This window comes from Candidatus Njordibacter sp. Uisw_039 (assembly GCF_047730075.1).
In the GTDB taxonomy this organism is placed as follows: domain Bacteria; phylum Pseudomonadota; class Gammaproteobacteria; order Pseudomonadales; family Balneatricaceae; genus Njordibacter.
The window spans coordinates 2,802,077-2,917,419 of sequence record NZ_CP159831.1 but is presented as its reverse complement, the minus strand read 5'-3'; the positions used below and the strand labels follow the sequence as shown (position 1 = coordinate 2,917,419).

Below are 115,343 nucleotides of genomic sequence, written 5' to 3'. Positions count from 1 at the left end.
TTAATCCACAGCCAATCAATAAATTAGTACTGAGTGTTTCACCCAACCAAATAAAACCCATACCGGCAGCCATTGGCGCACTGGTGGCGAATAGCACAGAATTGCGTCTGGGCCCAATGCGTTTCAACGCTTGCATTAATGCCGTATCGCCAATCACAATGCCTACTAAGCTAGAGCCCATGAGGGCCACCATGGCGTTATCTGGTAAGCTGGACCACAAATCCATGAAGCTGGTAATGGCAATAAGTACCGCCCCAGCAAAGACCACTCTATAGCGATTGAACGCAACAGCCCCAAAGTGATGAACTCCTGGGGAAGCCAAAATGGCTGTGAAAGTCCAGCAGACTGCAGCGGCTAACGCGGCCAGCTCGGCAACAGGTAAATTGCTCATGTTATTCCTTTAAACTAGAGAAGTGCGCCAGAATAGCAGTTTTTGGCTAGAAATCCATCAAATTAGCGGCCCTTTCGTCTGTGCTAGTCCGCTGGCCCAGAAGCAAATATTAAGGCTATAATGCCGTATATAACTACCATCTCAGACTATTCACCGAGAGACCTATGTATTGCCCTTTTTGCAGTAATCCAGAAACCAAAGTTATCGATTCGCGATTAGTTGGTGAAGGGGAACAGATTCGCCGCAGACGCGAGTGTTTAACCTGTAACGAGCGTTTTACCACCTTTGAAGTGGCCGAGCTATTGATGCCTCGAGTAGTAAAGCAAGACGGTACGCGGCAACCTTTTGATGAAGAAAAATTACGCGCTGGCATCTTGAGATCACTAGAAAAACGCCCTGTAAGTATTGAAGCTATTGAAGCAAGTCTAAACCGGATCAAACACTCTCTGCGTGCCAGTGGTGAGCGAGAAGTAGGCACACAGCTGGTGGGAGAGGCGGTAATGGAACAATTGCGCAAGTTAGACGAAGTGGCTTATGTACGGTTTGCCTCAGTGTATCGCAGTTTTAAAGACCTTAACGAATTCCGCGCCGAGATTGAGCGCCTAGAACAAGATCATCAAGGTAGCTAATGACTAATCAGTCCACCCATAGTCAATTTATGACTTTGGCCTTAGAGCAAGCCAGCTATGGCCAGCTAATCGCTAGGCCTAATCCGGCAGTTGGGTGTGTGTTAGTTAAAAATAACCAAGTGGTTGGTGCTGGGTTTACCCAAGAAGCTGGTGGCCCCCATGCCGAAGTGATGGCTATACGAGCGGCTGGTGGGCGTGCTGCCGGTGCGACAGCCTATGTTACCTTAGAGCCCTGTAGCCATTATGGGCGCACACCTCCTTGTAGCTTAGGTCTTATCGAGGCAGGTGTGAGCTGTTTGGCATACGGTTGCCAAGACTCTAATCCCCAAGTTGCGGGGCAAGGCTTAGCCCAACTGCGGGCTGCAAATATAGAGGTTATCGGCCCTGTTATGCAGGTAGAGTGCGAAACGTCTAATCGTGGCTTTTTGCAGCGTATGGCCACTAATAAGCCTTACGTCATTAACAAAATGGCCATGAGTTTAGATGGCCGCACGGCCATGGAGTCTGGTGAAAGTCAATGGATTACAGGCTCCGAAGCTCGAGCCCAAGTGCATCTATTACGGGCTCAAAGCTGCGCCGTGATTACTGGCATTGGGTCTGTGTTGCGAGATGATTCCAGTATGACCGTGCGTGCCGACGAGTTGGCTTTAGCGGGTGTGCATCACACTACTGTGGAGCGAATCAAACAACCCCTGCGAGTGGTGTTAGACAGTCAGTTACGTATGCCCATCACAGCTAAACTGTTGCAGCAACATGGCCCAGTGTTGGTGGCGACCTGTGTGGTTGACCCACAGCAGCATCAAGGCTTGCTCAATGCAGGAGCAGAGGTGGTGGTTTGTGCCGCAGATGGTGATGGTAAAGTGGATTTAGCAGCGGTACTGGAGGTGCTGGGCCAGCGTCAGTGTAATCAGGTGCTGGTGGAAGCAGGCTCTGGTTTAAGTGGTGCTTTTTTGCAGGCAGGCCTAACGGACCATTTAATAGTGTTTATGGCGCCGAAGCTACTTGGTAGTAAGGCCAAAGCGTTATTTAATCTGCCATTAGATAAAATGGCGCAAGCCTATGACCTGGATATTAAAGAGATCTCCCAAGTGGGTCATGATTGGCGTATTGATGCTACCCCAAAACGCCCTGATAACTAGCCACTGCCGGTGAAATCTGGCACAATACTCCGCTAAATTACCTACCCACCACTCTGTTGTGTAGGCCTTGTATTTAAGTATGGGTTATCACATGAACATGAACACCTCAGTCGAAATTATTGAAGACCTGCGACAAGGTAAAATGATCATCCTTATGGATGATGAAGATCGTGAAAACGAAGGTGATCTGGTTATGGTGGCTGAGCAGGTTCGGCCACAAGACATTAACTTTATGGCTAAGCACGCCCGTGGCCTTATCTGCCTTACCTTATCTCGAGAGCATTGTGAAAAGCTTGATTTGCCGCTGATGGTAAAAAGTAATGGTACTGCTTACGAAACCAACTTTACGGTGTCCATTGAAGCTGCCGAAGGGGTAACTACGGGTATTTCTGCTGCTGACCGTGCTTACACCATTCGCACAGCAGTATCAGGGGACGTTAAACCAGAAGATATTGTTCAGCCGGGCCATGTATTCCCATTAATGGCAAAAGAGGGCGGTGTGTTAACCCGTGCAGGCCATACAGAAGCAGGTTGTGATTTAGCTCGCCTTGCTGGCTATACTCCAGCAGCCACTATTGTTGAAATTATGAATGATGATGGCACCATGGCGCGGCGTGATGATCTGATGAAATTTGCAGCTGAACACGATTTAAAAATTGGCACCATTGCCGATTTGATTCACTTCCGTAATCTGAATGAAAAGACTATTACCAAAGTGAGTCACCATACATTACCGACTCGCCATGGAGAGTTTAGCTTACATACCTATCAAGATAGCATTTACAATGGCACTCACGTAGCACTGACAATGGGTGACATTAAGTCACATGATTCCACCATTGTTCGTGTGCACCAGGCGGATGTATTACGAGATTTAGTTGGTGCGGTGCCGTCTACACCCAAATGGACTATTGATTCTTGTCTTGAGCGTATTGCTGAAGAGGGTCAAGGCGTACTGGTGTTATTGGGACAAGCGGAGGACCGTAATTTACAAGGCAGTATAGACGCTTTCTTTGAAACAGCTGTACCTCGCCAGTTCAACACTGATGGTTCTGGTGCCTACTTAAATGTTGGCACTGGGTCACAAATTTTGCGTGACCTAGGCGTAGGTAAAATGCGTTTATTGAGCCAAGAAATGAAATTCAACGCTATTTCTGGTTTTGATTTAGAAATTGAAGAATACATCGACTGCAACGATTAAGCGGTTGCTGCACTATAAATTGTAAGGAAAATATATGTCTGTAACTCATATTGAAGGTCGTTTTGACGACGCCAATGGCCACTACACTCTTGTTGTAGGTCGCTTTAACTCATTTGTAGTAGAAAGCCTTGTCGAAGGTGCCTTAGATACGCTAAAGCGCCATGGTGTTGACGCCAATAAGATTCGCGTTGTGCGAGTACCCGGTGCGTTTGAAATACCGCTTGTAGCACAAAAAATTGCCCAGCAAGGTAAAGACGACGCTATTATCACTCTTGGTGCAGTAATTCGTGGTGGCACACCTCATTTTGAATACGTGTCTGGTGAAGCCTCTTCTGGTATCAGTAAAGTGGGCTTGGATCATGGTATCCCTGTTGCAAATGGCGTATTAACTGTTAACTCTATAGAGCAAGCCATTGAGCGTTGTGGCACAAAAGCGGGCAACAAAGGTGCAGAAGCCGCCATGTCCGCTCTTGAAATGGTTAGCTTGTTACGTCAGTTAGAGGCATAAATGAGCGTAAACAGAGGTCGTCCAGACCGCCGCCATGCAGCTAGAGAATTAGCGCTGCAGGCCTTGTATCAAATGCACATGAGTGGGGCTACTGCCGTGGATGTGCAGGCTGAATTTTTAGCCGACCAAGATTTTAAACATGCAGACAAGCGTATGTTTGGCCAACTGTTATGCGGTGTAGCTGCGCAACGAGAAAGCCTTGATACTATGATTGAACAATACTTAGATCGTAAGCTTAGTGATTTAGATCCTATAGAACTTAATGTATTGCGTATGGGCGCCTATGAGTTGAGTGATTCAGTGGCTGTGCCTTATCGTGTTGTCATCAATGAATGTATTGAACTGGGTAAAGTATTTGGCGCTACCGATGGCCATAAGTACGTTAACAGCATCTTAGACAAGGTTGCACTAAACCACCGTTCGGTAGAAATTGCAGCAAAACAAAATTCTAGCGCTCGCTAGTTTAAATATGTGAATGCTATGGGCGAATTTGATCTAATCAAACGCTATTTTGATCGCCCAGAGCTTCGTCCTGGGTCGGCTATGGCCCTTGGCCCAGGTGACGACTGCGCTTTACTCCAAGTGCCTTTTAAACATCAATTAGCGGTAAGCAGCGATACCTTTGTGTCGGGTGTGCACTTCTTTGCTGATATGCCAGCCAATCAAATAGCCCAACGTTGTTTGGCCGCTAGTGTCAGCGACTTAGCCGCAATGGGGGCCGCCCCAGCGTGGTTCAATCTATGCCTCACCATGCCTAGCGCAGATGCAGCTTGGGTTGACAGCTTTAGCCAAGGGTTAAGCGCTCAAGCCCAGGCATGCGCCATCAGTTTGGCCGGTGGTGACACTACTCAGGGCCCGTTAAGCATTAGTATTCATGCCATGGGCTGGGTGCCTGTTGGACAGGCCATTACTCGCAGTGGTGCTCAAATAGGTGATGTTATTATGGTGTCTGGTAGTTTGGGTGACTCTGCAGCTGGGCTGCAGATTATGCAACGGCAGCATGGTGCCTCAGATACGCTCAGTAAACGCTTCTGGAACCCAACACCACGCATAGCCCTTGGGCAGTGGTTAAGGAACAAAGCAACGGCCTGTTTGGATATCTCCGATGGGCTAGTACAGGATTTAGGCCATATTCTTACGGCAAGTAATTGTGGTGCAGACCTGCAATTACAAGACTTACCCTTGTCTGCTGAATTGCAGTCCCATGTCTCACAAAGCCAAGCGCGAGACTATGCGCTCAATGGGGGCGAAGATTTTGAACTTTGTTTTACCTTGCCTGTTCATCTTATCGCACCAGCACAAGCCTTTGCACAGTCGCAGGATCTTCCCCTTACAGCAATAGGCCGCACTAGCGCTAAGTTAGGTTGTCGAATCTGGCATGGGGATGGGGGCTTGTTTACAGCCCCTCAAGGTTATCAACACTTTTAAGGAATTGTTCCATGACAACGGTTAATGTAAAACCCAATTGGTTAAACCCAGTGCATTTGTTGGCCTTTGGCTTCGGCAGTGGCGCTGCACCAAAAGCTCCAGGTACCTTTGGCACTATAGCTGCTGTTTTGCTCTATTGGCCCCTATCGCAACTTAGCCTTGATTACTATTTGCTGATGATTTTAGTGACTGGCGTGTTGGGTATTTATCTATGCGGTAAAACAGCAGAAGATTTAGGTGTGCATGATCATGGTGGCATCGTTTGGGACGAGTTTGTGGGGTTTTGGATCACCATGATAGCGGCGCCAGCAGGCTGGGTATGGGTTTTGGTTGGGTTTGTAGCGTTTCGTTTTTTTGACATCATCAAACCATGGCCCATTAACTGGATCGACAAAAAAGTCACGGGCGGTTTTGGCATCATGCTAGACGATGTGATTGCAGGGGTAATGGCAGCCTTGGTTCTACAAGGCCTAGCTTGGTGGTTTTAAACCAGTATGATTTTAGTACGAACCATGCTTAGGCGTAAGCAATAAAGCGTAAATAGACCAAACAATACAAAGCTCCAACCAGCAATGGACAAGCTTAAGAAAGTCCACTGTACTTCTGCACAGGAACCGGAACCTTTAATCATGCTGATCAATACATCAGTAAATGGAAATGCATCAACCATATAGCTAAAGCTAGGGCCACAAGCAGGCACTAGGTCTACTGGCAAGCTTTGTAAATACAGTTGGCGGGCAGCTAAGCCTAAGCCGGTTAAGCTTAGTAAAAAAAGCAAAAAACCGTAGCGTTTATGGCCACCAAAGTAGGGGTTATGCAAGGCAGCCAGCATAAACACAAAGGCCATACCTAGGTAAATGAAGCGTTGGCCCATACACAGCATGCATGGGTCTAGGCCCATGGCGAACTCCATATACAAAGCCACTGCTAAGACCGCCGCACAAGCGACTAAGCCAAAGATAAATCTACCTCTGAAACCAGCGTATTTCATGATGTGTCGTCAACTCTTATTATATTGCGGCTGATACCACGTTATTATGTCTTACTTTACAAAGCTAAATATAGAAAATGAACCCTAACTTGCTACAAATAAGTTGACATAATATACAATATAAATTGAACTCATTAAACCCCACATAATTTTTAGCACTAAAAAAGCGCCAAATATGAGGGATTTAACGCGATACAGCTGCTTTTATAGCGCCTCTGGGCCTGTTTCACCTGTACGGATACGAATAGCTTGTTCAAGATTAACTACAAAAATTTTGCCGTCACCAATTTTTCCAGTATTAGCAGAGTTGCTGATGGCTTCTATAACCTGATCAACTAGGGCATCTTCTACCGCTGCTTCAATTTTAACTTTAGGTAAAAAATCAACCACGTATTCGGCACCACGGTAAAGTTCAGTATGGCCCTTTTGACGGCCAAAACCTTTCACTTCAGTAACTGTGACGCCTTGTACGCCCATATCCGAAAGCGCTTCTCGTACATCGTCTAATTTGAACGGCTTAATGATTGCAGTGACCAATTTCATTGGGAGTTCCTTTGCACTAATGATTTATAAATGGCATATCGCCTAGCATAGGGTGTTGCAGGGATTGTGCCAACTTTATTGGCTTAAAAACGGCCAAATACCCACTATTTCTTGTCTTTACTCGTTTAAAAAGCCCTAAAGTGGCGCAATGGCTGGGCTTTGCGCACTGGAATAGGGCGCGCCGAAACAGGTATCAGTGCAGCATGACAATCTCCTGCTAGACTTAACTGTTATTACCAGCCTACCAAGGAAAGGCAATGTCCTACGCGATTACATACAGCCGCGCTTATGTGGGTGTTGAAGCACCTTTAGTGAGTGTTGAAACACACCTAAGTGGTGGTTTACCGGCGTTAACTATTGTGGGGTTGCCTGAAACTGCAGTTAGGGAAAGCAAAGACCGCGTGCGTAGTGCCATTATTAACGCAGGTTTTGAGTTTCCTGCCAAACGTATCACCATTAACCTAGCACCTGCAGACTTACCCAAAGAAGGGGGCCGCTTTGATCTGGCTATCGCCATTGGACTTTTGGCGGCCAGTGGTCAGCTACCTGTAGAGGAAGTAAAAGGCTATGAGTTTGTGGCAGAACTTGCCCTCAGTTCTGAGCTCAGACCCTGTCCCGCCATATTGAGCGCCTCAATCGCCTGCCAAATTTGCCACAGAATCATGGTGGTGGCAGCAGCTAATGCTGCAGAAGCCATCATGCCGAAGGCCAGCCGCGTACTTTGCCCAAGCCACCTAAATCAGCTAAGTCAGTGGCTGCACCACCCAGAAAAACAACAACAGCCAATACTTCCACCGGGCGTAGCTGAGTCACCCCCAAGTGCTGAGTTACTAGACGTTCGTGGCCAAGAGCAAGCCAAGCGCGCTTTAATCATAGCTGCTGCGGGTAATCATAACCTGTTGATGTGCGGTCCTCCGGGCACCGGTAAAACTATGCTTGCCCAGCGCTTGCATGGATTGTTGGCCCCGCTCACAGAAAAACAAGCGTTAGAGTTGGGGGCTATTAATTCCAGCCTTGGTTTGTTTAACCCAGAGACTTGGCGCCGAGCTCCTTGGCGAGCACCACATCACAGCGCTTCTGCAGTGTCTTTAGTGGGTGGTGGTCGTGTGCCAAGAGCAGGAGAAATCAGCCAAGCGCACCATGGCGTTTTATTTTTAGATGAACTGGCTGAATTTCCACGGCATGTGCTGGATAGCCTGAGACAGCCTCTAGAAAGTGGTGAAATTCACGTATCAAGGGCAGCCTACCAAAGCATATTACCGGCCCAATTCCGCCTAGTTGCAGCCACCAACCCATGCCCTTGTGGTTACTATGGAGACGAGCACAGCGCCTGCCGCTGCACCCAAACTAAGGTGGCAAATTACCTACAACGATTGTCAGGGCCACTTCTTGATCGTATTGACCTTCAAGTTGCCGTGCAACGCCCGTCAGCGGCTGCGCTGATGGCGCCTCAAGCGGGAGTGTCTACCCAACAGGCTTCACAATGGGTCTTGGCTGCGCAAGAACGTCAGCTTAAACGATGTGGCCAGCTCAATGGCTTGCTGCCGGTATCAATGTTAATGACCTACGCTACTGTTAAACCGGTGGAAGAGCGGCTGCTAGCCAGCGCTGTTGTTAATTTAAAGCTGTCCCCCCGTGGTGTTCACAAAGTGCTTAGGGTGGCCCGCACTATTGCGGATTTGGAAACAGCTCCACACATCCAAAAAAACCACCTGCTTGAGGCTTTAAGTTATCGACGGCTAGATGTGTTGAGTATGGAGAGCCAACAAAAATAGGGCGCATAAAAACCAAAAAACACCTATAATTCGCAGCTGATTTCCGACACCTTTGTACAGAGTGATTATTCCTTGAGCCGCCTTAACCCACGCCAACAAGAAGCCCTAGAAGCGATTACTGGCCCAGTCCTTGTATTGGCTGGCGCTGGCTCGGGTAAAACCAGTGTAATCACCGAAAAAATTGCTTATCTAATAGCTGAGTGTGGCCTCAAGGGTCATCAAATTATAGCCCTTACCTTTACCAATAAATCTGCTCGAGAGATGAAAGAGCGGGTGGCAAATTTAATAACGGGTAAAGAAGGACGCGGGCTTACAGTGTCCACCTTCCACAATCTAGGCCTTAATATCATCCGTAAAGAAGTGACTGCTTTGGGTTATAAGCCAGGCTTCTCCATCTTCGATTCCCAAGACGTACTAACGTTACTAAAAGACCTTACACACAAAGAATTTGAAGCGGTAGAAGACGCTTGCGAACCGATTCAGCACCTTATCTCCAATTGGAAAAACGATTTAATTAGCCCCACTAGAGCTATGGCTAGTGCCAATGGCCCAGAGCAAGCACTAGCTGCGCGGGTTTATGAGTCCTACCAAAAGACATTAAAGCTATACAACGGTGTAGATTTTGATGATTTGATTCTTCAGCCAGTTGAGTTATTTAAAGCCCACCCAGATATTTTAGAAAAGTGGCAAAACAAAGTTCGCTACTTGCTGGTGGACGAATACCAAGACACCAACAGTTCGCAGTATTTGTTAGTTAAGCAGCTGGTGGGCCATCGTAGTAACTTTACGGTAGTAGGTGATGATGATCAATCTATCTATGCTTGGCGTGGTGCAAGGCCAGAAAACTTGGCTGAGTTACAGGCAGACTTTCCAACTCTAAAGGTGGTTAAGCTAGAACAAAACTACCGTTCCACTGGCAGAATTCTAAAAGTAGCCAACCAACTTATCGCTAATAACCCCCACGAATTCAGCAAGGCTTTGTGGAGTGATAAGGCCTTTGGCGATCCTATTCGTGTGATTAGTTGTCGTAACGAAGACGCTGAAGCAGAACGGATAGCTACCGAAATACTACAATTCCAATTACAAAATGAGGCTGAATTTAGAGATTTCGCCATACTTTATCGTGGCAATCACCAGGCACGGTTGATGGAATTGAAATTACAGGCCTACAAAGTGCCCTACAAGATGAGTGGCGGCCAATCCTTTTTCTCTCGCACTGAGGTGAAGGACATTATGGCGTATCTTAAAATTCTACTAAACCCAGCAGATGACAACGCCTTTTTGCGTATTGTGAATACCCCAAGGCGGGAAATTGGCGCAGCGACGTTAGAAAAGCTTGTTAACTATGCTAATCAACGTGGCGAAAGTCTTATACATGCCTGCCAGGGAATTGGCTTAGAACAATTCATCAGTGGCGCAGCGTTAGCCAGAGTAAGAGAATTTGGTGGCTGGATTGAGCACCTAGCGCAAAAGTCCCAACAAGAAGATCCTATAGCCAGTGTGCGACAAATGGTGCGCGAGATGGAATACCAAGATTGGTTATTACAAACCAGTAGTGGCCCACCAATGGCAGAAAAACGTATGGCCAATGTTGAAATGCTCATTTCTTCTCTACAAACTTCGTTAGAAAAAGCAGTGGAGAAAAACGACAACGCTGATATGGGCGATGCCGTAGCGCGCCTAGTGTTAATGGACTTGTTAGAGCGTCAAGAGGAAGAGGATGAAACGGACAGGGTGCAGATGATGACCTTACACTCAGCCAAAGGGCTGGAGTTCCCCCACGTTTTCTTAATGGGCATGGAAGAAGAGTTACTGCCTCACAGAAACGCAGTAGAAGAAGGCAGCATAGAAGAAGAGAGGCGTCTGGCCTACGTGGGCATTACCCGCGCTAAGCGCACCCTAGCCATCACTCTAGCGAGAAAGCGCAAGCAATATGGCGAGCTCATAGAGTGCACCCCAAGCCGTTTCTTAGATGAATTGCCTGCAGATGATTTGGAATGGCAAGGACGAGGCGATGACGACCCTAAGAAAAATGTCGCGCAGGGCCAAGCTACATTGGCTGGACTTAAAGGAATGTTTGCAGACTTTTAAACGCTTTCAAGTTGATTTTGGCGCCACTGATATAGGCTATGGAGGAGCAAGGTACCTATAACCAAGGAGCCACCTTGTAGGGCTGCAGAGCTGGGTTCTTCGCTCAGAAATAACCATACCCAAAGTGGCCCCACGGCGGTTTCCAGTAACATTAACATACCTACTTCTGCGGCAGGTAAACGCATTGGACCAATGGTGATCAAGGTCAAGGCCAGTGGACTCACAAACAGGCACAATGCCACCATATACCACCAAGAATTGCCAGAAAACCCCATAGGACTGCCAGCAAAAAAACTCACTAGGGCCAACATAAGCCCTGCCACAATTAATGAGGGAGTCATATCTCTATGGCTTACTGAACGATCGTTAACAAACCTTGCAGCCAACCCAATGCAGCAGATCAAGGCCAGCAAGTCGCCTTTAAAATTGGGTTCAGACCATGAGCCTGCTAATACCCAACCGATGCCTATCATTGCCAGGAGGATGGCTGCCCAAGTAATAGGTTGAGGCATTTCACGTAAAAATATCCAGCCTAGCACTGCGGCGAATAGTGGTGCAGCGCTAAGAATCACCAGCACATTCGCCACATTACTCAAATTGATAGCCATCACAAAAGCTACAATGTGGATAGCCATAAGAAAAGAAGACCTAAGGCTAACTGCATCCATAGGCAGCCATGAACTGGTGGATCTTTGTATTTTGAGCACAAAAGAAATTGCAATGCTCATTAATAGCCCACGCCAAAACAGGAGATCAAAGGAATCTGCCGCAATTAATCGAATTAACAAGCTATCAATACTCAGTATCAACACACCTGCTGAAGTTAGCAAAATGCCCTTAATATATTCTGACATGACACACCGTCCTTTCTAACTGCTCACATCATCCTTGCACAAAAATCCAGCAAATGCTGGGTTTTCGCAATTGTGGTTAATTACTTAGAGTTATCAACCAAATGTATTACAGCATCTTTGATTTCGTCTTCAGAGCATTTCTTACACATACCCTTAGCAGGCATGGCTTTGTAACCATACCAAGCATTAGAGAACAATTTTTCTATACCCTTATCAACACGAGGACTCCAAGCAGCAACATCGCCAAACTTAGGTGCTCCAGCAGCGCCACTATCATGACAAGCAGCACAACCACTGGCATAAACATCCTCACCAGAGCGTGGACCAGCAGGTGCAGCTGCAACCACAGCCACTTCCGGTGTGCAGTCTTCACCTTCTATGCACTGACTACCTGCTGCACTAATGCGAGTAACAATGCTTTCGTCACTGTCGTGGCTGGCCACTACAGCTAAGGAGCCAAGGCTCAAAATAACACCAGCCAAAAGGCTGGACAGGACTGCAGGCTTAAATGTGATCACGTAAAATGCCTCATACTAAAGAATGAAAAAGAGTGTGACAACCACAGTAGTTGGACACCTTACTAAAATTTGAACCGCATTATACCGACATTACATCCAAACGTGAAAGGGCAACAGGGCATTCCCTAACATCTGTTTGACAAATAGCCAAAATATGTGATTTGTAACCAACGAAACGCTCTGCTTAGGGCCTTGAACCTCAACCTCAACACACGTATGATACCGCTTCCTCGCAGTAGCCCTATATCTTTTAAGGGTTGTGCAATATGCGCCAGTAGCTCAGCTGGATAGAGTAGCAGGTTCCGATCCTGTTGGTCGGGGGTTCGACTCCCTCCTGGCGCGCCCCAAATCCCTTGGGAACTCCCGTGGTACAAGCATTTCATCAATGTTAGCTTGTGGGTGTGAACCAAATGAACGACCAAACCTGTTCTTATATATTTCTTCGTAACAGCACGTATTACTTCTCCCGACGTATTCCGTTAGACATGAAAGGACATTACTCGTCTAAAAGAATCGTTAAAAGCCTAAAGACCCGATTGAGAAGAGTCGCATTGCGAAGCTCCAATCATATTAATTTCCAGCTTGAAACCTATTGGAGTTCAATACGCGTTGAGCAGATTACTCAAAGTTTAACCAGTACTCCCTTTAGCAGCTCTGACCCATCTCTGGTTGGATGTGGTTATGATCTTGTGGATGTAAAGGAACACTACCTAAGGTTAAAAGGGAGTGATAAGAATCATAAGTTTCACAGTATGGTGGATCGTAATATTCGCTATCTAATAGATGCGGTTGGTAACAAAGACCTCACTACTTATACTTCTTCTGATGGTGCTAGATTTAGAGATTATTTATTGCAAAAAGGATTGGTGCGAACCTCCATTAAGCGAGCATTTGCATCTCTTCGTCCAATGATCAACTTAATGATCCAAGAGTATGGGTTAGATATTAAGAATCCGCTCACCAACACATACATACCTGATGGTCCGAGCACACCCAAACGGCAGCCTATTCCCTTGCCAACTATCAGGAATATTCAATCGTTGTGTGACAATTTAGATGATGATATTAGGTGGCTCATTGCACTAGTCAGCGACACGGGTATGAGACTTGCTGAAGCTTGTGGTCTTGAACGAAGCGATGTAGTTTTGGATAGCTCAACTCCATATGTAATCATACAGCCCAACACCTCACGACGCCTTAAAACAGAATCAAGCGAACGCACAGTTCCATTGGTGGGAGCTGCACTGTGGGCAGCTACTCAGGCTTTTGAGGCACTTGGATGTGAAGATGAAAAGTATCTATTTCCTAGGTATACCAAGGGTGGTAAGTGCAATGCTAATTCAGCTAGTGCAGCTTTGAATAAATGGATGAAACAATATGTTGAGGATGGGTGCGTAATACATTCATTCAGACATAGTATGCGAGACAGGCTGAGAGCTGTTGAATGTCCAACAGACATTGTTGATCAACTTGGGGGCTGGTCAAGAAGCAGCGTAGGTGAGAGCTACGGTTCTGGATACCCACTTGATGTAATGCACAAATGGCTTAAGCTAATTGAGTAACATAACACCAATACGAGCTTTATATTTATAGAATCTACAACACACGAGGTTAAACACCGTTAGTCCATGTCTGAAAACAATACCCTTAATTATTTTCAATTACTATATCAGCCTCTTTTTTCATATTGGGGCGTTGTAGTTCATAATCGCTGTTAGACAGACAACGATAAGTTAAATCAAATGATGGGATACGATCACCTAAAAAATCTAATTGTGTAGAGGTTTGGTAGTTGATAGGCATCATGTTTTTACCCAAAGAAATACAGTGTTCATTGGCATCAACTAAACCTTTCTTTTTTGCCGCACCAGCTCCTCCTAGCTCACTCTCAGAAGAAATCATATAGGTATCTGGGCCAAACGGTATTGGGCCGCTCGACGAAGCCATACAGCCACTCAAGGTTACTGCCACTGTTAGAGTAGTTAATGTGCGTATTAACATTTTCACCTCTTTTTATTATTATTAAAACCAATGATTTATAAACTTATACCATTTAATTTAACACGATACCAAGTTTAAATTTCGACTGAGCCAACTGCAGCCCAAGATAATGCCTCTAGGGGTGCATTTATTACTATATAAGAAGAGTATAATGGCAAGGCCACGGTAACTGATGAGTGCTGTATCTCTTAGTCCAACTCTGAGAACAACACCTTTTTACTTCTGACTTTCTCAATCTGCGCCAGCGTCATCCAACAGCTAATATAATAGGTGCCATCCGTTATCATCTTACCCAACTGAGATTTGCTGATAGCACTTGTGTTTGCTTTAGGAATATCAACACTGCTGCTATCTAACACACTTCTAACAACACTAGATTTGATACCAAAGTTTGTATTCTCTGGAATGCTTCCAAAGTTTTCAAACATATACTTGGCATCTAACTTAGACACTGCAACTCCAACAAGATTTCCCATGTCATCTAGTATCGGGCCACCACTATTTCCACTTTGCAGTGCCGCATCTATCTGAATATTTGAGAAGTTATTTCCAATACCAGTAAGTGAACTGATGATACCCTTGGTTACTTTTACAGATGTGCTGATATTTTTACCAAATGGGTATCCTGCGACATAGATGTCCTGCAGCAACTCTGGACGCTTGGTACTAAGTGGAAAGACAGATGTGGGTGTGAAGTCACCTTTTAAAAGTGCCAAGTCATTTTGAATATCATAAGTAATAACCCTCATCTTAATATCTTCTTGCTTTGTGTGAACAACAACATCCTGACAACCTTCTATGACATGGTTGTTGGTTATTACATAGCCATCAGAGGACACAGCAAATCCAGATCCAGATGACGCCGAGAGAACCTCATCATCTTTGGGAGCTACCTTCACAACAGGTACTGGTTTTGTAGGTGTCTTCACAACAGGTATTGGTTTTGTAGGTGCCTTCGCATATTGAAACTCATCATCCTTCCAAATGCCTTCTTCTACTGTGCCATCTGCATAGGTTACAGTGGCTTGCCCATTGAGTTTGTCATCCTTCCAAATACCTTCTTCTACTGTGCCATCTGCATGAGTGTATGTGCCTTGCCCATTGTAGTTGTCATCTTTCCACTCACCAACATATTTGTGTCCTGCCGATTCACCATTTGGGCTATATGTGAAGGTGCCTTGCCCTGTCCTTTTATCATCTTTGTACTCACCGACGTACTTGTCGCCATTTGGCCATGTATAAGTGCCTTGCCCTGTCCTTTTATCATCTTTGTACTCACCGACGTACTTGTCGCCATTTGCATGGGTGTAAGTGCCTTGCCCATTCTTTTCGTTATCCTTCCACTCACCAACATAAACGTCTCCTGCCCATTCGGATTCTGGGCCAAATGTGTAGGTACCTTGCCCATTCCTGTAGTCATCGTTGTACTCACCAACGTACTTGCCGCCATCTGCCAATGTGTAGGTGCCAAAGCAGTTATGCCAACGAACATTAGTGTCACTGGGACAATCAGGTAAAAGAGAGGCAGCTACACTAACCACACCACAAGACAAGCCTCGCTTCTTAGCTTCAACTGTATACTTGTAATACTTTGAACTACTTGAGAACCATGCCTTTTTACCATTTGTAACGTCAGGTGCAGCTATTGAACATACATAAGTATTGCTGCACAGGCTGACTTTGTCTAAACAACTTTTCACATATTGGAAGATATTATCACTCCAGATACCTTTTTCTATTTTGCCTGTTGCATAAGTGAGAGTACCTTGTCCGTGCTTGCTACCAGTCTTAAACTGGCCAACATACTTGTTGCCATTTTTATAGGTAAAAGAGCCTTGTCCGTGCTTTCTACCATCCTTCCACTCACCAACGTACCTGTTGCCATTAGATGTCAAAACGCCTTTACCGTTCCTTTTACCATCCTTGTACTCGCCAACGTATTCGGCCCATGAATAGTCATCCCCCCAGGTGGTAGTGCCTTGCCCGTTCTTTTTGTTATCCTTCCACTCACCGACGTATGTGATCTTCATGCTGTTATTAGTTGTCAAAGTACCAAAGCAATTATGTCTCCAGCCCTCAGCAGGACAATCAGGCAAATCAGAGGCACCAGCAACACCACCAAAAAGCGCGACAATTAACAAACAGATTTTGAGTGAAATATTATTCATACAATCATCTTAGACTATTTACTGTTGTGAAGACATATGCCGTGGTTTCACTATCCCCACACAGCCAACCGCTCAAGGTATCCGTCACACTGGTCTGTGCTTGGAGTTCTTGCGTACTACTGGTTTATCTATGGGACCCATGCGGGGCAAACTGGAGTACTAATTAATGATAGTAAACAGGTGGTGGCTGCTTAGAGGTTCACACCCACAAGCTAACATTGATGAAATGCTTGTACCACGGGAGTTCCCAAGGGATTTGGGGCGCGCCAGGAGTGGACTAAACTAAAGGTCATTGCCCAACGGAAGAGCTAGAAGCCCCTGAATACAAGCTATTACAACCATATCAATGAGTTTTAGCCTAGTCAAGAGGATCCTTTTGGTTCACACCAGTGGTTTACAGGCTAATCCCATAGCCTCCCACGACCACATTATCCAGTGATAACTACATGACCTAAGCTATTGATAAACCTAGAGATTCTGATGGACCATATGAGGGCCTACAAGCACCCTAAGGGGTTAATTTATATCACCAATACACAGGCTTAGGTTGGTATTTTAGTGTTCCTCAGGGAGCTTGTATGGACGCCTTGGAGGTGCTTCTGATGGTGGTTATTCTGTGTCTAGCCTCTTAAAACACTAATGGTACGATTCCAATCATAGGTCTTTTGTTTAGTTCTTATATTGCTTAATAATGAACATTAACAATAAATCTCCCCCCACCACAGCTAGTGCAAAAATACCTACGGGCATAATAGCCCCACTCCAAACTGGATCACCTTCAAAAATATAGATGCAAGCAATAATAGGGCACCACGCCAGCGCTCCCCAATATCCAGTTCGGTATAAAATAGGTACTAAAGCCAAAGCCTTTGAAATAGATTTCCAACTCGGTTTCTTGATCTCTATGTCACCTATTTTTTGACCAATGTCTCTAATTTTCAAACTTAGATACTCCATTTTAAATCTATGGTGAGACGCGCTATTCCATTCCCTTATAACAACCAGCCTCTGAAACACTAACTTCCTGATGAAGCAAGTGCAAGAATCACCAACAATCTTGCAGAAATTTAGGAATTCTTCCTATGTATTTGTGTATGACAGTTCGCTAAGGTGATTATTGATCCTTTAATTTATATCTTTCAGACTGCTGATGAGATTAAATAAGGGAACATCACAAGTAATGGTTACGTTATTAACAACTGCATCAGGCTTTAATCCCTATGAACTTTAAAGACTTAGAAGAGTTCATCGCTAACAAGATGCGCATGTCTCAGATTTATCAGCCAGTAATGCTCCTTACCCTTCTGGAGAATGCTGGCAGATGTCACCAAGAAACAATAGCTAAAGTTATCTTAGCTCATGATCCAAGTCAAATTGAGTACTACACAAAAATAACTAATAACATGGTCGGCAAAGTCTTGAGAGGCAGGTCCATTGTTGAAAAAGATAAGAAAGACTATACGTTGAATGGCTTCGAATCATTAACTCCTGAAAACATTGAAACACTTAAGCAGCTCTGCGTTGACAGGATTGGTGAGTTCATTGATTCTAGAGGGCAAGATGTATGGCAGCATCGCAAGAAATCTAAGGGTTATGTGAGTGGAACTGTTCGCTATGAAGTTCTAAAGAATGCCAAGTACAGATGTGAACTATGTGGAATTTCAGCAGATGTTAAGTCTTTAGAAGTTGATCACATTATACCAAGGAACCATGGTGGTGCAGATGACATTACTAACTTCCAAGCTCTTTGTTATTCCTGCAATGCTACCAAGCGTGATCGAGATGATACTGATCTTAGGGGTATAGCAGCCACGTATAACCAGAGAGAAGATAACTGCTTATTTTGTAGCATGGAGTCAGCAAGAGTAATTGATCAGAATAAGCTAGCCTACGTCATAGAAGATGGATTTCCAGTGACAGTAGGTCATAGGTTAGTCATACCTAAACGCCACGTTGCTGAGTACTTTGACCTTGGACAGCCAGAGCTTAACGCTGTTAATCAACTACTGACAAAGCACAAAGCCTTAATAGAATCAGAAGATCCCACAGTCTCTGGATTTAACATAGGGATAAACTGTGGAGAAGACGCAGGACAAACAATCTTTCACTGTCATGTTCACCTAATTCCAAGGCGTAAGGGAGACGTTAAGGAGCCGAGGGGCGGTATCAGGCACTTAATACCAGAAAAGGGTTGTTATTAAGCCTTTTGCCGATCACTAATCAAAGTGGTAGTGCTCAATATTGTCAGGAAATTGTGTAAGCATTTTATCCATTACCTTTCCAATATAAGAACTCCGATCAGCAACATGGATTACCAATGTATCAATCGCTCTGGTCATCGGTATCATGACCCATCTTTTGGCAAACACTATCTGGGCTTCTTCATCTGTCATAAATAACTCATTCGATTTTATTTCTTGAGCCTCTTGGCTTAACAACTTATAGTCATACAACTCGTCCAATGCAAAATTGACAACTAACCAACCTTCTAAGCCTCTGCATGAATCATACTGAACAATCCGGTGCTCCTCTAAATCGAGAGGGTATCCACCTCTAGTATCCTCGTCTACACCATCCCATACCGCGAAGCCCCAATTCTTATATTGTTCAGCAAGAGTGGAGTATTTTCTATCTTGAAATTTGTTCACCTTTTCTTCATAAGTATTAACCCACGAAGGAGGAACACAAAACAGCATATCTATTGGTGAATTGCCGTCCTTCTTGTTCGTTTCACGCAATCTACCATGCAACTCCCTGGACATTGGATTTCCAGTGACATACAAGACCCTTCCCCCATATAATTCATCTTCAGGTGTCAAAGCCCAACCATCTAGCTCCATTTCTTGCGCGAACCCATTTACTACGCTACATAAATTATTCTTAAGTCGAAGGCTTTTCCTGAGAGACACGATTTGACGATTATTTTTGCTGATTCCTTCTTGCCAATTTGTGGATATTGATTTTCTTATAAACTGATCAACTCCATCAGCAATTATTATGTTTTTATAACCATATAGTTTGTAAAGAATATCTCTTTCATTTTCTGGCCAATCTTGAGCTTCGTCGATCAAAATCATGTCCCACTCTAAGAAACGGGATGCTGCTTCTTTGTAATCGTCAATTAGCTTAGTATCCAACACATTTGAGTTCAAATTATTCAATAATTGGTTCTTATATATCTCATAGTTATTTATAAAATCCATAGGCGTACCATCAACTTCTTTAATCCAAGAATATATAAAACTATGCACTGTGCTTATGGTAATAGCTTTATCACCTATAACCCCAGACTTAGCTTTACTATGCGACAATAGGCGCGTTATATCAGCAACCAGTGCTTTGTTGTATGTTAATAACTTGATGCGGAATCCATACTCGCTATATATTTGGTAGGCCACCTGTATGAGTCGTACTGTCTTTCCTGTCCCTCCACGCCCACGAAAAACAAGAAGCTGTTCACCAATTTTAGAAGCATATTGTTGAGATGTTTGATCCAGTACAGATTTTGTAATTATTTCCATCCTCCTGCGATCTAGCCCAGAAATCTTATGTTTTTTCTTAAACACGTCCAGAGAGTTTTTGTAGTTCAAGAATGTCCGAAATGGATTGTGATGCGGGTATTCTTGGGTAGTAATTAATTGCACGATATCATCCCAGATAACATCTGAGCCTATAATATTATTATCGGGTATAGAGGAAAATGTAGACTTTGGCAGCTTTACCAACCAGATTAAGTTAGTAACAAAAGGGGCTGTTCTGTTTTCTGAATTTCTTAAGATATACTCTCTAACAGAGAACTTTTGCTCTCCACTTTGTCTGGAAACATTGTGCCATTTCCCACTGTAATTAACGGAACACTTTCCACCATCAAACTTCACAGAGCCAGGCCCATGAGACTTAACTTCTAGGGCAAGGCAGCATGATCTGATTGACCGAGGTCCATTCGCCGCAAGTCCTCTACTATCAACAAACAGGACTAGCAAATCAATATCTTGAACTACCTGTTTATAACATGTAACAGACATTAGGATTGAACAATGTAAATCTGAATTCCTTTCAATGTCTGGAAATTCAGCTACCATCAACTTATAAAATAATTTGGCTGCTAATGCCTCAGTTGGATGGTCACCCTCACCAATAATTTCAATCATTTGTATTTCCAGTTATCCCATGATGGACATCCAGTTCTCCAAAGAACTCTGATATTTTGCTAACTGAATTCGATCGTACAACTGCAGTTTATCCAGAGAACCCCACCACAGGTCGCAATTCACTCAAGGATCCAGCCAGTCCATCATATAATCTATACTCTCTTAGAAAGTGGTACTCAAGCACCATCGTGCTCCTTAGTTTTTAACACACTAGCTTCATCTTAAAACAAGTGCAACATTCACTGTCAATCCTGCAGAAATTTAGGAATTGTTCCTATGGAATCCTGTAGCTCATCAGGTTAATCTAAAGAACCTTAACCCTAATTACTTTATGTTGAGAATATTACTTTAGGATCAAGAAGGGGCAATTTAATGCCTAGATCCTCAGGAACCCTCAAACATGACTTTCATTATCAAAGACCCTAAGGCTGAGAGCTTCAACTACACACTTGACTCATCATCTGTAGAACTAACTGCACTGGTTGATAAGCTATTTGAAGAGATCAAACTTAATCGTCACAAGGTACATAAAAACGGCCTTAAGTTAATTCTTTTAAACCTCATCGTTCACAAGGGTTCAAAGGTTCTCATCTCCCGAGACAATAACTCTAAAAGGCTTGCTCGATACAATGCGTTAGATGTTGGTGGTACTGCTATCAAAACTGTAACTGACAAACTTGAGAAATCAGAATACATTCACTTTATAACTGGTAAGAACCTACCCTATGGACACGGAATTAGATCTTCAATACAAGCAACAGACTCACTTAATACGCTACTAAAGCCTATCACTCTTCAATTAACTCCTTCTGAACTGGTGTTAATTAGAGAAGGTGGTTCTAAGAAACTAATCGATTACACCGATACCCCAAGAACATTAAGAATTCGAAAGGAACTGACAGCATATAACGAGCTTCTTGAAAGTGTGAACATTGAACTAAGGGACCTATCAGGCTTAACAGTTTTAAAGGACCTCAACCATCAAGTTGTTCAGAGAAAGTTTATAGATAATGGTGAAGTAGACAGCCAAGGTCAGCCATTATTTAACTCAGGTGGTAGGTCTAGTGCAGCATGGACAAGTATGAGTGGCTCTGATGAAAGGCCTAATATCTTCATCGATGGGCAGAAAACAGTAGAGCTAGATTATCAGGCAAGTGCTATCAATATAATATATAAAGCGCTAACTGGGGTTGTTTACGCAGGAGATCCATACACTATCTCTGTTGGAAATGTCTTAATACCTCGCCACCTTGTAAAACAAATAGCTACAACCAGCCTTAACTCAAACACAGTAGAAGGGAACAGCTCAGCAATTGGTAATGCATATGGAGAATTAGGCTCTTCCCTCAAAGCAGAAGATAAACTTAAGTTCAGTCAATACAAGGATATTAAGAAGAAGATCACGATAAAGGACATCCTTGAAGCCTTCCTCACCAAACATTACCTAATCAGACATATGTTCCTCAGGGGTCAAGAAGTTGGTAACAGGGTCCAATGCCTCGAGTCAGATCTAGTATTTGCAGTAGTTAATGAACTCACAAAGAAATCCATACCAACTCTAACGGTCCATGATTCATTCATAGTAAAAGCTGCTGACAAGGCCACACTAGATACCTTAATGACCACCACAGGTTTCCCAGATCAAGACCTAGTTAAAGGACTAATCTAAAGCTGATACCCAAGATCCTCTGGCAGTAGTCCCTCGGAATACCCACACGGTAGGCAGTACTTATAACTAATTTATCCTCAGTATCCTCAGGGATTCACCGAAGACAGGTCCTTTGGTTATAGCAGTAGTTGATTGATAAAAGGAGTTCTTTAAGGCTCCACTGAGAACACGGGAGGGTTACTATACAACTATCTTCTCATATCTTATCTCCCAAATACCCAGTGGATCCTTAAGGACCCTTATACTATTACTCCTCTTAATCTACCCTCTCTCTCCACCAGCAGAAGACTTCTCTGGTATCTGCAAGTATCCCTAGGGATACGTGGGGTAAACTGCTAACTTTTATCTCAAGAACACACAGTTAGACCCTGCTATATAAGGTACCCACTTTAATTAGCCACACCCCCAATGTTCTGGTATTTACCTCAACTGACACAAAAAAGGTTAATCAGGAAATAATTAACATCAAAAGTGCCCATACGAGGCCCATACAAGCTCCCTGAGGAACACTAAAATACCAACCTAAGCCTGTGTATTGGTGATATAAATTAACCCCTTAGGGTGCTTGTAGGCCCTCATATGGTCCATCAGAATCTCTAGGTTTATCAATAGCTTAGGTCATGTAGTTATCACTGGATAATGTGGTCGTGGGAGGCTATGGGATTAGCCTGTAAACCACTGGTGTGAACCAAAAGGATCCTCTTGACTAGGCTAAAACTCATTGATATGGTTGTAATAGCTTGTATTCAGGGGCTTCTAGCTCTTCCGTTGGGCAATGACCTTTAGTTTAGTCCACTCCTGGTGCGCCAAATTTAGACATTACTAATACTAGGAATGTCACACAACTGCACTTATCGTGCACACCAAAGCCCTTCTATGTGGGCCTTTCCAGCATTTACCGTGTTTCACCTTTCGTGTCCCATGGTCAATGCATTGCTAAGGTGCACTCAATGCTTACATACATTTCCAACGATTATTTAACCTCACGAAACGGCATTTATTACTTCCAGCGGCGTGTTCCAAAGGATGTCAGAACCCATTACAAGTCACACGCCATCACTTGCAGCTTAAAAACGAGGTCACGAAAGATGGCATTAAGGGCTGCTTCTGCTTTGTCATTGCAATTAGATGAATACTGGATGAATTTGCGGGTTAGCCAGTTGACCTCGATCCATTGCAAGATTCTTAAGCAAACCCCTGACCAATCATTAAGTGGCCTCACCTTATTAGATGCCAAAGGTTTATACCGTAAACTTAAAGGCAAGGGTAAGCCTGACTCCTTTATTGCGGCCACGGAGCGAAACTGTGAGTACGTGATTCAGGCACTAGGCAACAAAGACTTAATGGCGTATCAGCTAGCTGATGGTGGAGTATTTCGTGACTGGCTCATTGAAAAAGGTTTGGCCTCAAGTTCAGTTAAGCGTATTTTCTCTACCATACGAGCCATTTTTAACTTGGCTATAGCAGAGCACGGCTTAGACATGACCAGCCCGTTTGCCAATGTATACTTTCCTGAATTTGACGATGTTAAAGAGCGGCAGTCAGCTACAGGGCTAGACATTACTTTAATTCAAAGTAGCTGCAGAGAACTCAATGACGAAATGAGATGGCTACTTGCCCTAATAAGCGATACTGGAATGAGATTAGCGGAGGCAGCAGGTTTAGCTTTGGATGACATGGTTTTAGATTCAAAGATTCCACACATTAACTTGAAGCCTAATGATTGTCGGCGACTAAAGACAAAGCAGAGTGTAAGGAAGATTCCGCTTGTCGGTGCAGCTTTGTGGGCAGCTCAGCAGATTAAGGCTGAATTTGATGGTGTGTATGCTTTTCCTAGGTATACAAAAGGCGGCAGGTGCAATGCGAATAGTGCTTCAGCTGGACTGAACAAGTGGCTCAAGCAGTGTGCTTCTGAATCAATAACTGTGCATTCATACCGCCACGGTTTTCGTGATCGACTAAGGGCAGTCCAATGTCCTTCTGATATTGTTGATGCTCTTGGTGGTTGGTCTACGAGCAGCGTAGGTGAAAGTTACGGGCTAGGCTATAAGCTTGATGTGCTAAATGAGTGGATGAACAAACTAGTTCTTAACACAAAAGGGTAGTGCACCTTAGCAATGCATTGACCATGGGACACGAAAGGTGAAACACGGTAAATGCTGGAAAGGCCCACATAGAAGGGCTTTGGTGTGCACGATAAGTGCAGTTGTGTGACATTCCTAGTATTAGTAATGTCTAAATTTGGCGCACCAGGAGCGCAACTGAGATAACTCATTGCCTCTACCCTGCACCAAAAGCTCCCTGTGTAGGCGTTTTCAACCATACAATAGGCATTTCAGCTGGTCAACAAGGCATTAAATGTATGTAAGTCCTGAGTGCAGTTTCTGAGACCGCCATATCTGCCCCAACCATTCATACAGTTCACGTTTAACACACACTTAAATACCATTTGCAGCATCCAACCTAAGCCTGTTAAAACGCCCTGTGGGGTCGCTATGAATGATCTATATCACGGCATAAAAGGAAGTCAAACTTAGCACTGAAGATGCATACACGGGGCGAGGGCCACCACCCCCCTATGGGGTTATTATATACCTGCTGTTACACGGAAAAGCCTTTTGAAGCTGTAAACCACTTGTGATAAGTGTACGTGTCTTGGTTTCGTATATGGCTGGAGTTGAGGTGTTGGTTGTGTGGGAATACATGCTGGCACTGAAGGTACTCACGTTAGGTATAAACATTCAAATGCCCTTGATAAGGCTTGACTTATTTACATCTCTGGATATAACTGAAAGTACCGTGTCATCTATTCTGACGGCACAAATACCTTCACAAAAGGACTACAATTATGACCTCAAACATCAATCAATTATTATCTTTAACTGGCTTTGAATTGTCTAAACTAGGTGATCAGTTTGAAGTGAAGTATGGCTACGAATCTGACACTAGCAACACAGGAGATGTCTCAAAACTCTTGGCTATGAATGCACAATCACCCAGCAATGCAGGTGTAGCACTTGAGATGGAGGCACTGGGTCAGAATTGGATGTAATCTAACAGCTAGTGTGTCCAAGGTAACTATAAGGGTGCCAGGAGACCCCTAAAAATAAGGTTTTTAGAGACCCCATAACGAAATCACTTACTTACACTGGCTTAAGCTCTCAACCATGCCTTGGATCAATTGCTGATAATGGCTATTTCCCACCGGCAAGCTGGCGCCCAAAGGGTCCATAACACCGATGGCAGAAACTGTAGTTCCTTCAAAAACATTTTCAACTAATCCCGGATTATATTGAGGCTCAGTAAATACGCAAGTTACGCGTATTTCCTTTACAGTATCTCGAATCTCCTTAATACGGGCTGGGCTTGGATCTTCGGCGTCGCCGAGTGCGATAGATCCTGCTGCTGAAATACCAAAGCGTTTTTCAAAATACTGATAAGCATCATGAAAAACGATAAATTTCAGCCCTTCGATACTGTTGATTTTTTTACGTGTGGTAACAATAAGAGTGTTCAACTCTGCGATTGCTTGCTTGGCGTTATAATCATAAACCTTAGCATTTTTTGGGTCGTGTTTTGATAGAACCTGGTTAATTTCGTTAATCCAAATTTTCGCATTTTCCGGATCAAGCCACGCGTGTGGATCTACACCATCATGATTATGGTGCTCATCTGCATCTGTACCTGCATCAGATTCTTGTGCTAATGGTTCAATATCTCGGTGGTCCGCGGTTTGGAAGAAGTGCTCACCAGCTTCAAACTCACTAGGTGCATGTTCAGCAAAAACGGTATAAACACCCTCTTTATTAATAACAATGCGAAATTCAGTTAGGTTTTTATCAGTGTCAAAAACCAATTGGTATGCATTACTGTCGTTGGCGGTCAGCGTATCCCCATGAAATTGCTCAATCGCTCGCGATTCAATCAGTACTTCCGCTGTTTTCTCGCTATGTTCAATGGCCGCTTCTCCATCTAAGTTACTGGCAAGAATAACTAATTTCATTTTTGGGTCAGCATAATTCCCATCAACTTTTGCAAAAGTCCAAACGTACTCGCCAGCGGCAAGCTTAAACGCACCCGCCCATTCAAAGGCATGGGCATCATCATGCCCTTCCTCTTCGCCATCATCATGTGACTCAAAGGTGACACCCTCCCTAAATGGGTAGGTGGTAGTTCCAGAAACCTCTAATACTTCAATTTTCTGGGCTGATTCAGCCAGATTTTCTAAGGACTTTTCCAACCAAGGTGTAAGCCCCTCACCCACCCAAAAAACAACTTCTGCATCAGCTAATGCTTTTGCTTCTGAGGGACGGAGTGTGTACTGATGTGGGGAAGCTCCAGCAGGGATTAGCAGGTTAGGTTGTCCGACGCCTTCCATCACCTGACTAACTAAAGAGTGTATAGGGGCAATATCGACCGCGACAGAAGGTGTTTTAGCATAAGAATTAAGGGGTAAACTCAGCGTTAAAACTGCTGAGACGATTAAAGCATGGCGCATTAGGAACTCCTATAAATTACTGTAAACAAGAAATATTTAAATAGTAAAAATCAGAGTTATGTTATAACATAACATTACAGATTTGGTAAATAAAAATTATTTTATTGTTACCCCATAGTTATTCTTTAAGAGAGTAGGTTAGGCATATATGTTAATCGAATGCGACAACTTGTCGATTTATCTTGGGCAACGCAAAGTTCTCAGCAATATCAATTTGTCGGTTGAGTCGCAAGAGATTTTGACGATTCTCGGTCCTAATGGTTCAGGTAAAACCACCTTATTCAAAACCTTGATTGGCGCACTACAGCCCAGCTCAGGTGTATTGAAAAAAAAACCAGGTTTAAAGATTGGCTATGTACCACAACGATTGCATATTGATGAAACATTACCAATGACAGTCAAGCGCTTTATGAATCTGCCAGGTGGACATTCGCAGAGCACGGTTGCTAGCGCTTTGAGCCACGCGGGTGTACCTGAGCTTGATAAACAACAAATCATGGGATTGTCTGGTGGACAATTTCAGCGAGTACTGCTGGCCCGAGCGCTACTAGGTGCACCAGACTTATTGTTACTTGATGAAGCCACCCAGGGTCTAGACCATCGAGGAACGGCCGAATTTTATCGACAAATTGCCAATGTGAGAGCACATCTTAAGTGTGCCATTGTGATGATCAGCCACGAGCTGCACGTAGTTATGCGCCAAACTGACCGGGTAATTTGCCTCAATGGTCATATTTGTTGTCAAGGAAAGCCTGAAACAGTACGCGGCTCTCCAGAGTACCATGCTCTTTTTGGTCTCGATAGCGAAAGTGAAGCCGCATTGTATCTTCACCAAGGCCATCGTTCCCATACACAGACTGAGCGAGTGTCCGATGTTTGATGATTTTTTAGTTCGAGCCATGCTAGCAGGTATTGGGGTTGCCCTGGCAGCAGCACCCTTAGGTTGTTTCGTAATTTGGCGACGCATGGCTTATTTTGGCGATGCAACTGCTCATTCTGCTGTGCTTGGTATCGCACTTTCTCTGACATTATCAGCACCACTATTTTTGGGCGTTCTCGTCGTTTGTTTGTTAATGGCTATCATGGTGTCAAGCTTAACCGGGCGAGGGTTTGCCATGGATACTCTGCTTGGTGTTGCCTCTCACTCATCATTAGCCATCGGTTTAGTCGCAGTTTCTTTTTTAACTGGGGTCCGTATTGACCTAATGGCCTATTTATTTGGTGATATTTTAGCTGTCGGACCTAAAGATCTTATACTGATTTGGGGAGGAGCATTGATTGTTTTAGGCCTCATTACCTGGCGATGGTCTGGTCTTCTATTGTCGACACTTAACTCTGACTTAGCCCTTTCTTGCGGCTTTAATCCTAAACAGGAGCAACTAATATTAACTATTTCCTTGGCGATTGTGGTGGCTGTTGCCATTAAGGTAGTGGGGGTTTTACTGATTGCAGCCATGTTGATTGTGCCGGCTGCAAGTGCTCGCACGTTTAGTAGCACTCCAGAAATGATGGCTATGATCGCAGCCTTCTTAGGCACTTTTTGCAGTGTCTCTGGCTTACAAATTTCTTATTTAATGGATACCCCTACTGGCCCAACAATCGTTTGTGTAGGTGCATTTTTGTTTATTTTGACTAACTTTGTATTTAGAATTCGTCGTTAAAAACCATAGAAAATTAGCATTCGACTAAGAAAGAAGGCTAGCCGATGGCAGCTCCATTGGGTCTTAGCATGGTGATTCGTTATTTTGGTGAGAAATAAGAAAAGTGGTGCTGGGGTAGCCCCATGGTAGCCCCATAAAAACTGTACAAAACAAACAAATTTAATTTCATTATAAGTTATTGTTTTATAGGTGGATTATGGTGCCCGGAGACAGTGAGATTTCAAAGTCACTTCCTTACACCAGAACCATATCACCTGAATTGTAGGCCGCTTAGACCATACAATAGGCTTTCCAGCTGGTCAACAAGGCATTAAATGTATGTAAGTCTTGAGTGCACTTTTGGAACTCTCCATTTGAGGCCAAACACCTACAATATTCACGTAAAACTACCACCTAAACCACCACTGAAGGATCCCATATAAGGCTCTTAGCAGAGCCTGTGAGTGCAATCTAAATGACCAATGCGACCATTCAAAAGTTTAGTCATCTCACGCTGAATAGCATCTCAGGTAGCCACAGGCATACTTTAGGGGGAGGCAGGGGCCATAGGGGGTACGTACGTTATATTTATGTGGAGTTACACAGATTAGGTGCTCCAGCTGTAAACCACATTTAGCATATTTCAGTTTAGGTGAGTTTTTTAATTATCATGGAGGATACTCCTGTCTAATGGGTGTTTAGACACTAGATGATGAGATTAATGACACTCCCCTTCGTATGTATTCACTATGCCATTGCTAAAATTTGCTACCAAAAGTATGGATTGATTTGATTTATTAAACTTCATTAAAACTCTTGCAGTATGACTATCAATGGTATTACCAATTACATGCTTCTCTGTTTCTACTATAGTGTCCCCATCCTTAGAAGAGGAGGCTGAATGGATACTTATATTAAACTCTGTAACCTCGGAACCCCGTTTCACTATTAGCAAAGTTTCTAAGCTATTTTCACTAATTGTATCATCTATAATGTTGGCTCCATTATCCAAAAAAGAATAGGTTCCAACACAGGTGAGCTTAATATCCTCAGAAGCGAGTGATGAGGCAGCACCGAGGATTGTAAACAAAGAAATTATGATTTTTAATAAAGCTTTAGGGGATTTCATATTAACCTTTGTATTGTTTGTAGTTGGGGTGATTGCTCCTAAAATTTAGCATTTTCTTTTGTTAGATGATTTTTTGATCTCTGACTTTATTAATTCTTCCACAACAACTGTAGTAACGATTGCGGCCACACTATCTCTGCCTCCAGAGATAAAAAATCTGATCATGGGGTACAAAATAAAACATGGGGCAAAGAAAATTATCAAAGCAACACCAAACATAATTTCGTGAGCTATTACAAGATATAAACCAAGAGGAATGAACGAAAAACCACATAGCAAAATAAAAGAAGTTTTAACTCTTTGGATTTCTTGTTGTCCATTTAGCGTAGTGACAGTTTCAAATATCATGCAATACCTTTTGACATAAATCAAACTATGATACTAAGTTAGTTGTTTTTATAATGAATGTAAATCATTCCATTTGCGTAAAATAAGTTGCCGCATAAATCTGGTTTTTCTGTTTGTTGGAACTAGTCTTCAAAAAACATAAACCAATGGTTTCGGCCTTTGCTCCCTTACTATCACCTTGATAATTTCTTTCTGCTCTCACAACACTTTTCTCTTAAGGTATCCATCATAGCGATCTGTCGGTAGATCGGTGCTCATCAAAACCCTTCAGAGCAAATATAGGTGGAGGTATAATGGGTTTTTATGGGTTACTTATGATTTTAACAAGGATATGCCATCTCACACTATATCTGGTAATGTTGCAGTATGAAAATTCAGATAATCAAATACTGCTTGACCTTTATCCTTCTTCTTGGACATGCTGGAGAAATCTTTGCACAGGGTGAGTGGTTTCAAACAGAAAAACCAAATTGTCTCGTGTGGAATCCCAACCCAAATGTGGGGGAAACTGTTACTTGGTCTGGCGATTGTTTAAATGGGAAAGCGCACGGAATAGGCATAACAGTTTGGAGAAATAAAAAATCTGGAAAATGGGTTGAGAGACCTATTGTTGGAAATACACTTAACGGACGTATGTCAGGAGAGGTTACAGTATTCTATGAAAATGGAGATAAGTACTTCGGTATGCTCCATTCAAATGGTAACAGGAATGGACAAGGTACATATACCCATTCAGATGGCTCAGTGCTGGAAGGCATATGGAAGGATGGTAAATTCCAATATGCAAAGACACCTACTAAACCAGTACCTGTTGTTAAAACACCTATAAAACCAGTACCTGTTGTGAAGACACCTACACAAGACGATCAAGTTATCCCTGCGTCCTCTGGATCTGGGTTTGCTGTGTCCTCCGATGGCTATGTAATAACTAATAGCCATGTCATAGATGGCTGTCAGGATGTTGTTATTCATACACCACAAAAAGACATTAAGATGAGGGTTATTTCCAATGACCCCAAGAATGACTTGGCCCTTTTAAAAGGAAACTTCAAACCCTCAGCAGTCTTCTCCCTTAGCTCTAAACGTCCAGAAATACTTCAAGACATTTATGTTGCAGGGTATCCATTCGGCTACAAAGTCAGTTCATCAGTTAAGGTGACCAAGGGTATCATCAGCTCTCTTACTGGTATTGGTAATGACTTCTCAAATATGCAAATAGATGCAGCCCTGCAAAGTGGAAATAGTGGTGGCCCAATCCTTGATGATATGGGGAATGTTGTCGGCGTAGCAGTGGCAAAACTGGATGCTATGCAGATGTTAAAGGAAACTGGAAGCATTCCAGAAAATACGAACTTTGGTATCAAAGCCAGTGTTGTTAAAAGCGTGTTAGATAGCAGCAGCGTTGATACTCCTTCTGCAAACACAAGTGCTATCAGCAAATCTCAGTTAGGTAAGATGATAACTGATGGCACCTATTACATTAGCTGTTGGATGACGTTGGCGCAGATTGAAAAAGTCAGAAGTAAGAAGGTGTTGTTTTCAGAGTTGGACTAGCCATGGTAAACACCCCTCATTAGGACGACAAAATGGAAAATGATGAGCTAGATAAGGTCATTAAAGCCGCTGAGCAAGGTGACGCTATAGGTCAATATAACCTAGGAACCATGTACGATTATGGTGATGATGTGGAACAGAGTGATGAGGCAGCCGAAAAGTGGTACACCTTAGCAGCCGATCAAGGAAATGCTGATGCTCAATATAGCCTAGGGGTAATGCATGATGAAGAACAAGGAGTCTTAAAAAATAATAAAACAGCTTTCAAGTGGTATACCTTAGCTGCTAACCAAGGACATTGTGATGCTCAATTTAATTTGGCGATAATGTACTTTCAGGGGGATGATGTTTTAGAAGACCATAAAACAGCAGCCAAGTGGTTCACCTTAGCTGCTGAGCAGGGCGAAGCTAAGGCACAATATAATCTGGGACTGATGTACCATGAGGGCAAAGTTTTTCCAAAGGATGGCACGACTGCAATAAAGTGGTTCACCTTAGCTGCTGATCAGGGTGATGCCAATGCTCAATTTTGGCTGGGAAATATTTATGCTAATGGTATAAGTGTCCCAAAGAACGTCAATACCGCATTGGCGTGGTTCACCTTAGCTGCTGAACAGGGTGATGCTGATTCACAATATAATCTGGGACAGATTTACCGTGAGGGCAGAGTTCTTCCACAGAACAAAAAGACCGCACTAAGCTGGTTCGCACGAAGCTGGTACACAAAAGCTGCCGAGCAGGGGCATTCTAAAGCTCAATATAATCTGGCAACAATGTACTCCCAGGGCGACGGTGTTCCAGTATGTGATAAGACCGCAGCAAAGTGGTATGCCTTAGCTGCTGAGCAAAGTGACGATGGTCCACAATATTAATTGTGGACATATATGCTAACGGGTTCAAAAAAGGTAAGGCACTGGAGCCCTCGGTCATCATTGCTTACGATGTATCACGAGAAAATTATCTGCATTAGGCATCCAAGATTTTCAAGGAATTTAGTAATCTAAAGAGCATATTTATATGGCCGTAATTAAGAGCCTAATAATTAAAGTATTTATGATGGCAAGCCTTGATATTATAGCGACAACATTATTTATGTCGCATAAATACAAGGAAGGGTTTTGGTGGTTAGGCGCCCCATTCTATGCAACCAATGGGGTCGTGCCAATGATATTGTTTATTGGCAGTTTCTCAACATCAGTAATGCTATTTATGGCTATCTGGAAAATGATAATTGCTGTAGTCCATGTCAAAGACTATAGGTTTTTAACAGTTGTCATCCAAGCTGCAGTGACACTAGTACTCTGTTATTTTGCAGTAATACTCAATTTAACTATTGCCAACTTTTTAGCAACTGCTTTTGGTTTTGGCCCGTTTGGCGGTCAGCGAGGGGGTTAGTCCCCTGCTTACTGTTAGACTTAACCAAATATATATTTTATCTCTATGTGAAATTCTCTTGTGTGTCTGTGCGTGACATATTACTCATCAGTAACCATGGGCACTGACTGAAAATCTAATAGTTCATAGGCCTTTGCCATAATTACCTCTAGCGCATCACGATGTTGCTTTTTAACTTTAAACGAATCATGGATCGGCAGCACAGCAATATTTTTCTCATTACACAGTTCAATAACCTTGAGGCATATGCGGCTTTCTTGGTAGGTGATGGTCTTATGGGCTTCTTCATTTCTATAAGCACCAATGTGATTGTGCACTTGCCATATCTCTTCAAGCATATTACTTAGATTCAAGCCCCTAGTCTTGAGATCGTTATCTCCTCTAACAGTGGCAATTGGGTTGGTGACCGTAAAGGAGCGAGTGAGCAAAGCCTTATATATACTTCGGTGCTTTAGATCAGCATTAGGTGGCACATAAGGATCTCCACTGATGTAATTCCACGCATTTAAGCCATTCATACTATATGCCACATGAACTTGAGAGGACTGATAATCCAGCTCAACAGTAGGCTCTCCATCAAAGGTGATTAGCTTTCGGTACTTACTAGGACAGCCTGAGTACCCATGATAGAAGCGTCCACTTTGGCCTAACTCTTTTGAATAGATTCTGCGTATAGGTGCACCTGAAACATATGCATTGCCGTAACAATCCGCATACTCAAGGTAGGTGTCCAAAGGAAGATCAATATCAGTAACAGCAATTAATCTGTTCTGCTTAATAAGTATGGATTCAGATTCATCATCATTCACCTCAGTCACATCACCCTCTTCTGACTTGATGCACACGAGAGGCATATTGGCTGCTTCAGCTGAGCTATTGGTAATTGCCTTGTATTGCACCAGCATATCTAACAGCTTAGTCATTGGCGCAATGGCTGTGGGGTTTCCATGTTGTTTAGTGGGGTTCTTTTTACCCAAGTGTATACGCACATATTCAAGCTTTTCTAGGGCCTCAAGTACTCGTTTAGCACTGTCACGAGACATACTGCATTTATAGTATTCGTGTGTGTGCTTGAATGTTCGTGCTTCATTACGGATGGTTATCCCAATGAACTCAACAGAGCCACGGGTGCCGTTTTTGTGAGGGGTGGCGTTAGTAATCTTACTAAAGGAAATACCAATGTGATAAAGCAAATAGTCTATGAAGTAATCTACTTTTGGTTTAGCAGAAGCTGTCCTCATGTTTTTAAGTAGCTTGGGATTAGTTGACTCAGCCTTTAGGATCTCAATAAGATTTGATCTTGCAGCAAGAAGAGGATCAGTTACTGGTATGTTTAATTCAGAGCAAAACCATGTGTTGTATTCACTAGGAAGGGTAACCTCCATGCCAACCTGTTTGCAGTCATCTAAGAACTTCTGGGTCTTTGTGCCTATCTTATATGGCACTGTCTTGGTTACTTTTGAACTGTCTTTATTCAATTGCATATCCCTAGTTAATCGCCTAACACCTAATTGCTATAGCTTATTAACAAATAATTAGATGACATATTTAAACTTACTGTACTAGAGGAATAGCACTGAAATGCTATACCTTAAGGTACTTATTATAGTTTATTTATACCTTTAGTTTTACTAACTTATTACTCCTATAGTTACTTAAAAGCCTCCACTCATCCCTGTTATAATAGGGACAGAAAACATGGTAATCCAAAATATGGTCAATCAGTTTTGTAGGAGTAGATTGTTAAATGACGTGGCTAGACGAGATTAACCAACAGAAAATGGATAGCCAAGAATTGCCTCTTGTGAGCCTTCTAACTAACTCAATGTATTACCCAGCTTGCAGGTTTGATGGTGATCCCATTAAGTTTCTTGGAAGCTCAGTAAACAGCTTCATTTATGCTGATTATGGAGTCACTCAGGATAAGTTAGCCATTTCAATAGCTGAAGGATTCAAAGGCTATGATGTTTTTTGTGAGAGAGAAGTAAGAGAGTCTGAATTAAAAGTACCAATGGAAGTTACTATTCCCTCACTTATAGACTGCCAAAGAGAGGGCATTGAAAGTAAGCAGTGGTGGATTCAAAAGCCATTCGCACATTGGTGTGTTTTCCAGCGCAAGGGAGATTATGGGAAAGAGCATGGCCCCTCTCGTTTTAGCCTATTTTACATTTGCGCCGATGGTGCGGCCACCTATCAGGCATTGTATGTGAGTCACAATCTAGCTCCAAAAATTCTTTCAATCATTCAACCCGGACATGGTTTCGGAGGAAACTGGGATAATTATTTTCACCAAAAATCTGTATTTTATAAAGTCGTAATGGACGATAAAAATGTTAAACCAGAAATGGTTTTACTCGGAGAGTGGGGGTCATGGGGGTATCGGAGAACCTCATGGGGGCCAAATTATCAAACATTTTTAAATATATTTTCAAACACACATTTATCTATAATACTTTTGAAATACAATAAAACTGAACGATTTTGGGGAAAATTCACTGACTACTTTTATGAAATGATTGTCTACTCTGAATCCGAGCACGAAGCTTGAAAAAAATAAGGCAAATGCACAATCTCATTAGTCCCCATATAAACAAAGAAGTCTATGAACTATTAGACTTTCCCTCAGTGAACATGATGATTGATGGTGATGTATCTCTCAGTATAACTTTGAATCCAGCTCTGAAAACAAAACCTTTTTACTTCTAACTTTTATAATCTGAACCTTAGTCGCTGTCTTTCCAAGTCAAGAAATCTCCTGCGATATCTTCTTGAATAAAGCCACCTCTATTAGTCTGTATTCGTAAATTTCCTTCTTTAAATAAATCAATATTGTCCCAAGAAGGAATGCCCCAATATTTATGAGCACGGGCTATCACAAGAAATATTTCTTTATCTAAAGCCATTGGTATTAGAACTTCTCGCAAATGTTTTTGAGCCCACCAAACGCTTGGCAAACATGATGCTGTTCTCCAGTTAACATCGCTCATGTTTTCTGAAGCATAGGGGCATATATTGAATACAGATATTTTATCTGAATTTTCAAATTTGCCTAAACGCCCAAACTTTTTTTGTTCATACCAGTCATTCCAAGCCTTGATATCAGTAGGCAAAGAGGCACTACCAGAAAGCTGCTTTAGCATTTTAGCTTTGTTGTTGACGTCATCAATATTAGACAGTGGGTTTGCATAGCAAATGACAATCTCCGCACTTTTTAAATTTCCATCCCAAGGGCTTGGTATCCTACCCTTAAAATCAAAGCTTAATTTGGCCCCTTTTTCTTCGGCCATCTTGGCTTTTAAAAAAGGCAAATCCTCTTTATGAACATATTGCTCAGAATCACTGCCTTCCATGTTTTTTAGATTTTTAAATTGCCAATAATCAAATATATTTGCGTAGTCGTTAATTCTCATTTGATCCTAAATATCCATTGAAAAGTTCATTGAGGCAGCCAACTATTCCTCACTCCAAGGAGCGCAATATGGTTTTCCAAACTCTCTATCACTGTTGAATCTGCTTGAACAAAGTCTGACCTTACCTGTTTCGGTATCCAGAATCCAAATACTGCCATACTCCTGCGTATGATATTGCATCATTGCATACTGACCACTACCACCAAACACATCAGAATGACTTTGAATTGAGATAAGACCTGTGACCAAGGTGACTGTTAAAAGAAGGGTGCTTTTTGTAACTATATTCATGATATGACTTCATGTAAGTGACTGTTGCTATAAACACTACACCAGCATACTCACAAAGTCTCTAGTCTAGATTCCTAATATACCCCCAACAAACCCCAATCTGCCTACCTAACCTGATGAACCTAAAATGCAAATACCTTTAGTGTAAGCACTTATCTACCTTTCTATTAAAGGTACTATTCAGTTAATTGAATAACACCTCTATACCCTTTACTTACAACATACCCACTTCAAATATCACACAGGTAATAGGGTACTAGTAACACTTAGCAATCTTCTATTACCTAACGTGAGTACCTTCAGTGCCAGCATGTATTCCCACACAACCAACACCTCAACTCCAGCCATATACGAAACCAAGACACGTACACTTATCACAAGTGGTTTACAGCTTCAAAAGGCTTTTCCGTGTAACAGCAGGTATATAATAACCCCATAGGGGGGTGGTGGCCCTCGCCCCGTGTATGCATCTTCAGTGCTAAGTTTGACTTCCTTTTATGCCGTGATATAGATCATTCATAGCGACCCCACAGGGCGTTTTAACAGGCTTAGGTTGGATGCTGCAAATGGTATTTAAGTGTGTGTTAAACGTGAACTGTATGAATGGTTGGGGCAGATATGGCGGTCTCAGAAACTGCACTCAGGACTTACATACATTTAATGCCTTGTTGACCAGCTGAAATGCCTATTGTATGGTTGAAAACGCCTACACAGGGAGCTTTTGGTGCAGGGTAGAGGCAATGAGTTATCTCAGTTGCGCTCCTGGCGCGCCATACAAATCAAACACTTACGGTACTTTATGCCTCAGAAGGTGCGATAAAGTTTGTATTTGGTCCCCTATTTGGTCCCCGTTTAAGTAGGTGAATTGAACTTACTAACATCTCTTCTGCAACCCCGCCTCCATTGACTCTTAGTATGTCACCCTAGGGTTTTTAGGCTGCCTTCCTATTGCAAATCAATTTGAGTCTGGACCGTGGTACGCTATCGCTGTCGACCTGTCTATGCATTTGGTTTTGTGAACTTTATTAACCTGCCAGATGGGCCATCTTCCAAAACCCAAATCGCGCCATCTTGGCCCATTTCAACTTCTCTTACTCTTTGAGACCAACTAAATCGTTCGGCTTCAAAAGGCTTTTCATTATTAAAACCTATTCGAACCAGCGCTTTGCTTTTCAATCCTCCAATGAAAGCATTTCCATTCCATTCGGAAAATTCTTGCCCTTCATAAAAAATCAATCCTGACGGAGCTACCGTAGGTACCCAATAAAGTTTTGGTGCCATGAATTCTGGTCTTGTTTTATGCATGGGAATTTCTGCTCCACTATAATGATTGCCTTCCGACACTATTGGCCATCCATAATTTTCACCCGCAACAATTAAATTAAATTCATCTCCATGCCTTGGACCCATTTCATGCGCCCATAGTTTACCATTTTTGGCAAATGCGATTCCAAGGGCATTCCTGTGACCCAACGACCAAAAGGTTTTTGCAAGGTCGCCTTTATCCTGAAATGGGTTGTCTCTAGGTATGGTGCCATCGTCGTTTAGGCGGATAATTTTCCCTAATGCCATATCCCATTTTTGTGCGGGGTTTTGTTCTTGCCGATCGCCAGAGGTAATGAAAATCTTGCCAACGTGTTGTGTTCCATCAAGACCAAATGCAATTCTGTGAGAAAAATGTCCGTTCCCCGATCGAGCGGGTGTTTGTTTCCAAATGGTTTCAATGTTTTTCAGATGTGGTTGATCTGATCTTCCCAATGTGCCTCTTAATACGGATGCATATCGTGTCTTTCCTGCATTGTCTGAATTGATGTACGAAATATAAACTAATTTATTTCGTGCATAATTTGGATGAACAACGACATCACCTAAACCGCCTTGGCCACCTGCAAAAACTTTTGGAACTCCAGATACTAAAGACTGTTCACCACTGGTATTTACGAGCCAAAGTTTTCCAGCTTTTGTAGTGACCAGTAGGTTTTCGCTGTCAATAAAAGACATTGCCCAAGGACTGTCAAATTCAGAAACAACTTTCCCTTCCAATGTGCTACCTGCACTTCCAGTAACAACATTATTTGCCCAAGCATTTGAAGCTAAGTTTATTAGCAATATTAGAATAACCGTACGCATTTAATACCTATCCCATACATCGAACTACTCCAACCTAACGCAAGACCAATGTTAGGTTTAAAAAGCGTAGCCTCTCCAAAGTGTAATTGTAATATATAGGTTTACTAATGTTGCAGCAAATTAAAGATATAACACTGGGATAGGCCTATACTAAGTTTTTAAAGGCTCTCTTAACTCACAAACCCAAAACTGAATACTCCATTTAGCCATAATTATTTACGTGTACCTAACCGTGTACCAAAAATGAAATCTGTCTATTTAAATTATAGGTACTAAAACTGCCAGTTAAAAAAACAACGCTTCAAATTATTAAAAACTCGATTTGCTATATAGCAAGCAAAAACTATTGAAAATTATATTACTTACTACCAAAAGCTAAGCAAACTTTTTGAGAGGTAAACATTAAAGCCTCTAAAAAGCTTTCAACATTCTCGTCAGTAAATCTCATTGTCAGTCCTGACAATGAGATTACACCAATAAGTTCACGATCACGTCCCAAAATAGGAACGGTAATGCCTGCAATATCAGGGTCACGCTCGCCATGACTAATATAGTATCCCTGATTCTGGATCATTTTAGACTGAGATGTTTTAGGATTTACAAAGGCTTCTAGAACCTTTCCAGAAGAACCCACATTAAGCGGAGTTATTTCTCCTTCATCAATATGATATCGCATCCGTCTTTTAGAATTCTCGCAATAAAGAACGACACCTGAATCTCCACGCAAGACGTGAAATGCAGCAGTTTCTTTTGTTTTTTCAACAAGTTCAATTAGAGCTGGGCGAATAAGATTTCCCAGTTGAAGATTATCTCGGTAAATTGAACTAAGACGCCAGAGTGATGATCCAAGATGAAAAACACCATCATAATCACGAGTAAGATAACCAAACTTTTCAAGTGACACACTGAGTCGTAATATCGTAGCTTTATCCAGGCCGGTTCTTTGCGCAAGCTGTTTAAGCGCCAGGCCGTTATCCCCCATATTAAATGCCTCAAGTAAACGCAGAGCTCGTTCCACCGACTCAACCCCACTTTTAATAGGCTTGGAACCTTCTGTCGATTTCGTCATTAGCATATCCTTGTTAAAGGCTCTTCATAGGGTGTCTGGGAAATTCAAATCATTGAAGAGCTACATTTATAATCTACTAAAATTCTAACATGATTTTAGAATGACGTAATACAAAATGAAACATAATTTCATTTTATCAAATTTAAACTTGACTTTTCACTGAAAATGCCTAAAATGAAATATTGTTTCATAGAGCGAAATACAGATTTGTTTCAGGTCATGGAGCAATTAAAATAAAATAAAGGGCTTACAAATGAAAAAATATTCAAAAATTATTTCCTTAACTCTAACCATGGGCTTAGGTATTGGTGTTGGCAATGTTGCCATTGCAGCAGGAGATAGTGTGACGTTTGCATCATGGGGTGGATCATTTCAGGATGCTATTCGTTCATCAATGTTAGCACCCGCAGCGAGCAAGCTGAATATAACGGTCAAGGAAGATACGACAAACGGCATTCAAGACGTGCGCGCACAGATCACAGCAGGTGCTGTTGCTTGGGATGTAACAGAGCAGGATTTGCCTTCGTGTGAAACGCTCAGCCGCGAGGGTAGTCTTGAGCCGATTGATTATTCGATTGTTGATACAACAGGTATCCCCAAAGAGCTAATCCACGAAAACTACATTGGATTTATCAACTTCACCAAGGTGATTGCCTATCGCAAGGATGCATTTGGCGACAATGGTCCGTCCAACTGGGCAGAGTTCTGGGATCTAGAAAAATTCCCAGGCAAGCGTGGCATGCACGGCAAGGTGAACTACAACCTTGAGGCAGCCCTTATGGCTGATGGTGTGCCGATGGCAAAAGTTTATGACACTCTGGCAACAGATAAAGGTATGGCACGCGCTTGGGCCAAGTTAGGAGAGATCGCACCTGAAGTCACTGTTTGGTATCGTGGTGGTTCGCAATCAGCACAATTATTGCGTGATGGTGAAGTGGACGTGATCCATATGGGCCATAACCGCGTGGAGAGTGTGATCAAATCTGGCATTGATGTCGCTTATGCATTCGATGGTGGCACGATGGACGTTGATTGCTTGTTAGTGCCTAAGGGCGCGCCAAATGTTGAGAATGCAATGCGCCTAATCAACGAATTGCTAAGTGCCGAAGCGCAGGCGCGGCTGGCAGTGACGATGCCGCTAGGCCCTGTGAATACGGGTGCGTTTGATACCGGTATTATTTCGGGCGAGCAGGCTTTGTTAGTCAACACCCACCCCAACAACTATGACAAGCAGCTTCTGGTTGATCCGAATTTTTACATCGGTCAGTTGGGTGAGCTAACGGAAGAGTTTGATACGCTGATCCAGCAGTAATCCAGCTATAGTAGTAATCCATTTTGGCGTAGTGCAATTTGTACTGCGCCAATTTTTTTGTCAGGTTTAGGAGCCCATATGTCGTCTACCGCCCAATCCCTTCCCATCGAAATATCCAGCCTTTGCAAGGCCTACGGACCAATCAAAGCGCTGGATGATGTGTCGCTAAATATTGCTGCTGGCGAGTTCCTGACCCTGCTGGGGCCATCAGGATCGGGCAAGACGACACTCTTGATGGCGCTAGCTGGTTTTGTGCGTCCTGACGGTGGCTCGATTCGGTTTGGTGATCAAGAAATGATTGCAACACCGCCGCACAAACGTGGCCTTGGTATGGTCTTTCAAAGCTATGCGTTGTTTCCATTCATGACGGTGGCGGAAAACGTGGCCTATCCATTGAAAATCCGTGGGGTTTCCAAAAGTGATCAAAAAACGCGCGTCGAACGTGTGCTGGATACTGTAGAACTTGGGGGCTATGGGGATCGGCGTATCACCCAACTCTCTGGTGGTCAAAGGCAGCGTGTGGCGCTTGCCCGGGCGATGGTGTTCGAGCCACGGATTATCCTCATGGACGAGCCCCTATCGGCACTTGACAAAAAGCTGCGCGAACATATGCAGATTGAATTAAAGGCGCTTCATCAAAAATTAGATGCAACTGTTGTATACGTAACCCATGATCAGCGCGAAGCCCTGACGATGTCAGACCGGATTGCGGTGGTCAATCATGGGCGCATCGAGCAGATCGATACCCCTCAGCGGCTATATCGTCAGCCTCATAGTTTCTTTGTGGCGGACTTTATTGGGGAATCAATTTCCTTGCCGGTGACAGTAGCCAACGATACGGCGCAACTTGGTGGGCGCGTGCTGAAATCTGATTTAGCCATTGCCCCGGGTAGTGGAGGGCATCGCTTAGTAATTCGGCCTGAATTGCTGGAAGTCATGTCAGGCCCTGTGCCTGAAGATGCTAATGACTTTTCTGGCCGGGTCAACGATATCATTTATCAAGGTGACAGCGTGCTGGTTATCGTTGAACACGACAGTGTGGGCATGATTAATGTGCGCGTACCTGCTAACCGTGCTGGCCAGACTGGGCTCCCTTCCAAGGGAGAGAAAATTGGTCTGGCCCTGCACCCAGAAGATACGATCATCGTACCGGAACATGTGTCATGAATATCTCTGAGGGCAATGCGGGAGCTAAAACATTTCACAACGCTAGCATACTCAAAGCTGAAGACCGCCGCGAACGCTTGACGTTTTTGGGGCTTTCGATGCCTGCAGTTCTTGCTATTTTAATTGTCGTATTTCTGCCGATTTTCTGGCTGTCTTCGCTCTCATTTTATAATGCAGCGGGCGAGTTGAGCACAGAAAATTATGCTCGTATTTTTGAAAGCGCTTTGTATCGTCGAACCTTTGTTGTCACCTTTCAGATCAGCATTGCTGTGACGGTCATTTGTATTCTTCTTGGTTATCCGCTGTGTTACTTGTTGACCAAGGTGAAAGACAGAACGGCTGCCATTTTGATGATTTTCGTGTTGGTTCCGTTTTGGACGTCGGTTCTGGTGCGCACCTACGCCTGGCTAGTTCTGTTGCAGCGTAATGGCATCATTAATTCGTCGCTCATGTCGCTTGGTATAATTGAGGAGCCGCTGCAACTCGCTCACAACCTTACGGGATCAATCATTGGCATGGTACATATTATGCTGCCGTTTCTGATTTTGCCTCTCTATGCCACCATGCGCAATATTGACACTGACTTAGTTAGGGCTGCTGTGGGGCTTGGCTCCAGCCCACGTGGGGCATTCTGGCGGGTGTTTTTCCCGATGTCCCTACCGGGCCTTTTCGCAGGCATCGTGCTGGTCTTCATCTTGTCACTTGGGTTTTTCGTTACACCCGCTTTACTGGGTGGTGGCCGGGTACAAATGTTGGCGCAGCGCATAGAAAGTACCATAACAATTTATTCCAATTGGGGTGCAGCATCAGCTTTGGGTGTTGTCCTACTGCTGTTGGCACTGGTGATGATCTGGCTGATGAACCGTGTCTTTGGCCTCGACAAACTATTCATGCGCTGAGGATATGGAAATGGAACAAGTTGGACAACGAAAAATAGATGGGTTGTGGCTAACAGTGGTTGGCATCGCAGTGCTTTTCTTTCTGATCCTACCTACGCTTATTGTGATCCCAATGTCGTTTTCGGGGGCCTCATTTTTGGAATTCCCGCCAACGTCATTCTCGTTTCGCTGGTACGCAGCCTATTTCACATCTCCAGAATGGATGAGCGCCACCAAGACGTCACTCATTGCGGCAGTGATGACCACGGCGATTGCGACACCTTTAGGCTCACTTTGTGCTTATGGCCTACATTGTTCTGCCCCACGGATCCGTAATATTGCACAGATCCTTGTGATCATGCCCATTGTCGTACCGGTGATCCTGATTGCTGTAGGTGTATTTAGCCTTTATGCCAAGCTGGGACTCAATTATACGCTTACCGGAATTGTGATCGCCCATACGGCGCTGGCGTTGCCTTTTGTGATTGTGACCGTGATGTCGGGTTTACAGAACTATGATTTCGATCAGGAACTGGCTGCACGCAGTCTAGGTGCTTCCAGAGCATACGCCTTGTGGACAATCACTGTACCGCAAGTCAAATTTTCGATTCAGACAGGGGCCTTTTTGGCCTTCATCACCTCGTTGGACGAGGTTGTGATTTCGATGCTGGTCTCGGGTGGGGACAACGCTACGATTACCCGCCGCATGTTTAACTCATTGCGTGATCAGCTTGATCCAACAATTGCTGCAATATCAACTTGCTTAATTTTTGTCTCTATCAGCGCTTTAGTTATGATTTCTATTTTTAATAGAAATCAAAAAAATAAGGAACAATTATGATTTCCCAAAAGTTATCAAGAATATTTTTTCCAGCTATTCACTATTGGGTTGAAATTTAATGACTAAGCTTATGAGTGAATCTACAACCGCTAGCACCACATATGCTGGATTTTCTGAAACCAATATAGAAGAAGTTTCTCAAGGCAGTATTGTTGTTTTTGGTGTACCTGCTGATTCCACTTTACCTCGACGAAGTGGCTGTTCAAATGGCCCTAAGGCTCTACGACGCGCAACAATGGGCGCTTTGGGTTGTTATTTTAACTCGCCATCCAAAACAGTTGTCTCACTTGATTCAGGAAAGGCTACCCGCTTTAGAAGTGAAGTCATTGGCATTGATTTAGGCGACCTTGCTGACTGTACTGAAGTCACAATAGACACTTTAAAACAAGTTGAACAGGTCACTGCGGGGGTGCATGAGCAGGGTGGATTGCCCGTTCTTTTGGGAGGGGACGGACGAATTCTAGAGGGATTGATTGCTGGACTGCAAAGCTCCTCTAGTGAATTTGGGCTGCTCGTTATATCAAACCGATTGGATATACCAAGAGTCAATGGTTTGGCCTCTAAAGCGCTGTCATCACTTATGACAGTTAGGACTAAACCTGAAAATTATCCTCTGCTTGTTATCGGTGCTAATGGCATTCAGCCGTATGAAAACTGGAAAGGAATAGAAGACATTCAGGGCAATGTAATTTCTGCTGAAGTTATTCATGAGCAAGGTGTAGAGGTTGCTGTAAATGCGATCCAACAATTTGGCCTCCAAAACAAACAAATCTTATGCGTCATAGATGCTGGAGTTTTAGATACTGGCTATGCAGCCGGGACGCCAGGGCTTAATGTAGGTGGCTTAACGCCATTGCAGCTCACAGATATTCTTTCTAAAGCTAATGTAGCGTCACAGTTAGTAGGCATTGGTGTAACCGATGTGGCCCCTTTACTTGATGCTCGAGGTCATTCTCAATATGCCACTGCGCAGGCGCTTCTAGCAATACTTGGTGATCGGCTGTTTGAGGAAATGTCCTTATGAGTTCAGTAGATTTACCTGTTTCAATGTTGTCAGTGCCCTCTTTTTTTGGTGCTCCTATTGGTGATATTGAAGATCTTTCAGAAGGAAAAATAGCGGTTGCAGGACTCTTCTGTGATCATTTTTCGGCAGGGGAGCCAGGCGCCAGATATGCTGCTCGGCAATTAAGGTATGCCTCCTTACCCGTGCTAACCCACAGACCAAATATTGCTCCTGCTAATAATATTATTGATGTTGGCGAACTCAATATTTTTCCTATTGAACCTCAGAAAACCCTATCAATTCTTAAAGAACAAAGTTTTAGAATTCACCAAACAGGCGCTAAACTTCTGACATTGGGTGGAGACTATAGTCTTATTCCTGCCTTAGTTTCTGGCCAATTACAGGCAAGGCCAGATCGTGATTTAAAAATCATTCGAATTTCACGTAATTTGGATGCAGCAGAAATCCCAAATCCACAAAAAAAACCGCTGAGTCGTTCATGTGCAACACGACAACTTGGCGAACACTGTGGTGGCTCAAAATCAATTACGCTTTTAGGGGTAAGCGATTCAAACCCCCTAGAGGAATTTGAGTATTTAGCTGATAGTTTTGTTCGTTCAGCGCATCAACTGTCAACATCATTAAGCGGACTAACGGAACAACTATTAAATGGCTTGCCAGACAAAAATGTTAGTTTTTATCTTAGTGTAGATATCGATGTTCTCGCCTTGCCGTCCATTCGTTCTAACTCTGCATACACTGGAACTGGACTGACACCAAAGCAGTTAACTTCACTCATCCTTGAATTAGGAAAACTACCCATTATCGGTGCTGACGTGACTGGATATATTCCAGACCTAGATATCTCTGGCAGCTCTGCTAGTGTCACTGTTGCCGAGATTGTGAGAAGCGTCATTGAAACAATGTCTCAGGAGAGTGTCTTATGCCGTTGAGAAATGCTCCATTACCTCGTATGGCTGGCCATCTTTCCTTTATGAGATCAGTAAGAGCAAAGGTTGAAGACTTATCACCAGGAACATTAGCCATTATTGGTGTGCCGATGGAAGGCAGTAAAAACCTACAATCTGGCGCCCGTTTCTCTCCCTTATCGATTAGAGAAACGTCAGTTTATTTTGGTTGGTATGCTAACCCACAATTTAGTAATCCCATCAATATTGACGAGCAAGAGGTGTTTGATACGTCATCAATCAATGAGCGATTATTTGATCTTGGAGATATTCCAGTTTTAGGACAAACCAGGTCAAAAGCTGAAGAGCTTATTAACCATGCTATTGCACAAGTTTATAGTCGCAATGCCACGAGTATTGTTCTGGGTGGAGATAGTAGCATTATTGCCCCTGTTTCCAGAGCCATTGCCAATGGAAAGTCTGTCGCTTACATACAAATTGGCGGAAAGACACCGGGAACTTCGGATACAAAGCTTGATCATCAGGCTTCTTCACCGCTTTATTCTCTCTTGGCAAGTGGCGAAGTTAAGCTGGCAGATACTTGTATTCTTGCCCCGGCTGAAAATCCATCTGTAGAATTTTTAACAGAGCTTTCAGGTGCGGGTGCAAAAATACTTTCATCAAGCCAACTTAAAGACATGAGCTCTAAGGAGATTGCTGATTTAAGCCACACATTATCCAACAAAGAGGTCCCCGTGATTATTAACCTGGATCTATCCTCGGTATCTTCAGAACTTCATGGTATGTCTGACCAACCCGTATTTAATGGAATGAGCCTAAAGTTGTTAAGGCGAGTTCTAGCGGCACTCGCTAGCGCACCGATAGCCACCCTAATTTTGACGGGTCATAACCCTACAATAAATGGACTAAGCGTCGTTAAAACTGGTCAGCGCCTCATTGTTACTGCACTCGTTGGATACATCTGTTCACGTCTTGGGCTTATGAACGATGTCAACTTAAATGATAATTAAAAAAAGGGGCAAACTCTAACTTATGTCAAATTATCCAAAAATGAACCCTGTTGCCCACTCTCTTTTTAGTGCGCCACTTGGATCTCCTGAAGAAGTTCAGTCTGGGGTACTTGGGGTTGTGGGAATGCCATCTGACTGGACACATTCTAGCCGGGTTGGAACTCGCTTTGGCCCAGAGGCGCTAAGAGTGGCCACTACCGAAATATCAAAATCTATTTCGCACGAGCAAGCTGAATTTTTTGATCCTATTTTGAAAAATGTGCTTCGAAAACGTCAAGATCAATGGATTGTTGATTGCGGTGATGCTGATATTTTTCCAGATTGTGTGGAAGATACCACTGAGTCTATTGCCTTAATGACACGAGCAATTACAGCGGGTGGTGGTATACCTCTTGGGCTAGGTGGTGATCATTATAATGGCTATCCTGCATGCCTTGGGTATTCACGAGGTCTTTCAGATCGAGATCCAAATCGAAAGTTTGGCTATATACAGGTTGATGGGCACCTAGATTTTACCAATCGTCTAGGAGCATGGGGCGCTTATAATCATGCCACTAATGGTCGACGAATTTCAGAATTCTCTAATATTATTCAACCCAATATGGTTTGGATTGGCATATCGGGTTGGATTGATGGAGGCGAGTATGAGCTGATTAAAAGCATGGGAGGAAAGGTTTTCTCTTCCCAAGATGTTCATCGCCTCGGAGCTGCCAAAGTCATGGAGCTGGCTATTAAGCATGCCACAAGAGGGTGCGAAAGCCTTTATGTTTCGCTTTGCATTGATGCTATGGATGCTGGTTATTTACCTGGAACAGGTTCAGTTGTTCATAGTGGAATTACGCCAAGACAATATTGCCAAATGCTAGATATCCTTTCGGAAGCACCGTTTGATGGGCTAGATATTGTAGAGACTTGCCCCCCACTTGATCCTTCAGGACGCACACAACAAATGGCTGCACATTTGCTCTTACGCACGCTTCGCAAACATATGTTTCACACTAGTGAATAAAATTAATTATGAACATATTTAAAGGTATTAAGTCTTTTGGTGCACTCTATCATGACGGTGCACCCCAACCTCGTCCATCGCGCCCCTGGGTCACTGATTTCTCAATACTACCAGTGCCTTATAAAGGTATGGAGCTCGGTAATATTTCGGAGTTTGAACCTGCTCCAGACTGGAGTCGTTGGTGCTTGGGAGATACTCCCACCCACCCTAACAACACGTTGAACTGGATTGTTATCGAAGATAGCACTCGGCGACTTTATATTTGTGATCGCATGATTCTTGTTCGTGTTAGTTGGCAAGATTTATTTGACGCAGGATATGTTGATGGAGCTGAGGTGGTGATTGATGGAAAAACTTACACATGTCGATTGATGACTGGAGGCACTGATTATCAGGTGGGCACCGATGGACTTAGTGGTGGTCATCCAACTGATAACGAGTGGGATTGTTTTGTCTCAGGAGAAGAACAGGTGGAGGGATTGCCAACACTGACAGCCAAGGATCGGACTGGAGTGTTAAGTGATAAGGTGCTTCAAGCATCCCATAATCAATTCTGGAATTGGATTGGAGCTGTGAGCTGGACTTCAACACCCTATGCAAATCGGGAAACTGCTCGCTGTTGCCGTGGTTATCAGGCGGGCCAATTTTTTTACTTAAATACCTATGATCATCGACATGAGGATATCGGTTGGCGACCTGTTTTGGAGCAATTACTATGACCATTCGAACGGCCAACGAGCAAGCAATAAAACATAACTTCATTGCTGGTGAATGGCGTCCCAGCTCAGAATATATGGAGAATATTAATCCATCAGACACCAATGATGTAATCGCGAGATACGCCATTGCCTCTAGTAATGACGTGCAAGATTCTGTTTCAGCAGCAGTCACTGCGATGCCAGTTTGGTCAGGCAGCACCTCTGGCGAAAGATTTGAGATTCTCGATGCAATTGGATCGGAGATTATTCAACGTAAGAATGAGTTAGGTGATCTTCTAGCACGTGAAGAGGGCAAAACACTCAAAGAAGCTGTAGCGGAGGCTCATCGAGCCGGCAGTCTCTTTAAGTTTTTTGCAGCAGAGGTCTATCGCGCAGAGGTAGAGGGTTATCGTTCTCTTCGCCAAGGCATATCACTTGAGGTTCGGCGCGAACCAATCGGCGTCGTTGCTGCAATAACACCTTGGAATTTTCCGTTGGCGATTCCAGCCTGGAAAATTGCTCCAGCGCTGGCCTATGGCAACACCGTTGTTTTCAAACCCGCCGAACTGGTGTCAGGTTCTGCTTGGGTGCTGGCAGAGATTATTTCGCGCGCAGGTCTTCCAGAGGGAGTGTTCAACCTCGTCATGGGGCGGGGTACAGAAGTGGGCGCAGCCCTTGTTGAACATGCAGATGTGGCAGGTGTCACCTTTACTGGATCCACGGCTGTTGGACGCAAAATTGGTGCGACTACATTTGCCCGTGGAGGTAAGATGCAGCTGGAAATGGGCGGTCAGAACCCACTCATCGTGCTTGATGATGCCGACCTTGAAAGTGCTGTTGAATTTGCCATTAACGGCTCTTTCTATTCTACTGGCCAGCGATGTACCGCATCATCTCGACTGATTGTAACTGAGGGCATTCATGACGCTTTCGTTGCTGCTATGTTACATCGTATGCAAGCTCTGAGAATTGGGGATGCCCGTAATCCAGATACAGACATAGGTCCTGTCGTGAGTGAGGCACAGCTTAAGAATAACCTTGACTACCTTCGCACGGCTAAGACCGAGGGAGCTAGGCTTCTCACAGGGGGAGATGAACTTGAACGGGAAACGCCAGGATGGTATTTATCTCCAGCACTTTTTACTAATGCTACGAGCGAGATGCAAATTTGTCGTGAGGAGGTATTTGGGCCAATAGCTTCAGTCATATCTGTCAGTGACTATGATGAAGCACTCTTTGTAGCTAATGACTCCGACTTTGGTCTGTCAGCTGGTATTGTTTCCAATGACCGCAAAATAATTGATCATTTTACGGCTAATATACAGGCTGGAATGGTACAGATTAATCTTCCAACTGCGGGTATGGATTTTCACGCACCTTTTACTGGGCGTAAAAATTCATCATATGGCCCACCTGAAAAGGGCAGTCATTGCCGTGAGTTTTTTACCAACAGTAAGGTTGTTCATGCAAATTATGGTGAGCGCTTAAACCCTAAAAAGGAGGGCGTATGAAACCTTTATTGGGATATCGTGTACTTGATCTCTCAAACGTTCTGTCTGGGCCATTCTGCGGCTGTCAACTCGCCCACCTTGGGGCCGAGGTGATCAAGATTGAAGTGCCCAATAGAGGCGATTTAGCCAGGCAATTAGGCTTAGATGTTGAGCTCAATCAAAAACTCATGGGGGCTACTTTTCTTGCTCAAAACTCGGGTAAACGCTCCATTACTATTAATCTTAAATCGGAGGAGGGCGTTGCTGTATTTAAACGTCTTGTAAAAACGGCTGATGTGATCGTTGAGAATTTTAGACCCGGCGTGATGGATCGTCTTGGTGTTGGCTATGAGGCACTTAAGGACTTGAACGCAGATTTAGTTTATTGCGCAATATCTGGCTTTGGTCAGGAAGGCCCACTGAAGAGTCGGCCAGCATATGATCAAATTATTCAAGGTATGTCGGGCACTATGAGCATCACCGGCGATGTAGAAACAGCGCCTTTGAGGGTTGGCTTTCCTATAGCGGACACCATTGGTGGAATGACCGCAGCTTTTGCGATTTCAGCAGCACTGGCTAAACAAGATGGCAAGCGCGGGACCTTTATCGACGTTTCAATGCTGGAATCTGTCATGTGTACCATGGGTTTTCAGATTTCAAACTATTTCAACGCAAATCAAGAACCTCAGCCGATGGGTAATGAAAATTTTTCGAGTAGTCCGTCAGGGACTTTTCGAACTGGCTCTGGACAGATCAACATTGCGGCAAATAAACAGGAGCAGTTTGAAGCGACCTGTCAGGTCTTAGATCTTAATGAACTATGTGAAAATCCTAAATTTGCTACTAGAGAGTCACGGCTAGAAAATCGTGGTGAACTTTCTGAAATTCTCAACTTAGCTCTTGTGACTCGTTCTACAGATGAGTGGGTTGTATTATTAAATGAAGCAGGCGTTCCCTGCGGCCCTATTTTAACGGTGGCAGAAGCACTGGCTCAGCCGCAGATTGCAGACCGGGGTATGGTTGCTACTTACACTGACGTGCCCGGCGTAAATCGAGATATTCAAGTGACTCGTACGGGGATAAAACTTGATGGAAAAACACCCTCTGTTGATACCCCTCCCCCGATGCTTGGGGAGCATACTGATGATATTCTGGGTGAACTTGGTTTGACGACTAGTGAAATAAAAACGCTTAAAGAAGGAAAAGTAATATGACAGATATCGACATCGAGGTGAGTGAAGTTGGCCCGCGAGATGGCTTGCAAAGTATCAGTCAAATTATGCCCACTGAGGCTAAAAAGTGCTGGATTAAAGCGTTGGCTTTAGCGGGTGTTCCAGAGATAGAAGTCGGTTCGTTTGTTTCAGCGCGGCTATTCCCACAGCTCGCGGACACCATGGATATCGCAAAGTACGCCAGAACTATTAAAGGGCTCAAAGTGGCTGTTTTAGTACCAAATTTAAAGGGAGCTGAGCAAGCAATAATAGCAGGGGTCCACAAGCTTACCATCCCCATATCAGTGAGTGAGACTCACAGCCTGCGCAATGTCAATCGAACCCATGTGCAGATGCTCGACGAAGTCAAAAGTATAGTCGAGCTCATTAGACAGTTGCCTATTAATGAAAGGCCTACCATTGAAGGGGCGCTTTCAACCGCTTTCGGCTGCACCATTGAAGGCAGTGTCTCAGAAGATCGAGTAGAGGGATTAGCAGTCGCCTTAATGGAGGCTGGATGCGATGAGGTGGGCCTTTCTGATACTACCGGATACGCTAATCCCGTGCAGGTTAAACGTTTAATAGGGAAAGTCTGGAGTGCTATTGGTAGAGAGCATCTTACGGGGATTCATCTGCACAATACCCGAGGGCAAGGATTGGCAAATGTCTTAGCCGCAGTGGAAGTCGGACTAACCACCATTGACTCATCTATGGGAGGTATTGGTGGCTGTCCAGCAGCGCCGGGTGCCAGTGGTAATATTGTTACTGAGGATCTGGTTTTCTTGCTAGAGGCCATGGGGCTAAAAACGGGTATTGATTTTGATAGACTCATCTCTGCCAGAAATGTTGTTGCTACAGCGTTACCAGATGTTGAATTGTATGGCTTCACACCGAACGCTGGTTTGCCTCTTAGCTCTCCCCTAACATAGTGCTTTAACTTATTGAAAAAAGAGCTACCTGCTTATACTTTTAACTGTTGTTTTAACTTTATGTGTCATCCTTAAAACATCCTTTTACAGATATAACTCAACAGATAAAAAGTCTTGGTACTCCCAAAAATTTGGTGGGGTTCCGCCGCGACAGTTGGTATAGCCAAGAAGCACTTTGCTTTCAGCTAACGTTATTGGTGACAAATGAGAATCATTTGCTTTTGATGTTGTGAGGGTAATGTTCGCAAACCAAATATACGTCATAAACCTATAACACTGAATGCTTACAAAGAAACCTAACGCCCAAAGCAGCGGCGCGCGTTAGCGCGTCCAGCCCGCAGGGCGTTGCTGGTTTTGCTTGTTATGTTTCTTGTAACTTCTTTGCTACTACAAAATAGCTAGAAGCTCCTTTATATACTTCTTCTGATTCTACAACCTGAAAGCCGTTAGCAATTAATAGATCGTCTACTTCAGAGCTCGTTATCCTTCTTATAGGAATGGGAATTAATCCAATTTTACACAAGACCCTAACTAACTGAATTTGTAGATTAACTAAAAACGACATCTTTTGTCGCAAGCAAGGTGTTACAGAAATAAATAAACCATCCGGGTTTAATATTTCATTTATTCGTTGCGTAACATCCTGAGGACTAGGAACTGTGTGTAACATATTAAAAGCCAGAATCACATCATAATATTCGCTGGAATACTTTTTATCAAAAATATCCGATTGCTCGAAATTTACGTTTTCAATTTTACCAAGAGCGGCTTTCTCTTTTGATATTGCAATCATCTTAGATGAAATATCAATTGCATGAATATCTTTTACCAGACTAGAAAATTGACAGGATGCAGTGCCTGTCCCACACCCATAATCCAGAACAGTGTCGCTATCTTTCAAGAACCTTTTAGTATTTTCTCTAGATTTTTTATGAATGTACTCAAACCGCTCTTCAGTCTTGTCATAGTTTTCTGAAGCGTTATCCCAAAAATTTTCCGATTTATTCACTCTCTATACCTTAGGGTAAAACATAACAGCTTATTACTGACTAATCTGTTAAATAGTTGAACATGATTATTATCATAATCATTCGCAATAATCCCACGAGGCAGATTTTGGAGCATAGGATTATCTAAAGTCACAATATATTAGATGTTCCAATTCGCGGCAATAAAATGTTGAATATATCCACCGGCATCAGGGAATGGGCCATGCTTTGGATTTCTAGGTGAAACATGCCTAGGCCAAAGTGTTAGCAGTACTGCATCCACATTCCTTTTTGCTGCTTCATGGATAAAGTCTGCGGACTGATTCGTGCTTCTTGTAAAAATGAATCGCACGCCCATAACCCATAAGTGTTCCCATTGGCAAACTCTATAATTCTTTCATCTGAGTTTCTTATACCAGCGAGTGAGCGGACCACGGAAGATTTTCCTGTTGATTCACTTCCTATGATTATAAATGTTTCCTTAAACTTTCCTCCTTAAGAGACATAACAGTACATTTATGAGGCCTACCGGCACTCATAATAATTATTAACGAGCCGCTCTATTATTTTTTCTTATAAAGATACTGGCTCACAACGTGCTGAAAGTGTAGTCTTTTTTTTCGGCTCATTACTTGCCCAGTTACAAAAAAGACCGAGTTCGGCTCTTTATTTTTAAACAGAGATATACTGTATGGATAACCAAATAAAGGTATAAGGCGGCAATTAACTTGTGAAACACAGTACCCTAAAGTAATTTATGAAGCACTGACTCGAAGCCTAGAAAGTGCGCTTTTCCAGTTACTTTGGAATTTTTTCTAACTCCCTTGTAGCTTAGAGGGAGAACCGTTGCTTATGGGAGAACTCAGCGAAGTCTGCATCAACTTTGTTCCGCAAAAAATCCACAAAAGCTAAGGGCTTCTTCGATTAAACTGCACCGCGATTATTAGTTCGGTGGCCATGGCCATGCATAGCCACCTGCTGTTGGGCCGAAATAAAGTTATTCGGCTACTGTCACTAGCTGGTTTCAGAGGTTTAGTTCCATAGGTGAATAATAATATTTTTTACATATTGATCCAGAATGATTATTATATTCGTATCACTCAATTCCATGGCGCACTGTCTGCTTTTATCAGCGCCCACCCTCAAGAGAAACACCATGACGCAAGACACCACTAACACCGATGATAAAATCAATCGCCGTAGCAAAAACATCACCGAGGGCACCGCACGCGCGCCCAATCGCTCAATGTATTACGCTATGGGCTACGAGGCTGAAGATTTCAAGAAACCTATGGTCGGTGTAGCTAACGGCCATAGTACAATCACTCCGTGCAACAGCGGTCTGCAAAGGCTGGCTGATGCAGCGATCGCCGGAATCGAAGAGGCAGGTGGAAACGCACAAGTCTTTGGAACCCCAACAATTTCCGATGGCATGGCCATGGGCACAGAGGGCATGAAGTACTCGTTGATTAGCCGTGAAGTGATCTCTGATTGTATTGAAACATGCGTGCAAGGCCAGTGGATGGACGGCGTGCTGGTACTTGGCGGTTGTGACAAAAATATGCCTGGCGGCCTCATGGGCATGTTGCGTGCCAATGTGCCTTCTATCTATGTGTATGGCGGCACCATACTTCCTGGTCGCTACAAGGGCCAAGATCTCAACATCGTTAGTGTTTTTGAGGCAGTGGGCGAACATGCGGCTGGCCGTATGAGCGACGAAGACTTGCTTCAAATCGAACGCCGCGCTGTTCCTGGCACAGGCAGTTGTGGCGGCATGTACACAGCCAACACAATGTCTAGCTCATTCGAAGCGTTGGGTATTTCGCTGCCTTACTCATCTACTATGGCTAACCCTCATGATGAGAAAATGAACTCTGCCAAAGAGTCTGCCAAGGTACTTATTGAAGCGATACGCATGAACCTAAAGCCGCTCGACATTGTTAACAAAAAATCGATTGAAAACGCAGTGGCGGTTATTATGGCCACGGGCGGTTCTACCAACGCCGTGCTGCACTTTTTAGCCATTGCACATGCGGCTGGAGTAGAGTGGACTATTGATGATTTTGAGCGCATGCGCCAGAAGACTCCTGTTCTGTGTAACCTTAAGCCTAGCGGGCAATACTTGGCAGTTGACCTGCACCAAGCCGGTGGCATTCCGCAGGTTATGAAAACACTGCTGGTAGCTGGGTTACTGCATGGTGACTGTATAACCATTACTGGCCAGACCATTACAGAGGTACTCAAAGACGTACCCGATGTACCGCGTGCTGACCAAGATGTGATTCGCCCTATTACTAACCCTGTATACAAACAAGGTCACCTAGCTATTCTTAAGGGTAACCTTTCACCAGAAGGTTGCGTGGCTAAGATCACTGGCCTAAAAACGCTTGCTATGACGGGCCCTGCCCGTGTATTTGACGATGAGCAGTCAGCACTGGAAGCTATTTTGGCTGGTAAAATCAAAGCTGGCGACGTAATGGTACTTCGCTACTTAGGCCCTAAAGGCGGTCCGGGCATGCCCGAAATGCTTGCACCTACAGGCGCATTGATCGGTGCAGGTTTAGGCGACAGCGTTGGTTTGATCACAGACGGTCGTTTTTCTGGCGGTACGTGGGGTATGGTTGTTGGACATGTGGCACCAGAGGCAGCCGCCGGTGGTAACATTGCTTTTATTAATGAAAACGACTCCATCACCATTGATGCCAAGCAGCTATTGCTGCAACTTAACATCAGTGATGAGGAACTTGCTGAGCGTAAGAAAGATTGGCAAACTCCATCACCGCGTTATACCCGTGGCGTACAAGCGAAGTTTGCCTTTAATGCTTCTAGCGCCAGTAAGGGTGCGGTGCTCGACGACTACTAAATAAAGACTTTAGTAGTGAATAAAAAAAGCCCAGTATAGTGATCTCTGTCTGGGTTTTTTTATGCATGGCGTAATGCCTTGACGCTATTTCAGCCGCCAATATAAGAAATCTCAACTTTTTTCATTGCCGCAGTTTCTGCTGTACGTCTTTCCGAATACCTGTCTCCACGCTGACTCCAAACAAAGCCTATGGCACTGGCTATTTGCCATCAGTTGAAAGCCGGGCGCGCGTAAAGCTAGAACAAAAGGCTTGCGTTACGCTTGAAATGACACCAATTTCTCCACTACCATCCGCATAGGTCCAACGTTGTGCTACTTCACCAGTGTAGTTTGATGTTGCTTCCACTAGAGGCATCTGTGCGTTGATGATATGTACGATCTCGGACGAGGGCACCACATCCTTCATACGCCAGCCGTTGGATGAACCTATGTCCATGAATTCAATGAAACCTACAATGTGGCCACTACCCTTAAAGCGCCCGTCCCGCTTTAGGCAAAGGTAAGCGCACAAGGTCTGCACCTATGTAGCGCCGAAACGGATCTGGCTGTGTCGCCCAGTCCAATCCAAGTGCGGCGGCGTAGAAATGGAAGTGATGCTATGTTTGCTCGTGGTAAGCGATCTGCACCTCTTCGGCACTCACCTCTTCCTCAATCAGGCCTTGAGTGATGCTATGTTCAATCATTACGACGAGCAACTATAATGTGATAAGCCACCCAGCTCAAATAGCTCAGACGGTTTTATCCTATAATACTTTTCCTCCACATCCTTGGATTGCTCCGCGTATGGTTGGGTCATTACGTCTTGCAGCTCTCTAACTAAAGTGTAGTTGCCTGCAGAGGCTTGCTGATACGCAGGTACAACAAACCACTCTTGTAAGCTGTACTTTGGGTTTACAAGTTTCATCTGCTTAGAGACCTCCGCACGAGATCTAGGCGCAGCAATACTACCTTCGGCTGTGCTAATGTTATTGCTATTGCTATCGATAAGCATTTTCCATTTGGTTAACCACTCTAACCAACGTTGATCCATTCCTACCGGATCTGTCGTATACATAGAACCTTTGTAGAAGCTTTTTTTGAGAGGGTTAATATCGTCAGGTATCATCGAGAGCTGGCGGAAGAAGAGGGTGTAATCGACAGAGGTTTGTACCATGAGTGTTTCTAGCTCACTGAACAGCGCCGCGTTAAACCTGACAAGTCCAAGTTTGGTAGCCCACATCTGCTCCATTTGCACTTCCATCTCTTTGGAAAATTTACTATTAATCTCATCTAGCTGTGGCAAATAGTCCTGATGAGACAATAGCAACGGCCGCAATGCCGTACAAAACATGTGGAAGTTACGTTCCGCTGCCACGGGTTGGTTTAGGAACGAGAAGTGATGCCCGCCACTTGTCCATGGCTGGTAGTGCGGGCTGAATGCATCGCAGAATCCGAACGGACCGTAATCAAGTGTGAAACCACCAGCCGCGCAGTTGTCGCTGTTAAAATTGCCTTGGCAGTAACCTACACGGATCCAGTTCGCTACAAGTGACGTAAGGCGGTTGCGGAATTCACGCGCTAGTAATACCACTTTTTCAGCGGTGCTTAGCTGCTTGTCGATGACGTTGGCGTACTCACGGTCGATCAAGTGCAACACCATCATCTCCAGTTCTGCCATGGCTTTTGGGTGTTCTTTCTTGCGGGCACGACGACCGAATAGCTCTAATTGACCTACTCTAATAAACGACGGTGCGACGCGTGTCGAGATAGCGGCGGGCTCAGATATCATCCTATCTGGATCCTTCATGCGCGAGCCCTCTGAGTACCAAGGCCGCTTCACCTGTTCCGTTTTAGAAACGTACAAACATAAAGATCGTGATGTAGGCACTCCTAGCGAGTGCATGTGTTCTTGTGCCAAGAATTCCCTTACACTGGAGCGCAAAACAGCCCGTCCGTCCGCTCCGCGAGAGTAGGGCGTTCGGCCTCCACCTTTGAGTTGCATCTCCCACCGCTCATTGTTGATGACAGCCTCAAGTACAGAAACTGCGCGCCCATCGCCGTATCCGTTGCCTGTTTTGAATGGGCATTGCTGGTAGTATTCAGTACCGAATATGGACACTGCGTAGCCACATGCCCAACCAACCTTGCGCATGGGTTCTGGTACGTGGGAGATATCACCAGAGAACATCCGCACGAAGTCGGGTAACTGTGCCATGTGGTCGGCCCAACCAAGTTCGCGGAAGAAATTTTGGCTATGGGCAACGTACTCAGGGTCCCTAATAGGGGTAGGATTTACGGGAACATAGTGCCCTGTGAATACTTGTCTTGGTAAGTGGTCAGCGCCGTTATCTTTGGCGTCAGGATCGCTGGAGAGCGTGTCCATGAGCGAGTAGTTTGCCAACTTTGCAAGATCTTCAAGCGTCGTTAAGGTCGCCGAGGGGTTCTGGGCCTGTGGTTTGGAAAGTAGCTTGGTCATCAATTTACTCCAGGCTCATTTCGCGGCTAGTAGGGCTTCTTCCCCGCTGCGTGGTTGATGGTATCTACGATTTCCTCGGTTTCTGGGGCCACCCTTTTCAGTAACGATTGAAACCCAATTAGTCAGGGATACCACACCCATCCCACTGTCAACTAACATATCACTTTGACTGCCACGTACATGCCAGATATTACAGCGATAAAATTCTTTGATATAGGGCTCAGAAATATAGGTGACATCCTCGCCTATTTTTTTTATTTGATACCAGTTTTCTGGTGCTATACGATTCATAGTAGGTTCCAAAAAACGCTACGGTTTTGTTTTGCATAGATTTATAGCGAAACCCATAGGAAGGTCCAGGCCACCTTCATCAGTAGGCGCAACCGCTTTCATAAAGCACTTAAATACCTTTATACCATCTGTTGTCCCACTGCATAATTTTACAGCCTGCCCCGTGGGTAGGCTTGCAGCGGCCGTAGCCAGTATGTAACAACGGATAGGCTCACTTTCAATCTCACTAGCATCACCCGAAGCTACTGCAACTCCATTTCCGAAGATCGTTGAGAAGGCTAAGGTTACTAATAACTTATTTATACGCATGAAAACATCCTTGTGTTAATGATAATTCTTAATAATCTATTCTATCACTTCATTAGCGAAGCGCCAGTTTCGGAACGGATCATCTGCCCATCTTCTTGCATTTTAACTTTAATCACAGACTCCCGTGACCCATCCTGAAACCTCATGACTGAGTGTTCCACCATAATATCGTAATTTTGTAGATGCATCGCCTCAATACCTCTTGCTTCATTGGCTTACTATAGAATGAGGCGCTAAGGTCCGTAGAGGTCCAGTGAGACTCGGTAGTCTATTACCCTAAGCAATGATATTTAGCTTGCACACTTACGCTGGGCTAAGTGACAAACAACTTTATGATTACTTATTGACGAGTAATGTAAGGCCATGTTCAACTACGATCAATACCCCACGTTATGTACAATCTCGACATCGTGCCCTTTATGCCATTGTTTCAACTAAAGAATTTTGCAACATGAATGATACTAGTGAAAGTAAGACGCTCCATCGAGCCATCATTGTTGTAGCGATGGGCTTTTTAGCACTGGCGTTGGTATTTTCGGCCCGTGCTGCTTTAGGGCTGGCAATGCCAATCTGGGAAAGTGAGTTGGGCTGGAGTCGTGGCTATGTTTCCAATGTTGCTGCTGTTGCGTTGTTAATCATGGCAATTGCATCGCCTATTTCAGGGTTCATTCTAGACCGTAAAGGCCTTCGGTTTACTTTGCTATTAGGGCTTATTGCGGTCTTCACATCCTGCGTTGTCATCAGTATGGCCAACAGTGCCTGGGTACTATTGATTGGTTTTGGTGTTATTGGTGGCGTTGGGTTTGGTATCATCGCAACTCACGTTGTTGCCTCTGCAGTGGCCCGCGCCTATCCAAAAAATGTTGGGTTTGCATCGGGCATTGCAACCTCGGGATCCTCTGCTGGACAGTTTTTAATTGTACCTTTAATCGCTTTTATTTTTGCTTCATTTAGTTGGCGTTGGGGATTTGTAGGAATTGCAGCGGGCATTGCATGCCTGATTCCTTTTGTTTGGTGGGTACCCAGGGATAAACCAATCAAGGCGCCCAAGAAAGCATCATCAGTGAATGACACCACTGACTTAAAATCTTCTATTAAGAAACTTTTTTCTACTCCGGTTTTTCATTTGCTGTTCTGGAGTTACCTCATCTGTGGTTACACAACCACTGGTGTTATTGAAACCCATTTAATGCCGTTTGCATCTTTTTGTGGTTTTAAACCAATACCAAGTGCAGCTGCTTATGGACTGCTGTCGGCGGTGAACCTGCTAGGTATGATTGGCATTGGCTGGTTAACCGATAAAATGAATCGGCCTTTATTACTTGGCTGTATTTATATTATTCGTGGCTTAACTTTCTGGATATTGCTTAATGTGGGCACTAGCTACGAAACACTGTTGTTGTTTGCAGTTATTTTTGGCGTAGTGGATTATTCGACGGTACCCGTTACCGCCAGTTTAGTCGCTAGTCATATTGGCCTTAAGGTGATGGGCTTAACCATGGGCTTACTATCGGCGGGGCATTCCATCGGTGCCGCCATAGCGGCTTCATTAGGGGGATACTTTTTTGATAAAGACGCAACTTATGACCTTATTTGGATGAGTTCGATCGCACTAGCCATCATTGCGGGTGTTCTGGCATTTCTAATAAAAGAAACCCCCTCTGCTGTTCCCAAAGTGCCAACCTTTAGTACATCTTCATGATCCACAGATTGTGAGACCATGACATATGTTTTCATAACAATAAATAGTCTAAGATGTGGGGTATGAAGAATATCTCTGTCAAAGTCTGTTTGGTGATGGTGGCACTGTTTGGTGTTGTTAAAGGGTCCACGGCTCATGTTTCCTGATATGAACTCTCCCGAGTTGGTTATAGTATCAGACACTCCATATACTGTTATTGACCAACCCACAGAATGGATTTCTGTTTCCAAAGACATCCAACTGGCGGCACGTTTATGGCGTCCAGATATTACAGTACCTGTTCCAGTTGTGGTCGAGATCATTCCCTACCGACGTCAAGATGGAACACTGCCAATTGACGAGCGCATGCATCCCTATTGGGCTGGTCATGGCGTGGCTACTCTACGAGTGGATCTTCGCGGCTGCGGAGATTCAGATGGAATTCTGGAAGACGAATATCTAAAGCTTGAACAAGATGATGCGATCGCTGTTATCAAATGGGCTGCAAAACAGCCCTGGTGCAACGGCAATGTTGGAATGACAGGCCTTTCCTGGGGTGGTTTTGCGGCGTTACAAGTCGCTGCACGTAGGCCAAAGGCTCTGAAAGCAATCATTGCAATTGGTGCTACTGTTGATCGCTACAATGATGATGTACATTATAAGAACGGCTGCCTTCTGAACGAAAACTTTGGTTGGGGTACGTCATTAACAGCCTTCACGTCCCGCCCACCCGACCCCTCTGTTGTTGGTAAAAAATGGCGCTCTATGTGGCTGAACCGACTGGAGAACCTTAAGTTTTTTGCTGTTGAATGGTTTCAACATCAAACCCGAGACGACTATTGGAAGCATGGTTCCATTTGCGAAAATTTTGACGCCATTGAAATACCAGTAATGATTATAAGTGGCTGGAATGATCTTTATGTTAACGCGTTGCCTGCCTTAATGGATAATCTCAAAGGACGTTGTCATGCAGTCTGTGGTCCTTGGGCACACCACTTTCCACATCTTGGCACACCTGGGCCATCGTATGATTATCTTGGGTCATCTCTGGCGTGGTGGCGCCAATGGCTTAGCGACGAACCGGCAAGGCTTGGAACAGAAAAAACGCATCTCACCTTCATCAAAGACAGCTCAATGCCCAATCCTTTTGTGATGACAGTGGCAGGTAGATGGATAGACGATCAAACTTGGCCACTACCCTCCAACACCATGTCACACCTATATATGGCAAAGGCTGGTCTCACCAGCAAGGCTGTTGATGCTCCCCCAGTTCAGATCCATAGCCCAGTCGACACTGGCGCGATGGCAGGAGAGTGGGTACCCCATTGTTCTGGCGCAGAAGTTGCCGGTTGCCAACGGCTAACTGACGCACAAAGTACTTGTTTTGATGGTGACATTCTTGATCAAGCCATTGATGTTTTTGGTTGCCCAGAAATTACAATATCATTACAGTCAAACTCAACAACCGGGCATTTAATTGTGCGCTTGTGTGATGTCGCACCAAGTGGCAGTTCAGAACTTATTTCGATAGGGGTCCTTAATTTAACCCATCGGAACGGCAACGAAAATCCAATTCCGATGCCAGTAGGAGAAACTCAATCACTGCAGCTAAGACTGGACTACGCTGGGCATAGGTTCCTCCCTGGGCACAAAATACGCATTGCCTTATCAACCGCTTATTGGCCATTTATCTGGCCCGCTGTCGAAAATCCAGTTTTAACACTTGCCAAAAAACCTGCCTGTTTATCTTTGCCAGGCCGTCAAAAACAAGAGGAAGGCTCTGTTCAAGTGAACCCACCAATAGCACCACCTGCTTCAGCACTTACTGAGAAACGGGTGCCACAATCTAAAAGGCAAGTTACACATGATATGCATCAGGGTAAGACAAGTCTGACAATTAGAGATGACCTCGGTGAAGTTGTCTTTGAGGCGCACGGTTTAGTGACTTCAGCAGTTAAATACGAAAGTTATGAAATAACCGCTGGTGACCCGCTATCTTCTCAGGCCCGTTTTGGCTGGGAATTTGAATATTCTCGGGACGATTGGGCGGTTCGGACGGTTACCGAAACACAATTGATGTGTGATCATTATTACTATTTTCTTACCGCGACAGTCCGAGCCTATGAGCAGGGTAAGCAGGTGTTTGAACGGACCTTTGACCACAAAATTGCCCGTATGTGCTGACGAATTTGTCGAATACAATGCGGGGCCTCAGTGTATCCAACTCGCATGGGCGACACGGGTAAAGTTTCCACCCAAAATACCTCCAATTTCAGACTCAGAAAGACCTCGTGCCTGCATGCCCTTCACTAGGTCTGGAATCTTTGATGGACCGGCATGTTCAATGTTAGGTGTATCGTATTGTTGGCCTTTGGGCCAGTAATCTGGCCGCGCTCGCAGGATAGCACCAAGATCAACGGAAACATCTGGAGTATAATCAAAGCCAAGCCCGACATGAGCTGGCCCAGCCAGATCAATTAGACGAAATAAATGGATTAATAATGACTCAGAGGTTGAGTCGTTGTTACCAACAAAAATTGCGAGTCCATTTAAACCTATAACACCACCTTTAGCAGCGCAGGCTTTAATCTGTTCATCTTTGATATTTCTTTGATGTAGCCAAACTGACGTTGGATTGGAATGTGAAAACACTACAGGCGTCCTTGAACGCTCAATCAGGTCCATGCTAGTTCGGTAGCTTGTATGGCTTGCGTCCACTATCATCCCAACGCGGTTCATTTCAGTCAAAATATCGATGCCAAACTCAGTCAGGGTAATGTCGACATCATGGCAGCCACCGGCTGCTAAGTTGTTTAAGTTGTAGGCAAATAGCATCTGACGCACGCCAAGGGTGTGATAAACTTCAACCATATTAATATCACCTCCCAACGCATTCATGCCTTCGATATCAAAGCTTATGGCAAGGCGCCCAGTGCGATGCGCATGATCTATATCAGCAAGATTTCCAGCCAATAAAAATCTATCGGAATGCGCCAGCAACCAACGCCGATAGGCAGCAAGCGTCGCGAACGTTTCATCACGTGACATTACGTCAAATCCAACATTGACGCTCAGATAATTGACACCGTCTTTACGCCAGTCCTCAAGGATATTAAGGTCCATGTCTGGTGATGGAAACAGTCCTGCATGAGCGTCCCAAACGAGAATTTCTTGCAACGTCTTTGTCATAAGGAATCCAGTTTAACATTGAGCATACCGTCGACGATCAAGCTGGCTAAACCACCCACCTGCAATCGAATAATATGACCACCTTGTGTTTTGATCCGTGTTGTCACACGGCTGGGGCGGCCAAGTTCTATTCCTTGTTCAGCCCGGACCTGCAAGCTTCCGTCATCACTTGGCTGAACCAGCCCTTTTTGTAAAAGATAGGTCGATAGAGCTGCATTTGTGGTGCCAGCCGCAGCTGATTCAGCCACGCCAACGGCTGGACAAAAATCCCGTACGTGAACATTGCAAGTTTGATCTACGACCTCGGTTGAAAAACTAGCCACTGTGTCCAATCCGTTGGATACACAGAACTTAGCAAGGGCTGAAAAATCAGGCTGAAGTTTGCGCATCGCGTCAAGATCACGCATTGGAAGGCAGAGGTGAATAAAATCGCCAGTGGCGACTTCTGGTGGCAATTCGTTAGACATGTCCTCAATACTAACACCTAATATGCCAGCCAGTTCTTCCAGATCGATTTTCACTGCTGCAAATTGTGCTTCTGCAACATCCAACATAACTTCTACTCTTCCTGCCTTCGTCCGGCGACACTCCACTGTCGCCTCCCCTTTAGGCAGATCAAGAACCGCCTTGTACCACCCATTGCCCTCACAGGGTAATAGTTTTTGTGCAACCAGTTGCGTTATCAGACAAACCGTCCCATGCCCACACATCGGTAACTCCATGACAGTAGAGAAAAATTGGACCTTAACCCTGTTATGGTTGATGGCGTTTACAAACACAGTGGCTGGCGCTCCAATTTCACGTGCAATTCGAACCCGATTTGGGATGGAGATATCTGAGGCATGCAGGACAATAGCCGCCTGGCTACCGGAATATGGCACATCAGTAAAGGCGTCATACATCGAAAAAGGGACATTCGACGGCTGTTTGATCAATCGGTCTTGGATATTCATAAAAAATCCACACCTTTTGTCTGTCTATAACGGTTGGTGTTCTGCTGCCGACACTCTAGGAACCAGGGCTTTAACCAGATCCTTCATGTCAATCTGACCAATTGGGATTTCTCCTTCGACAACCCTAAAATTATACGATGTATTGCCATCAGAGAGGGTGATTAGAGATTCTAGAGTATCGTCTGGGCCGACATCGCCCGCATAGGTGATTTCCTGGTTCAAAGGCGTCATGACAGAACGGACCCGCAAAACACGCGCACGGTTAATGTCGCTTACAAAAGCCTCAATGTAGGGATCAGTTGGTGTTGTTAAAATGCTCTGGGGCTCGCCCTGCTGAATAACTGCACCATCTTTTAGAATAACGAGGTGGTCAGCCAATCGAAGGGCTTCATCGAGGTCATGGGTGATAAACACGATGGTCTTTTTTAATTCTACATGTAACTCAAGCAGCAGCTTTTGCATATCACTGCGTATCAAAGGATCGAGAGCAGAAAATGCTTCGTCCATTAGCATGATATCCGAGTTTGACGTTAGTGCACGGGCAAGACCAACCCTCTGTTGCATGCCACCAGAGAGTTGATGCGGATAGTGATTTTCATAGCCACCAAGTCCCACCCTATCGAGCCAAACATACGCCTCCTTATGGCGCTCACTTTGACTTATGCCACGCACCTCCAATGCTAGTGCGGCATTATCAAGTACCGAGCGATGAGGAAGGAGTGCAAACTTCTGGAACACCATGGACATGCCTGTGCGGCGCTTCTCACGCAACGCTTCCGTCCCTAACAAGAGCGCGTCCTCACCATCGATCAGCACTTGACCATCAGTTGGCTCGATCAATCTGTTAATGTGGCGAATAAGCGTTGATTTGCCAGATCCAGACAGCCCCATTACCACGGTAATGGCACCCTCTCGAATATCGATTGAGATGTTTTCTAGACCCAACACATGGCCAGTCTTTGCAAGCAGTTCATCCTTTCCCATGCCTGCCTTGACCTGTTCCAGTGCAGAAGCAGGATCGGAACCAAAAATTTTATATAGATTACGAATTTGAATTTTGGGGGCCTGAGCCATTATAAGTACCTACCTATCTATATGTTTGACCGGAAGATACGCGGGCAATCGCCGCCTTTGACACTCGATCGAGAATAACAGCCAGCAGCACAATACCTAGTCCTGCGATCAGACCAACTCCCAATTCAAGATTACGAATACCCCGAAGTACAAGAACACCTAAACCAGGTGCAGAAACCAGCGATGCGATCACCACCATAGCGAGGCTCATCATTATAGTTTGGTTTACCCCCGCCATAATATTGGGCATTGCGAGCGGGATCTCAACCCCAAGCAGTTTCTGCTTGGGCGACATACCGAAGGCGTTGACCGCCTCAACAACATCTTGATCAACGAGCCTAATCCCCAGGTTAGTAAGCCGGATCACTGGCACGATGGCATAGACAATAATCGCAATGCCGTAGAGTTTTGGCTCAGTCACGCTGAACAGGAAGATCAGCGGGATCAAATACACAAATGTTGGCAGTGTTTGAAGCAGATCAAGCAATGGGATCAAGGCCCTTTCTAAGGGATTGGATTTGGCCATAGCAATTCCTATTGGGACCCCAAATAAAATACATATACCTGTACAGACAGTAATAATTGCAAGCGTTTGCAGTGCAGCATCTAGGTGATCTATAAATCCTAGAAACACAAATGATAGGGTTACGAAAGCTACGATATTGACCGAACGACAGACGTACCAGACCAACCATAATATCAACGGAATAATGATCCACCAGGGCGTAGTTAAAAAGCTGAACAAGGCGAATTCCAGAAGCCAAGACAGTGGCTGGGTAAGTGGATCCAGTACTGATTTCAAGACGTCTTTAATGTTAAGAAACCCAGTCTCTACTGCCGCTGTGAAGTCTCGTGACTGAGGAAATGAAGAGCACGCCTGATAGAGTTCATCCATCGACGGGAACGGAAAAACTGGCCCAGTGTTCGCAGTGTCTGGGTTGGTTTTAGCTAACAGGCTGGCCATCGATACGTTTGCACTACCGGGCTCTGCGTCACACCAAACCCTTAATCCTAGACCATTAAATAGGCTGTCATAATATGCCATTTTTTTAATTCTCTGAGCAAAATGAAGGCACACATGCTGTGTGCCTTCATTGGTTTACTGCATGTCGGATAGCCTACTGTAGGAGTGCCGAAAGCTTTCCGCGTGCTGCATCATTTACCCAGCCGCCCCAAACATCTTGTTGCGTTGATAGGAAGTAAGCAGCCGCTTCTTGTCCCGTGGCATTATTAGCATCTTGCCAAGCGAGAAGGCCATTCATCATCTTGTTGCTGAAAGACAGGTGGCGCATCAGGTCAGTTTCTGCTGGATGCGACAACTCAAAGGCCCCTGTGACCACAGTCGTTACAACACTACTTGGCCATGATCCAAGCTTAGGCGTATCGCATTCCAGATCAGCATTACAGGGATGTGCAACAGGATCATGAGGACCCAAATCCACTTGTGTCATGGGGTATTTTCCCAGAACCGTGCTGGGTGACCAATAGTAGCCAAACCATGGCTCCTGCGCAGTATAGGCCGAACCGATCGACGCAGCGAGGGTCTCGCCTGATCCATGGACAAAATCTTGAATACCTGCAGCCTCAAAGCCACCGGCCTTGGCCATTTGTGAAGCCACAACCTGACACGTCCAGCCAACAGGGCAGTTATGCATTCTGTTTCCAACCAAATCTGGGTTGGCTAACAAACCTTCGATGGTCAACAGCTCAGGATGAGCCTCTGCCAAATAGTCTGGGATCCACAGACCCTCAACACCGCCGTCTGAAAGAACTGGTGTCAATTCCTTGATCTTACCAGCTTCGAGAAGTGGCACGTAGGCTGGCGCAGAGTTTGTCCAGATTTCGGTCAGTATGTCTGGCTTACCAGTTTCCGTAACTGAAACCAGTGCCGGTGTAGATGCAGATGGTATGATTGTCACATCGCAGCCATATCCTTGTTCAAGCAAAAAGGTAGCGACCTGAGTCACAATGATTGCTGAGCCCCAATCCATTTCGGTAATAGATATTTCACCACACTCTTGGGCCTGTGCCGTTCCAGCAACCAAACTGGTTGCCAAGGCACATGAAAGTGCCAATTTTTTATTATTTTGCATAACATTCTCACTTTTTAGTTAGTCTACGAATACCCTACTTTAAGTTACAACTCTTCAACAGTGTTAGTGAATCAGCGTTGACTACAAACACTAAACCCTTTCACCAATGATTTTTTTTCACATTACCTTCAAAGCCTGAAGACTTTTTTAGACGGTACTATCAGTAACAAACTAAAAATAGCATAGCTTCAAGCCGATAATCAAATCCCATGACTATTACTTATTTTAAAAAATTACACTTCTATTCATAAAGGACATTTAATTTCATTTCAACGCTGAGGTAAAGTCAAAAAACAGTGGCCTATACGTAACGATAGCATCACACATAATTGAGTCTCTCGCAATTGGGTAGGCTCCGAGTATTGCAAAGCACTAACACAAGGACACTAAAACTCCCAATATACAGGAAGCGTCTAGCCGTTGCTTATTAGAGTGGCTGCACCGATTGTTAGTGATTACCGATTTAGAGTGGTAGGATTCTTACAGACGAACCGAGGATAAATGATGAAATGTAAAATTATTCTGGCGATGGCAGCTTTTATTGCCAGCAACGCTTTAGCCCTTGAAATCACTAACTACAGCACTCAAGCGGGGGGAACTCTTCACAATGTAACTGTAGCATTTGACGATTTGGACAACAGTGCTGAGGTTCGCTGCGTCATTAAAAAATTAGGCAAACCTGTTGGAATGAAGGATAAAGTTCTTAATGGGGTTGGAACAATGGTGATCAGGATTGATGGGGGAATAGATTCAGACACCTCGGTAGAATGCCTGACACTTCCATAGTTTTATTATCTATATTCTGTATCGAAAGTCACTGTCGAGAAGGGGTTATGAAAATGCATTTTGTTCCTCATCAATGCAGTGGTGGCTCCTGCCGAAGGTCAAGTCTATTGGCGGCTACAATGGATTGAGAATTATCCTTGGCTTCCTTCTCTGCAACTCTTGTTTAACTTTTTTTTGTTCCTCATCGATTGCATGCAGCACTTGAACTAAAGGTTGAAAATTATATAGGTTGGTCAAATTCCCATTATTATCTGGACTTTTTCTACGATGAACCCGGATGAATCCGGTCCAATCTTGGGGTAAGAGCCGCTCCAAGCCATTAGGCTTCCCATCCCGGTGTGATAGTGAGCGGATATTATTTTGAATTGTCTTCTCTGTTTTTCCCAACATTTTTGAAATTGTCTTTATAGATGGGTAGGCAGCGTGTGCGCCGTCCACCCAAAATTTCATCAGGGCTAAAAGCACATTCAATTCGGAAGAGGTAATTTGCAAACGTCCTTGATGTTCAAGCAACAAGTTAGGCACGGCTACCCAGCCACAGTCAATAACACCCTTATCCCATTTACGCTCTAACTGTGGCAACTCAAAGTTGTTCGTTGCTATTTTCTCCATCTAGCCCTCACGTAAAAAATGACGCCCTAAATCAGTAGGTTGGTATTTCACATCGTATAACTCATAGGTACCAATAGGGTATAGATAGTTATACCATATATAGCGAAATTATTTATACCCCAGTGGTCAATATTTTGGTAATATATAGCAACTAATATGCTGCCATACTGAGCCGTAAAACACATCTGAGGAATATGTATGCGAGATGGGAACCTAAAAAAATGAAAAAACTAGGAAACACGTACATCATTGAATGATTGGATGAAATGATTATAACGGCAGTTCAGCAGTTGCAACATTAAACTGCGAGAGAACTACACCATAAGATGTTACAACACACGCTAGGCTAAATATGTATCTTGGTCACACCTAGCAGTCACTTAGATCCTTATCATCCAGTCCAGCAATGATCTATTCCAGAGTGCCTTAACCAGACGATGACAATTATTTTCATAGTTGATGAGCAGTGGATGCAAAACTGAAGGCCAGTGATTTAAATTACGCACATACACGCCAGTTTGATTTTGAGGCTCAAGTTTTTTGAGAACTTCTGTTGCTGCCATGGAAACAATATACTGGTTAGGAACGCAATCCATGCCTCGATAAGCCGTTGTCAAATAATCCAGATATTCCTGTGTTGGTTTGAGATTATTGGAGGGCGTAACTGCTCGGTAAAAGTAAAACTGCGAACCCTGGTATTGTTGGAAAATTTTATCATGAACCTTTAAAAATGGCGCTCCTTCAAAATAGTCCATCCTTTTTGCATCACTTTCTCTGATCAGATACATCTTGCCGTAGACTCGGTCACCCATTGTGGCGTCCGCTGAGGCGTAACCGTGGTCCTTATAAAAACCACGCTGACTGAAATTTAATGAGGCATTTTCTAGAACGTAGTCGAAGGTTTCATAAAATGAGATACGCCTTAGGTTTAATATTTCAGGACTTAGATTAGCGCCGAAAGCAAAATAATAGATCCGCTTATCACTACAAGGTCTTATAAGCCTTAAAAAAATGGACCATTCAAACCCTAGTTTCCAGAAAATAATACGTAACAAAACTAACCGCCTTTCATGTCTATTAATATTCCCATCTGGTTGCTCCATGTTTTTGGGAGTTGTTAGAACCATATGACTGGATTACGGTCCGTTGGTGTTACGTTTGTTGCACTCCTGTGGGGTGAGCGATGCCGTCTATCATTAACTGTGGAGACTCGCCAACGCCGATTAACTCTGGCCGACCCTTCAAGTAGTTCTCCATTTTGGGTAGTTCTGTCATAGCTGCAGTAAAGGCTTCTAATCGCGGGAATTCTTTGATTAGCATTGGATCAAGTTGTTTCGATAAGTCCAAATGGTGAAAGGCAGCAAATTCCGCGGCCCTGGGCGTATTGTCTGTAAAGAACTTTGAGCTATTTTCCAGCAGGCAGTTCTGTAACTGTTGGAAGCGAGCAGACAAGGCTGGACGCATTGCATCTCTCTTTGCAACAAAATCATCTCCAACTGCAAAGTTTATCGTTGGGTTTAGTGGAGAAAATAGTTCTTGAGAACTTTGCAAAATAGCATCAGCTTTGGCAGCTTCTATTGGATTTTCAATATGGATACCTGCCTTTTTTTCAAGAAAATTTAAGATCGCAATACTTTGGCAGATTTGGTGCCTGCCATCCACTTCTAACATTGGCAGCTGATTGAAAACTAATTGTGATTTAGCATTGGCCCAAGTATCTCCAAAATACTCCCAAGCCATCACATAGTCATACTCAATTCCATTGCATCTCATCAGCATTTGAGGAGCTTCTGCTAGAGCGCGCATCTTAAAGTAAACGAGTTTCAAAGACATTTTTACATCCTCATAGTCCATAAAAGATTAACTGAAAAATATATCCTATGCAATTATCTACCATACCCCCTACTAAGCTCGGTATACATATTAAAAGCAAAAGGCTAGACATGGATTTACACAATCAGAAGTAGCTATAGGACCTCCAAAACAGCACCTCGAGATTACTAGTTGGTGCTGTTAATTGTGCTCATGGGTTTAAGATTGTACAAGTTATAAGTTGAAATCAGTGAAATAAAATTGCCTTTAGTTTTACTAATGTTTGTAGAGCTCGTTATTCAGTTAGCAACCAGTTGACAAAGTGTCGCTTTGCTGGCAGCGTATCCTTTGCGTTGATCTCTACTAGGTAATAGCCCCACTCAGAAGTGAGGCTGAATGAGCGCAAAGCTGTAAACTAGATCTTACCAAGTTTGATATTAGCTTGCGCTTTCCACGCCCTGTACCCTTTAAACCCAAAAACAATACTTGAGCATTAATGTAAATGAAAATTGAACAAGTGACCCCCGCTATAGGTGCCGAAATTTCTGATATTTGCCTCAATAACCTAACTCCAAAAGATTGTGATGAAATCTATGAAGCGCTCATAGTGCACAAGGTTATTTTTTTCCGTGATCAAAACCTCACACCAGATGGACACTTAACCTTTGCCAAAAGCTTTGGTGAGCCAGAGCCGCCTCACCCAATCTACCCAAGTATTGAGGGTTATGAAAACATTGTGTTGCTAAAAAGTGGTGCTGGTAGCAAACCAGACACTAATGATTGGCACAAGGACCTGACCTTTAAGCCAAACCCGCCGTTCACAAGTATTTTACATGCGATTGAAGTGCCTGATGTGGGTGGCGATACCATGTGGTCTAACACCAACGCCGCATACGCTGCGTTGCCTTCAATGTGGCAAGATTACTTAGCAGGCATGGAGGCTATCCATGATATCGGCACCTTTAGGAATGACCTGTATCTTAATGGGGGTATTGAAGCTGTAAACGATGGCCTTAAAAGCACTGGTTCTGCAGTGCATAAGATTGTTGATACCCACCCCGTGACTGGGCTCAAATACCTTAATATTAATCAGTCGTTTACGCGTCATATTATAGGTGAAGTTCAAGGCGAGAGTGACCGAATACTGCAATACCTCTACCAACATATGGCCAAGCCAGAGTTTCAGGTACGTTTGCGTTGGCGTAAGAATACTGTTGCCATGTGGGATAACCGCATTACCCATCACTATGCAATTTGTGACTACTTACCTAAAGTAAGGCACATGCAGCGGGTAACAGTTTTACACGATAAACGCGAGCATTAAGTCTTTCGGCTTGAGGTGTCTAGGCCCAATCACCTCAACTGTTTGGATGGCTTGGCACCGGCGCGCCATAAACTGCGGAATTGGTAACCCATCTTACAGTGGCCAGTTAACAAATCCTTTATGGAGGGTTATAGCTAGTCATAGCCATAGATTCTGCCTTTTTAGTTTGTCCGCCAGGTCAACTAATAACATATGTGGTACGGTAAGTGCAGCGAGACCAATAAATGTTATTTTTATCAGTGCAGTGGTTAAAGACTCCTGAAAGACCATAAAAATTACTAATGTGGTAATCCAGGCTATCAGACTATAGGCGACTGCTTCAATAAGACTTCGCCGGCGTTCACTTCCTTTATCAAGGCTTCTCCATATGCGCAATGTATGGCTGCGGCTATGCCACAGACAAAAATACAGGGCAAAGCTGATGAGTGGCGACAGAAACCATACCAATATTAATACTATTATTAGATTAAGTAATGGTTTCCGCCATACTGGGATTAAAACTGCATAGACAAAGTATGCAGCGAAGCATACAAGCCATGGTAAAAAAAGCATGCCGATAGCATTGATAAGCATATCTGCCCCCACATCACCCACTAAAAGAGTAAAAAGCGGTTGCACGCTGTCGGGCTGGAGATTAGGAATAGCAACAGGTACTAAACCGCCATGGGCGGTCAATGGCAGCCATCGATAGGACAGCTTTTTTGCAATGGTGGCTTGGGTATTAGCAATATCACTACTGCCAAAATGCAGTGCTGAAATTGTTAGGAATACTGATAAACCCAGCAATGGCCAATGCGACCAAACCCAAACTACCAAAGCTGCCAGAAAAATATAACTCAGATTAAACCCAAACCATGCAATTAAGCCCTTAGGCCAACCGATACGGCGTGCTACAGCGCCATCTAGGCCACCATGGGGTACGCCAATAAGCAGCACTGCGCTTATGGCGATTAGTTCCATATTAGTCATGGCTAAAAATTTGACTCAGAGCTGACTTTATAAACGGCCATTTGGGCATAGCTTGCATTACTTTTACCCATTCGAGAAAACCCGCGTCGCCAAGCATAAAAAGCGAAAATTGCTCAGCATTAAGGGCTTTAGCCGTCGCCATAAAAAAACTAACACCCTGATCTGGCTGTGCATTAAGAGCACGATTAAAGACCTTATCCATAAACATTAATAGCCTTGAAAATGGCTTCGGTACGTTGCGTTGACCTGCATTAATAGATTGTGCCAACTCCGCCATCTGCCTTTGAATAGTGCTAAAGGCATAACCAGAGGATAACCTTACGGCGCCACCATTGGCCCCAATGTTATTCACCTCAGGGTTATATGGCTGCTCTGTTGCCATTGAAATGACGCCATACTCCTCTCTCAATTGAGATTTGACCTGAATGTTATGCTCAGCAAGCCACCCTGTTATGGCGTTACGATACCAACCTTTATCTTCTAGATGGGTCGAAATCATAGTTGATTCCACTAGCAAATGACGATCTGAATAGGGCAGCACATAGATAAAGTGTAGCCCCCGGGATTGGTCGACGCGAAAGTCCATCAAAGTGGCGATATCAGCATTCTCCATAGGTTCTTTAAGGCTTATCTCCCACCCTAAAAAATGTTGGCGTAAACTATTCTCACCCATTGTGGGTGGGCGGCTATCATAAATAGTTTTAGCGCTATAGCGTTGACCATTAGCATTAAATTGACCACCATTACCCTTTGGCACTAGATTCTCAACTGGTGATCTAACTAGACTTGTGGATTTTTTTAAATTGGTTTCGCAGTGCTCTAGGTGTTTTTTTGCACTCAGGCAGGTGTAGCGATATTGATTGCTGTGGTGAATAATTTCGTCATTATGATCAATGATACGCCATCGATCCCAGCTACCTTGGATGGATTGGCTAAACTCTTTTAACTGCGGTGGATGTGCCCAAAAGGCCCAGCAACAATCTCGCTCAGCCGCAGTTTTTGGTTCAAACACTGTGGCCGATAAACCATTTAGTCTGGTCGCCAATGCCATACCTGAACTGCCGCCACCAATAATAGCGATATCTAGCTCTATAATTTTAGCTGGGATGGACACCGGCCAATCCCTGTAGATGTTGGTGTAGCTTAGTTTGATGGGGGGGGACCTTTTTTGGTCTTAAATCCGCCGTGCTGCGGAGGCTAAGTAGCACTTTTTCAACACCTGTTACCATTACACGGCCCTTCCACCAAGCCACTTTACGGCGTTTAAGTACCCAACCAATTTGGCGATAAACGCGCAGTGCTATGGCGATGGCTAGCCTTGACCTAAAGGGTAGCAGGCGTATGCCAAGCTGTGCACTGGCATAATACTGCTCTGACAGATCCAATAAACGGTCGATCGCTTGTGCCACTGGCTGTTGGCAATTAACACCTGCCTCTGCAATCTGTTCTGGGGTAAAATTAGCCCAACTAGCAGGTAGATAACGACGATTCATCTGTGCGTCTTCTAACACATCGCGGGAGATGTTGGTGAGCTGCATTGCAATCCCCAAGTCAATAGCGAAGCTGTCGGCGCGGGGTTCGTTGCAGTTCAGCACGCGGCACATCATCAGTCCAACGGTACCTGCAACAGCATGGCAATAGCGAAGCAATTCGGCTTCATCAATTACGGCTGTGGGGTTTTGGTCCGTAAGCATGCCACCGAGTAGTTCAGCAGCTGCACTGAGTGGGATATTATGTGTGTTAGCTAATTCAATAAACGCTTCAATTTCGGGTCCAGCAGCTACATTTTCACCAGCCAGACGTGCGCGAATATCTTCAAGTGATTCATGCCGGTCAGGAAGGTCACCATCTGCTAAATCATCAACATAGCGACAGAATAAGTAAAGTCGTGCAGCACGCTCGGCTAGGTCAGCACCAAGGAATTTGCTGGCCCAGTAAAATGATTTGCCATGGCGGGCGAGTATCTGCTGTGGCTGTGAATTATTAGAACGCAAATGGCTTGGTTTAGGAGTTGTCATAATTTAGCCACCCGAACCAACCTCAACACCTGTAAGGAGCTCTTCAACCACCTTAGCAGAGCTAACAACTCCCGGTAATCCAGCACCAGGGTGTGTGCCAGCGCCAACAAAGTAGAGGTTCGCCACTGCCTTATCACGATTATGAAATCGAAACCAAGCCGACTGAGTAAGCCGTGGTTCGATAGAAAAACCAGCGCCATGCATGGAACGGTAGTCTTTAGCAAAGTCTTCTGGAGTCATCCAAAACACCTCTTCGATCACAGAAGATAGGTCTGGCAGTATGGTCTCCTCTAAAGCAGTGACAATGCGGTCACGAAGCGCCTCACCTTCGGTTGCCCAGTTTACATTACCCTGCAGGTTTGGCACTGGACAGAGCACATAAAAGGATTCACAACCTTGGGGTGCAAAGCTTTTATCAGTAGCTGTAGGGCGATGCACATAGAGGGAAAAATCTTCACTCATGTGCTTGGCATCAAAAATTTCTGCCAACAGTTGTTTAAATCTTGGTCCCATCCAAATGCTGTGATGAGCAACATTGGGGTACAGCTTTTTGGTGCCAAAATAAAGCACATAGAGGCCCATACTATAATGTTTCTTTATACTTGGCAGGCGTAGCTTTTTCTTAGGTAAAAGATGTTGATAGCAGGTTTCGGGGTCACCACCAAACACAACAATATCAGCATTTGTTACTTGGTTATTATTGAGACGAACACCTGTCGCACGATTATTTTCAAGCATAATCTCATCAATATCAGCATTGAGTTGGATAGTTATGCCATGGCGTTCCATAAGTGAAGTCAGTTCTTCCACTAGCTTGCCAGTTCCACCCATACAGAAAAATACACCCCAACGACGTTCAAGATAGTGTATCAATGTGTAGATAGCAGTTGTCTTAAAGGGATTACCTCCTACCAACAGGGGGTGGATTGAAAATGCTTGGCGAATAAGTGGGTGCTTAAGATGGCTGTTAACCATTTGTGAAACAGTTTTATAGCATTTAAGCATCAGCAGGGCTGGCACTTGCTTGATCATGTCCCAGATGCGGGTAAAAGGCCTGTGCACTAATTGCCTAAAGCCCACATTATAGACTTTTCTAGACTTCTCCAGCAGCCTTAAATAACCATTTGCATCATCCGGATTAAACCGCCGAATCTCGGTTAACGTGTCTTCAATGCTGGCTCGGTAATCAAATTGGCTACCATCAGCAAAGTGAAACCGATAAAAGGGATCTAATGGTACAAAATCCAAATGGTCAGTGAGTTTCTCATCGAAAAGTTCGAAAAGCTCATCGAACAGGAATGGGGCAGTAATAACCGTAGGGCCTGCATCATGACGGTAGCCACCGCGTTCAAATACCTGTGCTCGCCCACCAAGGCTGCCCAAGCGTTCCATTAATGTAACGTCGTAGCCTATTGCTTTGAGTCTTAATGCTGTTGCTATACCAGCGAAGCCTGCCCCAATAACCACTACCGTTTTACCGGCTCCAAACGTTTTTGATGTCAAGCGATTTGCCCTTGGCGTTTTATTTCTGTTTTCTGTTTTACAGCAGCCACTAGGCCCTGGGTTACAGCATGTAATTGAATAGGCAATAAGCTCACTGACTGTTCGGCTTGCAATAGCCAGTAATCTACCAACTGATTGGCCTCAAGAATTACATCACTGGAGGCGATGCAGCGCTGCCAATGGGCCAGTTGTTCGGTATCTTCTGATTGATACCAGCGGACAAACTCTTCCCGATGTGTTCCTTGCTTGGCAAACAGACCAATCACTAGATTAGGTTTGCGGCCGTCAAGATCGCTCGAACGATGGCTTGATGGAATTATATCGTCAATATCATTGCGGCCCTGGTAGGCTAGGGCGCAGAGGCCTATAAGATGCTCCAGACCAATAATATCTGTGCCTAGGCCAGCGGCAATAGCCGCCCCTTTGATGGGAGCAATCAATAGTGGTGCTGTCTTGCCTTTTGCAATATGCTGCCACTCGCTTAACTTAGCGCACTGGCGTTGGGTGATATCAGATATTTGGCCGCTGCAGGTTTTTTGCATCGACTGAGCTAATAAGGCCACTTGAAGGCTACTATATTGTCTGTTCTTGGCACCAAGCTCGAAGGCCTTAGCAATCATCCAGTCACCTAGGCAGAGCGCCATATCGGGCCCAAAATGTTGATGGATACTTTCTTGGCCACGTCTATGGGTACTGGCATCACTGATGTCATCATGAATAAGGGACGCGTTGTGCAGTAGCTCGCAAGCAGCTGCCCAATGTAAATTATCTAATGTGTTTAGGCCTAGGGATAGGCCACTGGTTAGTGCCAGGTGAGCTCTAAAAAATTTGCCTGGGTTCTTAAAGTGATACTTGGCTGCTGCAGTCAAGCTACTTTGTGGGTGCGGCATTTCACGCTTGTACAGAGCGTTTAGCTCTGTTAGCAAATTCAAACTATTGGTAATTTTTGTTGGGGACATTAATCGTACCCTTATAAAGTGCTGATTATTTTTAGTATGCTAAAAATGAAGAGCCAGCCAGCACAGCTGGCTCTTCTAAACTTCAATCAGATCAAATTATGCTTTAGATTCTGAATCTGCTACTGCAGCAGCCCAGATAATCACACCAAATGCGATCTTGTTTATAAAGTCGGCTAGGTTATAAACTATGTTGAGTGTTGCTGCATCAGCACCGCCGGCCATGTAACCAAAGAAGTAACCAATTGGGTAGATAGACCAACCGATAGTTACACAGATAAGCATCCACTTGTAAGCCTTCTGAACGTTGGCATTTGAAAGCCCAGCATTAATCTGGCTAGCTTCACCTTTGAAGATCTCCCAAACGATGAATGCCCAACCGGCCAGTCCGAGGATAAAGGCTAAAGTGACATTCATCATGTCTGCCTCGCCAGCAAAGCCGAAGCCCAACATAACAATAGAACCGAGTAGCAATCTCCAGAATACACGAACCGGCACTTTAGTTACTGCAGAAAGAACCAAGTAGAATTCAACCATTAACAATGGCACGGTCAGAAGCCAGTCAATATATCGTAATTCTGTTGGAGATGTTCCCGTAGCTACCCATACATCACGCATGTAGAAGTAGTGAACTGCAGCAATCAACGTAACCAAGCCTGATACTGTCAAAGATGTCTTCCACTTTCCTGCAACACGATCGCGCTCTATGAAGAAAAAAGCTGTAGCCGCAACAAGCGCCATGGAAATTAACCAAAAAGACATGCCAACCGGATCGGCGGCCGTTAAGTTATAAGTCATTTTTAACCTCTAATTTAATACTGTTTTTATTAGTGCCCGCCTGCTTTTTATTAAGTAAACAGACATAGCACTACTTTTAAAGCAAATCTAGATCTTCATATTTTAAGAATCTAGGCTAAATAATTTAGCCCTTTTTTAACGGCTTAGCTTTGGAATTACATTAATTTTACAAAAGTTGACTTGTTCTTACAGGCGATTAGATTGGCTAATAGAGGCCAAAGTGAGCAACCACGTAAGAACCCTAAACGATCTATTAAAAAGACCTAGTTCTAGTGGGAAATGGATTGGGTACCAAGAGGAAAATTAAATATAAATGACGGTTTATTTGACCGTTTTGTTTTATAGAACATATAAAACAGTATTTATAAAAAATAGCTTATAAAAGGAAATGGTGTGCCCGAGAAACGGCACGTTTATTTCCTATGCGGCCTGTAAGGTTCGAACGAACTTACCATGTTTGTTGTAAAGATTTAAAATAGTCAAAAAATACTTTCCTATTAGTTTGGAGGTAATTATTTCACTATTTGATAGCGGGTTTAACAGTTAAATACTCTCCCAAGGGAAGCTATCAAGACGTTCAGCACCTGCTGCAGTGACAAGAACCTGTGTTTCTAATTTAATTGACTCTGTGCCTTTTTCAGCTATCAAACTTTCTACACACAGCACCATGCCGGGTTCAAAAGTTCCCGAAGTGACGCGCTCACTCCAGTCAATATGCAGTGGCACAACTGGCCATTCATCAGCCATGCCCACTCCATGAGCAGCTAAAGAATAACGATACTCAACATGCTTAGCTGGGATGCGCCAACTTTTTTCATTAAACTCCAAAAAGCTTACGCCTGGTTTAATCAGAGCCACGTTATGTTCAATTTGTGTCAAAGCGGTTAAATATAATCGTTTTTGTGTATCATTCATCGGTTCGTATCCACAAACCCAACTGCGGGATAAGTCAGCGCAATACCCATATGGACCAATCATATCAGTATCTAGGCTGATCATTTCTCCCCTCTTAACTTCTCTATCTGAACATTCGCTATACCAAGGGTTAGTGTTAGGTCCGGATGTTAGGAGCTTAGTTTCTAGCCAATCACCTCCAGAGCGTGCATTTTCAAAATGAAGGTGAGCCCAGAGTTCGCGCTCAGTAACACCAGGAACTGAGTGCTCATAGACCCGAGCCAATCCAGCCTCACATACCCGAATGGTCCAGCGCATCAATTCAATTTCGTCTGGAGACTTAATCGCTCTAGACAGTTCGGTAATCTCAGTTCCGTTAACAACGCTTACCCCAAGTTTAGTTAGTTGATGAACTGCATTAAGTTCCAATGTGTCTGCTGCAAGGCGTGGTTTTTGAGTGCCATATTGATGCAACAAATCAGTGATCTCAACGGCCCAATCCCTTAGAAATATTTCAGCCTTGTCCCCGTGGGACATATAGATGTACGAAATTGCCGTACGCACTTCATCTACCCCGGGCAGGCCATTTGCTAAATGTGCACACCCCTTAAACTCGAATAGAATCGCTGGGCCACCGTTTAAAATCAGCGCATAGCGTATTGCATTATGTGCGGTCCACACTTGCATGTTAGAGCTGTCGAATGCATAGCGAATATTAATTGGGTCATACAGAAGCAAGGCGTCAACATCAGCCGATTGCATTTGGTCGCGTAATCGTCCAAGCCTATATGAGCGTGCACAATCTAATACATCTGCTCGTATAGGTGAAATAAGAGGAAGATCTGCACCTTTTGAATTCAAATAGGTAGCCTTACGGTCATCTTTAAAGAAAGCGTATCTGGTCATGGCATTCCCCTATTTACCAACTTAGTGTAGCCGCCAACCATAGGCATGTCTAATGTTGTAATAAGTCTAAGGTGCTGTGGCTTAAGTGGCATTGCCCCTTTTGAAGCTTAGCTAAGCATGAAAATTTGCTGCAACACTAGCAACCTTTATAGCTATAGAATCGCATACAAAGCGATTTATGCCAACGGATAATGGTGAGCTACAGATCGAAAATAAAACCCACTCCCCCCAAAAATCCATAATGGACGTGCATGTTGGTAGGCTCTTTTGTGTCAGAGCATACTATTGTCTAGAAGTAATAACCTTTAGTTGTTAGGATCCATGCCAAGCCAATAGCTCAAGATTGAGAATAAATATGTTTTCAGAATATGCCAACATACAATTTACCTCTGGCCCGAATATATTGCGTGGTCGATTGTATGCTGCGCACAAGGGTGCATCAGCGCCTTGTGTAATTATGGCTCATGGCACATCGGCAACGATTTCAATGGCGTTAGAAGACTACGCTGTCGAGTTTCAAGGAGCTGGGTTAAACGTCATTGTTTATGATCATGCAGGTCTTGGAGATAGTGATGGCGTAGAACGACAAGTTATTAACCCTTGGATTCAAGCAAAGGGTTTTCGCGATGCATTTCTTTATACCCAAAATTTGACAGAGCATCATAATGGTCAGATTTTTCTTTGGGGTGATAGCTATGCCGCTATGTTGGTGCTTGTCGTTGGTGCATTCATTGAGGGACTTACAGGCATCGTTTCACACATTCCTGCAACAGGCATAACACACCTCCAATCTACGACATTAGAGGCTGATTTCAACAAATTGAAGACTATTTTCGAAGCTGATGATCTGAGTAATTTCGAAAAAGAAGTGATCGGGCCACTTCCTGTTGTTTCAGCTGATCAATTAAATACGCCTTCTCTCTTGCAGCCCATCCAGGCATTTTTATGGTTCATAACGCATGGAGGTCGTTTTGGTAGTAACTGGCAAAATTTGATTAGCAGGGTCACTGTGAAAACACCAGTTCCTTTTGCACCACAAATAACTGCTCCTTTTATTAAGGTCCCAACTATGATGTTGGTAGGGTCTAATGACGAGATGATACATTGTAATCCAGAGGTGCAGAAATCTGTATTTGATGCGATTCGTGCTCCAAAAGAATTTCACGAGGTGGATGGAGGACATTTTGGGTGCTTATATGCGGGCTCTTCACTATTCAAACAGGCTGTTCATTTGGAGATAGAATTTATGAAACGTAATAGCCACATAATCTGAATTTATTAAAGTAACTGAATAGTACTGAAACCGAATTAGATCTCAAGTATGAGTATTATCGACTAATATAAACAACCATTTAACCCAAACAACTGGGTACCCCAGACACAATTGCGTGTGCACATTTGTATATCACGATGATGATCCTGAAACCCCAACAGCTCAGCTAGTCGTTGTTATACAAGCTGAGTCTATGGATGTAGTCGGTGGATATATGGCAGCCAACGCAGATGCTATGGCTACTCAAGGATGACTAATTCTGGTTTTCACGTGCTGCACGGCCGTGGAATACATAGCCTATTAAATTGAGTAAAACCTGGGCAGCTAAAATGCTGGTGGTGCTGGATAAATCATAATCTGGTGCTACTTCACAAAGGTCTATACCTACTACATCACCTTTGTTAGCCACGCCTTGCAATACTTCCATCACCTCATAATAGGTAAAACCACCATGGCTTGGCGTGCCAGTACCTGGCGCGATGGACGGATCGAAGCCGTCTATATCAATAGTAATATAGTAATTCACACCATCGGGAATCAGGGCTAGTACACCCTCTGGCCCAAGCCTTCGCACATCTCGCACAGACAAAATGGTAGAGCCTACGCTTTCTGCTTGTTTATGGTCGGCACGATTGGATGAAGAAACGTTGCGTATGCCTAATTGAGTCATACCCGTGACATAGCCTTTTTCAGAGGCCCGACGAATAGGGTTACCGTGGCCGAATCGCACACCGTGGCGTTCATCTACAAAATCTAGGTGGGCGTCAATTTGAATAATATGGATAGGACCTTGATCATCAAAGGCTTGGATGCAGGGGGCATTAATAGAGTGATCGCCACCAGCTACCACGGGTAAAACCCCAGCAGCCAAAGCCTTTCGGACTGCGTACTCAATATTGGCGTGGCTCTGTTCGGTGTTGGTGTGAATCATATCAGCGTCACCCATGTCGACGATGTTCACACCTTGTAAATACATAGTGTCGTCTTCGTAGGAGTATGCACCGCCGTGGCCAAATGAAAATAGTGTTGAGGCTTCTCGTATAGAACGAGGCCCCATGCGCGCGCCAGAGCGCCATTGGGTGCCACAATCGTAAGGTGCCCCCATGAAGGCTACATCTGCTTTAATGTTGTCCCAGTCTTCGGCAATGGGGCTTTTTGCAAAGGTGCAAAAGCCAACGAAAGGTAAATTGAGCCGACCTTTTTCGTAATTATTTTCACTCATGAGAGGGGATGTCCTATAGCGGTGTTACGCGGTTTGTGGCAGGTAAGTGGGCCAGTAGGTATGGCCATGGCCGTGCTGGTGTTTACATAGAAGAAGGCTAACAATAGTCGCTTTGTATGGTGAAGACAAATGCATTTTTTCAATCTAGCGTTTCAAGTGAGCAACTACTCAACAGCCTGTATCTTGTATCAGCTAATTGGTACAGATTAGAGTAAGCTGTTAATTACTATCTGCTTTACGCTTCTGTTAAGGAAATGCTGCTATGAAATCTGAGTTCAAAGAGGTCACTTTATGTGTGTTTGATGCCTACGGAACCTTGTTTGATGTGCACTCAGCCGTAGAACAACATGCTCACTCATTGGGATCCCAGGCGCAATCTATCTCCATGTTGTGGCGTCAAAAACAACTTGAATATACCTGGTTGCGCAGCCTCATGGGGCGCTATGTGGACTTTGCGCAAGTCACCGCTGAAGCACTACATTATGCGTTGCAAGCCCATTCAATGACTGATGCTACTCTGGAGCAACGGTTGTTACTAGCCTATAACCAGCTATCGAGCTATGCCGAGGTCATTGCTACCCTCAAGCAGCTCCGTGGGGCTGGCATTGCTACGGCGATTCTATCTAATGGCTCGCCAGATATGTTATGGGGCGCGGTAGAACATGCTGGATTAACGGACTTAATCGATCAGGTGATTTCTGTTGATGACTTAGCCATATACAAACCCGACCCTCGGGTGTATCAGTTAGTTCTAGATGGTTTTGGCGTGACTAAAGACCAAGTGTTGTTTCATTCTAGTAATGCTTGGGATGTTGCGGGCGCAGTTAATTTTGGGTTTCATGTGGCCTGGATTAACCGTTTTTCACAACCCCCAGAACCGCTGTCTAAATCACCAAGTTTAGAACTTAAAAATTTACAACAAGTGATTGCTGCTTTAGGTATTTAAACTGTCTTTGGTGGGTGGCCTTATCCGCTATTGAGTTTAAAACAAAACAATATTACGGCTTATTCTCGACCCACAAGTCAAGCTGTGATGAAAAGCACTCAATGGTGGTAGAGTGACTGCGCAAAAGCAAAAACACTCATTGTGCCAATGGCCCGGAAGATTTAAGTCGGCTCACCTTTGGAGAGGGATTAACATGCAGCAGATGGCCAACCAATTATTCCAAAAGACAATCCGGCGGTGGGTGCCGTTTTGGCGTGATGTGCCTCAGCAGCATGATTTATTGGAAAAGCTATCTCTTGACCCTCAGTTGAATAACGCCGATGAAAAGGTATTGTTAACTTGGATGGATGCCTGCCTTAAAGATAATGGTGGGGAGGTGGCTGCAAGGACACGAGCGGCTGAACTAGGTAGACGTTTCTTAGACCTTAATGACACAGGGCGGGTTCGCTTTTTGACCCTGATGGCTGATAACTACTCTGTTGATGAAGTGCAGTTAACTCAGGTCATAGAGTCTTGGTTAGCGGCAGATTCAGGCCAGCGTGTTCATCTAGAAGTGGAGCTTCGCAGTGCCCTAGAACCACCAAGAATGAAACTGCTGACGCAGTTTAATGAGCTTCCTCAAGGCATTAAGTTTCTTGTGGACATGCGTGCTGAATTGCTGCGGTTACGCAAAGAGCACCCCAAGCTTGCGCCCTTAGAAGCAGATTTGAAACGACTTTTGAGTGCTTGGTTTGATATTGGATTACTGCAAATGGAGGAGATCAACTGGCGCTCCAGTGCTGAATTGCTAGAGAAATTGATTGCTTATGAGGCAGTGCATGCAATACAGAGTTGGAATGACCTGAAAAACCGACTCGATTCAGATCGCCGTTGCTTTGCCTTCTTCCACCCTAATATGCCAAAAGAACCGTTGATATTTGTTGAAGTTGCTCTGGTTAAAGGTATGGCCAACAATGTTCAAGAATTGCTTGACGAGGCTGCGCCACTGGAAGATATTGGCCAGGCCGACACGGCCATATTTTATTCTATTTCCAACGCCCAAGAGGGCCTCTCGGGGATCAGTTTTGGTAATTTTCTAATTAAGCGTGTGGTTAAGCAACTGCAGCAAGAGTTCCCTCAGCTTGCACAGTTTGCAACCCTTTCTCCCATTCCAGGGTTCTGCCACTGGTTAGACGGCATCGATGCTGTGCAGGAATCCGCCTTATTGGATGAGGGACTAACATTGAGGTCGCCGGAACACCTTCAGAAATTGGCCGCCCACTACCTTGGTGAACAAAAACAAAAGCGCAATCAAAACTTTGCTCGTGACCCTGTAGCACATTTCCATCTTAGCAATGGTGCTCAGATTGAGCGGTTGAATTGGATGGCTGACACTTCTGAGAATGGGCTGAAACAAGCTGAAGGAATGATGGTTAACTACCTTTATGAGCTACCTCATATTGAAAGCCGCAGTCAGGGCTACAGTGCTGAAGGTAAGGTGGCTTTGTCTGTTAGCATTGAAAAGCAATTAAATAAATAAAGCCTGCCCTTCTAGTAATAGCCTAGTTATTGCCTGAACCGTCAAAACTGATCTGGCACCAGCTTTGTAACTGTTCAGACACAGCACTAAGCAACTCGGCATGCTGATGGCTTTTCCGCACCAGTGCGCTCCAATGTACGGGTATGCCTTGATCAGTGACAGGCAGAGCTAATAGCTCACGGTTGTCTAAGGAGGGCTGCACTGCCCAGCGGCTCAAAATAGAACGGCCAAAGCCAGCTTTAACCATCTCGATTACCGCTTCGGTATTTCCTGCTCGTAAATAATTAAGTGGCCTTCGGCCCGCTGGACGCCACAACAGCTCTTCCTCAAACCCAGTTTCATAAATGGTTGAATAAGTAATGAATGGGTCATCTAAAAAGTCTGCTGCAAGCATATAACCACAGTGCGGTGTGGGGTAGTCAAGTGCACATATAGCCAGTAATTCGTCATCAAAAAGTGGGTATACGTGGGCACGGCTAGAAGCAAGGCTACCTGCACTAATAGCGATATCCACATCGCCATCTAATAGGCTCCGCATAGGCACCTTGCTGGTATCAGTGATGAATTCAAAATACAAATTAGGCCATTGGTGCTGCAGTTGTTTTAAAAATAATGGCAACCAGCGATAGCTGTTGTAGGCAAAAGTGCCAATGCGAATGACTTCTCCTGGCGCAGCACCGGCTTTACCCATGAGGGTAGATTCAGCTAAACCTGCCTCCATGAGGATAGTGTCAGCGCTGGTGGCGAGCAGATCCCCAGCAGAAGTTAACCTTAAACGTCTACCTACGCGGGCAAATAATTTAGTGCTTAAGCGCCGCTCTGCCTCGGCTATCTGGTGGCTTAATGCGGGTTGAGTTAACCCCAAAGCTTGGGCTGCAGCTGATACGGTGCCATGAATACGCACAGCCTGCACAACCCGATAGTGGCTTAGTTGTAAACGTAGCATGTATAAAATAATTTCATAGGTAGTGATAAAAATATTAATTATTCATAAGTTAGACAATACCCTATGATGGCTTTTTATGGCAAGCCTATGGGTGTGTAAATGAGACGTTCTCGCGCTAATCGCAACAAATCAACACGCCCTAGTGGCGGTGCTCGTCAAGCGCCCTCACGGCAAATGCGCAACCCATATGCACCCATGCAGCTGATAAATGACAGTCAGTTAGAGGATATTCATCAGGCATCATTAAAACTTCTATGCGACACAGGTATGGATTTTCAGTCGCCCCAAGCAGTGGATATTTTACGTCGCTCGGGTGCTATGGTGGACGGCGACGGACAGCGAGTTAGGTTTGATCCGGATTGGGTCATGCAAACCATTGCCACCACCCCAAGCGAGTTTGTCTTACATGGCCGCCGTCCAGATCGGCATATCCTCATGGGAGGCAATTCAATTGCCTATGCCATGGTGGCCAGCACACCCAACGTCTCCGATTTAGACAGAGGTCGAATTACGGGTAATTATGATGATTTCTGCAATTTATTGCGTTTAGGCGAAAGCCTGAACAGTGTTCAATTACAGGCAGGGTTTCCGGTTGAACCCTGTGACGTTAATGTGAACACTCGCCACATCGTGGCAGCTGCAGCCATGGCGCGGTTGACCACTAAACCTGTAGGCGGTTATGCCTTAGGCCGACAACGAATGCAGGATGTGATTGATATCGCACGCATTGGTCGTGGCATTGACCACGCTACTCTACTTACGCAGCCTTCCATTCATACGGTAGTGAATTCAAACTCTCCACTCATTTATGATGGGGCGTTATTGGAAGGCGCCATTGTTATGGCCGAAAACAATCAGCCTGTCATCTATACCCCATTTACGCTGGCGGGCGCCATGGCGCCAATCACCATGGCGGGCGCCTTGGTGCAGCAAAACGCAGAATGCCTAGCAGGCCTTGCCTTTCACCAGTGTGTTAACCCTGGCGCACCGGCCATGTATGGCAGTTTTACCTCCAATGTGGATATGAAATCTGGTTCGCCTGCTTTTGGCACACCTGAATACAGCCAAGCCACCATTGTGTCCGGCCAATTGGCGCGTAAGTATGGCATTCCCCTGCGTGCTTCCAATGCCAACGCTTCTAATGCACCTGATGCACAAGCCACTTATGAGTCCCAAATGTCTTTATGGGCGTGTATGTTGGGCCAAGTTAATTATGTTCTCCATGGCTTGGGTTGGATTGAAGGTGGGTTATGCACCTCTTATGAAAAGGTTATTCTAGATGCTGAAATGATTCAAATGCAGCAAGCTTTTTTGCAGCCTATGGATACCAGTGCAGACTCGTTAGCAGTAGATGCTATTGCAGAAGTGGGGCCTGGCAGCCACTTTTTTGCCTCACCCCATACCATGTCTCGTTATGAAGACGCGTTTTATTCACCGTTTTTATCAAACTGGTCCAATTTTGAAAATTGGCGTGATATGGGTGCAATGGATGCGACGCAACGTGCTAACAAAATTTGGAAACAGATGCTCCAAGATTATGAGGAACCCAAGTTAGAGGTTGCCATAGACGATGAACTGACGGACTTTGTAGAGCGGCGTACCCATGAAGGTGGAGCGGCACCAGGATCAAAATAAAAGGAAAAAAATATGAAGGCCCATGTTCAAGTAGCAGTTATTGGTGGTGGCGTAGTTGGTTGCTCAGTGCTTTATCACCTAACCAAGTTGGGATGGGCAGACGTGTGCCTTATAGAACGTTCAGAGCTAACCTCTGGTTCTACGTGGCATGCTGCTGGTGGTTTTCATACACTTAATGCTGACCCCAATATGGCAGCATTACAAGGGTATACAATTAAACTCTACAAAGAGCTTGAGGCCATTAGTGGTTTAACCTGTGGTTTGCATCATGTGGGTGGCATTACCCTGGCTGATAGCCCAGAACGTATGGATTTTATTAAAGCGGCAAGGGCCATGCACCGGCACATGGGGTTAGATACACAAATCATTACCCCAGAAGAGATCAAAAAACTAAGCCCCATCGTCAATACAGAAGGTATTTTAGGTGGCTTATATGATCCACTTGATGGCCACCTAGATCCTTCTGGTACCACCCATGCCTATGCTAAAGCGGCACAAATACAAGGCGCAGAAATCTATTTAAGAAATCCAGTATCCGACCTTACACAACGCCCTGATGGGAGCTGGGATGTGACCACTAAAAACGGCATGATCCATGCTGAGCATGTGGTTAATGCGGGTGGTCTATGGGCTCGTGAGTTGGGTGAAATGGTAGGGGTGTTCTTGCCTCTCCACCCCATGGAACATCAGTATCTGATCACTGATGACCTGCCTCAAGTATTTACCCGTGATGAAGAGCTCCCCCACATAATGGACCCATCAGGGGAAAGTTATTTGCGCCAAGAAGGTAAAGGCCTAGTGATTGGTATTTATGAGCAAGACTGTGACCCATGGGCCTTAGATGGCACCCGTTGGGACTTTGGCCATGAGCTTTTAGATAACAAACTCGATCGCATTGGTGACTCTCTTGAGTTTGCCTTTAAACGCTTCCCCTGTTTAGAAACGGCGGGCATTAAGTCCATCGTCAACGGGCCGTTTACCTTTGCACCAGATGGTAATCCACTGGTTGGCCCTGTGCCTGGATTACAAAACTATTGGTCCTGCTGTGCTGTGATGGCGGGCTTTAGTCAGGGCGGAGGTGTGGGCTTGAGCTTGGCCGAGTGGATGGTACATGGCGAGACATCACGAGATGTGTTTGCTATGGATGTAGCGCGCTATGGCAATTATTGCACCAAGGCCTATACCCGTAATAAGGTGCGTGAAAACTATCAGAAACGGTTTAGTATTTCTTATCCTAACGAAGAACTACCTGCTGGCCGCCCACTAAATACGACACCGGTCTATAGCATCTGGCAGCAACAACGAGCGGTATTTGGGCAAGGCTATGGCATGGAGCATGTGAATTATTTTGCACCTGAAGGAGAGCCATTGTTAGAAACTCCCAGTTTTAGACGGTCTAACGCCTTTAGTGCCATTGGTAAGGAATGCCACGCTGTGCGCACCTCTGTGGGCATTAACGAGGTGCATAATTTTGGTAAATACCTAGTCACCGGTAAAGGTGCTCGGGCTTGGTTAGATGGTGTTATGGCAGGCAAACTACCTCAACTTGGGCGTATCACTTTAAGCCCTATGCTAAGCCCATCAGGTAAGCTCATGGGCGACTTCACGATTTCTTATATTACTGAACATGAGTACCAACTCACTGCGTCCTTTGGTGCCCAAGACCTGCACATGCGCTGGTTTGAGCAATATTTACCTGTGCCAGACGTAGTGCTTAAGAATATTTCTATGAGCCGTATTGGCTTTCAAATTGCAGGGCCAAAGGCACGTGATTTATTAGCCCTTTGCACTCGATTTGATGTTTCCCACAGCGCTATGCCATTTTTGTCGGTACGCAAAATGGAGGTGGGCCAGTGTGATGCCATAGTCCAGCGGGTAAGTTATACAGGAGATTTGGGCTACGAAATCTATGTACCTGCAGAACAACAAGTAAGCTTGTACCATACCTTAGCCAATGTGGGTGTGGCATTTGATCTTAAACCCTTTGGTATGCGCGCTATGATGAGTCTGCGCTTAGAAAAGTCTTTTGGGTCTTGGATGCGGGAATACAAACCTGACTACACCCCTATGGAAACAGGTATGGATCGCTTTATGGATTACCACAAAGATGCTGATTACATTGGCAAGGCTGCTGCTCTTGCCGAACTGGCACAGCCTCCAAAGAGGAAGTTAGTGAGCTTTATGGTAGATGCAATAGATGCGGATGTGGTGGCCGACGAACCTATATGGAAAGACGGTAACGTAGTGGGTTTTGTGACTTCTGGAGGCTATGCTCATTTTTGTAAGCAATCTGTAGCACTGGGTTTTGTACCTACGGATATGATTACTGAAGGCGCAGCATTTGAGATCGAAATCTTAGGTGAAATGCGTTCAGCGAGGCTTTTTAGCGAACCCTTGTTTGATCCCCAGTCTCGACGTATGCAGGGTTAGCGTTCATTAAGTCACTGAGCTCATCTACAATGGCTTGTGCTGCAATTGCTATTAGCTGAGTGCCGATGTGTGGGCTCGCTAAGGCCGAATGAGAGCCTACGCGACCATCGGGGAAGGTGCGCTGGTGACTAACGGGGTCTCCGTGGCGATCACCACTGTGGGCTTTAATGTAAGCCTCACTTAGGGGCATAGGAGGTTCTCTCGCTAAATCTGGGTCTAATCTACGTTGGTTGACTTGGGTAATGGAGATTTCTGCAGGTGTTGCATGCATCCCTTCCCATGTGCCAAAAGCTTTTTGACGCAGATCTTGTACCTCATCAAAGTCCCACCAACTGCGTAACTTGATAGCGTGGGGGGCGAGGTTCTTTATGACTTGGCGTGCGGGTTCAAGGTTGGCACCATGGCCATTGAGTAAGTAAATTTGATTAAAACCGTGGCTAATAAAAGAGCTACATACTTCTTCTAACAGTAGGGTAAATGTCGGTACCGACACTGAAACGGTTCCAGCAAAGGCCATATTGAAGGGTGCTGGTGTATAAACCAATGGGGGCGCTACTAACCACCCAGCTATTCCTGCAGCAGCCATTGCGACGGTCTCGGCACATAGGTAATCAGTGCCCATAAGGCCCATTGGGCCATGTTGTTCGAATGAGCCAAGGGGCAATAACAGCGGTTTGCCGGTAGCAATATAGGTTTCAACCTCTGGCCAAGTGAGTTGGCTCAGGGCTAAGGGCTTTTGGTTTGTATCCATTGTGTCAATAAAGGCCTGTACGTATCTAGTTCTGCCGCTACCCAGGGAAGTTGTTCCATGTCTTGCTGATAGTCAGCGGTTAGACCTATGAAACGGTGGGGTAAGCCCCAGCTTCTATACATCATAGTGATCCATTCAAGACTTACGATTAGGCCACAGTCAGCGAGGCAGAACTGGATGTTGGGACGTAATGCTAATGCCCGGGGCAACTGTTGCAGACGTTGTTGCAGTTGCTCTAGAGCTTTAGCGTGAGGGTGTGGTTGACCAATATCTGAAAATAATGCGCGCACACAGGGTTCTAGCCGTGTGTCGTGAAAGCGCCCTAATGCACGCACTTGTGCCCGTTCCATAATATCTGTAGGCATGGCTGGCGGTAGTGGCACCCTTTCTTCAAGGTATTCGGCAATTGCCTCTGAGTCGGCAATAATTTGCTCCCCCACTTGCAGGGCAGGCAGGTTGCCAGCTGGAACTAAAGCCCCGTAGGCTTTTGAGCCATAACCCCCTGGTGGAGGCAGCTCATCCCATGTCAATTTTTTAAAGCGCATTAACAATCTTAGCTTAGCGCAATACAAGCTAACTGGCACACTGTACACGCAGAGGTGTGGCACAGGAAGGCTGGGGTGACCCCCAGCGCCTCCTGGGAAACTTTTGTTATAGAGCAAGTTTCCACTTAGCACCAATTTTGTCAAAAAAACCACGCTCTTGCTTAAGGAGAATCCAGTTATTAACGTAGTTAATCCACACCTGATCTGCTTGCGGTAGCAGCATAGCAATTGGTGTAGGAGCCTTGGGCTTAGCCACGGGGACGATCATAAGCTGTGGGTATTTTTCCACCAACTTTTCAGCTTCCACGTTAGACGTGATGTGGGCATCAGCTCTCATAGACAGTACTTCTTGGAAGTCGCGGGCAGGAGCCTCAACGATCTGGTGCTTCGCATTAGGGAAGAATTGCTTCACTTGGCTTTCTTGAGTGGTGCCCAAGGTGGCAGCAACAGTAACATCTGCTTTATCTAGGTCTGCCCAGTCGCGAAAGCGGTCGGCATTTTTGGTTAAAGTGAGTGGTACTGTTCCCAAAGAAAAGTAGCTAATGGAATAGCCAGCTGCTTTGGCGCGTTTTGCCGAAATAGAAGCTGAGCCGGTCATATGGTATTTTCCGGAGGTGACACCGCTCACTAGGGTTTTCCAATCGGTAGCAACAAATTCTACGTCAACGCCGAGATCTTTTGCAAGCTCAGTCATCACGTCAATGTCATACCCTTTGTAGGAATTGGTTTCTGGATCCTTCATGGTCATTGGGTTCCAGTCTCCTGTAGTACCGACTTTTAATACACCTTCACTCAGAATTTCTTGTAGTGCTGATCCAGCCATAGCTGGTGTGGCTGCAACGACCAGAGCCGCTGCTAGAGCCCACTTTTTCATATTCATCATGACACTTCTCCCATTATAATTTTATTTATCTTGCTTAAAGATAATTGCAGGAGTGATAAGAAATTGCAAGAGAATTAACTTATTGCACAGAAATAAATCTGGTGCTAACATCATTTTAGTTATTCAAAAGGAGTAAACAATATGGCTTCAGCTCACCCTCGTGTTGTCATTAACATGCAAGGTGTCGACAAAGTGTTCGGTGAATTTAAAGCTTTGGATTCGGTGTCTTTGCAAGTCCATGAAGGCGAAAAGATGGTCATCTGTGGGCCCTCTGGTTCTGGCAAGTCCACCTTAATTCGCTGTATCAATGGCTTGGAAGATATTCACGCTGGAGATGTGTTCGTAGCGCCAGTGGAGGCCAATGGCAGCCGTGATGCGCGCATTGGCATGGTATTCCAGCAGTTTAATTTATTCCCTCACCTCACAGTGATGCAAAATCTTACGCTTGGCCCGATGCGGGTGAGCAAACTCAGCCGTATCGACGCCGAGGCAAGGGCCCGTGCTTGCCTAGAGCGCGTCCAGATTCCAGAACAAGCGGACAAGTTACCCCGTCAACTGTCTGGTGGCCAACAGCAACGGGTAGCTATTGCACGAAGTTTATGTATGGAGCCTGATATCATCTTGTTTGATGAGCCCACTTCGGCTCTGGATCCCGAAATGATTAACGAGGTGCTGGAGGTGATGGTGGGTTTGGCCGACAGTGGCATTACCATGATATGCGTCACTCATGAGATGGGGTTTGCCAAGCGGGTGGCTGATACTATGGTGTTTATGGAGGGTGGAAGAATTGTGGAACAGTCGCCCCCTGAAAAGTTCTTTAGTGCCCCAGAGAGCCTCCGTTGCCAGCAGTTTTTAGCCAAAATATTACATCATTAGAAGGCCTGAAATGAAGAGACTAATATTGCTACTTATAAGCCTTCCGTTGCTATCGTCTTGTAGTGATCAGTGGGGCTGGTACGTTGTTGACCCAACTAAAAAATCGGGACTTGCAAACCTTAAGTTTCTACTGAGCGGATTAGAACAGACTGTGCTCATGTCATTTACCGCTATTGCTATTTCTATGGTTGTTGGGCTGGCGGTGGCATTACCTGGGATGTCTGCATCAAAGGGTTGGCGCCGTTTTAATCGAGTTTATGTTGAGGTGGTTCGAGCGGTTCCTATTCTGGTGTTAATCTTGTGGGTGTACTACGGTTTGCCCCAGTTAATGGGCATTAGCATTGGTGTATTTGGCGCTGGAGTCCTTGCTTTAGCCCTGTCTGATAGTGCATTTCAGGCAGAGATCTTTCGTGCTGGAATTCAGTCAGTCAGCCGAGGTCAGTATGAAGCTGCTCACACTTTATCGCTAAACTACGTAGACAGAATGCGTTTTGTAATTTTGCCACAGGCCATCAAACGGATTTTACCGGCACTTGGCAATCAGTTTGTGTATATGCTGAAAATGTCATCTTTGGTATCAGTTATTGGTATGCAGGAACTTACCCGCAAGGCCAATGAATTAGTGGTAACTGAATATCGTCCACTTGAAATTTACACCATTTTAGTACTGGAATACCTAGTGCTAATTTTAATGGTGTCTGGGGTGTTTCGTTGGTTAGAGTCGCGCATGCAAAGTGATGAAAGATAGGGGAGGTTTAATTAATGAGTGCTTGGATACAAATGATCAATGATGACGTTGCCAGCCCAGAGTTGATGGACGCTCTGAGTTTGGCACGCACTCCTCACGGTACAGTGGACAACGTGATGAGGGTCCACTCCTTGCGGCCAAATACCATGCTTGGCCATGTAAAATTATATCGAGCTGCCTTGCACGATGACGCCAATACACTGCCCATGTGGTTGCAAGAGGTCATTGGCTCTTATGTGTCTATGCTCAATCAATGCCCATACTCTTACGCTAACCACTGGGCTAACGCCAGTCATTTGATGGGCAGTCCCAAGCGCGCTCTAGCCGTGGAGAAAGCGCTTCGCCAGCAGGATCCAGAACAAGTATTTGAAGGTGCTGAATTGGCGTTAATGCGCTACACCCAAAAGTTAACACTCACACCAGGAACTATGGTGCAAGCGGACGTGCAAGCCCTACAAGATGCTGGACTTGATGATGGTGAAATTCTAGAGGCTAATCAAATTATAGGTTATTTTAGTTATGTGAACCGTTGTTTGAATGGCCTGGGAGTCACAACAGACGGTGATATTGTTGGTTACTATAGCGGGAGCAGTGATTAACTATGAGTGAGGTAAAGCGGGTCAGTGCCGACCAAATACCTCAGATTGATATCTCTTCTTTGATGACTGGAGAAGCCGATATTGAGGTGGCAAAGAGCCTACACCAAGCCAGTCAAGAGTTGGGGTTTTTATATGTTACTGGTCATGGTTTAGATCCGCACCTTATTAAACAGCTTTACCAATCTGGATTGACGTTTTTTCGCGCGCCGGTGGAGCAAAAGCAATCTGTGCGTGTGTCTCAAAATCACCGAGGCTGGTTGGGTTCTGGGCAGGCTAAAATGGATGATAAAGCACTGTCTGATTTTAAGGAAAGTTATATCTGGGGCATTGAGGATGCTTGCCATCAAGAGGACCACTTCTTACGAGGTAGTAACATGTGGCCTGACTTTGTACCGCAGCTTGAAACCTTAGGTAATGCCTATTTAAAACAGGCCCATCAGGTTGCATATCACCTTATGCGTGGCTTTGCTCTAGGCCTTGGACTTAAGGAAGACTTTTTTTTACAGACTACCGGAAAACCCTTAAGTCGCGCCTCGCTAGTGTATTACCCCCATCAGGAAGAAACCAATCCTAACCAGTTTGGGGTGGGACCGCATACTGACTTTGGAACCTTAACATTACTCTGCCAAGACCAAGTTGGTGGTCTGCAGGTGCAGGATGTTAATGGCCAGTGGTTGGAGGCTACGCCCATTGAAGGCAGTCTGGTGGTTAATGTGGGTGATCTGCTCAGTCATTGGACCGCTGGCGCTTACAAATCAACCCCACATCGTGTGATCAACAGTTCGGGCTATGAACGATTGTCCATAGTATTGGCATATGACCCCAACCCAGAGACGGTGATAGATCCAAGGTCCATTATTGGCGCCAACTATAAGGGTGATCTCGCTGCTATGACTTGTGGTGACTACCTGTATAGGCGTTTTAACAAAGCCTTTTCATACCGGAATTAAGACATGAGTGTATTACAATCTTCCAACAACCTTGATGCCGCACTAGGATCAGCCTTACGGGATATTCGAAAGTCTCATAATCTTACCGCGCGGGCTCTGTCACAAAAGTCGGGTGTATCTGCAGCTATGATTAGCCGCCTTGAACGAGGTCACGCGTCTGCTTCAATGGCCACCTTGAACGCGCTCAGTCAGGCTCTAAATGTGCCATTGGTAAGTTTGTTTCGAGAAATCGCAACGGAACATTCTGACTATACCCATGTTAAAAGTGGTGAAGGCTTAGTATCTACCCGCTTGGTGGGTGACCATAGTCACCGGTATGTCAGTTTAGCTCTGCATACCCGTAGTGAACTACAATTTGAAGCGAGATCTGTCACTCTGGTGCGGCAGGACTCCCATCCTCCCCAGTATGTTAGCCATGGAGTTGTGTTTGTGTACGCCTTGCAAGGGCAGGCCATTTATCAATACGGCCAGCGGGATTTTGTCTTGAATCCAGGCGATAGCATAAGCGTCGATGCAGAATTAAGCCATGGCTTCACTGAAGTTATAACCGATACTTTTACTTTCTTGACGGTGCAGGCGGAGCGGCGATGAAAACGAATTTAGACCTAGGTCTAACCAACCTTTTGCAAGGCGCAATTAACCTGCAGCGTGGACAACGGGTGTTGCTGGTGCAGGAAAATCCAAAGTATGGTTGGTACGATAGCAAACTGCCTAAGGCGCTGCGAGCCTTCGCGGTTGATCAGCTTGGTGCAGTGGTAGAAGTGTTAGAGGTCGACGAACCAACCAATAGTCCACACCAAAAATTAGAACAGATATTAAAAGAACAGCGCTGGGATTGGATTATATTCTTGGCGCGTATTGGTGATCAAGATCGGTTTGAGGTTAACCATCAAGGCCCAGGAAAATTGATGACTTACACCCGCACCGCGGAGCAGTTACAAAGTGGCTTGGGCACCGTGCCTCACGCGGCAATGGTGGCGCTAAAAACAGTAGTGAATAAGACTTTTGATGGGGCAGAAAAGATTGAAATCACTTGTCCCTTTGGTACTCAGTTGCAGGGTAAGCCACATAAATCTATAGGTGAAAGCTCCACAGATGTCGCCGTGGTTCGCTTTCCAGCTGCAGTTAGTAAACCCATATCTGCCCATACCTTTAGTGGTCGGGTTGCGTTTCGCCATGGATTAGCTCCGACCGGTTCCAAAGCATACTCGCCCACTTGTTTGTCTTTGCCGCAGGGTATTATTGCAGTTATAGACAAGGGGCTGATTAGTTCATTCGAAGGCGATGCTGCAGACATACTTGCTGCGCAAGATCACTATCGGCAAGTAGCTAACCAGTTCAATATTGAACCTTGGCGAGTAGACTCTTGGCATTTAGGGCTTCATCCAGCCACAGTGCACCCGTCAGACCCCCAAGTTGATTTAGATCGTTGGGCTAATACCATGTTTACAAGTCCTCGCTATTTGCATTTTCACACCTGTGGTAATTACCCACCAGGTGAAATCTGCGGCATGGTGGAAGACCCCACCGTAAAACTTGATGGTGTGGCTTTGTGGCGAGACGGACAGCTGATGGCGTCTAACTTTAGCGCTATCGCTAAGGTGGCGCAATGTTGGCCAGAATTAAGCCTGCTGTAACCTAAAACATTGAGCGGCTCCTGGAGTTTAAAGAGGATTACTTATGAATAAACCTATGAATAAACAGTATGACGCCATTATTATTGGCTCTGGTGTTATTGGTGCAGCTATCGCTTTGGGGCTAGCTCGGAAAGGTAAAAAAACACTCAATATCGATGCCTTGCCGGCTGCAGGCTATGGCAGCACTAGCGGCTCCTGCGCCATTATCAGGCCCTATTACTCCACCATTGAGACTAGTGCCATAGCTCACGAAAGCCACCGTTACTGGAGTAATTGGAGTGAGTTTTTGCAGACGGAGGATGAACGTGGCCACATTAAGTACCATGCCGTAGGTTGCTTAGTAGCAAAAACCGAAAACAATCAATATTTACGCCCTACTATGGCCATTTTAGACACCATCGGGGCCCCTTATCAAGAACTGGATCAAGCCCAGTACATCGCCCGTATGCCTATCTTTAACTTAGAGTCTTATACTCCAGCTAAGCGCCCTGATGACGAAGGCTTTGGTGAAGCCAATGGCAAAAAAATTGGTGGGGGTGTTTTTTTTCCCGATGGTGGCTACGTCAGTGACCCACAATTAGCTACACATAACCTGCAACGGGCGGCAGAAGCCCAAGGCTCAAGCTTTCAATTTAACACTAAAGTGGCGGCTATACGGCAGCAGGATGGCCGAATTGTTGGTGTTACTTTGGTCAATGGAGATCAAATTGATGCGCCTGTTGTAGTGAATGCAGCAGGGCCTCATTCGGCAAAAATAAATGCCATGGTTGATGCTGAACGAGATATGAAGATCACCACTCGCGCCTTACGCCACGAAGTGGCGCATGTGCCTTCACCTGCGGGCTTTAATTTTGAACAACAAGGCTGCGTGTGCTCTGACAGCGATATTCATGCCTATTGTCGGCCAGAAACAGGCAACCATATACTTATTGGTAGTGAAGATCCTGACTGTGATGCTCAGCAGTGGGTTGATCCTGATGACTACAATAAAGATTTTACCGATCAATGGCGCGTGCAGGCCCTACGTCTAGCTCAGCGCATCCAAACTTTGCCCATTCCCAACCAAGCTAAAGGGGTGGTTGAGTTGTATGACGTAACCCCTGACTGGGCTCCAATTTATGATAAATCCTGCGTACCAGGTTATTACATGGCCATTGGCACCAGCGGCAATCAATTTAAAAATGCCCCTATCGTCAGCGAGATGATGGCGCAATTAATTGTTGCATGTGAACAGGGGCAGGATCATGACCAAGAACCTGTGGTGTTTAAGCTTAAGTACTCAGGCCGGCCCATTAATTTGGGCGTGTTTTCACGCAATCGTGAAATAAATCCTAACAGCACTGGCACAGTTTTGGGTTAACAATAAGGACAAAACCCATGAAGACTTATGAAACTTGGGTTAACCAACCAAAGCGATCTTCAGCTACACCAAACTGAATGTCATTCAGTGCTTTACGTAGCTTAACCGTGGTTGCACCTGGCTTGCCAGTGCCTATGGTATAGTCCTTGCCGTGGTGGATTAAGGTACCAACGGGCGTTAGAATGGCTGCTGTTCCAGAAAGAGCGGCTTCTGCATTGGGGTTAGCGCTGCGTTCGATTAGCTCGGCTACTGACAGGTCACGTTCGCTCACAGTTAAACCCATCTCATCTGCTAAGACCAATACGGATGCCCGAGTGACACCGTGCAAGAAAGTAGAATCTAACGCTTTAGTGATAAGTTCGTTGCCATCAATCAAGATGAAGTTTGCGGCTGCCGTCTCTTGTACATCGCCGTGTGGAGAGAATAAAACTTGGTCTGCTTGATGTTCTGCACGCGCTTTATTCAAAAAATGTAGGGCGCTAGCGTAGTTGCCACCACTTTTGACCATACCCATGTGTGGCGCACAACGCATGCCCTCTTCGTCTATCAGTACCCTTAATGTAGCATCACCACCAGCAAAGTAATCCCCTACTGGTGATGCCAACACGTAAAGCAAAGACTGACTAGAAGGTGCTGCTGCTTTGCCAATGGCAGCCTCAGTACCCATGTGAGTTGGGCGCAAATATAGGGTACCTGGAGGTGCAGGGATTTCATCAGCGTAACGGCTCACCAAATCAAGGATCATGGTTTTAAGCATATTTGTATCTACTGCAGGCAGAGATAACAAACGGCTGCTCTGAGCCATGCGTTCGATGTTTTGGTCCATGCGAAAAATATGATGGCTACCATCGGGGTGACGAAACGCCTTTAACCCTTCAAAACAAGTGCTGGCATAATGCAGCACGTGAGCGGCAGGGTGTAATGAGATGCTATCGCTTGGCACTAAACTAGGAGTGCTCCATTGTTGGCCGTCAAAGGTGGCTAAGGCCATTTCAGGGACAAATTGGGTGCCAAACGCAGTCATGATTCTCTCGCTATCAATAGGTGTGCAATTAAGTTCGACATCATACCATCGGTAGAGACGGATTTTCGAGTAGTTGGTGTTAAGTTTTAGAAAAAATCGACCGTCGATAGTATTAGTCGATATTAACTTTCGAGTGTAATTCTGCGCTATGGGTCGCGTGTTGAATAAAACCTCTCGCATTAACGCTTCAAAAATTAACCGTTTTGGCTTAAAGTAGGCCCCGTAGGTGGCTACACGAATTTAGCCTTAACGGGAAACAGTCTAAATATGAGCTGTGCTGCCCCCGCAACGGTAAACAAGCCTCGCTTGTGAGCCCGGAGACCGACCTACGAATTATGGGTTAATACCCGCTAACACTAATTTTTATCGTGCGGGTGAGCACGTGGAGAAACACATGATAACTTCTATAGCTACCTCTAAGGCTGATATAGCCGCATCAAATCCGGCACTAGCAAGCTCCAGCTTACAAATGGCCGCTGCTGCAATTCTAGGCATGGTTGTATTGATGGGTGTTGGTTTTGCACCAATGGATGTGGTGCATAACGCAGCACACGATGCCCGCCACTCTTTTGCATTTCCTTGCCACTAAGGGGTAACGTCCTTTCTTAGGTTAATTTTATGTTTCGTTCTATGGTAATAACGGCGCTAGGCGTTGCCTTAGTCGCAGGTTTAGTTTTGAGTGCCGTTCAAGCCTTGCACGTGTCACCTATTATTTATGCGGCTGAAGTATTTGAATTTGTGGGCCCTGAAGTTTCTACAGCCCCCAATGATGGCCATTCGCACTCCCATAACGACCAAGCGTGGAGCCCAGGGGATGGTTTTGAGCGTGTCGGCTTTACAGTGCTATCTAATTTCTTATCAGCTTTTGGTTTTACTATAATTTTATTGGCTTGCATGTTCATGGCGCGCGACAAAGCGCAATTAAATATTTCTTGGTTTAGGGGTGTTGTTTGGGGTTTAGCTGGTTACCTGACGTTCTTTGTTGTTCCAGCATTAGGCCTGTCTCCGGAGATTCCAAGCATGGAAGCCGCCCCCCTTGAGGGCCGCCAATCATGGTGGGTTCTGGCTGTTGTGACCACGGGCTTAGCCATTTTCAGCCTGGTGTTTTTACCAGGCATTGCTAAAGTGGCGGCAATGGTATTTATTGCTGTGCCTTGGATCGTGGGTGCACCACAGCCAGAACTACATGGCTTTCTACACCCAGATGCGCAGGCTGTTATAACCTTAGAAGGCTTACAAACTCAGTTTGTCTATGCAACGGCCATTGCTAATGGCCTGTTCTGGATTACTTTGGGTGGCCTAACAGGCTACGCTGCTAAACGGTTTATCAAAGGTTAATGCTTTGCTACCTACGCAGCAGGTCTACGACTATGTGCTTGAGTTTGTGTTTGCTGTGTATTTGTTGGATCCAGCAGCACTAAGATTAAGGCTTGCCGAGGTAGAGACCCCCATAAGAATGACGCTGGCAGGTTTAGAATTTAGTCTACCTGAGCTTTACGAATTTGCCTTAATGGAAATAAAAGCTGATGGCGAACAGTCCTATAAAAGTTTTAGGCGTTGCCTTTACGGCCAACAAACCCAGGTGATGTTGCGCAAGTTGGGTGGAAAAATAGAGATCGCCCAGAATCACCAACACGTAAACAAGAGTATATATCGTCTGCAGTTGTTGAAATAATAAGCAATAAGTTGATCGTTAAATAAAGGATGTTAGGTGGAAATAAGTGTTCTTTTAGTCGGCTTTATGATCGGCTTGCGTCATGCCTTAGAGGCTGATCATGTGGCTGCTGTGGCATCTATTGTAACTCAGAAGCAGGGCAAGTCTGCAGCTTTGCGTCATGGGGCTGTGTGGGGTTTGGGGCATACCATTACTCTGTTTGTCTTCGGCACCGCAGCCTTGCTGTTAGACACCTTAGTTCCTGATTACATGGCAGCCATATTAGAGTGTGCAGTAGGGCTTATGTTGTTGTATTTGGGCCTAGATGTGCTTTTTCGTATGGGCTCTAAAGGCGTCCACTTTCATGTGCATCAACACCATGGTAAGCGCCACATCCATGCCCATCAGCACCATGTTGGTGAGGTTAGCACTGATGTAAGTGCTCACCAACACAAACATAGCAATCCATTTCCAATACGTACCTTAATGGTAGGTATTATGCATGGCATGGCAGGTTCTGCGGCGTTAGTGGTATTAACATTGAATGCGGCGCATAACTTTTGGCTAGGCCTGGGTTATATGCTGCTGTTTGGCATCGGCTCTATCGCCGGTATGGCACTTTTATCAGCAGCTATTAGCCTTCCCTTCAGCATTCCTAGCAAGCGTATAGAACGCTTGGTAGGTTACCTTCAATTGAGTATTGGTGTGGGCACATCGGGCCTTGGTAGCTTTATTGTGTATAATTATTTTTATTAGTTGCTACTCATTTTTTGCTGGTGGCTAATGCGTCTCAGCTGACTTAGTTCTGAGATTTTGCTACGTTGGCCTTGAGCAAATATTGTGCAGCTAGGTAATAGGCTGTGGCTGCAGCTGCCATAGGGTTAGCTTTGGCGGTGATGTGGGCTACGCCATCCTCGTCTATATCAGCGCTCACTACCTTTCCAGTAATGTGATTAACACTGGCAATTTGCTTACCGTTAACTGCAACACTAGTACGGCTGTCTTGCACAAAAGCATAAGCAGGTAAATCTTTGCCTTTGGCCCACGCTAAATCTCGTCCTAAGGTGGTGTTGAGATAAGGTTGGGGAAATAACCCGGCAATGGTCGGTAAAAGATCTGGCAAGCTACCAAAGGTGTTATCAATTTCTGGGGCAATCATAGCTGGTGCATGTATAATTAAGGGCACCGGTAACTCTGCGATACCAAATTGAAAAATGTACTCAGGTAGGTGTTGGACTTTAGCAGAGGAGGCTTGGTGATCCGAAAAAAGCACAAAAATAGTATTGTCGTATAAGTCATCACGCTTAAACTGTTCGAACATTTTGCCAATATTATGGTCCAGCAAGCGTACCGCATTGTATTGCCCTAGGCTGGTGAAACCATTGTTTTTAAGCTCTTCGTCACTGCTTGGCTGCACCGTAAAGCCGCTCTGATCATCGGCAATGGTATGAGGTGAATGGTTAGCAGCGGTTTGAATGTAACCTAAAAATGGCGTTTTAGCTTGGCTTAGAATTGTGCCAGCTTCGTTTAATAATGAATGGTCAGAGATACCCCATACATCCACAATAGGGGAGGTCCAATATTTTTCTTCGTACAAGTTAACGCCCTGAATGCTGTTGTTGATGAGGGCGCTCATGTTAGCCCAGCCTGCGCTACCACCTAACATGTAGTGCTTATTGTGTTGCGAAAAGGAATTAATGACCGAACGCTGATGGGTGATGTAGGGATTGCGAGTGGCAGTCTTTATCGCCGAGACGTCAGGAATGCCAGTAATGGAGGTAAACACACTTTTGGCTGTAGACCTTGCGGGTACGTTAAAGTGTGGATACCACCGAGATTGTTTAATGAGTGTGTCGATATTAGGGGTGGGGTTTAATTTATTGCCATAAGCGCCAATATGGCTTGCTCCAAGACTTTCCATAAATACGATAACTAAATTGGGCGTTGTTTGTTGTGCGCCCACTACCGGTGCTGTAGGTGTTTTCCAGCGGTCTAATGCAGCAACACCACCACTTGGAAAATCTGCTCCTAGTAAATATGAAAGGGTGCCAAAGTGAGGTGTTAAATCTTCTTTGGTGGCAGAGTCTGTAGTAAAACGGGCCGTATCATAAATCCATACAAATGGATTCAGGCCAAGGGCTGCGACTTGGGTATTGCCGTTAAAAAAGGCGTGATTCCAGCGCAAGGGTACCAAAGACCAGCGGCCTAAAAGTATTAATAAGAATAACGCACCAATAACGATAACGTGTATACAGTTAATGTACCAACGCCTACGGTTCTTTTCTTGGCTGAGCAAAGGTAATAGAAATTGATAGTGCAACCAATAACCTAAAGCCCAAGTCACAGCCATGGCAAAGCAGATTTGAATCACGGGGTAAGATTGCCAAACCATGGAGGTAGATATGGCGATGTCGCTGCTAAAGCGCACGATAGATGCATCTATACGCTTGTTAAGGTACAAGTAATGACCAGCGTCTAAGACATACATCGTTAGTATGGTGATTAAAATAATGCCAAACCAATAACCTAAAAACCGCCGCAACAGGGGATAGTTAACGGCACTAAAACGGGGCAAAAATAGCCATGGCAAAGTGATTAGGGCTGCTAATAAGGAGACCCTTAAATCAAAACGCAAACCCACCCAAAAAGCTTTTAGTAAATAGCCTTCAACGGCCACTGGTAGCTCGGAAAGCAAACCCCAAAACAGCAAACGGAATAGTCCTTGTAAACACCATAGTGCCAAGGTCAATACCAGTAAATACTGCACGCGACGGGGAAGAAAATTCATAATTGGCCTAATTTACGTTTGCTGGTGTTGATGGTGATTGAGTTGAGCGCAAGTTCAGTACTAGGCCGGCAATAATTAAGGTTGCAGCAACCCACTTCCACCATGGCATACTTTCGTCAAGAAAAACGCTGGAGGCGGCCATGCCAAACACGGGTACCAGTAACGCCCAAGGAGCCACTAACGCAGCCGCATGGCGCTGCAATAATAAGTTCCACAAGCCATAACCGACGAGAGTGTTACCGATAGTTTGCCACAACACAATGGCCCAAGCATGCCACTGTGCGGAAGCTACGCTATGGACTATGAGCGCAGGTCCTTCGTAGTAAAATGACATGAGGGCCAGCGGAGGCACGGCAAATATGGAGGACCATGCTAAAAAGGCAATGATATGGACCTTGCCAGAACGCTTAACAACTAAGTTACCTGCGGCCCAACTTAGGGCTGCGACTAATATCACGGCTAACCCGATAGGGGTAGCATCAGTGTTGCCTTGAATGGCGATCAGTAAGATCCCTGCAAAAGAGATGATGAGCGCAAGAATTTGGGGCAAACGAATGGTTTCTTTAAATAACATCATGGCAAGCACAATGGTGAACACTGCTTGTACCTGAATGACTAAAGAGGCTAGCCCAGGAGACATATGGCTGCCCATGACCCAGAACAATAAGCCAAATTGGCCAAAACCAATAAAAAAACCGTAAGCCATTAAATAACGCCACGGCACCACAGGGCGAGGCAAAATAAAAACCAGAGGCAAGGCAGCAAAGGTAAAGCGTAGGCTAGCAAATAAAAACGGTGGTAAGTCGTTTAGTCCTAGTTCAATGAATACAAAATTAGTGCCCCAGATGAGGGCAACAAAAATCGCCAATAATTGGTGTGTGATGGGCATCTTAGCATCCTGCTAGGGGCGAATTATCTGCGACGGCGACTATTGAGGGCCACTCTGCCAGGAACTACCTTTTCTTTTGGCGTTATTGGATCGGCCCCAGGGCTTTCTCGGTACAAAGATTTTCGCTTGTTGACCAAATCTACCTGTCGAGCTTGTTCTAGCTCTTGTTCTAATACCACTCGTTGACGTTTTAGATCCTCTAATGCATCGGCTTTGGCGGATAACTTGGCATCAAGTTTAGCTATATGTTCACTGCTATCAAAGGATGAGGATTCAAGGGACTTTGCCATCTTGGCCAAAGCTTTTTCCGATAAAGCTTTGGTTATTGCAGTGGCCTTGGGGGCAGGTTCGTTGAGGGCTTCAGCAAATACCGAGGCACCTGTTCGGTTAGAGTGCTCCACTAATGCTGATTCACATTGAGCCAGTAGCGCAGCAATTTCTTTTTCCGTTTCTTTACTCATATACCTATCTCAACTAGCCAAAGCTATGGATCAGACATCTCTGGAGGATGTGAACCAAGCCAGTTTATCATGTAAACTCACAACGCGCCCAACCACAAAGAGGGAAGGAGACATCACCTGCTCTGTCTTGATCATTGCTGGTAGGCTCGCAAGGTCAGACACCAACACCCGTTGGTCTTGGGTGGTGCCTTTTTCGATCAATGCTACGGGCATGTTTTTGTCCATGCCGTTGTTAATGAGTTTCTCACAAATGACGGGTAAGCCTTTTAAACCCATATAAAAAACTAAGGTTTGTCCTTCTACTACTAACTCGGGCCAAGGCAAATCTACGCTGCCATCGCGTAATTGCCCTGTCACAAACCGCACGGACTGGGCATAGTCCCTGTGGGTAAGGGGGATGCCAGAATAGGCAGAACATCCGCTGGCTGCAGTAATGCCGGGCACCACTTGAAAGGGCACATGCTGTTCGGCTAAGGTTTCAATTTCTTCACCGCCTCGGCCAAATATAAACGGATCTCCACCTTTAAGACGAGCAACCCGTTTGCCTTGTTTGGCATAATCCACCAATAATTGATTGATGCCTGTCTGAGGCACAGTATGGTTGGCGCGGCGCTTACCCACATAGACCCTTTCTACAGATTCTGGGACTAATGCCATGACTCCGTCAGAGACCAAGGCGTCGTAGAGTACTACATTGGCCTTTTGCAACAGTCTAAAAGCCCTAAGGGTGAGGAGGTCTGGATCACCAGGGCCTGCGCCAATGAGAAACACCTCGCCGTTACTCATCACCTTATCAAGGCCACTATCAACTTCTTTTAAGTGATTTTTCAATAAGCTTTCAGCTTCGCTGTGTTTACCAGAAAATACAGCTTCCGCCACCGGTCCCTGTAACACCCGATGCCAAAAAATAGAGCGCTCGGCGGTGCTTGGTAAGGCGTCTTTTAATTGTGAGCGGTAAGCCCCAACCAAGCTGGCTAGTTGCCCGTAGGCTTTGGGCACAAATTGTTCCAATTGCTGACGCAAAATACTAGATAAAACTGGCGAAGCCCCACCGTTGTTGATGGCAATGGTTAACGGCGCGCGATCAATGATGGCGCCAAAAATGACATTACCGTCGTCGGGAAAGTCTGCCACGTTAACTAATAAGCCCATGCCCTTAGCGTCAGTAGCGATCTGTTGGTTAATAGCACGATCATCCGTTAGAGCTAAAATGAGGCTGTAACCTAGCATCACTTCATCTGACGAATAGGCATCAATGGTTACCAAGCCCCCAGTACTTTCTACTAAACGGGTTAAATCTTCTGATACTGCTGTGGCCATCAAATCACAAACAACGCCCGCTTCAATTAACGATTTAGCCCGGCGTTTGGCAATAGTTCCACCACCAATAAGCAGCGCTTTCAATTGCTGGGTGTTGTGAAACAGAGGGAAAAAAGTCATTAGGATTCCTGTTGTATCCATGTTTTACAGTGTTCAAGTGCGCTGCTGTGGCTTAAATTAATATTGCCAAAGCGTAACAAACTCGTGCTTGAGTTGATATCAACTGAGCGTAATAAAATACCGTTTTTGGCAGCGCTATGATGCAGTCTGTGGGCTAAATCTGATGCCATACTAAAGCTGCGAAACAATTCATGCGAAGCGGCTAGATCAGCGCCTAGTTGAATCATTGACTTTTTCCAAACACTCAACTGTTTCCCCCTTTCCTTCACAAGTTGAGAGCGCATATTAGCCTGCCACGAAGTATCACTTAAAGCCGCAATAGCTACAGTTTGCGCTGGGCCGTTAACGGACCAAGGGCCAATTTCCTTGGCCAGACCATTTAACACGCTTTCAGTGGCAAAGGTAAACCCTAAGCGAATACCAGCTAGGCCAAAGAACTTGCCCACTGAACGTAATATAATGATGTTATCGGCTAGCTCTTCTGTGAGCAAACTTGCAGAAGGTGTGGTGTCAATAAAGGCCTCATCTACCACCAAAAAGCCATCAACAGCCTGTAACTCTTGTGCCCACGATCGTAGTTGTTGCCGTTTAAACGTTTCGCCTGTTGGGTTATTGGGGTGGATGATTACTAAGTGCCCTAGTTCATCATTATGCAGTGCCGCATCTATTTGTTGGGCAGCTAACTGACTGTCTAATCCGCTGTAGGTATGAATCTCACCTCGTTGTGACCAAGCTTGACGGTGTTCTTGATAACCTACATTGGGCAACCATGCAGGTTTTTGATTGCCTAATTGATGCAATATAGAGGGCAGCAATTGAATAATATTTTGGCTGCCACTGCTTGCTAAGCATGGGTGATCTCCATAATAAGATCGGGCAGCTTTGATTAACACAGGATTTAAGTAAGGTAGCTGGTGCCAAGCATCCTTCTCGATAGCAGGCACAGGGTAACTGTGTTGGTTAATACCTGTGGATAGGTCCAGCCAATCCGCAGGATCACGGCCATAAATGGCGGATGCCGAGTGTAAATCACCACCATGAAATAGAAGGTTCATTAAACAGCACCCATAACAGCGAGCAAACATATAACGGCTAGCCAAAGTGCTAGGCTGTAGTGCACTAGATTGCAGGCATCATCAATGCTTGCAGCCATGGGTGCACTGCCTGAACCGAGGGGAGGGCGATGTTGGTTTTGGCCATGATATAGGGCACTGCCACCCAGCTCCACGCCTATTGCCCCCGCACCAGCTGCCATTACTGGCCCAGCGTTAGGACTTTTCCAAGTGCCAGCCTGTTGGCGCCAGCTTCGCCATGCGTTTTGGGTTTGTCCGTTAATGCTGCCACACAGGGTGTAAGCCAGGGCGGTGAGGCGGGCGGGAATAAAATTAAGTAAATCATCGAAACGTGCAGCAGCCCAACCAAAGTGCAGAAAACGTGGGTTTTTATAACCCCACATGGCATCTAAGGTGTTGCTGAGACGATAAATAACCACACCTGGGACACCGGCGACAATAAACCAAAACAGGGCTGCAAATAACGCATCAGCACCGTTCTCAAGCACCGACTCTGTGGCTGCTTTGGCGATTTCCTGCTCATTCAAGTCTTGAGTGTCGCGGCTTACGATATGACTCACTGCAACCCGGGCTGTGATTAAATCACCTTCATATAGGGGCGCAGATATAGCTTTGGCGTGCTGAATTAAACTGCGCCAGCCAATCGCCAAATACAACACCACGGCAGCAAAAAGTGGTGATAATGCCTCGTTACTAGCTAACGTGTGCTCTAGGCTATAAGCGGCAAAACTAAGAGGCCCGATGGCAAGGATTAATGCGAGCGTGCCTTTGCATTTTAATAGCGTGTCACGTTGCTTCACTGGCAATCCCTCTACAGAATTGAACCACTTCTCCAGCCCATCAGCCAAACTCCCAAAGCCTACCAGAGGATGCAGCCGCTTAGGTTCACCTAACCAATAGTCTAGGCCAAGGGCAAGCACAATAGCGATAATCAAACTCATGTTACAAGGGGCCCTGCATGATGTTGAAAATTTTCTCTATCGGCAGCTCCACTTCCACTTCATCAGCCAAACGTTCAATCTGTGCTGCCCTTAAGGCAGGATAATCAAATGCTTGTGTTTGCTCTAAACCAGCCCATTGTAATAATTGCTCCAGCAGCTTTGGTTCATCAAATAACCCATGTACATAGCTACCCATAACAGTGTCTTCGCTATTGCGAGCGCCATCTGGACCAGTGTTGAGCTGCATTAATGGCTGCAATAAATCACTACCAGTAGTTTGCCCCACATGGATTTCATAACCTGTGACTGGAATATCACCGACCTCACTCAACCAATGACCTTGCACATTGCGTAATTGTTTTTCGCCTTGTAACAGGGTTTCAATAGCCAAGTGGCCTAAACCTTCACTGGTGCCGGCGCTCGATTCTGTGCCATCTGGGTCGTGTACGGCTTGGCCTAACATTTGATAACCACCACAAATACCAATGACTTTACCACCTAAACGCAAATGACGTTTAATAACGGCATCCCAGCCAGATTCTTTAAGCCACGCTAAATCACCACGAGTATTCTTGCTGCCTGGCAGAATAATAAGGTCTGCCCCCTTGAAGGTTTGTACGTCTCTTAGTAGCTGACAATCTACTTGAGGGTGCATTCTTAAGGCATCAAAATCTGTATGATTGCTGGCCCTAGGATAAATAGGCACAACAACTTTAAAGTGCTGACCGTCATCGCTTTTAGAAAACTGATCAACGGCTAATGAGTCTTCGGCTTCTATGTGCAAATTGTGGATATAAGGTAAAACAGCAAGTACGGGTTTGCCGGTTTTTTCTTCTAGCCAGTCTAATCCACCTTGCAACAGTGTTTTATCACCACGGAAACGGTTAATAATAAAGCCACGAGTGCGGGCTTGTTCGCTAGGGCTGAGTAATTCATAGGTGCCATATAGGTGGGCAAACACACCTCCACGGTCTATGTCTGCAACGATTATCACGGGGCAGTCTACGGCTTCTGCAAAACCCATATTGGCAAGGTCATGTTCCCTTAAATTAATTTCTGCAGGGCTGCCGGCACCTTCTACCATTACTAGATCAAATTCTTCTAATAGCTCTTGATGGGCAGTTACCACGTCTTGTAATAACTTAGGCTTGTGCTGGTGGTATTCTACTGCCTTCATGTTGCCAATGGCTTTGCCACGTATGATCACTTGTGAACCCAAATCGCTATTAGGTTTGAGAAGAATAGGGTTCATACGTACATCGGGCTGCAAAAAACAAGCTTCGGCCTGTACGGCTTGAGCACGGCCTATCTCCCCTCCATCGGCGGTTACAGCGCTGTTAAGGGCCATGTTTTGGCTCTTAAAAGGGGCCACTTTAATGCCTTTACGGGCCAATATGCGGCACAGAGCCGTTACTAAAATACTTTTGCCGGCGTCGGACGTCGTGCCTTGCACCATGAGGGTGCGGGGGCTCTGCTCCATAAGGGTACGGGGGTCCTGTGCCATCAATGTTGGCTTAGTCATGACGCGGATTCCTTTTGCTGGTCTAAGTCTAACAGCAAATCTTGTAAGGCCTGTTGATGTGCGCCTGGTTGTTGCCACATTCCACGCTGGCAAGCTTCTAACAGTCGTTCGGTCATCTCTTCTAAGGCGGCAGGGTTATTGTCGCGCATAAATTGTTGGTTATTGGCTTCAAAAATTAGAGCATCACTGACCTGTTGATATTGGTAATCAGCAATTAAATCCGTGGTGGCATCGTAAGCAAATAGATAGTCAACACTCGCCGCCATTTCAAAAGCACCCTTGTATCCGTGGCGTTGCATGGCGCTAATCCATTTAGGGTTGAGCACACGAGAGCGCAGTACACGATTTAGCTCCTCTTTAAGAGTACGAATTTTGGGTACGCTAGGGTTACTGTGATCACTATGGTACACCGCAGGGGCTTGGCCACTAAGGCTGGTGACTGCGTTAGTCATGCCGCCTTGAAACTGGTAGTAGTCATCGGAATCCAATAGGTCGTGTTCGCGGTTGTCTTGGTTTTGCACCACCACCTCTAACTGACTCAAGCGGTGTTTAAAATCCTCATGGGCTGCCACACCATCACCTGTTTGATTGCCATAGGCGTAGCCACCCCAGTTGAGGTACGCGTCGGCAAGGTCCACGCGTTCAGCCCAACAACGTTCATCTATAAGGCCCTGTAATCCCGCACCATAGGCACCAGGTTTACTACCATAAACACGATAGCTGGCTTGACGTTTAGCGTCGGCAGCGCTGACGCCTTGAGCCTCTAGTTCTGCTTGTCGCTGTTCAACATTTTGGCGTATAGTATTGCCGTTATTGGCGCTGGAACCTGGCTCATCAAAGGTGGCTAGGGCCTGCACAGCAGCATCATACAACTTCATGACATTAGGGAAAGCATCACGAAAAAACCCAGATACGCGCAGGGTAACGTCCACACGGGGACGGCCTAATTGCATGGCAGGAATGATTTCAAAATCGGTTACCCGCTGCGAGCCAGGAGCCCAAATAGGCTTGATACCCATTAAGGCAAACGCTTGGGCAATGTCATCGCCGCCGGTGCGCATGGTGGCGGTGCCCCAAACAGATAAACCAAGTTGGGTAGGGTAGTCGCCGTGCTCTTGTAAGTGCCGTTCAATAAGGGCTTGGGCTGAGCGTTGGCCTAAAGCCCATGCTGCTGCAGACGGTACACTACGGTTGTCTAAAGAAAAGAAATTACGCCCTGTAGGTAAGGTATCTAAACGGCCCCGTGTAGGTGCGCCACTAGGGCCAGGCTCTACGGCTTGGCCTGCTAAGCCTTGAATAAGGGCTTGGGTTTCGCGCACAGCGCTGTCTTCTAAAGCGACTAAAATTGTGTTTTTAGCGTAGGCTAATTGTTGGCTTATACGTGGGAGGGTTGTCGTTAAAATTCTTATTTCATTGTTCTTTGGAGAAAGTAAGTACTCATTAACTAAGCTTAGTGCTAATAATTCAAGGCGCTCTCTTGTGTCCATGCTGGAACGCCATACGCCGTCACCTTGCTGAGCTAACAACTGAGGTTTAGCACCAAGCCAAGGGCTAACCTCGGTGGCTAAAGGGTTGTAATCCTTGAGGCCTAGATCAAGGGCAAGGTTGTGTAAAATGCCACACTCTTCGTTGGCTTCGCCGCGGGGTAAACGCAGCAGCGCTACAATGGTTTCGCTGAGCTCGTCATCTTCAGGCAACTGACCCAAAACGTGCAAACCGTTACGAATTTGAGCTTCTTTAATGTCGCACAAATAGGTATCAAGCTCGGCAAGCATTTCGTTTTCGGTGGTGTTGGCCGTTAACCCCAGTTCTTGTTTAACATTACTGCTAGCCAGGGTGGCAACAATTTGTTCCCTTAGCCATAATTCACGCCCCATATCTAAACCTGCGGCTTGATAAAGTTCGTCCACTAGGGTTTCTAAATCTGCAAGTTCGCCATAGGTTTCAGCGCGGGCCATGGGGGGCATTAAGTGATCAATGATCACCCCCTGCGCGCGACGTTTAGCTTGGGCACCTTCGCCTGGATCATTAACTATAAATGGGTAAAAATGAGGCATGGGGCCGAGGGCCACATCGGGCCAGCATTCATCACTTAACGCCACACCTTTGCCGGGCAGCCATTCGAGGTTGCCGTGTTTACCAAGATGGATTACAGCGTCTACTTGGTAAACATGCCTCAACCAAAAATAGAAGGCCAAATAACTGTGGGGTGGTACTAGGTCTGGGTCGTGGTAGTTGGCCGTTAAATCTAGGTTATAACCCCGTGCTGGCTGAATGCCCACAAAGGTTTCACCTAAGCGTAAGCCCGCTAACATAATGCGTCCTTGGCGGTATTTAGGATCTTGCTCTGGGCTACCCCAACGTTGCCATACGGCTTGTTGGCAGGCCTCGGGTAGCTGAGAGAAATGTTCTAAGTATGCAGCGGCGTCTAAACTTTGCCAACAAGGCAGATGATGCAAGGTATTGGGGTTGTTAGTGACAGATTCCAATAGGGTTTCAATTAAAGCATTACCATTTTCCGGTACCGTATCAATGGCGTAACCTGCATCTTGCATAGCTTGTAATACGTTAATGGCTGATTGTGGCGTATCTAAGCCTACGCCATTACCAATACGGCCATCTTTGGTGGGATAGTTTGCAAGTATGAGGGCAATACGTTTGTCGTTATTAGCCTTATGACCAAGGCTACAATAACCCTTAGCAAGGCGAGCTACAAACTGTGCTCTTTCTGGCTCTAGTTCGTACCCCACAAGGTTTATTTGGCATAGTTTACTGTAGTAACCCATGGACTTAAAGCTGATAGCACGAGTGAGTACATGGCCATCCATCTCTGGCAATACCACTTGCATGGCAATATCGCGGGATCTTAAACCTTGTTTATGCTCACGCCACGCCTCATTGGTGGTGGAGGACAGCACCAGTTGTAAAACTGGGATGTCGCCTTCAATAGGCAAGTTGAATTGTGTTGGCGCGGAGCTAAGACTTGGCGCGTCTACCTTGTTGCTGGCAAATCCCAAGCTGCTTAATACCAGCTTAGTGTTTGACTGTTTTAAAGTGTGGTTTACCAAGGCCAAGGCTTGGGGGTCTTTAAGTGAGGTAATAGCAAGGGCGATAGGGTTCATACCCTGCTCAACCAAGCTGGCCATTAAGCCATCAAACATGCGGGTATTACCACTTTGTAAATGGCTGCGATAAAACAATAGTGCTACCACGGGTGCGTGTTGCACACCCTGTGTAATAGTCTGCTTTTGCCAACCCATTAAGCTAGCTTGGGCTACGCCTGGCTGATAAATCAACGCTTGGGGCAGCTCAGCTGGTGGTTGCCATTGGGGCTGGCTGGCCTGTAAAGCTGATGTTGGATTTTTGTTTATTGGTATATTTTGGTTTAGCTCTTGTAGTAAATAGCGCAGCAAGTTAATGCCGTTACTCACACCACCTTGGCGTAAGTACTGCCATACAAGTTGGCACGAAGCAGGCTCACAGGAACTAGCTAGTGTTAGCTCAGGGTCCGGGGCATCGTCCCCAGGCACCAATATAAGGTGACGGTTAGGTTTGGCCTGCTGCCACGCTTGAAGACGTTGAAAACCATAATTCCAATAGCTCGCGCCACCTAGCAATGACACCATAACTAATTCTGCTTGCTCCAACACCTTGTGCTCATAAAGGTCAAAAGCAGCAGGTTTTAGCAGGTGACTCCAATTTGCCAAACGGATGGATGGTAGCTCTTCACCGAGTTGTTCAGCTGCAGTGGCCAGCATAGCAAGGCTAGTATCGGCGGCAGCCAAGATCACTACTTTAGCAGGATCTTGACCTAGGTCGATGATGCCCTCTTCTTCAACAAAGCCACCAGGTTGGGCTGCGAGCAAATGCATGGTGAGTGGTTAAACCTCAGCGACTTTTAGAGCGCTAGTGAGTTCGTCAACATGTAAATGTTTGCCGATCATCACTAAGGAGGTACGGCGCGCTTCGTCGGTAGTCCACAAACGGTCAAAATGGCTTTCTAAGCGCTGACCAACGGCCTGAATCACTTGACGCATAGGTTTGTTAGGCAAGGCTGCAAAACCTTTAGCGCGGTATATTTGCTGGTTAGAAAGTAATTCCGCTAACGCTACCTGTAATTGCTCACCGTCAACTTCACCTAAATGAATGACGCAGGAGTCAAAGTGGTCATGGGCATGTTCGTGATGGCCACCATGGTCATGGTGATGATCGTGGTGAGTGTGTACAGCTTCAATACGGTCTTCTGCAGCAGCTTCTAAGCCCATTACTAATTCGATAGACGCATCACTGGTACCGTCTTCCTTTTGGCCAATGTAAGCTGTCTTCACAGAGGTGGGTACTTTAGTGGCAATCACCTGCTCTACTTGGCTGCGCTCTTGGTCAGACAGAATATCGCTCTTGGACACGATGACTAGGTCTGCGGCACTCAATTGGTCATCAAGTAACTCGGCCAAATCAGGATCATGGTTAAGGCTTTCATCGGCTAAACGTTGGGCTTGCACCTGTTCTGTATCGTGGGCAAAGCGGCCGGCAGCAACAGCTGGGCCATCAATCACGGTGATGACCGCATCAACAGTGAAGTATTTCTTAATTTCTGGCCAGTTAAAGGCTTGTACCAGTGGCTTTGGTAACGCTAAGCCACTGGTTTCAATAAGAATGTGGTCAATGTCATCACGACGCTTAACTAATTCTAACATTACCGGCAAGAACTCTTCTTCTACGGTGCAGCAAATGCAGCCGTTGGCTAGTTCGTAAATG

Annotated in this window: 107 protein-coding genes, 1 tRNA gene and 1 riboswitch (2 of these 109 running past the window's edge); of the genes, 55 read left to right on the top strand and 53 right to left on the bottom strand. The window is 45.0% G+C overall.

Annotated elements, in window-relative coordinates; genetic code table 11:
* A protein-coding gene (locus tag ABXT70_RS13950; protein WP_443641071.1) for a DMT family transporter crosses the window boundary here: on the bottom strand, positions 1-391 show its 5' end (the start). 515 nt of this gene lie to the left of the window's left edge; only the first 391 of its 906 coding nucleotides appear in the window; its start codon is at positions 389-391; its stop codon lies off the left edge, out of view.
* 164 nt (positions 392-555) lie between these two features.
* Here ABXT70_RS13950 and nrdR point away from each other — a divergent pair, with 164 nt between their 5' ends.
* The 7 genes from nrdR to ABXT70_RS13915 all read left to right on the top strand — a co-directional run bounded on the left by nrdR (position 556) and on the right by ABXT70_RS13915 (position 5,784).
* A complete protein-coding gene (gene nrdR, locus ABXT70_RS13945; RefSeq protein WP_443641070.1) occupies positions 556-1,020 on the top strand; it encodes a transcriptional regulator NrdR in 465 nt (154 codons plus the stop codon).
* Positions 1,020-2,159 (top strand): bifunctional diaminohydroxyphosphoribosylaminopyrimidine deaminase/5-amino-6-(5-phosphoribosylamino)uracil reductase RibD, encoded by a 1,140-nt coding sequence (gene ribD, locus ABXT70_RS13940; RefSeq protein WP_443641069.1) that lies wholly within the window; start codon positions 1,020-1,022, stop codon positions 2,157-2,159. Before nrdR ends, ribD begins: the two co-directional genes overlap by 1 nt.
* Before the next feature lie 91 nt (positions 2,160-2,250).
* Positions 2,251-3,360 carry a bifunctional 3,4-dihydroxy-2-butanone-4-phosphate synthase/GTP cyclohydrolase II gene (gene ribBA, locus ABXT70_RS13935; protein ID WP_443641068.1) on the top strand — a complete coding sequence of 370 codons (1,110 nt, stop codon included), beginning with the start codon at positions 2,251-2,253 and terminating at the stop codon, positions 3,358-3,360.
* 34 nt (positions 3,361-3,394) lie between these two features.
* Positions 3,395-3,868, top strand: coding sequence for a 6,7-dimethyl-8-ribityllumazine synthase (ribH, locus tag ABXT70_RS13930; RefSeq protein ID WP_443641067.1), 474 nt, complete (start codon positions 3,395-3,397; stop codon positions 3,866-3,868).
* Positions 3,869-4,330, top strand: coding sequence for a transcription antitermination factor NusB (nusB, locus tag ABXT70_RS13925; RefSeq protein WP_443641066.1), 462 nt, complete (start codon positions 3,869-3,871; stop codon positions 4,328-4,330).
* 18 nt (positions 4,331-4,348) lie between these two features.
* Complete coding sequence (gene thiL, locus ABXT70_RS13920; protein WP_443641065.1) at positions 4,349-5,296, top strand: thiamine-phosphate kinase; 948 nt, start codon at positions 4,349-4,351, stop codon at positions 5,294-5,296.
* An 11-nt stretch (positions 5,297-5,307) separates the two neighbouring features.
* Positions 5,308-5,784, top strand: coding sequence for a phosphatidylglycerophosphatase A family protein (locus ABXT70_RS13915; protein ID WP_443641064.1), 477 nt, complete (start codon positions 5,308-5,310; stop codon positions 5,782-5,784).
* Here ABXT70_RS13915 and ABXT70_RS13910 read toward each other — a convergent pair.
* Entirely contained in the window at positions 5,781-6,287 is a 507-nt protein-coding gene (locus tag ABXT70_RS13910; protein WP_443641063.1) for a disulfide bond formation protein B, read from the bottom strand. The two genes, ABXT70_RS13915 and ABXT70_RS13910, sit on opposite strands and share 4 nt — an antisense overlap.
* Before the next feature lie 204 nt (positions 6,288-6,491).
* Positions 6,492-6,830 carry a P-II family nitrogen regulator gene (gene glnK, locus ABXT70_RS13905; protein WP_443641062.1) on the bottom strand — a complete coding sequence of 113 codons (339 nt, stop codon included), beginning with the start codon at positions 6,828-6,830 and terminating at the stop codon, positions 6,492-6,494.
* 257 nt (positions 6,831-7,087) lie between these two features.
* Between glnK and ABXT70_RS13900 the strand changes: the two genes are divergently transcribed.
* Both ABXT70_RS13900 and rep read left to right on the top strand, forming a co-directional pair.
* Positions 7,088-8,605 (top strand): YifB family Mg chelatase-like AAA ATPase, encoded by a 1,518-nt coding sequence (locus ABXT70_RS13900; protein ID WP_443641061.1) that lies wholly within the window; start codon positions 7,088-7,090, stop codon positions 8,603-8,605.
* Positions 8,606-8,677: 72 nt separating this feature from the next.
* Positions 8,678-10,696 carry a DNA helicase Rep gene (rep, locus tag ABXT70_RS13895; RefSeq protein WP_443641060.1) on the top strand — a complete coding sequence of 673 codons (2,019 nt, stop codon included), beginning with the start codon at positions 8,678-8,680 and terminating at the stop codon, positions 10,694-10,696.
* On the opposite strand, the gene ABXT70_RS13890 is transcribed toward rep, so the two are convergent.
* The gene (locus ABXT70_RS13890; RefSeq protein ID WP_443641059.1) at positions 10,693-11,550 is read right to left on the bottom strand and encodes a DMT family transporter; all 858 of its coding nucleotides are present in this window, start codon (positions 11,548-11,550) and stop codon (positions 10,693-10,695) included. The two genes, rep and ABXT70_RS13890, sit on opposite strands and share 4 nt — an antisense overlap.
* 80 nt (positions 11,551-11,630) lie before the next feature.
* Positions 11,631-12,068, bottom strand: a complete 438-nt coding sequence (locus ABXT70_RS13885; protein ID WP_443641058.1) for a c-type cytochrome — start codon at positions 12,066-12,068, stop codon at positions 11,631-11,633.
* Positions 12,069-12,336: 268 nt separating this feature from the next.
* Here ABXT70_RS13885 and ABXT70_RS13880 point away from each other — a divergent pair.
* Positions 12,337-12,410: transfer RNA gene (locus ABXT70_RS13880), tRNA-Arg, on the top strand.
* 68 nt (positions 12,411-12,478) lie between these two features.
* A complete protein-coding gene (locus tag ABXT70_RS13875; protein WP_443641057.1) occupies positions 12,479-13,630 on the top strand; it encodes a DUF6538 domain-containing protein in 1,152 nt (383 codons plus the stop codon).
* Between the two features lie 85 nt (positions 13,631-13,715).
* Here ABXT70_RS13875 and ABXT70_RS13870 read toward each other — a convergent pair whose 3' ends face one another.
* The 3 genes from ABXT70_RS13870 to ABXT70_RS13860 form a co-directional block, all read right to left on the bottom strand.
* Positions 13,716-14,069, bottom strand: coding sequence for a hypothetical protein (locus ABXT70_RS13870; protein ID WP_443641056.1), 354 nt, complete (start codon positions 14,067-14,069; stop codon positions 13,716-13,718).
* A 188-nt stretch (positions 14,070-14,257) separates the two neighbouring features.
* Positions 14,258-16,237: a trypsin-like peptidase domain-containing protein gene (locus tag ABXT70_RS13865; RefSeq protein WP_443641055.1), complete on the bottom strand. Its 1,980-nt coding sequence runs from the start codon at positions 16,235-16,237 to the stop codon at positions 14,258-14,260.
* A 669-nt stretch (positions 16,238-16,906) separates the two neighbouring features.
* Positions 16,907-17,179, bottom strand: a complete 273-nt coding sequence (locus ABXT70_RS13860; protein WP_443641054.1) for a hypothetical protein — start codon at positions 17,177-17,179, stop codon at positions 16,907-16,909.
* A gap of 278 nt (positions 17,180-17,457) precedes the next feature.
* Here ABXT70_RS13860 and ABXT70_RS13855 point away from each other — a divergent pair, with 278 nt between their 5' ends.
* Positions 17,458-18,438, top strand: a complete 981-nt coding sequence (locus ABXT70_RS13855; protein WP_443641053.1) for an HIT domain-containing protein — start codon at positions 17,458-17,460, stop codon at positions 18,436-18,438.
* Between the two features lie 15 nt (positions 18,439-18,453).
* Here ABXT70_RS13855 and ABXT70_RS13850 read toward each other — a convergent pair whose 3' ends face one another.
* Positions 18,454-20,388 carry an AAA family ATPase gene (locus tag ABXT70_RS13850; RefSeq protein WP_443641052.1) on the bottom strand — a complete coding sequence of 645 codons (1,935 nt, stop codon included), beginning with the start codon at positions 20,386-20,388 and terminating at the stop codon, positions 18,454-18,456.
* A gap of 400 nt (positions 20,389-20,788) precedes the next feature.
* On the opposite strand from ABXT70_RS13850, the gene ABXT70_RS13845 reads away from it, so the two are divergent.
* From ABXT70_RS13845 to ABXT70_RS13835, 3 genes are all read left to right on the top strand, one after another.
* Positions 20,789-22,057 carry a hypothetical protein gene (locus tag ABXT70_RS13845; protein ID WP_443641051.1) on the top strand — a complete coding sequence of 423 codons (1,269 nt, stop codon included), beginning with the start codon at positions 20,789-20,791 and terminating at the stop codon, positions 22,055-22,057.
* A gap of 950 nt (positions 22,058-23,007) precedes the next feature.
* Complete coding sequence (locus ABXT70_RS13840) at positions 23,008-24,162, top strand: DUF6538 domain-containing protein (protein ID WP_443641050.1); 1,155 nt, start codon at positions 23,008-23,010, stop codon at positions 24,160-24,162.
* Between the two features lie 743 nt (positions 24,163-24,905).
* On the top strand, positions 24,906-25,109 hold the full coding sequence (locus ABXT70_RS13835) for a hypothetical protein (RefSeq protein ID WP_443641049.1): 204 nt from the start codon (positions 24,906-24,908) through the stop codon (positions 25,107-25,109).
* Positions 25,110-25,196: 87 nt separating this feature from the next.
* On the opposite strand, the gene ABXT70_RS13830 is transcribed toward ABXT70_RS13835, so the two are convergent.
* Positions 25,197-26,555, bottom strand: coding sequence for a zinc ABC transporter substrate-binding protein (locus ABXT70_RS13830; protein WP_443641048.1), 1,359 nt, complete (start codon positions 26,553-26,555; stop codon positions 25,197-25,199).
* 148 nt (positions 26,556-26,703) lie between these two features.
* Here ABXT70_RS13830 and ABXT70_RS13825 point away from each other — a divergent pair, with 148 nt between their 5' ends.
* Together ABXT70_RS13825 and ABXT70_RS13820 are read left to right on the top strand one after the other, a co-directional pair.
* Positions 26,704-27,435, top strand: a complete 732-nt coding sequence (locus tag ABXT70_RS13825) for an ATP-binding cassette domain-containing protein (RefSeq protein ID WP_443641047.1) — start codon at positions 26,704-26,706, stop codon at positions 27,433-27,435.
* The gene (locus tag ABXT70_RS13820) at positions 27,428-28,216 is read left to right on the top strand and encodes a metal ABC transporter permease (RefSeq protein ID WP_443641046.1); all 789 of its coding nucleotides are present in this window, start codon (positions 27,428-27,430) and stop codon (positions 28,214-28,216) included. The genes ABXT70_RS13825 and ABXT70_RS13820 overlap by 8 nt, the downstream gene beginning before the upstream one ends.
* Positions 28,217-28,913: 697 nt before the next feature.
* Here the strand turns inward: ABXT70_RS13820 and ABXT70_RS13815 are convergent.
* Both ABXT70_RS13815 and ABXT70_RS13810 read right to left on the bottom strand, forming a co-directional pair.
* Positions 28,914-29,324, bottom strand: a complete 411-nt coding sequence (locus ABXT70_RS13815; RefSeq protein ID WP_443641045.1) for a hypothetical protein — start codon at positions 29,322-29,324, stop codon at positions 28,914-28,916.
* 45 nt (positions 29,325-29,369) lie between these two features.
* Positions 29,370-29,672, bottom strand: coding sequence for a hypothetical protein (locus tag ABXT70_RS13810; protein WP_443641044.1), 303 nt, complete (start codon positions 29,670-29,672; stop codon positions 29,370-29,372).
* Positions 29,673-30,038: 366 nt separating this feature from the next.
* Here ABXT70_RS13810 and ABXT70_RS13805 point away from each other — a divergent pair, with 366 nt between their 5' ends.
* The 3 genes from ABXT70_RS13805 (at position 30,039) to ABXT70_RS13795 (ending at position 32,621) form a co-directional block, all read left to right on the top strand.
* Positions 30,039-31,226, top strand: a complete 1,188-nt coding sequence (locus ABXT70_RS13805) for a trypsin-like peptidase domain-containing protein (RefSeq protein WP_443641043.1) — start codon at positions 30,039-30,041, stop codon at positions 31,224-31,226.
* Between the two features lie 32 nt (positions 31,227-31,258).
* Entirely contained in the window at positions 31,259-32,098 is an 840-nt protein-coding gene (locus ABXT70_RS13800; protein ID WP_443641042.1) for a tetratricopeptide repeat protein, read from the top strand.
* Positions 32,099-32,243: 145 nt separating this feature from the next.
* Positions 32,244-32,621 carry a hypothetical protein gene (locus ABXT70_RS13795; RefSeq protein ID WP_443641041.1) on the top strand — a complete coding sequence of 126 codons (378 nt, stop codon included), beginning with the start codon at positions 32,244-32,246 and terminating at the stop codon, positions 32,619-32,621.
* A gap of 80 nt (positions 32,622-32,701) precedes the next feature.
* Here ABXT70_RS13795 and ABXT70_RS13790 read toward each other — a convergent pair whose 3' ends face one another.
* Complete coding sequence (locus ABXT70_RS13790) at positions 32,702-34,105, bottom strand: hypothetical protein (protein ID WP_443641040.1); 1,404 nt, start codon at positions 34,103-34,105, stop codon at positions 32,702-32,704.
* Positions 34,106-34,368: 263 nt separating this feature from the next.
* On the opposite strand from ABXT70_RS13790, the gene ABXT70_RS13785 reads away from it, so the two are divergent.
* Positions 34,369-35,169, top strand: a complete 801-nt coding sequence (locus tag ABXT70_RS13785) for a hypothetical protein (RefSeq protein ID WP_443641039.1) — start codon at positions 34,369-34,371, stop codon at positions 35,167-35,169.
* A gap of 175 nt (positions 35,170-35,344) precedes the next feature.
* Here ABXT70_RS13785 and ABXT70_RS13780 read toward each other — a convergent pair whose 3' ends face one another.
* From ABXT70_RS13780 to ABXT70_RS13765, 4 genes are all read right to left on the bottom strand, one after another.
* Positions 35,345-36,031 (bottom strand): hypothetical protein, encoded by a 687-nt coding sequence (locus ABXT70_RS13780; protein WP_443641038.1) that lies wholly within the window; start codon positions 36,029-36,031, stop codon positions 35,345-35,347.
* A 42-nt stretch (positions 36,032-36,073) separates the two neighbouring features.
* Entirely contained in the window at positions 36,074-36,322 is a 249-nt protein-coding gene (locus tag ABXT70_RS13775) for a hypothetical protein (RefSeq protein WP_443641037.1), read from the bottom strand.
* 999 nt (positions 36,323-37,321) lie between these two features.
* Positions 37,322-38,452, bottom strand: a complete 1,131-nt coding sequence (locus tag ABXT70_RS13770) for a PQQ-dependent sugar dehydrogenase (RefSeq protein WP_443641036.1) — start codon at positions 38,450-38,452, stop codon at positions 37,322-37,324.
* Positions 38,453-38,810: 358 nt separating this feature from the next.
* Positions 38,811-39,521 carry an IclR family transcriptional regulator gene (locus ABXT70_RS13765; protein WP_443641035.1) on the bottom strand — a complete coding sequence of 237 codons (711 nt, stop codon included), beginning with the start codon at positions 39,519-39,521 and terminating at the stop codon, positions 38,811-38,813.
* A 253-nt stretch (positions 39,522-39,774) separates the two neighbouring features.
* Here ABXT70_RS13765 and ABXT70_RS13760 point away from each other — a divergent pair, with 253 nt between their 5' ends.
* The 12 genes from ABXT70_RS13760 (at position 39,775) to ABXT70_RS13705 (ending at position 51,998) form a co-directional block, all read left to right on the top strand.
* Entirely contained in the window at positions 39,775-40,833 is a 1,059-nt protein-coding gene (locus tag ABXT70_RS13760; protein ID WP_443641034.1) for an ABC transporter substrate-binding protein, read from the top strand.
* A gap of 78 nt (positions 40,834-40,911) precedes the next feature.
* Positions 40,912-42,000: an ABC transporter ATP-binding protein gene (locus ABXT70_RS13755; protein WP_443641033.1), complete on the top strand. Its 1,089-nt coding sequence runs from the start codon at positions 40,912-40,914 to the stop codon at positions 41,998-42,000.
* Positions 41,997-42,899 (top strand): ABC transporter permease, encoded by a 903-nt coding sequence (locus tag ABXT70_RS13750; protein ID WP_443641032.1) that lies wholly within the window; start codon positions 41,997-41,999, stop codon positions 42,897-42,899. Before ABXT70_RS13755 ends, ABXT70_RS13750 begins: the two co-directional genes overlap by 4 nt.
* A gap of 10 nt (positions 42,900-42,909) precedes the next feature.
* Positions 42,910-43,719: an ABC transporter permease gene (locus ABXT70_RS13745; RefSeq protein ID WP_443641031.1), complete on the top strand. Its 810-nt coding sequence runs from the start codon at positions 42,910-42,912 to the stop codon at positions 43,717-43,719.
* A gap of 70 nt (positions 43,720-43,789) precedes the next feature.
* Positions 43,790-44,743: an arginase family protein gene (locus tag ABXT70_RS13740; RefSeq protein WP_443641030.1), complete on the top strand. Its 954-nt coding sequence runs from the start codon at positions 43,790-43,792 to the stop codon at positions 44,741-44,743.
* Positions 44,740-45,675, top strand: coding sequence for an arginase family protein (locus ABXT70_RS13735; protein WP_443641029.1), 936 nt, complete (start codon positions 44,740-44,742; stop codon positions 45,673-45,675). Before ABXT70_RS13740 ends, ABXT70_RS13735 begins: the two co-directional genes overlap by 4 nt.
* Complete coding sequence (locus tag ABXT70_RS13730; RefSeq protein ID WP_443641028.1) at positions 45,666-46,661, top strand: arginase family protein; 996 nt, start codon at positions 45,666-45,668, stop codon at positions 46,659-46,661. The genes ABXT70_RS13735 and ABXT70_RS13730 overlap by 10 nt, the downstream gene beginning before the upstream one ends.
* Before the next feature lie 22 nt (positions 46,662-46,683).
* Entirely contained in the window at positions 46,684-47,670 is a 987-nt protein-coding gene (locus ABXT70_RS13725) for an arginase family protein (protein ID WP_443641027.1), read from the top strand.
* 8 nt (positions 47,671-47,678) lie between these two features.
* Complete coding sequence (locus ABXT70_RS13720; protein WP_443641026.1) at positions 47,679-48,389, top strand: hypothetical protein; 711 nt, start codon at positions 47,679-47,681, stop codon at positions 48,387-48,389.
* A complete protein-coding gene (locus tag ABXT70_RS13715; protein WP_443641025.1) occupies positions 48,386-49,879 on the top strand; it encodes an aldehyde dehydrogenase family protein in 1,494 nt (497 codons plus the stop codon). Before ABXT70_RS13720 ends, ABXT70_RS13715 begins: the two co-directional genes overlap by 4 nt.
* Positions 49,876-51,072, top strand: a complete 1,197-nt coding sequence (locus ABXT70_RS13710) for a CaiB/BaiF CoA transferase family protein (protein WP_443641024.1) — start codon at positions 49,876-49,878, stop codon at positions 51,070-51,072. The genes ABXT70_RS13715 and ABXT70_RS13710 overlap by 4 nt, the downstream gene beginning before the upstream one ends.
* Positions 51,069-51,998 (top strand): hydroxymethylglutaryl-CoA lyase, encoded by a 930-nt coding sequence (locus tag ABXT70_RS13705; protein WP_443641023.1) that lies wholly within the window; start codon positions 51,069-51,071, stop codon positions 51,996-51,998. The genes ABXT70_RS13710 and ABXT70_RS13705 overlap by 4 nt, the downstream gene beginning before the upstream one ends.
* Before the next feature lie 361 nt (positions 51,999-52,359).
* On the opposite strand, the gene ABXT70_RS13700 is transcribed toward ABXT70_RS13705, so the two are convergent.
* Positions 52,360-53,007 carry a class I SAM-dependent methyltransferase gene (locus tag ABXT70_RS13700; RefSeq protein ID WP_443641022.1) on the bottom strand — a complete coding sequence of 216 codons (648 nt, stop codon included), beginning with the start codon at positions 53,005-53,007 and terminating at the stop codon, positions 52,360-52,362.
* A gap of 1,136 nt (positions 53,008-54,143) precedes the next feature.
* On the opposite strand from ABXT70_RS13700, the gene ilvD reads away from it, so the two are divergent.
* Positions 54,144-55,850, top strand: coding sequence for a dihydroxy-acid dehydratase (ilvD, locus tag ABXT70_RS13695; protein WP_443641020.1), 1,707 nt, complete (start codon positions 54,144-54,146; stop codon positions 55,848-55,850).
* 199 nt (positions 55,851-56,049) lie between these two features.
* Here the strand turns inward: ilvD and ABXT70_RS13690 are convergent, their stop codons facing one another.
* The 5 genes from ABXT70_RS13690 to ABXT70_RS13670 all read right to left on the bottom strand — a co-directional run bounded on the left by ABXT70_RS13690 (position 56,050) and on the right by ABXT70_RS13670 (position 59,093).
* Positions 56,050-56,361 carry a hypothetical protein gene (locus ABXT70_RS13690; protein WP_443641019.1) on the bottom strand — a complete coding sequence of 104 codons (312 nt, stop codon included), beginning with the start codon at positions 56,359-56,361 and terminating at the stop codon, positions 56,050-56,052.
* Positions 56,362-56,532: 171 nt separating this feature from the next.
* Positions 56,533-58,212, bottom strand: coding sequence for a protein adenylyltransferase SelO (locus tag ABXT70_RS13685; RefSeq protein WP_443641018.1), 1,680 nt, complete (start codon positions 58,210-58,212; stop codon positions 56,533-56,535).
* A 108-nt stretch (positions 58,213-58,320) separates the two neighbouring features.
* Positions 58,321-58,596 (bottom strand): hypothetical protein, encoded by a 276-nt coding sequence (locus ABXT70_RS13680; protein ID WP_443641017.1) that lies wholly within the window; start codon positions 58,594-58,596, stop codon positions 58,321-58,323.
* 18 nt (positions 58,597-58,614) lie between these two features.
* Entirely contained in the window at positions 58,615-58,905 is a 291-nt protein-coding gene (locus ABXT70_RS13675) for a hypothetical protein (RefSeq protein ID WP_443641016.1), read from the bottom strand.
* Between the two features lie 44 nt (positions 58,906-58,949).
* On the bottom strand, positions 58,950-59,093 hold the full coding sequence (locus ABXT70_RS13670; RefSeq protein ID WP_443641015.1) for a hypothetical protein: 144 nt from the start codon (positions 59,091-59,093) through the stop codon (positions 58,950-58,952).
* A gap of 263 nt (positions 59,094-59,356) precedes the next feature.
* Between ABXT70_RS13670 and ABXT70_RS13665 the strand changes: the two genes are divergently transcribed.
* Together ABXT70_RS13665 and ABXT70_RS13660 are read left to right on the top strand one after the other, a co-directional pair.
* The gene (locus ABXT70_RS13665; RefSeq protein WP_443641014.1) at positions 59,357-60,607 is read left to right on the top strand and encodes an MFS transporter; all 1,251 of its coding nucleotides are present in this window, start codon (positions 59,357-59,359) and stop codon (positions 60,605-60,607) included.
* Between the two features lie 135 nt (positions 60,608-60,742).
* Positions 60,743-62,770 (top strand): CocE/NonD family hydrolase, encoded by a 2,028-nt coding sequence (locus ABXT70_RS13660; RefSeq protein WP_443641013.1) that lies wholly within the window; start codon positions 60,743-60,745, stop codon positions 62,768-62,770.
* 27 nt (positions 62,771-62,797) lie between these two features.
* On the opposite strand, the gene ABXT70_RS13655 is transcribed toward ABXT70_RS13660, so the two are convergent.
* The 5 genes from ABXT70_RS13655 to ABXT70_RS13635 form a co-directional block, all read right to left on the bottom strand.
* Positions 62,798-63,775: a dipeptidase gene (locus tag ABXT70_RS13655; protein ID WP_443641012.1), complete on the bottom strand. Its 978-nt coding sequence runs from the start codon at positions 63,773-63,775 to the stop codon at positions 62,798-62,800.
* Positions 63,772-64,677: a PhzF family phenazine biosynthesis protein gene (locus ABXT70_RS13650; protein WP_443641011.1), complete on the bottom strand. Its 906-nt coding sequence runs from the start codon at positions 64,675-64,677 to the stop codon at positions 63,772-63,774. The genes ABXT70_RS13655 and ABXT70_RS13650 overlap by 4 nt, the downstream gene beginning before the upstream one ends.
* Positions 64,678-64,752: 75 nt before the next feature.
* The gene (locus ABXT70_RS13645; protein ID WP_443641010.1) at positions 64,753-65,802 is read right to left on the bottom strand and encodes a quaternary amine ABC transporter ATP-binding protein; all 1,050 of its coding nucleotides are present in this window, start codon (positions 65,800-65,802) and stop codon (positions 64,753-64,755) included.
* Between the two features lie 13 nt (positions 65,803-65,815).
* Positions 65,816-66,847 (bottom strand): ABC transporter permease, encoded by a 1,032-nt coding sequence (locus tag ABXT70_RS13640; protein WP_443641009.1) that lies wholly within the window; start codon positions 66,845-66,847, stop codon positions 65,816-65,818.
* A 73-nt stretch (positions 66,848-66,920) separates the two neighbouring features.
* Complete coding sequence (locus ABXT70_RS13635) at positions 66,921-67,895, bottom strand: glycine betaine ABC transporter substrate-binding protein (protein ID WP_443641008.1); 975 nt, start codon at positions 67,893-67,895, stop codon at positions 66,921-66,923.
* Between the two features lie 501 nt (positions 67,896-68,396).
* Here ABXT70_RS13635 and ABXT70_RS13630 point away from each other — a divergent pair.
* A complete protein-coding gene (locus ABXT70_RS13630; RefSeq protein WP_443641007.1) occupies positions 68,397-68,681 on the top strand; it encodes a hypothetical protein in 285 nt (94 codons plus the stop codon).
* A 114-nt stretch (positions 68,682-68,795) separates the two neighbouring features.
* Here the strand turns inward: ABXT70_RS13630 and ABXT70_RS13625 are convergent, their stop codons facing one another.
* The 3 genes from ABXT70_RS13625 to ABXT70_RS13615 form a co-directional block, all read right to left on the bottom strand.
* Positions 68,796-69,293 carry a helix-turn-helix domain-containing protein gene (locus ABXT70_RS13625; protein WP_443641006.1) on the bottom strand — a complete coding sequence of 166 codons (498 nt, stop codon included), beginning with the start codon at positions 69,291-69,293 and terminating at the stop codon, positions 68,796-68,798.
* 380 nt (positions 69,294-69,673) lie between these two features.
* A complete protein-coding gene (locus ABXT70_RS13620; RefSeq protein ID WP_443641005.1) occupies positions 69,674-70,348 on the bottom strand; it encodes a gamma-glutamylcyclotransferase family protein in 675 nt (224 codons plus the stop codon).
* Positions 70,349-70,445: 97 nt separating this feature from the next.
* Positions 70,446-71,126, bottom strand: coding sequence for a glutathione S-transferase family protein (locus tag ABXT70_RS13615; RefSeq protein WP_443641004.1), 681 nt, complete (start codon positions 71,124-71,126; stop codon positions 70,446-70,448).
* A gap of 481 nt (positions 71,127-71,607) precedes the next feature.
* On the opposite strand from ABXT70_RS13615, the gene ABXT70_RS13610 reads away from it, so the two are divergent.
* Entirely contained in the window at positions 71,608-72,429 is an 822-nt protein-coding gene (locus tag ABXT70_RS13610) for a TauD/TfdA dioxygenase family protein (protein WP_443641003.1), read from the top strand.
* A 138-nt stretch (positions 72,430-72,567) separates the two neighbouring features.
* Here the strand turns inward: ABXT70_RS13610 and ABXT70_RS13605 are convergent, their stop codons facing one another.
* The 7 genes from ABXT70_RS13605 to ABXT70_RS13575 form a co-directional block, all read right to left on the bottom strand.
* Entirely contained in the window at positions 72,568-73,398 is an 831-nt protein-coding gene (locus ABXT70_RS13605) for a Brp/Blh family beta-carotene 15,15'-dioxygenase (RefSeq protein ID WP_443641002.1), read from the bottom strand.
* Positions 73,391-74,512 carry a lycopene cyclase family protein gene (locus ABXT70_RS13600; RefSeq protein ID WP_443641001.1) on the bottom strand — a complete coding sequence of 374 codons (1,122 nt, stop codon included), beginning with the start codon at positions 74,510-74,512 and terminating at the stop codon, positions 73,391-73,393. Before ABXT70_RS13600 ends, ABXT70_RS13605 begins: the two co-directional genes overlap by 8 nt.
* The gene (locus ABXT70_RS13595) at positions 74,496-75,416 is read right to left on the bottom strand and encodes a phytoene/squalene synthase family protein (protein ID WP_443641000.1); all 921 of its coding nucleotides are present in this window, start codon (positions 75,414-75,416) and stop codon (positions 74,496-74,498) included. Before ABXT70_RS13595 ends, ABXT70_RS13600 begins: the two co-directional genes overlap by 17 nt.
* A gap of 3 nt (positions 75,417-75,419) precedes the next feature.
* The gene (gene crtI / locus ABXT70_RS13590; protein ID WP_443640999.1) at positions 75,420-76,919 is read right to left on the bottom strand and encodes a phytoene desaturase family protein; all 1,500 of its coding nucleotides are present in this window, start codon (positions 76,917-76,919) and stop codon (positions 75,420-75,422) included.
* Entirely contained in the window at positions 76,916-77,878 is a 963-nt protein-coding gene (locus ABXT70_RS13585) for a polyprenyl synthetase family protein (RefSeq protein ID WP_443640998.1), read from the bottom strand. The genes crtI and ABXT70_RS13585 overlap by 4 nt, the downstream gene beginning before the upstream one ends.
* A 96-nt stretch (positions 77,879-77,974) precedes the next feature.
* Positions 77,975-78,673: a bacteriorhodopsin-like gene (locus ABXT70_RS13580; protein ID WP_443640997.1), complete on the bottom strand. Its 699-nt coding sequence runs from the start codon at positions 78,671-78,673 to the stop codon at positions 77,975-77,977.
* Positions 78,674-79,216: 543 nt separating this feature from the next.
* Positions 79,217-80,473, bottom strand: coding sequence for a M24 family metallopeptidase (locus tag ABXT70_RS13575; RefSeq protein ID WP_443640995.1), 1,257 nt, complete (start codon positions 80,471-80,473; stop codon positions 79,217-79,219).
* Positions 80,474-80,828: 355 nt separating this feature from the next.
* Here ABXT70_RS13575 and ABXT70_RS13570 point away from each other — a divergent pair, with 355 nt between their 5' ends.
* Together ABXT70_RS13570 and ABXT70_RS13565 are read left to right on the top strand one after the other, a co-directional pair.
* The gene (locus ABXT70_RS13570) at positions 80,829-81,746 is read left to right on the top strand and encodes an alpha/beta hydrolase (protein WP_443640994.1); all 918 of its coding nucleotides are present in this window, start codon (positions 80,829-80,831) and stop codon (positions 81,744-81,746) included.
* Positions 81,747-81,861: 115 nt separating this feature from the next.
* Entirely contained in the window at positions 81,862-81,999 is a 138-nt protein-coding gene (locus ABXT70_RS13565) for a hypothetical protein (RefSeq protein ID WP_443640993.1), read from the top strand.
* On the opposite strand, the gene ABXT70_RS13560 is transcribed toward ABXT70_RS13565, so the two are convergent.
* A complete protein-coding gene (locus tag ABXT70_RS13560; RefSeq protein ID WP_443640992.1) occupies positions 82,000-82,968 on the bottom strand; it encodes an agmatinase in 969 nt (322 codons plus the stop codon). It abuts the gene before it with no gap.
* 262 nt (positions 82,969-83,230) lie between these two features.
* On the opposite strand from ABXT70_RS13560, the gene ABXT70_RS13555 reads away from it, so the two are divergent.
* A complete protein-coding gene (locus ABXT70_RS13555; RefSeq protein ID WP_443640991.1) occupies positions 83,231-83,914 on the top strand; it encodes a haloacid dehalogenase type II in 684 nt (227 codons plus the stop codon).
* A gap of 193 nt (positions 83,915-84,107) precedes the next feature.
* Positions 84,108-85,433, top strand: coding sequence for a malonyl-CoA decarboxylase (locus ABXT70_RS13550; protein ID WP_443640990.1), 1,326 nt, complete (start codon positions 84,108-84,110; stop codon positions 85,431-85,433).
* Between the two features lie 22 nt (positions 85,434-85,455).
* Here ABXT70_RS13550 and ABXT70_RS13545 read toward each other — a convergent pair whose 3' ends face one another.
* Complete coding sequence (locus ABXT70_RS13545) at positions 85,456-86,379, bottom strand: LysR family transcriptional regulator (RefSeq protein WP_443640989.1); 924 nt, start codon at positions 86,377-86,379, stop codon at positions 85,456-85,458.
* A gap of 99 nt (positions 86,380-86,478) precedes the next feature.
* Here ABXT70_RS13545 and ABXT70_RS13540 point away from each other — a divergent pair, with 99 nt between their 5' ends.
* Both ABXT70_RS13540 and ABXT70_RS13535 read left to right on the top strand, forming a co-directional pair.
* Positions 86,479-88,014 (top strand): trimethylamine methyltransferase family protein, encoded by a 1,536-nt coding sequence (locus ABXT70_RS13540; RefSeq protein ID WP_443640988.1) that lies wholly within the window; start codon positions 86,479-86,481, stop codon positions 88,012-88,014.
* A 12-nt stretch (positions 88,015-88,026) separates the two neighbouring features.
* Positions 88,027-90,444: a GcvT family protein gene (locus tag ABXT70_RS13535; protein WP_443640987.1), complete on the top strand. Its 2,418-nt coding sequence runs from the start codon at positions 88,027-88,029 to the stop codon at positions 90,442-90,444.
* Here ABXT70_RS13535 and ABXT70_RS13530 read toward each other — a convergent pair.
* The 3 genes from ABXT70_RS13530 to ABXT70_RS13520 form a co-directional block, all read right to left on the bottom strand.
* A complete protein-coding gene (locus ABXT70_RS13530) occupies positions 90,398-91,195 on the bottom strand; it encodes a creatininase family protein (RefSeq protein ID WP_443640986.1) in 798 nt (265 codons plus the stop codon). The two genes, ABXT70_RS13535 and ABXT70_RS13530, sit on opposite strands and share 47 nt — an antisense overlap.
* Positions 91,171-91,779: a glutathione S-transferase family protein gene (locus ABXT70_RS13525; RefSeq protein WP_443642526.1), complete on the bottom strand. Its 609-nt coding sequence runs from the start codon at positions 91,777-91,779 to the stop codon at positions 91,171-91,173. Before ABXT70_RS13525 ends, ABXT70_RS13530 begins: the two co-directional genes overlap by 25 nt.
* A 67-nt stretch (positions 91,780-91,846) precedes the next feature.
* Positions 91,847-92,623 carry a transporter substrate-binding domain-containing protein gene (locus ABXT70_RS13520; protein WP_443640985.1) on the bottom strand — a complete coding sequence of 259 codons (777 nt, stop codon included), beginning with the start codon at positions 92,621-92,623 and terminating at the stop codon, positions 91,847-91,849.
* A 141-nt stretch (positions 92,624-92,764) separates the two neighbouring features.
* Here ABXT70_RS13520 and ABXT70_RS13515 point away from each other — a divergent pair, with 141 nt between their 5' ends.
* From ABXT70_RS13515 to ABXT70_RS13485, 7 genes are read left to right on the top strand one after another with little or no spacing between them, the layout of a single operon-like run.
* Positions 92,765-93,499 (top strand): amino acid ABC transporter ATP-binding protein, encoded by a 735-nt coding sequence (locus tag ABXT70_RS13515; protein WP_443640984.1) that lies wholly within the window; start codon positions 92,765-92,767, stop codon positions 93,497-93,499.
* 10 nt (positions 93,500-93,509) lie between these two features.
* Positions 93,510-94,247, top strand: coding sequence for an amino acid ABC transporter permease (locus ABXT70_RS13510; protein WP_443640983.1), 738 nt, complete (start codon positions 93,510-93,512; stop codon positions 94,245-94,247).
* Positions 94,248-94,261: 14 nt separating this feature from the next.
* Positions 94,262-94,846, top strand: a complete 585-nt coding sequence (locus ABXT70_RS13505; protein WP_443640982.1) for a peroxidase-related enzyme — start codon at positions 94,262-94,264, stop codon at positions 94,844-94,846.
* 2 nt (positions 94,847-94,848) lie between these two features.
* Entirely contained in the window at positions 94,849-95,796 is a 948-nt protein-coding gene (locus tag ABXT70_RS13500) for an isopenicillin N synthase family dioxygenase (RefSeq protein ID WP_443640981.1), read from the top strand.
* A 3-nt stretch (positions 95,797-95,799) separates the two neighbouring features.
* Positions 95,800-96,387: a helix-turn-helix domain-containing protein gene (locus ABXT70_RS13495; RefSeq protein ID WP_443640980.1), complete on the top strand. Its 588-nt coding sequence runs from the start codon at positions 95,800-95,802 to the stop codon at positions 96,385-96,387.
* Positions 96,384-97,433 (top strand): hypothetical protein, encoded by a 1,050-nt coding sequence (locus tag ABXT70_RS13490; protein ID WP_443640979.1) that lies wholly within the window; start codon positions 96,384-96,386, stop codon positions 97,431-97,433. Before ABXT70_RS13495 ends, ABXT70_RS13490 begins: the two co-directional genes overlap by 4 nt.
* A 43-nt stretch (positions 97,434-97,476) precedes the next feature.
* Complete coding sequence (locus ABXT70_RS13485) at positions 97,477-98,793, top strand: NAD(P)/FAD-dependent oxidoreductase (RefSeq protein ID WP_443640978.1); 1,317 nt, start codon at positions 97,477-97,479, stop codon at positions 98,791-98,793.
* A 25-nt stretch (positions 98,794-98,818) separates the two neighbouring features.
* On the opposite strand, the gene ABXT70_RS13480 is transcribed toward ABXT70_RS13485, so the two are convergent.
* Entirely contained in the window at positions 98,819-99,817 is a 999-nt protein-coding gene (locus ABXT70_RS13480) for a branched-chain amino acid aminotransferase (protein ID WP_443640977.1), read from the bottom strand.
* A 207-nt stretch (positions 99,818-100,024) separates the two neighbouring features.
* Positions 100,025-100,161: riboswitch (cobalamin riboswitch) on the top strand.
* Between the two features lie 50 nt (positions 100,162-100,211).
* Between ABXT70_RS13480 and ABXT70_RS13475 the strand changes: the two genes are divergently transcribed.
* Genes ABXT70_RS13475 through ABXT70_RS13460 form a run of 4 tightly spaced genes read left to right on the top strand, consistent with a single transcriptional unit; the run spans position 100,212 to position 102,227 of the window.
* Positions 100,212-100,406 carry a CbtB domain-containing protein gene (locus ABXT70_RS13475; protein WP_443640976.1) on the top strand — a complete coding sequence of 65 codons (195 nt, stop codon included), beginning with the start codon at positions 100,212-100,214 and terminating at the stop codon, positions 100,404-100,406.
* A 29-nt stretch (positions 100,407-100,435) separates the two neighbouring features.
* Complete coding sequence (locus tag ABXT70_RS13470) at positions 100,436-101,155, top strand: CbtA family protein (RefSeq protein ID WP_443640975.1); 720 nt, start codon at positions 100,436-100,438, stop codon at positions 101,153-101,155.
* A gap of 4 nt (positions 101,156-101,159) precedes the next feature.
* Positions 101,160-101,492 (top strand): hypothetical protein, encoded by a 333-nt coding sequence (locus tag ABXT70_RS13465; protein ID WP_443640974.1) that lies wholly within the window; start codon positions 101,160-101,162, stop codon positions 101,490-101,492.
* A 36-nt stretch (positions 101,493-101,528) separates the two neighbouring features.
* Complete coding sequence (locus ABXT70_RS13460) at positions 101,529-102,227, top strand: hypothetical protein (RefSeq protein WP_443640973.1); 699 nt, start codon at positions 101,529-101,531, stop codon at positions 102,225-102,227.
* A 43-nt stretch (positions 102,228-102,270) separates the two neighbouring features.
* On the opposite strand, the gene ABXT70_RS13455 is transcribed toward ABXT70_RS13460, so the two are convergent.
* The 9 genes in view from ABXT70_RS13455 to cobW are tightly spaced (at most 30 nt apart) and all read right to left on the bottom strand, a layout consistent with a single transcriptional unit that may run on beyond the window.
* On the bottom strand, positions 102,271-104,259 hold the full coding sequence (locus tag ABXT70_RS13455; protein WP_443640972.1) for an LTA synthase family protein: 1,989 nt from the start codon (positions 104,257-104,259) through the stop codon (positions 102,271-102,273).
* A 7-nt stretch (positions 104,260-104,266) separates the two neighbouring features.
* On the bottom strand, positions 104,267-105,148 hold the full coding sequence (locus tag ABXT70_RS13450) for an EamA family transporter (protein WP_443640971.1): 882 nt from the start codon (positions 105,146-105,148) through the stop codon (positions 104,267-104,269).
* 23 nt (positions 105,149-105,171) lie between these two features.
* Positions 105,172-105,609, bottom strand: a complete 438-nt coding sequence (locus ABXT70_RS13445; RefSeq protein ID WP_443640970.1) for a hypothetical protein — start codon at positions 105,607-105,609, stop codon at positions 105,172-105,174.
* Between the two features lie 30 nt (positions 105,610-105,639).
* Positions 105,640-107,049 carry a siroheme synthase CysG gene (cysG, locus tag ABXT70_RS13440; protein ID WP_443640969.1) on the bottom strand — a complete coding sequence of 470 codons (1,410 nt, stop codon included), beginning with the start codon at positions 107,047-107,049 and terminating at the stop codon, positions 105,640-105,642.
* On the bottom strand, positions 107,049-108,104 hold the full coding sequence (locus ABXT70_RS13435; RefSeq protein ID WP_443640968.1) for a threonine-phosphate decarboxylase: 1,056 nt from the start codon (positions 108,102-108,104) through the stop codon (positions 107,049-107,051). The genes cysG and ABXT70_RS13435 overlap by 1 nt, the downstream gene beginning before the upstream one ends.
* Positions 108,104-109,063 (bottom strand): adenosylcobinamide-phosphate synthase CbiB, encoded by a 960-nt coding sequence (gene cbiB / locus ABXT70_RS13430; RefSeq protein ID WP_443640967.1) that lies wholly within the window; start codon positions 109,061-109,063, stop codon positions 108,104-108,106. The genes ABXT70_RS13435 and cbiB overlap by 1 nt, the downstream gene beginning before the upstream one ends.
* Position 109,064: 1 nt before the next feature.
* Positions 109,065-110,585, bottom strand: a complete 1,521-nt coding sequence (locus ABXT70_RS13425) for a cobyric acid synthase (RefSeq protein WP_443640966.1) — start codon at positions 110,583-110,585, stop codon at positions 109,065-109,067.
* Positions 110,582-114,457 carry a cobaltochelatase subunit CobN gene (cobN, locus tag ABXT70_RS13420; RefSeq protein ID WP_443640965.1) on the bottom strand — a complete coding sequence of 1,292 codons (3,876 nt, stop codon included), beginning with the start codon at positions 114,455-114,457 and terminating at the stop codon, positions 110,582-110,584. The genes ABXT70_RS13425 and cobN overlap by 4 nt, the downstream gene beginning before the upstream one ends.
* A gap of 9 nt (positions 114,458-114,466) precedes the next feature.
* A protein-coding gene (gene cobW / locus ABXT70_RS13415) for a cobalamin biosynthesis protein CobW (RefSeq protein ID WP_443640964.1) crosses the window boundary here: on the bottom strand, positions 114,467-115,343 show its 3' portion. It continues 227 nt past the right edge of the window; only the last 877 of its 1,104 coding nucleotides appear in the window; its start codon lies off the right edge, out of view — the gene reads right to left on this strand; it ends in the stop codon at positions 114,467-114,469.

Bases quoted from the DNA above. Each gene is read 5' to 3' on its own strand.
- ABXT70_RS13740 (WP_443641030.1), top strand. From the start codon at position 43,790: ATGAGTGAATCTACAACCGCTAGCACCACATATGCTGGATTTTCTGAA.
- ABXT70_RS13725 (WP_443641027.1), top strand. From the start codon at position 46,684: ATGTCAAATTATCCAAAAATGAACCCTGTTGCCCACTCTCTTTTTAGT.
- ABXT70_RS13495 (WP_443640980.1), top strand. From the start codon at position 95,800: ATGAGTGTATTACAATCTTCCAACAACCTTGATGCCGCACTAGGATCA.
- ABXT70_RS13900 (WP_443641061.1), top strand. From the start codon at position 7,088: ATGTCCTACGCGATTACATACAGCCGCGCTTATGTGGGTGTTGAAGCA.
- ABXT70_RS13720 (WP_443641026.1), top strand. From the start codon at position 47,679: ATGAACATATTTAAAGGTATTAAGTCTTTTGGTGCACTCTATCATGAC.
- ABXT70_RS13450 (WP_443640971.1), bottom strand. From the start codon at position 105,148: ATGCCCATCACACACCAATTATTGGCGATTTTTGTTGCCCTCATCTGG.
- ABXT70_RS13755 (WP_443641033.1), top strand. From the start codon at position 40,912: ATGTCGTCTACCGCCCAATCCCTTCCCATCGAAATATCCAGCCTTTGC.
- ABXT70_RS13510 (WP_443640983.1), top strand. From the start codon at position 93,510: ATGAAGAGACTAATATTGCTACTTATAAGCCTTCCGTTGCTATCGTCT.
- cysG (WP_443640969.1), bottom strand. From the start codon at position 107,049: ATGACTTTTTTCCCTCTGTTTCACAACACCCAGCAATTGAAAGCGCTG.
- ABXT70_RS13535 (WP_443640987.1), top strand. From the start codon at position 88,027: ATGAAGGCCCATGTTCAAGTAGCAGTTATTGGTGGTGGCGTAGTTGGT.
- ABXT70_RS13500 (WP_443640981.1), top strand. From the start codon at position 94,849: ATGAGTGAGGTAAAGCGGGTCAGTGCCGACCAAATACCTCAGATTGAT.
- cobN (WP_443640965.1), bottom strand. From the start codon at position 114,457: ATGCATTTGCTCGCAGCCCAACCTGGTGGCTTTGTTGAAGAAGAGGGC.
- ABXT70_RS13765 (WP_443641035.1), bottom strand. From the start codon at position 39,521: ATGACGAAATCGACAGAAGGTTCCAAGCCTATTAAAAGTGGGGTTGAG.
- ABXT70_RS13630 (WP_443641007.1), top strand. From the start codon at position 68,397: ATGATGAAATGTAAAATTATTCTGGCGATGGCAGCTTTTATTGCCAGC.
- ABXT70_RS13865 (WP_443641055.1), bottom strand. From the start codon at position 16,237: ATGAATAATATTTCACTCAAAATCTGTTTGTTAATTGTCGCGCTTTTT.
- ribBA (WP_443641068.1), top strand. From the start codon at position 2,251: ATGAACATGAACACCTCAGTCGAAATTATTGAAGACCTGCGACAAGGT.
- ABXT70_RS13660 (WP_443641013.1), top strand. From the start codon at position 60,743: ATGTTTCCTGATATGAACTCTCCCGAGTTGGTTATAGTATCAGACACT.
- ABXT70_RS13785 (WP_443641039.1), top strand. From the start codon at position 34,369: ATGACGTGGCTAGACGAGATTAACCAACAGAAAATGGATAGCCAAGAA.
- ABXT70_RS13875 (WP_443641057.1), top strand. From the start codon at position 12,479: ATGAACGACCAAACCTGTTCTTATATATTTCTTCGTAACAGCACGTAT.
- ABXT70_RS13835 (WP_443641049.1), top strand. From the start codon at position 24,906: ATGACCTCAAACATCAATCAATTATTATCTTTAACTGGCTTTGAATTG.
- glnK (WP_443641062.1), bottom strand. From the start codon at position 6,830: ATGAAATTGGTCACTGCAATCATTAAGCCGTTCAAATTAGACGATGTA.
- ABXT70_RS13615 (WP_443641004.1), bottom strand. From the start codon at position 71,126: ATGTCTTTGAAACTCGTTTACTTTAAGATGCGCGCTCTAGCAGAAGCT.
- ABXT70_RS13760 (WP_443641034.1), top strand. From the start codon at position 39,775: ATGAAAAAATATTCAAAAATTATTTCCTTAACTCTAACCATGGGCTTA.
- ABXT70_RS13680 (WP_443641017.1), bottom strand. From the start codon at position 58,596: ATGAATCGTATAGCACCAGAAAACTGGTATCAAATAAAAAAAATAGGC.
- ABXT70_RS13675 (WP_443641016.1), bottom strand. From the start codon at position 58,905: ATGCGTATAAATAAGTTATTAGTAACCTTAGCCTTCTCAACGATCTTC.
- ABXT70_RS13795 (WP_443641041.1), top strand. From the start codon at position 32,244: ATGGCCGTAATTAAGAGCCTAATAATTAAAGTATTTATGATGGCAAGC.
- ABXT70_RS13915 (WP_443641064.1), top strand. From the start codon at position 5,308: ATGACAACGGTTAATGTAAAACCCAATTGGTTAAACCCAGTGCATTTG.
- ABXT70_RS13715 (WP_443641025.1), top strand. From the start codon at position 48,386: ATGACCATTCGAACGGCCAACGAGCAAGCAATAAAACATAACTTCATT.
- ribH (WP_443641067.1), top strand. From the start codon at position 3,395: ATGTCTGTAACTCATATTGAAGGTCGTTTTGACGACGCCAATGGCCAC.
- ABXT70_RS13745 (WP_443641031.1), top strand. From the start codon at position 42,910: ATGGAACAAGTTGGACAACGAAAAATAGATGGGTTGTGGCTAACAGTG.
- ABXT70_RS13850 (WP_443641052.1), bottom strand. From the start codon at position 20,388: ATGATTGAAATTATTGGTGAGGGTGACCATCCAACTGAGGCATTAGCA.
- ABXT70_RS13845 (WP_443641051.1), top strand. From the start codon at position 20,789: ATGACTTTCATTATCAAAGACCCTAAGGCTGAGAGCTTCAACTACACA.
- ABXT70_RS13570 (WP_443640994.1), top strand. From the start codon at position 80,829: ATGTTTTCAGAATATGCCAACATACAATTTACCTCTGGCCCGAATATA.
- ABXT70_RS13735 (WP_443641029.1), top strand. From the start codon at position 44,740: ATGAGTTCAGTAGATTTACCTGTTTCAATGTTGTCAGTGCCCTCTTTT.
- ABXT70_RS13855 (WP_443641053.1), top strand. From the start codon at position 17,458: ATGAACTTTAAAGACTTAGAAGAGTTCATCGCTAACAAGATGCGCATG.
- ABXT70_RS13805 (WP_443641043.1), top strand. From the start codon at position 30,039: ATGAAAATTCAGATAATCAAATACTGCTTGACCTTTATCCTTCTTCTT.
- nusB (WP_443641066.1), top strand. From the start codon at position 3,869: ATGAGCGTAAACAGAGGTCGTCCAGACCGCCGCCATGCAGCTAGAGAA.
- ABXT70_RS13605 (WP_443641002.1), bottom strand. From the start codon at position 73,398: ATGACTAATATGGAACTAATCGCCATAAGCGCAGTGCTGCTTATTGGC.
- ABXT70_RS13515 (WP_443640984.1), top strand. From the start codon at position 92,765: ATGGCTTCAGCTCACCCTCGTGTTGTCATTAACATGCAAGGTGTCGAC.
- ABXT70_RS13560 (WP_443640992.1), bottom strand. From the start codon at position 82,968: ATGAGTGAAAATAATTACGAAAAAGGTCGGCTCAATTTACCTTTCGTT.
- ABXT70_RS13580 (WP_443640997.1), bottom strand. From the start codon at position 78,673: ATGACTTATAACTTAACGGCCGCCGATCCGGTTGGCATGTCTTTTTGG.
- ABXT70_RS13625 (WP_443641006.1), bottom strand. From the start codon at position 69,293: ATGGAGAAAATAGCAACGAACAACTTTGAGTTGCCACAGTTAGAGCGT.
- ABXT70_RS13870 (WP_443641056.1), bottom strand. From the start codon at position 14,069: ATGTTAATACGCACATTAACTACTCTAACAGTGGCAGTAACCTTGAGT.
- ABXT70_RS13665 (WP_443641014.1), top strand. From the start codon at position 59,357: ATGAATGATACTAGTGAAAGTAAGACGCTCCATCGAGCCATCATTGTT.
- nrdR (WP_443641070.1), top strand. From the start codon at position 556: ATGTATTGCCCTTTTTGCAGTAATCCAGAAACCAAAGTTATCGATTCG.
- ABXT70_RS13530 (WP_443640986.1), bottom strand. From the start codon at position 91,195: ATGGATACAAACCAAAAGCCCTTAGCCCTGAGCCAACTCACTTGGCCA.
- ABXT70_RS13475 (WP_443640976.1), top strand. From the start codon at position 100,212: ATGATAACTTCTATAGCTACCTCTAAGGCTGATATAGCCGCATCAAAT.
- ABXT70_RS13485 (WP_443640978.1), top strand. From the start codon at position 97,477: ATGAATAAACCTATGAATAAACAGTATGACGCCATTATTATTGGCTCT.
- thiL (WP_443641065.1), top strand. From the start codon at position 4,349: ATGGGCGAATTTGATCTAATCAAACGCTATTTTGATCGCCCAGAGCTT.
- ABXT70_RS13810 (WP_443641044.1), bottom strand. From the start codon at position 29,672: ATGATATTTGAAACTGTCACTACGCTAAATGGACAACAAGAAATCCAA.
- ABXT70_RS13455 (WP_443640972.1), bottom strand. From the start codon at position 104,259: ATGAATTTTCTTCCCCGTCGCGTGCAGTATTTACTGGTATTGACCTTG.
- ABXT70_RS13775 (WP_443641037.1), bottom strand. From the start codon at position 36,322: ATGAATATAGTTACAAAAAGCACCCTTCTTTTAACAGTCACCTTGGTC.
- ABXT70_RS13780 (WP_443641038.1), bottom strand. From the start codon at position 36,031: ATGAGAATTAACGACTACGCAAATATATTTGATTATTGGCAATTTAAA.
- ABXT70_RS13770 (WP_443641036.1), bottom strand. From the start codon at position 38,452: ATGCGTACGGTTATTCTAATATTGCTAATAAACTTAGCTTCAAATGCT.
- ilvD (WP_443641020.1), top strand. From the start codon at position 54,144: ATGACGCAAGACACCACTAACACCGATGATAAAATCAATCGCCGTAGC.
- ABXT70_RS13435 (WP_443640968.1), bottom strand. From the start codon at position 108,104: ATGAACCTTCTATTTCATGGTGGTGATTTACACTCGGCATCCGCCATT.
- ABXT70_RS13710 (WP_443641024.1), top strand. From the start codon at position 49,876: ATGAAACCTTTATTGGGATATCGTGTACTTGATCTCTCAAACGTTCTG.
- ABXT70_RS13575 (WP_443640995.1), bottom strand. From the start codon at position 80,473: ATGACCAGATACGCTTTCTTTAAAGATGACCGTAAGGCTACCTATTTG.
- ABXT70_RS13910 (WP_443641063.1), bottom strand. From the start codon at position 6,287: ATGAAATACGCTGGTTTCAGAGGTAGATTTATCTTTGGCTTAGTCGCT.
- ABXT70_RS13445 (WP_443640970.1), bottom strand. From the start codon at position 105,609: ATGAGTAAAGAAACGGAAAAAGAAATTGCTGCGCTACTGGCTCAATGT.
- ABXT70_RS13825 (WP_443641047.1), top strand. From the start codon at position 26,704: ATGTTAATCGAATGCGACAACTTGTCGATTTATCTTGGGCAACGCAAA.
- ABXT70_RS13550 (WP_443640990.1), top strand. From the start codon at position 84,108: ATGCAGCAGATGGCCAACCAATTATTCCAAAAGACAATCCGGCGGTGG.
- ABXT70_RS13800 (WP_443641042.1), top strand. From the start codon at position 31,259: ATGGAAAATGATGAGCTAGATAAGGTCATTAAAGCCGCTGAGCAAGGT.
- ABXT70_RS13830 (WP_443641048.1), bottom strand. From the start codon at position 26,555: ATGCGCCATGCTTTAATCGTCTCAGCAGTTTTAACGCTGAGTTTACCC.
- cbiB (WP_443640967.1), bottom strand. From the start codon at position 109,063: ATGAGTTTGATTATCGCTATTGTGCTTGCCCTTGGCCTAGACTATTGG.
- ABXT70_RS13790 (WP_443641040.1), bottom strand. From the start codon at position 34,105: ATGCAATTGAATAAAGACAGTTCAAAAGTAACCAAGACAGTGCCATAT.
- ABXT70_RS13640 (WP_443641009.1), bottom strand. From the start codon at position 66,847: ATGGCATATTATGACAGCCTATTTAATGGTCTAGGATTAAGGGTTTGG.
- ABXT70_RS13470 (WP_443640975.1), top strand. From the start codon at position 100,436: ATGTTTCGTTCTATGGTAATAACGGCGCTAGGCGTTGCCTTAGTCGCA.
- ABXT70_RS13705 (WP_443641023.1), top strand. From the start codon at position 51,069: ATGACAGATATCGACATCGAGGTGAGTGAAGTTGGCCCGCGAGATGGC.
- ABXT70_RS13480 (WP_443640977.1), bottom strand. From the start codon at position 99,817: ATGACTGCGTTTGGCACCCAATTTGTCCCTGAAATGGCCTTAGCCACC.
- ABXT70_RS13505 (WP_443640982.1), top strand. From the start codon at position 94,262: ATGAGTGCTTGGATACAAATGATCAATGATGACGTTGCCAGCCCAGAG.
- ABXT70_RS13650 (WP_443641011.1), bottom strand. From the start codon at position 64,677: ATGTATGACGCCTTTACTGATGTGCCATATTCCGGTAGCCAGGCGGCT.
- ABXT70_RS13730 (WP_443641028.1), top strand. From the start codon at position 45,666: ATGCCGTTGAGAAATGCTCCATTACCTCGTATGGCTGGCCATCTTTCC.
- ABXT70_RS13815 (WP_443641045.1), bottom strand. From the start codon at position 29,324: ATGAAATCCCCTAAAGCTTTATTAAAAATCATAATTTCTTTGTTTACA.
- ABXT70_RS13670 (WP_443641015.1), bottom strand. From the start codon at position 59,093: ATGCATCTACAAAATTACGATATTATGGTGGAACACTCAGTCATGAGG.
- ABXT70_RS13425 (WP_443640966.1), bottom strand. From the start codon at position 110,585: ATGACTAAGCCAACATTGATGGCACAGGACCCCCGTACCCTTATGGAG.
- ABXT70_RS13545 (WP_443640989.1), bottom strand. From the start codon at position 86,379: ATGCTACGTTTACAACTAAGCCACTATCGGGTTGTGCAGGCTGTGCGT.
- ABXT70_RS13490 (WP_443640979.1), top strand. From the start codon at position 96,384: ATGAAAACGAATTTAGACCTAGGTCTAACCAACCTTTTGCAAGGCGCA.
- ABXT70_RS13595 (WP_443641000.1), bottom strand. From the start codon at position 75,416: ATGACAACTCCTAAACCAAGCCATTTGCGTTCTAATAATTCACAGCCA.
- ABXT70_RS13890 (WP_443641059.1), bottom strand. From the start codon at position 11,550: ATGTCAGAATATATTAAGGGCATTTTGCTAACTTCAGCAGGTGTGTTG.
- ABXT70_RS13610 (WP_443641003.1), top strand. From the start codon at position 71,608: ATGAAAATTGAACAAGTGACCCCCGCTATAGGTGCCGAAATTTCTGAT.
- ABXT70_RS13840 (WP_443641050.1), top strand. From the start codon at position 23,008: ATGCTTACATACATTTCCAACGATTATTTAACCTCACGAAACGGCATT.
- ABXT70_RS13750 (WP_443641032.1), top strand. From the start codon at position 41,997: ATGAATATCTCTGAGGGCAATGCGGGAGCTAAAACATTTCACAACGCT.
- ABXT70_RS13585 (WP_443640998.1), bottom strand. From the start codon at position 77,878: ATGTCCCCAACAAAAATTACCAATAGTTTGAATTTGCTAACAGAGCTA.
- ABXT70_RS13555 (WP_443640991.1), top strand. From the start codon at position 83,231: ATGAAATCTGAGTTCAAAGAGGTCACTTTATGTGTGTTTGATGCCTAC.
- ABXT70_RS13820 (WP_443641046.1), top strand. From the start codon at position 27,428: ATGTTTGATGATTTTTTAGTTCGAGCCATGCTAGCAGGTATTGGGGTT.
- ABXT70_RS13635 (WP_443641008.1), bottom strand. From the start codon at position 67,895: ATGCAAAATAATAAAAAATTGGCACTTTCATGTGCCTTGGCAACCAGT.
- ABXT70_RS13520 (WP_443640985.1), bottom strand. From the start codon at position 92,623: ATGATGAATATGAAAAAGTGGGCTCTAGCAGCGGCTCTGGTCGTTGCA.
- ABXT70_RS13540 (WP_443640988.1), top strand. From the start codon at position 86,479: ATGAGACGTTCTCGCGCTAATCGCAACAAATCAACACGCCCTAGTGGC.
- ABXT70_RS13655 (WP_443641012.1), bottom strand. From the start codon at position 63,775: ATGACAAAGACGTTGCAAGAAATTCTCGTTTGGGACGCTCATGCAGGA.
- ABXT70_RS13685 (WP_443641018.1), bottom strand. From the start codon at position 58,212: ATGGACACGCTCTCCAGCGATCCTGACGCCAAAGATAACGGCGCTGAC.
- ribD (WP_443641069.1), top strand. From the start codon at position 1,020: ATGACTAATCAGTCCACCCATAGTCAATTTATGACTTTGGCCTTAGAG.
- ABXT70_RS13645 (WP_443641010.1), bottom strand. From the start codon at position 65,802: ATGGCTCAGGCCCCCAAAATTCAAATTCGTAATCTATATAAAATTTTT.